Here is a 115063-nt window from a genome sequence, read left to right on the forward strand (position 1 = left end):
GATAGTTTAGTCAAATGCTTAGCGCTATCACTAAGGGTTGTTCTTGCCCCGCCTTGTGGATAACTACCGCCGCGACAGGGTAGAATCGAGGTTTACAGAAGTGGTGGACATGAAAGATTTTTGGCAGACTTGCGTCCAGCGACTGGAGCAGGACCTACCTCCGCAGCAAATTAGCGCCTGGATACGCCCCTTGGTTCCGCTTGCGTTCGATGAGACGCAGGCGGTTCTGCGCGTTTCCGCGCCCAACCGCTTCAAGCTGGACTGGGTGCGCAAGAACTTTTCGCATCAGATCGAAACCCTGGCCACCGAATGGTACGAGCGGCCGGTGCAGGTGGCCTTCGAATTGGCCAGTTCCGCGGGGGCGCCCCGCAGCGTATCGGCGGCGCCGGCACCGCCCCCGGGTTCCATAGGCCTTGCTCCGCAGCCCGTCCCGCGTTCGCCCAGCCCCGCAAGCGCCACGCCGGCTCCGCCGGCCCCACAGGTTTCCGCCGCCGTCGCCGCCGCCGAACTCGCGCACGACCGGTCGCGCTTGAATACCGACCTGACCTTCGACAACTTCGTTACCGGGAAGGCCAACCAACTGGCGCGCGCCGCCGCCCTGCAGGTCGCCGAAAACCCCGGCGTGTCGTATAACCCCTTGTTCCTGTACGGGGGCGTGGGCCTGGGCAAGACCCACCTCATCCATGCCATCGGCAACGCCTTGCTGGCCAACGGCAAGGGCACGCGCATCCGCTACGTGCATGCCGACCAATACGTGTCCGACGTGGTCAAGGCCTACCAGCGCAAGGCCTTCGACGAATTCAAGCGCTATTACCATTCGCTGGATCTCCTGCTGATCGACGACATCCAGTTTTTTGCAGGCAAGAATCGTACCCAGGAAGAGTTCTTCTACGCGTTCGAGGCCATGGTCGCCCAACGCAAGCAAATCATCATTACCTCGGACACCTATCCCAAGGAGCTGTCCAATATAGACAGCCGGCTGATTTCCCGCTTCGATTCGGGCCTGACGGTGGCCATCGAGCCGCCGGAGCTCGAAATGCGCGTCGCCATCCTGTTGCACAAGGCCGACAGCGAGGGCGTGACCATGCCCGAGGAAGTCGCATTCTTCATCGCCAAGCATCTGCGCAGCAATGTGCGCGAACTCGAAGGCGCCTTGCGCAAGGTCTCGGCTTATGCGCGCTTCCATGGGCGCGAGGTTCTCACCGTCGACGTCTGCAAAGATGCGCTCAAAGACCTGCTGTCGGTATCGAACGGCCAGATCACCGTCGAGAACATACAAAAGACCGTGGCGGACTTCTACAAGATCAAGGTGGCCGACATGTATTCCAAGCGCCGGCCCGCCAACATCGCCATGCCGCGCCAGGTGGCCATGTACCTGGCCAAGGAACTGACGCAAAAAAGCCTGCCTGAAATTGGCGACCTGTTCGGCGGGCGGGATCACACGACCGTGCTGCATGCGGTGCGGAAAATTGCCGATGCAAGGTCCAAGCAGACCGAGCTCAACCATGCTTTACACGTACTAGAACAAACCTTAAAAGGATAACCATGCAACTCGTACAAGCGACTCGTGATGCATTGCTCAAGCCACTATCGACGGTAGCGGGTATTGTCGAAAGAAGGAATACGCTGCCCATCCTGGCAAACATTCTTCTGCGTAAAGAAGGCAAGAATGTGGCGTTCATCGCCACCGATCTCGAAGTCCAGATCACGACGCATGCGGAGTTCGGCATTGGCGACGACACCGAGTCCACCACCGTGGCCGCCCGCAAACTGCTGGATATCCTGCGCGCCCTGCCCGACACGGGCGACATCAAGCTGGGGCAGGCCAGCGGCAAGCTGTCGGTGCAGGCCGGCAAAAGCCGTTTTGCATTGCAGACCATGGGCGCCGCCGAGTTCCCCACGCTGGCTCAGCCGGAAAAATGGGACGTGTCCTTTTCCCTGCCGCAAAAAACCCTCAAGCACCTGTTCAATATGGTGCACTTCGCCATGGCGCAGCAGGACATCCGCTATTACCTGAACGGCCTGCTGTTCGTGTTCGAGCCCGGCTTCGTCCGCGCGGTGGCCACCGACGGCCACCGCCTGGCCCACAGCGGCACCACGGTCGAAGGTATAGAAAACAAGCACGACGTCATCGTGCCGCGCAAGACCGTGCTGGAGATGCAGCGGCTGCTGGGCGATACCGAGGATCCCGTGTCCATCGATGTAGCCACCGGCCAGATCCGTTTCCGCTTCGGCGATGTCGAACTGGTGTCCAAGCTGGTCGAAGGCAAATTCCCCGACTTCACCCGTGTGATACCCAGCAACTACACCCGGCATTTTTCAGTCGACCGCGAAATCCTGCAGGGCAGCCTGCAGCGCGCGGCCATTCTTACCACCGACAAGCTCAAGGGCGTGCGCCTGCAGCTGTCCGACAACCAGCTGAAGATATCCTCTTCCAACGCCGAGCAGGAAGAAGCTCAGGAAGAAATCGATATCGACTACAGCCACGAAGCGCTGGATGTCGGCTTCAACGTCAGCTACCTGCTCGATGTCCTGGCCAACGTCAAGACCGATACCATCCAGTGGTCGGTCCAGCCCGACGTCAACGCGTCGGCGCTGATCACATCGCCTGAAGACGACCAGTTCAAATACGTTGTCATGCCCATGCGCATTTGAGTCTTCACGAGCCCCACAGTGTCGCAGGAAGCGCCCGGGCCGTCCGGCCCGCAGCGTTTCAATAGCCGCAAGGCTTATATAAGGTTTCCATAAACTATGTCAGATCAAACCACGAATGCCGCCGCAGCCGGATACGGCGCCGATTCCATCAAGATGCTCAAGGGGCTTGAAGCCGTTCGCAAGCGCCCGGGCATGTACATTGGCGATACTTCCGACGGAACAGGCCTTCACCACATGGTTTTTGAGGTCGTCGACAATGCCATCGACGAAGCATTGGCCGGCTATTGCGACGACATCATCGTCACCATCCACGCCGACAACAGCATATCGGTCAGCGACAATGGCCGCGGCATCCCCACCGCCATCCACAAAGACGACGAATTCCATCGCAGCGCCGCCGAGATCGTCATGACCGAACTGCATGCCGGCGGCAAGTTCGACCATAATTCCTACAAGGTTTCGGGCGGCCTGCATGGGGTGGGTGTGTCCTGCGTGAATGCGTTGTCCGAATGGTTGCGGCTGACCATCTCGCGTAACGGCCATGTCCATGAAATGGAATTCCGCCGCGGCGAGCGCGTGGAACCCCTGGCCGTCACGGGCGATACCGATGCGACCGGCACGCGCGTGCAGTTCCTGGCCGACACCCAGATCTTCGAAAACATCGAATACCACTACGAAATCCTGGCCAAGCGCCTGCGCGAACTGTCCTTCCTGAACAATGGCGTCAAGATCCGCCTGCTGGACGAGCGCAGCGGCAAGGAAGAAAACTTTGCCTTCCTGGGCGGCGTAAAGGGCTTTGTCGAATACATCAACCGCAGCAAGACCGTGCTGCACGGCAATGTGTTTTCGGTCAGCACGCAATCCACCGTGGGCGACACCGACATCGGCGTCGACGTGGCCATGCAATGGAATGACAGCTACACCGAGACGGTGCTGTGCTTCACCAACAATATTCCGCAGCGCGACGGCGGCACCCACCTGACCGGCCTGCGCGCCGCCATGACGCGGGTGCTGAATAAATACATCGCCGACAACGAAATGGCCAAGAAGGCCAAGGTCGACACCACCGGCGACGACATGCGCGAAGGCCTGGCCTGCGTCTTGTCGGTAAAGGTTCCCGAGCCCAAGTTCAGCAGCCAGACCAAGGACAAGCTGGTGTCCAGCGAAGTCCGCCCCGCCGTCGAAGAGGCCGTGGCCCGTACCCTGGAAACCTGGCTGCTCGAGAACCCCAACGACGCCAAGGCCCTGTGCAACAAGATCGTGGAAGCCGCCCGCGCGCGCGACGCCGCCCGCAAGGCCCGCGAGATGACCCGTCGCAAAAGCGTGCTGGAAGGCGCCGGGCTGCCCGGCAAGCTGGCCGACTGCCAAGAGAAAGACCCCGCCCTCAGCGAAATCTACATCGTCGAGGGCGACTCCGCCGGCGGCTCCGCCAAGCAGGGCCGCGACCGCAAGTTCCAGGCCATCCTGCCTTTGCGCGGGAAAGTGCTGAACGTGGAAAAGGCGCGCTTCGACCGCTTGATATCCAGCGAACAGATCACCACCCTGATCACGGCCCTGGGCACCAGCATCGGCCCGGATTTCAACATCGAGAAGCTGCGCTATCACCGCATCATCATCATGACCGACGCCGACGTCGACGGCGCGCACATCCGCACCCTGCTGCTGACGCTGTTCTATCGGCAGATGCCTGAACTGGTCGAGCGCGGCTATGTGTACATCGCCCAGCCGCCCCTGTACAAGGTGAAGGTCGGGCGCGAAGAGCGCTATCTGAAAGACGACGCCGAGGAAGCGCAATTCATGCTGCAGGTGGCATTGAAGGACGCTTCCCTGATGGTCAAGGATGGCGCCGAACCCATCAGCGGCGACGCGCTGGCCGAATTGGCCCGCCAATACATTGCCGCCGATGCCGTGATCAACCGCCTGTCCCGCTACACGGACATGGCGGCGCTCTCGGCCATGGCCGAAGGGGTCGAGATCAACCTGGACGACGCCGAACAGGCCGCCGCATCGGCCAAGCGCCTGCAGGATGCCATCTACGATCCGTCTGAGCCCAATGCCGTCAGCGTGGCCGTCGACGAAAACGAAGAGCAGAATTCCTGGCGCCTGATCCTCAGCCGCATGCATCACGGCAATGTGCGGATCAGCGTCTTCGACCGCACTTTCGTGCGCGGCGCCGACTACGCCACCCTGGCCAAGGCCGCCCAGACCTTCATGGGCCTGATGGGCACCGGCGCCCTGGTGGCGCGCGGCGAGGGCGACAAGCGCAAGGAGAAGCCCGTATCCGACTTCCGCGAAACCATGCAATGGCTGCGGGGCGAGGCGGACCGCAGCATCAGCAAGCAGCGCTATAAAGGCCTGGGCGAAATGAATCCGCAACAACTGTGGGAAACCACCATGGATCCCACGGTGCGCCGCCTGCTGCAGGTCAAGGTCGAGGACGCCATCGCCGCCGACGAGGTCTTTACGACCCTGATGGGCGACAGCGTGGAACCGCGCCGCGCGTTCATCGAGTCCCATGCCTTGCAGGCGGGGAATATCGACGTGTAAACGTGCCAGGCTCAGTCTTCAACGATGCATCGTAATCAGAGACCCATTCTTCCCGATGAATGCCATGGGCGGCGGGACGTTTGCCGCTTTGGCACGGTGGATTGAATGGCGCCTGTAACGGAAAACACCGCCGATGCCGAGCACGGTTCAATCCACTGGAAGAGAAATCTAGTCGTTTCTCTGCTCGGTTCGTTCTCCACCATCGTGGCGATGACACTGCTTCTGCCTTTTCTGCCGCTCTACGTTGAAGAGCTGGGCGTGAAGGATCATGCCGCCATTGTGCAATGGTCGGGCATCGCTTTTGGCGCCACCTTTCTGGCCGCCGCATTGGTGGCTCCGTTATGGGGCAGGCTGGGCGACATTTACGGACGCAAGCTGATGCTGGTACGAGCCAGCCTGGGCATGACCGTCGCCATCTCATTGATGGGCATGGCGAGCAATGTGTGGGAACTCGTCGCCCTGAGGCTTTTCGTGGGCCTGGCGGGCGGCTATGCCTCTGGTTCGATGGTTCTCGTGGCCACGCAGACGCCAAAAGCCAGGTCTGCCTGGGCGCTCGGCCTGCTTTCGTCAGGCATCATGGCAGGCAACCTGGTCGGTCCCCTGATAGGCGGCGTTTTGCCTTCCATCATGGGCATACGCAATACGTTCTTTGCCGCGGGCGCGGTGATTTTCCTGTCCTTCCTTGCAACGGCATTTTTGATCAAGGAAGAAAAGTCGCCGAGTCGTAAAGCAGCCGCGAAGAAAAGCGGTGGCTGGAATGCGGTTCCGGATAGACGCCCGGTGATTGCCATGCTGATTACGGGCATGCTGCTGGTCTTTGCGAACATGTCCATCGAGCCGATCATTACGGTGTACGTGTCCCAACTGACGTCTGATCCGTCAACAGTGACGATGATCGCGGGTGTCGTCATGTCAGCCGCCGCGCTGGGCAGCATCCTGTCCGCGACAGCCTTGGGGAAGCTGGCTGACAGGATCGGCCATTGGCACGTCATTACAGGCGCTCTTGCAGCGGCTGCCGTCCTGCTGATCCCTCAGGCGTTTGTCACCAATGCCTGGCAACTGATCGGTTTGCGATTCTTGATGGGGATTGCTCTGGGCGGGTTGCTGCCATGCATCACGGCGGTGATTCGGCATTCTGTGCCACATCATGCCGCCGGCGGCATTTTGGGCCTTTCGGTTTCGTCGCAATATGCGGGCCAGGTCGCCGGGCCGGTACTGGGCGGCTTTGTTGGGGGGCATATTGGAATGCCGGCTGTCTTTCTTGGCACCTGTGTGCTGATGGCCGGTGCCGCCTTGTTTACCTGGGCTGTTAAACCGTCCAGCAGTGGCAAAGGGCAGCTTGAAAAGGCTGGACCGGCCTGAAGCGCCTCAACCCGTAAAACGGAACGCTACATGAGGGTGTGTGGCGCTGAAAAGGTTTGGCGGCACCGGGATGAAACTTGACTAACCGCTGTGTTCGGATGCCACCGCTCCCGCCAGCCGCAGCGCATCGCACAAGGCCGACACGGCGGGGTTGAGGCAGTCCTTGCGGTAGGCCAGATACAACGTCGACCGCAAGGTATGCTCGGCCTGTAGCGGCAGGTATCGCACGCCGCCCGGCCGCAGCTCGCTGACCGAGGCGGGCACCACCGCCGCGCCTATGCCCGCCTCGACCAGCGCCAGCAGGGTGGGCAGCAAGCTCTCCATGACGTAGTTCGGCGTCAGGCCATTGCGCTCGAACAGCGATGCCAGCAGCGTGTGGAAGTACAAGGAGGTCTGGCGCGCAAAACCGATGAGCGGCTCCGTGGCGAGTTCCGCAATGGGAATGCTGTCGCGCCATGCCCAGGCGTGCTGCATGGGAAGCGCAACCACGAGCGGCTCGCTGTCTACCGGCTCGCGGTGCAGCTCGTCGTCCTCGCTGTCCCCGGAATGGCGCAGAAGGGCGACGTCCAGCCGGTCCTGAACGAGCAGCGTGTGCAGGCGTCCGGTATCGGCCTCGGTCATGGACAGCTGGATCCGCGGATGGCGCTGGCGGTACGCGCCGATGGCGGCGGGTATGAGCCGGTAGGCCGCCGTCGGCGTGAATCCGATGCGCAGCAGGCCCGCGTCGCCCGCCGCGACGCGACGGGTCGCGGCCACGGCCGCCTCTCCGTCTTCCATCATTTGTTCCATGGCTTCGCGCAGCAGCGCTCCGGCCGGAGTCAGCCGCACCGTGCGCGTCGAGCGCTCGATCAAGGGCGCGCCGACGCGTTCTTCGAAGAGGCGCACTTGTTGGCTGAGGGGCGGCTGCGTCATGTGCAGCCGCCTTGCGGCACGGCCGAAATGAAGTTCCTGCGCGACGGCCATGAAGGCGAGCAGTTGTCTTGAATAGAGCGCCATAGCTTGCTATTAGGTCGATTATCGTATTGATGTACCTTGAATTTTATATTGGATGGATTGAATCCGACAGCCTAAGATGGTTCATGCATGGGTCGACAAGCCTTGGCTCTGAATGAATTGCCAATTCGGGTATTGCCGACGACACTTTTATTTATCAGGAAATACTCATGACCATCCAAGCCCGCGGTTTTGCAGCCTTTGCCGCTGCCCTGACCTTGGCAGTCGCCGTAGTGCCCACAGCGCTTGGCCAGACGGCCGCCTATCCCAGCAAGCCCATACGCCTGGTCGTGCCGTTCGGCGCGGGCAGCGTGACCGACCAATTGGCGCGTACCGTCGGCGCCGGCCTGGCCGACGCCCTCGGCCAGCCGGTCGTCGTGGAGAACAAGTCCGGTGCGGGCGGCAATATCGGCGCCGGCTATGTGGCAGCCGCAGCGCCAGACGGCTATACCCTGCTGATGGGTGCGGCCAGCACCAACGCAATCAACCCCAGCCTGTACACCAACCTGAAGTACGATCCGCTGAAGGACTTCGCGCCGGTGGCCAACTTCGCGTCGGTGACCAATGTCCTGGTGGTCAACCCCGAGGTCAAGGCCCGTTCCGTGAAAGAACTGATCGAGGTGCTCAAGAAGAGCGATGCATACAGCTACGCATCGGGCGGCGCCGGGGGCAGCCAGCATCTGTCGGCCGAACTGTTCAAGTCGATGTCGTCGACCGACATGGTGCACATCCCCTACAAAGGCGGCAGCGAGCCGCTGCCCGATCTGATCGCCAACCGCGTGCAGGTGATGTTCTGCAATCTGCCCGTCTGCCTGCCCCACATCAAGTCCGGCAAGCTGGTGGCGCTGGGCGTGACCTCCAGCAAGCGCTCGCCCCTGTTGCCGGAAGTGCCGACGATTTCCGAGTCCGGCCTGCCCGGTTACTCGGTCGAAGGCTGGTTTGCCTTGTTCGCCCCCGCCAAGGTGCCGGCCGAAATTCTTGACCGCCTTCATGACGAGACAGCCAAGCTGCTTGCCAAGCCCGAGGTGCAGGAATTGATTCGTCGCCAGGGTGCGGAGCCGAACGGCGGCACTCGGGAAGAGTTCGCGCGCTTCGTGCAAGCCGAACACGACAAATGGGCCAAAGTCATCCAGGATGCCAACATCCGTATCGAGTAAGCGGTCATGCGTTCAGGTATTTCGCTTCCCTCGATTGCCCAAGCCTTGAGGGACATCGAGACGGGCGCATTGCGCGCACGCGACTTGGCCGAGCATTGCCTGGCGCGCATCAGCGCCCGCAATCCGGAGGTCCAGGCTTTCCTCGCCAGCGATGCCGGCCACGTCCGGGCGCAAGCCGACGCGGTGGACGCCGGCTTGCGGCGGGGCTTGCTGCGCGGCATACCGTATGTCGTGAAAGACGTGATTGAAACCGCCGCCTATCCCACGACGTATGGTTCGCCCATCTACTCGGGTCACACCACCGGCCGCGATGCCGCCTGCGTGGCGCTATCTCAGGAGCAGGGCGCCGTCCTGCTGGGCAAGGTGGCGACCAGCGAGTTTGCCACCCAGACGCCGGGGCTGGTGCGCAACCCGCTCAATCTGGCGCATACGCCTGGCGGCTCCTCCAGCGGCTCGGCCGCCGCCGTCGCCGACGGCATGGCCATGGCTGCCTGGGGCACGCAAACGACGGGCTCGATCACCCGGCCCGCCGTTTACTGCGGCGTAGTGGGTTACAAGCCGAGCTTCGGGTTTGTCTCGGCGGCAGGCGTCGGCGTGTTGAGTCCCTCGCAGGACACGGTGGGCGTTCTGGCCCGCAATGTGGCCGACGCCGCCGCAGTCGTGCTGGGCACCCACGGCCAGCGCTACCATGCGCCATCAGACGACCTGCGCTACACGGTCGGCATTTGCCTGTCGGCGCAGTGGCGGCACGCCAGCGCCCAGGCGCTCGAGGCGCTCCGGAGCTGGACCGCCAGGCTTGCGGCCGCGGGGATCGGTGTCAAAGAACTGACGCTGCCGGCTGAGTATGAATCCCTGATCGAAGACCAGAGCCGGCTGGTCGCCTACGAAGCCCGCCAGGCGCTGACGCACGAACGCATGACGGCCGCAACGCAACTCAGCCCCCGGCTGCACGAGCGCCTGGCAGGGGGCGGCCGGATCGACCTGGTTGAATACCTTGCCATGCAGCGGCGCGCCTTCGAACTGCGTTGTGGGGTCGAGGCCCTGTTCGCCGACGTCGATGCGCTGGTTTATCCCGCTTCGGACGACGAGGCGGAACAAGGCCTGGCCAACTCGGGATCCCCGCGCTTCGGGGCGCTCTGGACCTTGCTTCACCTGCCTACGGTGGCCATGCCGCTGGATGCGGGCAGCGGCGGGCTGCCTCTCGGAGCGCAGATGATAGGGCGGGCCGGCAGCGACGTGGCGCTTCTGCAGATGGCGGAGCGCGCATCGGCGCACAGTCGCTGGCTGAGCGGGACTTGAGGCTCACGCGGGTTCCCCATGTACCCGGGGACCCGCGTTTTCATGCAGGCTATTGCGCAAGCGCAAACCGGCGGGCTAAGCTAGCGCCGTGGCCATGCCGCCGGCGAGGCTTTGCCCGCACAGGTGGAAAGGGGCGCGCTCGTTCAAGAACCCAGCCTGAAGGGGACTCATTTGGCACTCAAAAATACGGGTATCGCCCCGGTGACATTCATCGGTTCCGCCGTCATTGCGCTTGGCCTGATCGCCTATGCGTCCATGGCGCCCGAGTCGGCCGCCGCCCTGTTTTCGGGCGCAAACGCATGGATCATCGCGGAAGCAGGCTGGTTCTATATGCTGGCGGTGGGCTTCTTCGTGCTCTTCCTGCTGGGCCTGGCCATGAGCTCGCTGGGCAAGGTCAAGCTGGGGCCCGACGAGTCCGTTCCCGATTACAAATTCGGCACCTGGGTGGCCATGCTTTTCAGCGCGGGCATGGGCATAGGCATTGTGTTCTATGGCGTGGCCGAACCCATCATGCATTTTTCGCAACCGCCGGACGCCGTGCCCGGGTCCGCGCAGGCGGCCCGCGATGCCATGGGCATCACCTTCTTTCATTGGGGCGTCCATGCCTGGGCCATTTATGCGGTCCTGGGCCTGGCCCTGGCGTACTTCGGATACCGGCGCAATCAGCCGCTGGCCATCCGGTCCGCCTTCCATCCCATCGTGGGCGACCGCATCCACGGCCCCCTGGGCGACATCATCGATATTTTCGCGGTGGTGGGCACGCTGGCGGGCCTGGCGACCTCGCTGGGCCTGGGCGTGTCGCAGCTGAACGCCAGCATGAGCTATCTGATGGGCATACCGCAGGACCTGACCACGCAGCTCATCCTGATCGCGATCGTGACGGCGCTGGCCACCATGACGGTTGCCACCGGGCTGGACAACGGCATACGGCGCCTGAGCGAGCTGATCATCATCGTGTCGTTCGTCCTGATGCTACTCATCATCGTCCTGGGCCCCACCCGCTTCCTGCTGAGCGCGCTGGTCGAAAACATTGGCCTGTACCTGCATGCCTTTGTCGACCGGACCTTCCATGTCTATGCCTACGAGCCCACCGAGTGGGTGGGAACCTGGACCATCTTCTATTGGGGCTGGTGGATGTCGTGGGCGCCTTTCGTGGGCATGTTCATCGCGCGCATATCGCGCGGCCGCAGCATACGCCAGTTCCTGCTGGGCGTGCTGTTCGCGCCGGCGGGCTTCAGCTTCATCTGGTTCACGATATTCGGCGACCTGGCCATCTGGCTGGACATGTTCGTCGCCAAGGGACGGATAGCGGAAACGGTTTCCAGCAACCTGCCCATCGCGCTGTTCACGGTGTTCGATTACATGCCCTGGTCGAAGGTGCTGGCCTGGATTACCGGCTTGCTGGTGGCCGTCTATTTTGTGACGGCGTCCGATGCCGGCGCGCTGGTGGTGTCCATGATCACCTCCAAGGGCGACGAGGAACCCCCGCTGTGGCTGCGCATCTTCTGGGCTCTGGCCTGCGGCGGTGTGGCGGGCTGCCTGCTGTTGGCGGGGGGACTGGAAGCGGTGCAGGCCGCGGCGGTGATCGCCGCCTTTCCGCTCAGCATACTGATGCTGCTCATGTGCTATGGCATCCTGAAAGGGCTGCGCGACGAGGTGGCCCGCCAGGCCAGCCGCAGCCTGCCCACGGCGCCCTTGCTGGCCGCCCAGGGCGGCATGTCCCTGAGGCAGCGCCTGAACCACATCGTGACGCACCCCACCAAGGCGCGGGCCACGGAATTCATCGGCAAGGAAGTGATCGCGGCTTTTGACCTGGTGGCGTCCGAGCTGGAAAAGCGGGAGATCCTTGCCGACGTAACGCGGCTGGATGACGGCGCGCAGCTGATCGTGCACCACGGCGACGGTGCCGAAGACTTCACCTATGCCGTGCGCCTGATCAGCCAGCCCATTCCCGCTTTCGCCTTGTCGGACGCCGCCCGGAGCGAAGGAGAAAAGAAGCGCTTCTTCCGTGCAGAAGTGTTTCTGAACAATGGGGGGCGCGGCTATGATATCTATGGCTACAGCACCGAACAGGTGGCGGCCGACATCATCAATCACTATGACCGCTTCCGCCATTACCTGTATGTGCTGGATCCGGACACCACCATGTAGCTGCCCGGCCGGGCATGCCGGCGGGGCGCATTGACAGTTGATAGGCGGCGGCTTACTCTTTGCGGCTGTGTCACAGGCGATGCGCCACCAGACAGATTCAAGGAGACCGTAATGAAAATGACCCGCTTGTTGAAATCGTTGGCGATCGCCGCCGCGCTGTGCGCGGGCGCGGCGCATGCGCAGGTCAGCGTGATGCTGCCCGCCAACCCGGGCGGCGGCTGGGATGCCACCGGGCGTCAGGCCTTCCAGGCCCTGAACCAGGCGGGCATCTACAAGGGCACCGTGAACTTCACCAACAAGGGTGGGGCGGGCGGCACCATCGGCTTGTCCGACTTCCAGCGTTCGCAGAAGGGCAAGGCGGATGCGCTGGCGGTTTTCGGCGCCATTACGGTCGGCGCCATCACGCTGAACAAATCCCCCGTCGACCTCAGCAAATTCAAGCCTGTGGCGCGCCTGACCGCCGAGTACCTGGTGCTTGCCGTCAAGGCCGATTCCCCCTACAAGACCCTGGATGATTTCGTTGCCGCGCTCAAGAGCAATCCCGGTGCGACTCCGGTGGGCGGCGGTTCCGCCGGCGGCGTCGACCATATCGCCCTGGCGCTGCTGGCGCAAAGCGGCGATGTGCCTGTGCCGTCCCTGAATTACATTCCGCAGGCGGGCGGGGCGGATACGGTCGTCGGCATCATCAACGGAACACTCAAGGCCGGCATCTCGGGCATTTCCGAATTCCAGCAGTTTGCGCAAGACGGCCGGATACGCATCCTGGGCGTCACCACCGCCGAGCGCCTGAAGAGCCTGCCCGACGTACCCACGTTCAAAGAAGCGGGATACGACGTCGAAATCGCGAACTGGCGGGGCATTCTGGGTTCGGTCGACATGCCCGAAGCCAACTATAAGGAATGGGTCGAGCGCTTCACCAAGCTGAGCGAAAGCAAGGAATGGCAGGCGGTGCTTGAAAAGCAGGCCTGGGACGCCTACTTCCTGCCGGGCGAGCAATTCGCCGCCTTCATCCAGAGCGAGAGCAGCCGCATCAACAAGATCCTGAAAGACGCGGGCTTGAGCAAGTAATCGCACCGCAACAGTGAAGGAATGCCGATGACGTTGCTGCGCAAGGGGCCCTGGTGGCTGGGGCTGGCCGTGATCCTCATGGGGGCGGTCTGTTTTTATGCCTCGACCGAACTGGCGGCAACCGCGCAGTATGCCGCCATCGGTCCCGGCATGTTCGTGGCCGGCGTCGGCCTGGGCCTGGTGGGGCTGGGCGTACTGCTGCTGATCCAGACTGCGCGCGGCGAGGTGTTCGAGCCTGAAGAGGCCGAGAACGCGGCGCCGGGCCAGCCCATGGACAAGCGCGCTTTCTTCACGGCATTGCTGGCCGCCATCGTGCCGGCGCTGACGATTGAAACGCTGGGGCTGCCGTTGACGGCCATGCTGTCGTTCATGCTGGTGGCGCGGGCGTTCGGCTCGAAGCGCCTGGTGCCGGATCTGGTCGCGGGGCTGGTGCTGGGCGTCGCAAGCTGGTTCCTGTTCGGCAAGCTGGGGCTGCAGCTGGGCGGCTTCTTTCCCTTGGCGGGTATGTAATGGATACCTTCGCACTGCTGCTTCACGGTTTCGATGTTGCGCTTACGCCCGTCAACCTGATGTGGGCGCTGGTCGGGTCGGTGCTGGGCACGGCCATCGGCATTCTTCCCGGCATCGGGCCGGCGCTGACCATCGCATTGCTATTGCCCGTCACGGTGTCGGTGGGGCCGGTATCGGCCTTCATCATGTTCGCCGGCGTTCTGTACGGCGCCATGTACGGCGGGTCGACAACGTCCATATTGATCAACACGCCCGGCGAAGCGGGGTCGATGATGACCGCGCTCGAGGGCAACAAGATGGCGCGCGCGGGGCGCGGCGCGGCCGCGCTGGCGACGGCGGCCATCGGCTCCTTCGTCGCCGGAACCATTGCGACGCTGCTGCTGACGTTTGCGGCGCCCGTCGTGGCCGAGCTGGCATTCCTGCTCAAGCCGGCCGACTATTTTGCGCTGACCGTTCTGGCCTTCACCTCGGTGGCGGTGGTCATGGGCGCGTCGCGGGTGCGTGGCTTCGTTTCCCTGTTCATCGGCCTGGCCCTGGGCCTGGTCGGCATCGACGCCATGACCGGCCAGCCACGCATGACCTTCGGCATCGCCGCCTTGCTCGACGGTGTCGAGCTGACCGTTGTGCTGGTGTCCCTGTTTGCGGTGGGCGAGATACTATATGTGGCCAGCCGCTATACCTATGGGCAGGACGAGATCATTCCCATCAAGGGCAAGGCCTTCATGACGCGCGACGACTGGCGCCGCTCATGGAAGCCCTGGCTGCGCGGCACCGCCATTGGTTTTCCCATAGGCACCATACCCGGCGGCGGATCCGAGATTCCCACCATGCTGTCCTATACGCTTGAAAAGAAGCTCGCCCGGCACAAGGACGAGTTCGGCAAGGGAGCCATCGAGGGCGTCGCGGGGCCGGAGGCGGCCAACAATGCGTCGGCCGCGGGCATATTGGTGCCGCTGCTTACGCTGGGTCTGCCCACGTCGGCGACGGCCGCCATTTTGCTGGCGGCATTTCAAAATTACGGCTTGCAGCCGGGTCCCTTCCTGTTCACCAGCAACCCCGAACTCGTCTGGGGCCTGATCGCCTCGCTGTACATAGGCAATGCCATGTTGCTGGTGTTGAACCTGCCTTTGGTGGGCATGTGGGTGAGGCTGTTGCAGATCCCGCGCCCGCAGCTGTATGCCGGCATTCTGGTTTTCGCCATGATCGGCATCTGGGGCGTGTCGGGCTCGGTGTTCGAGCTGGGCCTGATGGCCGCATTGGGTATGGTCGGCTATGCGATGCGTGTCTACGGCTTCCCCATACCGCCGCTGCTGATCGGCCTGATCCTGGTGCCCCTGGCCGAAACCCAGCTGCGCACGGCGCTGGCTGCCGGACAGGGACGCCTGTCGGTTCTGTTCGATACGCCGATTTCGGTGACTTTCCTGTCGCTGGCTTTCCTGTTCCTTTTCCTGCCCGTCGTCCTGAAACGCCTGAAGGGAGGCGCATAAGCCGGAAGTTGCTTGACTTTGCGTCGTATACGAATATACTTACGCCCATCAAGGGGAGTAGCTTTCTTTCCGCGGCATCGTCATTACGGCAGTCTTGCAAGGCTTTGCAAGCTCCCGGTGCCCGGGCAACACATCGTGTTGCAAGCGAGACCTTGCCATTAAGGGCAAGGTCCGTACTCCAGCGATAGCTGTGGCCTGCGTCCTTACGGATCAGGCCATTTTTGCTTTTTCCAGCGCTCGCCTTGACTGTACTCAGTGTCATTCAAGCAAGCCGGCCACTGCAAGCGGCTCGATCCGTTTCCCATCAGAACTTCATTTTGATATTTAACGGGTGACTTATGCTTGAATTTCTACAAACACTGAGCTGGGCGGCGGTCTTTCAGATCATCCTGATCGATATTCTGCTTGGCGGCGACAACGCCGTGGTCATCGCGCTGGCGTGCCGGAACCTGCCGCGCAAGCAGCGCATGCAAGGCATCTTGTGGGGCACCGCGGGCGCCATCGGCCTGCGCGTGGGCTTGATCGCCTTTGCCCTGACCTTGCTCAGCGTGCCTTTCCTGAAGATTGTCGGCGCGCTGCTGCTGGTATGGGTGGGCATCAAACTGCTGATTCCGGACGAGGACGCGCATGGCAAGATCAATGGCGGCACATCCGTGATGTCCGCCGTCAAGACGATCATCGTGGCTGATTTCGTGATGAGCCTGGACAACGTCATTGCCATTGCGGGCGCGGCCCAGGGGGCGAATCCGGAACACCAGATAGGCCTGGTCATATTCGGCCTGGTGATCAGCGTGCCCATCATCATCTGGGGCAGCACCCTGGTGCTGAAGCTGATCGATCGCTATCCCAGCGTCGTCACGTTCGGCGCGGCCTTGCTGGGCTGGATTGCCGGCGGAATGCTGATTACCGATATCGTCATTGTCGAGCGGTTCGGCGAGCCTTCGGGCATGATGAAGCTGGCGGCCGAAATAGCCGGAGCCTTGCTTATCGTGGCGGCAGGCCGCTGGTTCGCGCAGCGCAAGCGCGCCGCGGCGGCCAGCGCGTAAGCGGAGAGTTGCCGATGACCGGCAAGGCGGGGGAACGGCCCCCGCCTTGTCAATACAGCCCCAGGTCTTTCCTGGGCGCGGCGGCGGGAATGGTGAAATCCAGTCCCTTCACCGCCTGATCGATGCTTATGCCGTCGTTCAGGCGCACCCACACAGTGCTCAAAAGCGGATCCATGAAGGGTTTCATGCGCTGATTCATGATGACGCCGACATCTTTGGTGATGGCCGAGAAAAGATCTTTCAGCGTGCCCTCGCTGGGTATGAGCTCATCGATGATCAGATAAGCGGGATAGCCGTGCAGGGCCAAAGGTATTTCCAGCAGGGAGACGCCCGGAAAGGCCTGAACCCCCCGGACCTCCATCAACGCGACGGGTATGGGCCGGTGCGAGAACCAGGCGAGCCGCATCGTGCCGAGCACGCGCATGGCCTTGCTGTCCGGGTACAGGTGCTTTTCGATATCGAAATAGTAGACGCGGCGCTGGGGACGGTTGGACTGCGAATCCGGTGAAAATGCCGGGACCTCGGGCAGGGCCAGCGCGGGCCGGTTGCTTGACAGCGGATTTTGAGTTGCGGCGTCTTCAGTCATGGTCGGTAAAGCGGTATGAACCGAAGCGGATTATAAGCCAGGCCCCGCATGAAGAGCGCGCCCAATACGCATGCGCCGCGCCATGCATGAAGGCATGGAACGGCCTTGAGCTTAATGGGGGGCGGGCTAGCTGACCAGTTCGACGCGCCCGGTATCCAGCCTGTAGATTCCCCCGACGATCTTGAGCTTTTCCTCGCGTACGCTTCTGGCCAGTATGGGCGTGGCTTCCCGCAGGAGCCCGACGTTGCGCCGTATGTTCTCTTTGGTGGCCGCCTCGATGAGGGCGCCTTCCTGGCCTGACGTGGCCGAGGCGCGTACCGCTGGCATCAAGGCCGTGGTGATGCTTTGGATGTGTCCGGGAAAGTCGGTGTCGTTCTTCAGGGCGTCCACGGTCGCGCTGATGGCGCCGCAGCGTGTATGGCCCAGCACCATGATCAGCGGCGCCTTGAGCACGGCGGTGCCGTATTCAAGACTGGCCAGGATATCGGTGGTGACATAGTTGCCCGCTATGCGTGTGACGAAGAGGTCGCCCCGCGCTTCGTCGAAGCACAGTTCGGGGCTGACGCGCGAGTCGGCGCAACTGAGCACGCAGGCATAAGGGTTCTGCGCGCTTGCCAGGCGGCCGCGGGTGGAGGCGAAATCACGATCGGTCGCCTGGTTCGATGCATAGCGCTCGTTGCCCCGCATCAGGCGTTCCAGCGCCTGGTCGGGCGACAGGACATTGTCCGGCTTGGGCGTTGCGGCATGGGCCCGGCCCGGCAGGCCGGCGATGCCCGCCACGGATGCCAGCCCCAGCGCTGCAAGCGTCCTGCGGCGCGAAGGAGAGGCGGGGCCCGCACTGCGTTCACACATTAAACACATGGATGTCTCCTGGAGGCTCTGGCGAGCGGCGTTGTTATGAGTATGCGACCGAGGCGCCGCCATTGTGCGGGAGGAAACGGCGGGCAGGCAAGCGATATTTCCGTTCCGTTCGGGCGGATGTCGAATGCGGGGTATTTTTTATAGATAGAAAAAAATAATTTTTGGCCTTCCTGAAAGCGATCTTTGGGAAGATGAACATGCAGCTGCGACCGAACATTGATAATTCTTATTAAAGGGACAAGCATGTTACGTAAACGACTCCACCTGAAGCCGGCGCTGCTGGCCAGCGGACTTTCATTGGGCGCCTTGATGCTGGCCCCGCCTTTGGCGGGCGTATCCCAGGCGGCGGAATCCTATCCCCAGAAGCCCATACGCCTGATCATCCCCTATCCTCCCGGCGGCGCAACCGATGTCATCGGCCGCATCGTCGGAAAAAACCTGAGCGACGAGATCGGCGAGCAGGTCGTCATTGAAAACCGCGGCGGCGCGGGCGGAAACATAGGCGCGGGCGAAGTGGCGCGCGCCAAGCCGGACGGCTATACGCTGCTGATGGGTGCGTTGACCTCGCATTCGGTCATGGCGACCCTGGAAAAGGGCAAGCTGCAGTACGATCTTCGGAAAGACCTGACACCGGTGGGCATTGCGGGCTCGGTGCCGCTGGTCGCCGTGGTCAATCCATCCCTTCCGATCAAGTCGTTGAACGAGCTGGTCGACTACGCCAAGAAGAATCCGGGAAAGCTCAACTTTGCCTCCTCGGGCGCCGGCGCGCCGCAGCGCATGGCCATGGAACTGTTCAAGCAGATCGCGGGCGTCAATATCGTGCATGTGGCCTATCGTGGCAGCGGTCCCGCCATGACGGACCTGGTGGGCGGCCAGGTCGAGACCATGACGGAAACGGTGCCGGCGGCCATCGGCTTCATCAAAGGCGGGCAGCTGCGTCCCCTGGCGGTCCTGACGCCCGAGCGGATTTCGATGCTGCCCGATGTGCCGACCGCCCAGGAACAAGGCTTGACCGGTTTCAACGTCAGCTCATTGTTCGGTGTCATGGCGCCAACGGGCACGCCGCCGGCTGTCGTGGAAAAACTGAATGCGGCGCTGGTCAAGGCGCTGTCCAAGGAAGAAGTAAAGGCCCAGCTGCTGGAGCAAGGGGTTTACGCCAGCCCCATGCCCATAGCCCAGTCGCAGAAGCGCCTGGCCGCGGAAATCGACCAGTGGGCCAAGGTCATCCACGACGGTAAGATAACCGTCAATTAAATGCAGAAGAGAAGAGCAGGCTATGTCCAAAAGCAAATCGTCCCCTCCCCATGATGCCACCGGCTTGCGCAAGGGTTTGACCAGTTACGGCGATAACGGCTTTTCGCTGTTTTTGAGAAAGGCCTTCATCAAGGGCGCGGGCTATTCCGACTCGGCGCTGGACCGGCCTGTCATCGGCATCGCCAATACCGGCAGCGCCTACAACCCCTGCCATGGCAACATGCCCCAGCTGATCGAGGCGGTGAAAAGGGGCGTCATGCTGGCGGGCGGCCTGCCCATGGAGTTCCCGACGATTTCCATACACGAGAGCTTCGCCTATCCGACCAGCATGTATCTGCGCAACCTCATGTCGATGGACACCGAGGAAATGATCAGGGCCCAGCCTATGGACGCGGTGGTCCTGATCGGCGGCTGCGACAAGACCGTGCCGGCCCAGTTGATGGGGGCGGCGTCCGCGGGCATACCGGCCATCCAGCTGATTACCGGTTCCATGCTGACCGGCTCGCATCGTTCCGAACGCGTGGGTGCATGCACCGACTGCCGACGCTACTGGGGCAAGTACAGGGCCGATGAGATTGACGACCAGGAGATCTCCGACGTCAACAACCAGCTGGTGGCCAGCGTGGGCACCTGTTCGGTGATGGGAACCGCCAGCACCATGGCGTGCATTGCCGAGGCGCTGGGCATGACGGTTCCGGGCGGCGCCACGCCGCCGGCGGTGACCGCCGACCGCATGCGCATTGCCGAGTCGACGGGAACGCAGGCGGTAAGCCTGGCCAGGTCGGGATTGACGATAGACAAGATCCTGACCGCCGATGCCTTTGAGAACGCCATGAGAGTCCTGCTTGCCATAGGCGGGTCGACCAACGGCATCGTCCATCTGGCCGCCATTGCCGGGCGGCTGGGCATGGACATCGACCTGAAGACCCTGGACCGCATGGGCAGGGAAACGCCGGTGCTGCTGGACCTGAAGCCCTCCGGCCAGCACTATATGGAGGACTTCCATAAGGCCGGAGGCATGGCCACCTTGCTGCGCCAGCTCAAGCCCCTGCTCAAACTGGATGCCCTGACGGTGACCGGCCGCAGCCTGGGCGAGGAAATGGAACGGGCCGGGCCTGGCTTCGCGCAGGACGTCGTCAAGTCCGTGTCCGACCCCATCTATCCTCAGGGCGGCATTGCGGTGCTGGAAGGCAATCTGGCGCCCGGCGGAGCCATCATCAAGCAATCGTCGGCGGATGCGGGGCTGATGGAGCACGAGGGCCGGGCGGTGGTCTTCGAAAATGCAGCGGACCTGGCCAACCGGATCGACGCCGACGATCTGGACGTCAATGCCGACGATATCCTGGTCCTCAAGAACATCGGCCCGAAGGGCGCGCCCGGCATGCCCGAGGCCGGCTATATCCCGATACCCAGGAAGCTCGCCGTCAAGGGCGTGAAAGACATCGTCCGTATTTCGGACGGCCGCATGAGCGGCACGGCATTCGGGACCATCGTCCTGCACGTCACGCCCGAGTCGGCCATAGGCGGGCCCCTGGCTTACGTGCAGAACGGCGATCGCATACGGTTGAGCGTGAAGAATCGCGAAATATCCCTGCTGGTTCCCGAAGACGAAATGCAGCGCCGGCGATCGGCCATGCCCGTCGTGCCGCCCACGGCGGATCGGGGCTACAAGAAACTTTTCCTGCAATCGGTCACCCAGGCGGACAAGGGGGTGGATTTCGATTTCCTGCGCGCGCCGGACGCCAGCGGCAAGGCACCCGGGTCGTAGCCGCCACGGCATGAGTCGCCGCCGCAAGGGAGCGCCTCAGGCGCTGAACACGGCCCTGGCCTGCTGGTAGATGAATTCCGACATCCTGGCATGATGGCCCTGCGTGTTCCAGATCAGCCCGTTTCTTCGGACGGGCGCCCGTTCCGGCAGGGGGATGCGCGTGATCGACATGGATTGCCACATGGAGGACCAGTCGGGTATCAGCGAGACGCCCAGGCCCTCGTGGACCAATGCGGCGATGGGCAGGATGCCGTCGATTTCCAGCCTTTGCCGGGGGTGCAGCTGATGATCCCGCAGGTAGCGGTCGGCCAGTTGTCCGCCGTATATGTTCCGGTCGTAGCGGATGAAGGGTTGCGTCAACAGCAGATGATGGGCGTCCTGCCCCTTCAGGCTGCTGTGCGCGATGACGACCAGGGGCTCTTCCATCAGCGGCTGCCAGCGGCAATTCTTGGGAAGGCTGAATTGGGGCTCGACCACGACGGCGGCATCGAGTTCTCCGCTGGCCACTTTATGGCAAAGCTCGACAGAGGCGCCCGGCGTTACAAAGATGGAGATGTCCGGGTGCGGGTCGTAAACCCGCTTCAACAGCGGTGGCAGGACATTGGTCAGGGCCGACACGAAGCAGCCTATGCGGAACTCGCCCAGCGGGCTGCCGTTGACGGCCATGGCGCGCAGGCCGCGGATATCGCGAATGACCGCTTTCGCGCCTTCGAGGATGCGCACGCCGTTCTCGGTGGGCTTGACCGAACGGCCGGAGCGCTGGACCAGCGCCACCCCAAGGTCGTTTTCAAGCGCCTTGATGCGTGCCGCAATGGCCGCCGAGGTCAGGTCCAGGCGCCGGGCGGCCTCCGCGAACGACCCGGCCTCGACAACGGCGACGAAGCTTTGCATGTATTTCGTATCCATGGAACTCGGTGCCCCGCTAGACCAGGCAGTTGAAGCAAAAAATATCTTTGCTGTGAATCAAGCCGAATCTACTTTAACGTAAAAGCGAACTGAGCAATACTTTCCAGTTATCGGATACCAACCCACAGGAGCAAGCTCATGGCCGGCAAAAAACCAAGCGGGGTACTGACGCCCGTGCTGACGCCTTTCAATAGCGACTATTCGGTTTCCAGGCCGCGCTTCTTGAAGCACTGCCGCGCCCTGATCGAGCAGGATGTCGGCCTGGCGGTGTTTGGCACCAATTCCGAAGCCAACTCGCTGTCCGTCGCCGAGAAACGGCACTTGCTGGATGTGCTTGCGGACGAAGGCCTGCCCACCGACAGGATGATGCCGGGCACCGGTTGCTGCGCGATCACGGACTCCGTCGAATTGACCCGGCATGCCGTCGACCTGGGCTGCGCCGGTGTGCTGATGCTGCCGCCCTTTTATTACAAGGGCGTGAGCGATGAAGGGCTGTACAGAAACTACGCCAGCATCATCGATGCGATCGGCGACGACCGCCTGAAGATTTATCTTTATCACATCCCTCCGGTGTCGCAGGTGGGCATCAGCCTGAATCTGATCGAGCGCCTGCTGAAGGACTATCCCGGCGCGATCGCGGGGATCAAGGACAGCTCGGGCGACTGGAATAATACGGCGGCGATGCTCAAGGAATTCCAGCCCGCGGGATTCGACGTTTTTGCGGGCAGCGAAGTATTCCTTTTAAGAACGCTGCGTCACGGCGGGGCGGGGTGCATCACCGCCACGGGCAATGTGAATGCGGCCGCCATTGCGCGCCTGGCTGCGACCTGGCGGGATGACGATGCCGGCGCTGACGAGCAGCAATCGGCCCTGGATGGCGTAAGAGGAATCTTCCAGAAGTACCCCATGATCCCCGCCATGAAGTCGGCCATTGCCTGGCAGGCGCAAGACCCGGCCTGGGCGGTGCTGCGGCCGCCGCTGGTGGAGCTGACGGCCGACCAGACCCAGGCGCTGCGCCAGGATCTTTCCGCCGCGAGCTTCCAGATACAAAATGCTCAGGCCCTGGCGCATGCCGACGCTTAAGGTCTTGCGGATTTCCTTGGTGCCGGCCGGCGCCGGCATGCCCCGCCCATGAGCGCTCCATCGCGGTTTCCCCCCTTGCTTAAAGTGGGCGTTTTTCCGGAGCCGGTCGAACTGGCCCTGCTCGAGACCTTCACGCTTGCCGAGTTCGACGACCTGGGGCGGGAGGGCAAGCCCAGGCACGATGAGATCGCCGGTATCGTCACTCGCTCGAATTACCGTATCAGCCGGGAACTGATCGATCAACTGCCGGGCTTGCGCATCATAAGCACCAATGGAGTGGGCTATGACGGGATCCCGCTGGACTATGCCAGGCAGAAGGGAATCGTCGTCACCAATACGCCCGAGGTGCTCAACGAGGCGGTCGCTGAAATGGCTGTCGGCCTGCTGCTCGCCTTGTTGCGGCATATTCCCGGGGCGGACGCTTTTGTGAGGGAAGGTGCATGGCCGGCCATGTCCTTCCCCCTGGGCACGACGCTGGCGGGCAAGAAGGTGGGCATAGTGGGGCTGGGCAGGATAGGCAAGGAAATCGTCAAGCGCCTGCTGCCGTTTCGGGTCGATGTGGCCTATTTCGGCAGGTCCAGGCAGGATGTGGAATGGGCCTATTTCGACGACATAAACCCGTTGGCGGCGTATGTGGATATTCTTGTCCTATGCTGTCCGGGCGGGCCCGAAACCCGTGGGCTAATCGATGCCCGGGTCTTGCAGTCGCTGGGCCCCAAGGGCTTCCTGGTGAACGTGGCACGAGGCAGCGTCGTGAACGAGCCCGACCTTTGCCGCGCCTTGATTGATAAAACCATCGCGGGCGCGGCGCTCGACGTGTTCAATCGGGAGCCGCTGGATGCAAGCCCTTTGCGCGACCTGGATAATGTTGTACTGGCGCCCCATATCGGCAGTGCCACGCATGAGACCCGAATGCGGATGGCCGCCTTGGCCATTCGCAACCTGTGCGACTTTTTCGATACGGGCAGAGCGGTGACGGCTGTTGCGTAAGTCCTAATCGTCGAAAACGAAATCGCCCCGCATGGCATTCAGTACGGGATGCGGCAATTGAAGAAAGGCGTCTTCCTTTCCGGGCCGGATGGTGAAGAATATGACGTGGGTCACGTCCTGGCCCCGGACGCCGCCTGAGTCCGCCAAAATCCTGCCGCGCCCGGGCCGCGCCGGACATCGGCTTCAAAAGAATGTCGAAATAAAGCTTGCATTTAAATAGCGCACTATTTAATATTGCGCTTATGAAATCGAAATCCCTAAAAAGCCAGGCACCTGGATTGCTGCTCGACGATCAGCTGTGCTTTGCGCTGTATTCCACCGGCCTGGCCATGACCAAGGTGTATAGAAAGCTGCTGCGCGAGCTGGAGCTGACTTATCCCCAGTATCTGGTCATGCTGGTGCTGTGGGAACGCGACGAATTGACCGTCTCGGAGATCGGCGAGCGCCTGTTCCTGGATTCGGCCACCCTGACGCCTTTGCTGAAGCGGCTTGAAGCGGCCGGCTTGTTGCAGCGGGCGCGAGCCATCGATGATGAGCGCCAGGTCATCGTTTCGCTTTCCGCCGCGGGGCGCGCGCTTCAGGCCAAGGCCCGCGCGGTGCCGGAATCGGTGATGTGCGCGGCGCAGTGTTCTCCGGAAGAGGCGGCGATCACCAAGAAGTCGCTCGAGAAATTGCGGAAACGCTTGATGAAGAATACGTGAGAGCCCGGCTGGCCGGGCGAGTAGGATGCTTAATTAATAGTGTGCTATTTAATAGTGTGTGTAGATGTAAAAATGCCGGTACCGACGGGCCGGCTTTCAAGAGAACCGTCGATATTTCATTCACTTCACTTGTCAGGAGATTGACCATGTCCATAGAAAAAGTTTTGTACCGCGCCCAGGCCACCGCCAGCGGAGGCCGCGATGGCCGCGCCGTGTCGTCAGACGGCATCCTGGATGTCAAGCTGGTTACGCCCAAGGACCTGGGCGGCGCGGGGGGCGAAGGCACCAATCCCGAGCAGTTGTTCGCGGCCGGCTACTCCGCCTGCTTTCTGGGCGCTCTGAAACTGGTGGCGTCTCGTGAAAAGGTCGCCTTGCCGGCCGAGACGAATATCCAGGGCACGGTGGGTATCGGCCCCATCCCCACGGGCTTCGGCATCGAGGTGGAGCTGAAGATATCGGTGCCGGGCCTGCCGCGCGACCAGGTTCAAGCGCTGGTCGACAAGGCGCACATTGTTTGCCCCTACTCGAACGCCACGCGGGGAAACATCGACGTTACCCTGACCCTGGCGTAGCGCCGGACCGGCTCGGGCGGCGCCCGGGCCGAACGCCGGGGCGAATCGGCATGCGCTTGGCGCGCTCAGCGGGGAAGGGCCAATTCCTTATGGCGGAAGCAATCGGTGGTGTGGTCCATGAGACAGCCGACCGCTTGAAGATAGGATTGGCAGATGGTGGGGCCCACGAAGGTGAAGCCGGCTTTCTTCAATGTGCGGCTCATGTGCTCGGCGACGGGCGTGACCACCGGTATGTCCTGATGGCGCGCGTAGTGGTTGATTTGGGGCTTGCCATCGACGAAAGACCAGATCAACCCGACCGGGTCGGCCTGGGCCAGCCACGCATTGGCGTTCTGCCGGACGGCCCGCAGCTTCAGGCGGTTGCGGATGATGCCGCTGTCCTGCATAAGGACGTCGATGTAGTCGTCGTCCAGGTTTGCCAGCCGTTCGACGTCGAAATTGAACAGCACCTCGCGAAAACGGGGGCGCTTCTTCAGCACCGTGATCCAGGACAGGCCCGCCTGGAAGCCTTCGAGGATCAATTTTTCGAACAGATGCCGGGGGTCGTGCGAGGGCACGCCCCACTCGGTATCGTGATAGGCCATGTAGACGGGGTCGCTGGAGCACCAGTAGCATCGTTTCATGGCGGAATTCTACAGCGCTTCAGCCTCCGCAGCCTCCGCAACATGCGCCGTCTTCGCCATGCACGGGCTTGGCGATATGGTAGCCGGCATCTTCGACGGCTACCTGCAGTCGCTGCGTCGATACCAGCGATTCATCGAAGGACACCGTGGCCTTGCTCTGGCCAAAGGATACTTGCGCGTCTTCGACGCCCTTTACGGCTTTCAGCGCCTGGACCAGTTTGGCCGCGCAGTGTTCGTCACGCATGCCGGCAAGCTTGAGCATACCAATTTGCATCTTCTTTCCTTTGTGGGTTGGGAAAAGGCGGAAACCCCTTCCGCCCTTAAAGATGCATATTAAATATATCTTTATTGTCTGGCAAGCGCCCACCAGCTTTTTATGCAGGATCGCTCCGACTGCCGGTCCACGTATCGCCTGATTTTTTCCGGAACCGGATCGCCGTTGGCGCACAGGAGGTTGAGCATGACCGAAAAATCGACGTCCGCGATGGACCACGAGCCCAACAGGTCGCCGCCCTGCTCGTCGATCAGCGTGTCCGCAACGGACAACAGTTTGTCGGCGGCGCGCCCGCCGGCCTCGGACAAGGGCTGGGGGTTCCTGGCGCCATAGATAACGGTGGTCGGCCGTTCTTCGCGCAGCGCGCCCAGATCGCTGCGCACCCAGGCCTGGATTTGCCTGGCCCGGGCGCGTAGCTGAGGATCGTGAGGGTAGACCGAGGGAAAATCGGGAGGTGTGAAAGCGTCCTCCAGGTACTCGACGATGGCCGATGACTCCGACAGCGAGAACCCGCCATGGAGCAGGGTGGGAACGCGGGAGGTCAGGGACAGGCGGCGATACTCGGGTTCGAGATTCTGGCCGCTGCCCAGGTCAATGGACTTGAGTTCGAAGGGCAGGCCCTTCTCGACCAGGGTGGCGTAGACGGAAAGGACGTATGGACTGGAGTATTCGCGATTGGTGTACAGAATGATGGGTGAGGCCATGCTGTTTCCTGGTTGGAGAATCGGAGCCGCCATGGCGGCTCCGCCAGTTTATATCGCATGGGCGGCGGGCATGGTCATCCATGCGTCGGCGGCATGGCCATGCCTGTGCGCCACGGCCTGACCCAGCACGATCACGGCGGGACTGCCCAGCTCCCGTGCCTGGACGTCGCGAGCAAGATCTTGCAGCGTGGTGATGGCGTGGCGCTGGGTCGCACAGGATACGCGCTGGACGACCGCGACCGGCAGGCGGGGGGTGAAGCCGGCGTCCAGCAGCTGCTGGCGTAATTCCTCGATGCCGCTCATGCCCATATAGCAGACTATGGTCAGGCCGCTGCGCGCCAGCGCTGCCCAGTCGGGCCGCGCGCCATCCGCGGTATGCGCGGTGACCAGGATTACGCCCCGCGATACGGCGCGATGGGTCAGCGGCAGGCCCAGGGCGCTGCCCACCGCCAGGCCGGCGGTGATGCCGCTGACGCTGTCGGCCGCGATGCCGCGCTCGCGCAGCCAGGCCATTTCCTCGCCGCCGCGGCCGAAGATGAACGGGTCCCCCCCTTTCAGGCGGGCTACCGCGTGGCCTTGCCGGGCGTAGCGGGCCATGAGCCGCAGGATGAAGGCCTGCGACGTGGAGGCGCAGCCGCCGCGCTTGCCCACCTTGACGATGCGCGTTGCATCGCAGGCCAGCGCAAGGATGCCGGGGCCGACCAGATCGTCGACCAGCCAGACCCGGCATTCCTTCAGGACGCGCAGGGCCTTCAGCGTCAGCAGCTCGGGGTCGCCGGGGCCGGCGCCCACCAGCCAGACCTTTCCGGAGGAAGGTATCGTCGGATACGTCATGCTTGCAACTCCTTGAGGTTCGCGTCCTGAATCATGCTCTTGATCTGCGGCAGACAGGAGCCGCAGCCGACGCCACACTGGAGCGAGGCTTTCATCTGCTCGAGATTCTCGCCCGCGTCGATGGCCGACTGGATGGCCGCGGCGCTGACGCCGGCGCAACTGCAGACGATGCGGGCGCGGACGACGGGGCCGCTCCGGCCCATGAGCGCATGGCCGACGTTCGCGGGCGCCTGCCCGGTGTCGGCCCAATGAAGCAGCGCTTCGCCGGCCCGGATGTCGCCCGCCAGCAGGTAAGCCTTGATGCGGCCGTCCAGGCGCAGGATGCGTCGCAGCACGCCCCGCGCCGGATCGTCGAAAGCCAGGTCGGCGGAATCCAGCCCCAGATCGCCGGCCAGTTGAGTCAATATCGCGGGGCTCGGCGGTCCGGGACTGGCCAGGCGCAGCCGGACGCCTTCGCCGCCGATGGCGGTGGGCACCAGAACGGCATAGGGAAACCGGTGCAGCCATGAAGCCAGCTGCCGCCGCAAGACGGGATAAGAGCCCTGCACCCAGGCACCGGCATGCCATGCGTACTGCAAGGCTTCGACGCCGGCGGCGCTGTGCTTGAGTTCGGGTTGATGCGATATGGGATCGCGCGCACCGCTGGTCAGGGCATTGACGCCGTCGCCGGCGATGAAGCCGCTGCCCCAGTGCATGGGAAGAAAGGCATGGCCCGGCTTCAGGCCGGGGTCGTCCTGGGCGGGTACGATCAGGTGACCACGCCTGGTTCTGATCTTGACCAGCGCGCCGTCCTGAATCTTGTAGCGCCGCATGTCTTCGGGATGCAGATGGACGAAAGGTTCTTCCACATGGCGTGTCAGCGCGGGCACCAGGCCGGTCCTGCTCAGCGTATGCCAGTGGTCGCGCAGGCGGCCGGTGGTCAGGCGCAATGGATAGTGCGCCGATACGCTTTCGGCGACCGGCGCGTAGCCGGTATCGAAGAAGCGCGCCCGGCCGCTGGGCGTGGGAAAGACGCCGTCCGCATACAGGCGCACGGGACCGCGGGTAGGCACGCGGTAGGGCCATTGCTGCGGGCCGGACGCGTCCAGTACGGCATGATTCAGGGCGCTGTAGTCCAGGTCGCGGTCTTTCGTGAAGCGGGCGTGCTCGTCGAAGATGCGCGCCTCGTCCAGGTAATCGAACAGCATGCGCTTGGGGGGGGCGATGCGATCCGCCAGCTTGCGGGCGACGGCGCAGGCCAGCTTCCAGTCGGCCTGTGCATCGCCGGGCGGCTCCATGGCCGCGCGGACCCGGCTGATGCGGCGCTCGGAGTTCGTGACGGTGCCGCTTTTCTCCGGCCAGGTGGCGGCGGGCAGGACCAGGTCGGCGTAGGCCAGGGTTTCGGTGTCCGCAAAGGCCTCCTGCACGATGACCAGTTCCGCCTTGCGCAACGCGGCCCGGACTTTCGCCTGATCCGGCATGGACTGGGCGGGATTGGTGGCGCCAATCCACAAGACCCTTATCTTGCCCTGCAGCACGGCATCGAACATATCCAGGGCGGTGAGCCCGGGTGCCGCCGGCAGGGAGTCCACCCGCCACAAGCGGGCGGCTTCCGCCCGATGGGTCGCATCGGCCGGATCGCGATGGCCGGGGAGCAGGGTGGCCATGCCGCCGGCCTCGCGTCCGCCCATGGCATTGGGTTGGCCGGTCAGCGAGAACGGGCCCGCGCCGGGGCGGCCGATCTGGCCGGTGGCCAGATGCAGGTGGATCAGCGCCGCATTCTTGGCGGTGCCGCTGCTGGATTGGTTGAGCCCCATGGTGTACAGGGAGAGCGCCGCCTTGGCCGTGCCGAACCAGTGTGCGCAGCGGACGATGTCGGCGGCCGGTATGCCGCATACGTCCTGGGCGGCCCTGGGCGTGAATTCATGAATGCGCTGCTTCAAGGCATCGAATCCTTCGGTGTGCCGTTCGATGTAATCGCGGTCGATCAGCCCGTCCCAGACCATGACGTTGAGCATGGCATGAAACAGCGCCACGTCGCTGCCGGGCGCGATGGCCAGGTGCAGGTCGGCGAGGCTGCAGGTTTCGCTGCGGCGGGGATCGACCACGACGATCTTCATGTCCGGCCGCCCGGCCTTGGCCGCCTCCAGGCGGCGAAACAGCACCGGGTGGGTATACGCCATGTTCGAGCCTGCTATGAGGACGGTGTCCGCATGGTCCAGATCGTCGTAGCAGGCGGGCGGCGCATCGGCGCCCAGCGTCAGCTTGTACCCGGCGACGGCGCTGGACATGCACAGGCGCGAATTGGTATCGATATTATTGGTGCCGACCAGGGCGCGGGCCAGCTTGTTGAAGACGGCGTAGTCCTCCGTAAGCAGTTGCCCCGACAGATAGAAACCCACCGCGTCGGGACCGTGTTCCATGATGGTCTCGGCCAGTTTCCCGGCGGCGATGTCCAGGGCGTCTTCCAGCGCGATATCGGACAGGGGCTGGTCCTTGCCGGCGCGCCATTGCGCATGGAGCACCCTGCTTTGCCCATCCCGGCGCACGGTTTCCGCCAGCGTCCTGCCCTTGCTGCACAGCCGGCCCTGCGACGATGGATGAGCCGGGTCGCCCTCCACGCTCAGGATGCGCTGGCCCTGGCTGCGGATCAGCACGCCGCAGCCGGTGCCGCAATAGCAGCACACCGATGCCGTCGTCTTGGCCGCAGCTGCGGGTGTGCAACCTTCTGGGGCGGTGTGCATGGTTCAGCTCCCGCCGGGCAGGCCAAGGAAAACCCGCCCCGCCTCCACCTTGACGTCCACCTTGCGGACGCAGCCCACGTCCGGCGCCTGCGCCTGTCCGTCCTCGAGGCAGACGGTCCAGCTGTGCAGCGGGCAGGTGACGGCATGGCCATGCACCAGGCCGGCGGACAAGGGGCCTCCCTGGTGGGGACAGCGATCGACCAGGGCAAAGACGTGGTCGTCCGAGGCGCGGAAAACGGCGATGGGCGCATGGCCTTGATGGTGGACGACGCGCGAACCCAGTCGGGGGATGTCATCGATGCCGCAAATGGAAACCCATACGGATTGTTGAAGGCTGGATGTATTCATGTGTCTGTCATGCGGTAAGGTTTTCGAATTCGCGGCGTGCGGAAGCCTGCTCCACCCGCTCGGCCCAGGGATCCTTCTCGAAGGAGATCGCGAACCTGAGCCGGGCATACAACTCCGCGCGGTTGGCGGCATCGTCCACCACGCGCGCCTTGGCATGCTCCAGCCCGACCCGCGACAGATAATGGCAGGTGCGCTCCAGGTAGAAGGCCTCCTCGCGATACAGCTGCAGGAAGGCGCCGGCGTACTCCAGCACGTCGTCATGGGTTTGGACCTTCACGAAGAACTGGGCCACTTCGGTCTTGATGCCGCCGTTGCCGCCCACATACAGCTCCCACCCCGAATCGACGGCAATGATGCCGATGTCCTTGATGCCGGATTCGGCGCAGTTGCGCGGGCAGCCCGAGACGGCCAGCTTGACCTTGTGCGGGCTCCACATGCCCACCAGGTCTTTCTCCAGGGCGATGCCCATGCCGGTGGAGTCTTGCGTGCCGAAGCGGCAGAATTCCTTGCCGACGCAGGTCTTGACGGTGCGCAGGCTTTTTCCGTAGGCATGGCCGGAAGGCATGTCCAGGTCCTTCCACACGGCGGGCAGGTCCTCCTTCCTGATGCCCAGCAAGTCGATGCGCTGGCCGCCGGTGACCTTCACCATGGGCACGTGGTATTTGTCGGCCACGTCGGCGATGCGGCGCAGTTCGGACGGGCTGGTCACGCCGCCCCACATGCGCGGAACGACGGAGTAGGTGCCGTCCTTCTGGATGTTGGCGTGTGCGCGTTCGTTGATCAGGCGCGATTGCGTATCGTCGCGGGCCTCGCCCGGCCAGGTCGACATCAGGTAGTAATTAAGGGCCGGGCGGCAGGTGGCGCAGCCATCGGGGCTGCGCCATTCCAGGAAGCGCATGGTTTCGGGGATGCTGGTCAGATGCTGTTCGCGGATGGCCTTGCGCAGCTCGCCATGGGTATAGTCCGCGCAGGCGCATATGGCCTTCTCGGACTTGGGCTTGATGTCGGCGGCGCCGCCTATGCAATTGATCAGTATCTGCTCGACCAGGCCCGTGCATGAGCCGCAGGAGCTGGCCGCCTTGGTGTGCTTTTTGACCTCGTCGACGGTGAACAGGCCTTTTTCGCGTATGGCCTTGACGATGGTGCCCTTGCAAACGCCATTGCAGCCGCAGATCTCGGTCGTGTCGGGCATGCCCGCGATGCTGTTCTCGCCCGAGTGGCCCGTGTCGCCGATGGAGCTCTCGCCGAACATCAGATTTTCGCGCAGTTCGCCTATGGATTTCGCTTCGCGTATCAAGCGGAAATACCAGGCGCCGTCCACGGTGTCGCCATACAGGCAGGCCCCGATCAGCCTGTCATCGCGGATGACCAGCTTCTTGTACACGCCGCCCACCGGGTCGGCCAGCGTAATGGCTTCGGTGTCGGCGCCACCCATGAACTCGCCGGCCGAGAATACGTCTATGCCGGTCACCTTGAGCTTGGTCGACGTGGTGCTGCCGCCATACCGCCCTATGCCGTGCAGCGCCAGGTGATTGGCGGCGACCTTGGCCTGTTCGAACAAGGGGGCGACCAGGCCGTAGGCCATGCCCCGATGGCTGACGCATTCGCCCACGGCGTAGATGCTGGGGTCGTAGGTTTGCAGCGTATCGTTGACGACGACGCCGCGGTCGGTATGGATGCCGGCGGCATCGGCCAGGTCGGTGTTGGGCCGTATGCCGACGGCCATGACGACCAGGTCCGTCTCCAGTTCGCCGCCATCCCTGAACCGTATGCCGCGCACCGCGCCCTGCCCGTTGCCGAGTATGGCTTCGGTCTGGCGCTCCATCAGGAATTCCAGGCCGCGCTCATGCAGGCTGCCCTGCAGCAGCGCTGCGGCGGCGCCGTCCAGTTGGCGGTCCAGCAGGGACGCGCCCAGGTGCACGACAGAGACCTGCATGCCGCGCATGGCCAGTCCGTTGGCCGCTTCCAGCCCCAGCAATCCGCCGCCGATGACCACGGCGCGCTTGAGCCTGCCGGCCGCTTCGATCATCCGGTTAACGTCGCCGATGTCGCGGAAAGTGACCACGCCGTCCAGATCCGTGCCGGGCACGGGCAGCATGAAGGGCTTGGAACCGGTGGCCAGCAGCAGGCGATCGTACCGGGCGGTCTTGCCATCGTCGGTCATCACTTCCTTACGCGCCCGGTTGATCCGCGTCACGGTGCTGTTCATGTGCAGCGTGATGCCATGCTCTTCATACCAGCTTCGGTCGTTGAGAATGATGTCTTCCAGCGTCTGCTCGCCGGTCAGCACGGGCGAAAGCAGGATGCGGTTGTAGTTGGGATGGGGCTCGGAACCGAATACGGTGATGTCGTACAGCGACGTGTCCAGTTTAAGGAGCTCTTCGATGGTCCGGATGCCGGCCATGCCGTTGCCGACGACGACGAGTTTCATTTTTTTCATGATGCGGTGGTGGATTCGGGTTGTTCGGATGGGGAGACGTAAGAGGGCGTGGCGCCGCCATGGCCGGCTTGCGGCGGCGTGTGGCGTTCATGCAGGAAGCCCAGGATGGCGGCGCGGCAGGCCGTGTAGCGAGGATCGGACAGCAGGGCGATGCGATGGCGCGGGCGGGGCAGCCCGACGGGCAGGATGTCGCCGATGGTGGCGGCCGGGCCGTTGGTCAGCATGACGATGCGGTCCGACAGCAATACGGCTTCGTCCACGTCGTGCGTCACCATGATGGTGGTCGTATGGGTGCTGGACACGATGCGCAGCAGCTCATCCTGCAATTGCGCGCGCGTAAGCGAATCCAGCGCGCCGAAGGGCTCGTCCAGCAGCAGGACCTTGGGTTCGATGGCCAGCGCCCGTGCGATGCCGACGCGTTGCTTCATTCCGCCCGATATTTCCCTGGGCAGCTTGTGCATGGCGTGGCCCAGTCCGACCAGGTTCAAAGCGGAAGCCGTCCTGGCTTTCAACTGGCCCGGTGTTTCGCCGCCCCCGAAAACGCGCTCCACCGCCAGGTATACGTTTTGATGGCAGGTCAGCCAGGGCAGCAGGCTATGGTTCTGGAACACGACGGCCCGATCGGGGCCCGGACCCGTGATCTCCCTTCCGGCGCATAGCAGCACGCCGTCCGTGGGGCGTGCAAGGCCGGCGATGAGGTTGAGCAGCGTGGATTTTCCGCAGCCCGAATGCCCGATCAGCGAGATGAACTCGCCTTGCGCAATATCCAGGTTGATGTCGCGCAAGGCGACGAATGGGCCACTGCGGGTGTCGTAACGTTGCTCCACATACTCTATCCGTACGAATTTTTCCATGGTTTCAGGCCTCGCGGTAGTCAAGGCGCCTGGCCAGCGCCAGAAGGAACAGGTCCAGCAGCAGGCCGACGGTGCCGATGACGAGCACGGCGATCAGGATATTCTGGACATTCAGATTGTTCCATTCGTCCCACAGCCAGAATCCCAGGCCGGTGCCGCCGGTCAGCATTTCGGCGGCGACGATGACCAGCCAGGCGGTGCCGATGGACAGGCGCACGCCGGTCATCATGTAGGGCAACACCGATGGCAGCAGGATCCGCGTGAACACCTTCCACTCGGACAGGTTTAGCACGCGCGCCACGTTCAGGTAGTCCTGGGGAACTCGTTTGACGCCGTCGGCGGTATTGATGACCATGGGCCAGATCGAGCAGATGAAGATGGCCCAGATCGCGGCCGGATCGGCCGCCTGGAACAGCAGCAGGCCCAGGGGCAGCCAGGCCAGCGGCGATACCGGCCGCAGCAGGCTGATGACCGGCGAGAACACGGCATTCAGGGCCTGCACGCGGCCGATCAGGAAACCCAGTGGTATGCCGACCGCGGCCGCCAGGGTGAAGCCCAGCGCTACGCGGCCCAGCGAGGCCAGGATGTTCCAGCCTATTCCAAGGTCGTTGGGGCCATTGTCGTAGAAGGGATTCTTGAACAGTTCCCAGGCCGCCGGCAGCGTGGATTCGGGAGAGGGAATGTCGACGATGCGCAAGGAAATGATTTTCCAGACCAGCAGCAGGAGCGCGAAGCCGATGACGGGGCCTGCGCACAGGCCGGCCAGCCGCCTGGCACCCATGCGCCAGCGATTTTTCAGTGTGATGCCGGAGGGTCGTGTTGCCGGATTCATGCCGTTTCCTCATGCCGCCTTGATGGCGAAGCTGTCCGCATAGGCGGCGGGATCGCTGCCGTCCCACAGCACGCCGTCCAGCAGCCTGCTGGAGCGCGACGGGCTGGACGGGAGCGGTGTCCCGGTCGCCGCGGCCGCCTGCTCGTAGACATCGATGCGATTGATCCGGCCGGCTATGGCGGCGTAGTCCGGATGCGTCTTCAACAGGCCCCAGCGCTTGTGCTGGGTCAGGAACCACATGCCGTCGCTCAGATAGGGGTAGTTGGCCGCGCCGCCGTCATGAAAACGCATGGAATGGCTGTCGTTCCATGACTTGCCCAGGCCGTTCGCATACCGGCCCAGCATGCGGTCGACGATGGTGGCCGCATCGGTATTCACATAGGACTTGGCTGCGATGGTTTGCGCCGTCTTGCGGACGTTCTCGGGCGAACTGTCTATCCAGCGGCCGGCCTCCAGGATCGCGGCCGTGACGGCGCGTGCCGTATTGGGGTGCCGCTGGACGAATTCCTGCCGGGTGCCCAGCACTTTTTCGGGGTGGCCGGGCCAGATATCCTGCGAGGCCGCCGCGCTGAAGCCGACCTTGTCGATGATGGCGCGCGCGTTCCAGGGTTCGCCCACGCAGTAGCCGTCCACGTTGCCGATGCGCATATTGGCCACCATCTGGGGCGGAGGCACCGTGACCGTGCGTGTCGCCGCCGGGTCGATGCCGTGGCTGGCCAGCCAGTAGTACAGCCACATGGCATGCGTGCCGGTGGGGAATGTGTGTGCGAACGTGTATTGGCGCGGCTCGGAGGCCATTTTCTTGTGCAGCGAGTCGCCGTCGACCACGCCGGCTTCATGCAACTGCTTCGACAGCGTAATGCCCTGGCCGTTCTGGTTCAGGCCCATCAGCACGGCCATGTCTTGCCGGTTGCCGGCAATGCCCAGGTGCATGCCGTAGATCATGCCGTAGAGCGCATGCGCAAAGTCCAGGTCGCCGTTGGCGAGCTTCTCGCGCACGCCGGCCCAGGACGCTTCTTTGGTCGGAATGATCGTGACGCCGTGCTTCTTGTCTAGGCCCAGGACCGAGGCCATGACGACCGAGGCGCAATCGGTCAAGGGGATGAAGCCGACCTTTACTTCTTTCTTTTCCGGAGCGTCGGAGCCGGCCGCCCAGGCGGCGCGCCGGACCAAGGGGTCGGCCAGCGAGAGCATGCCCAGGCCGGTTGCCGCCTTGGCGGCGTTTCCCAGCCATGTGCGGCGTTGCGGGCTGGCCGGCGCGGCGGCGTGGACGGGAGCGTTGGAAGCAGGCTTGCGGGCGTCGGTCATGGGTGATCCAGAGAAGTGGCGGGACCTCCTGGATTACGCAAAACGCATGCCAGCTTTTTCTGAATACGCTGGAGAGGATAAGAGGCGGCGGGTTCTGTACGGGTCTGGCGGCCGGACTTCGAGCGCACTGCAATTGTGCATTGCAGCGAGCAGCCACGCACCGGGTATGTGCCGGACGGGTACCTCTATTCACCCACCGGATCAGTGGCCGTCGAGGCCTTCCCGCTGCCTTACCAAAGCCGTCAGCACTTCGTTCACGGGCGCGCGCATTCCGCACTTGAGTGCTTCCCTGGGGATGGCGCCATTGATGAATTCGACCTCGCTCTTTCGCCCGCGCTCCAGATCGAGCAGCACGGAAGGCTTGGCATCCGGAATGCGAGCCGCGAAGGCGCGCACATGCGCCACGGGATCCTGGACGTCGATCGGGACGCCGAGGGCGCGGGCGACCTCCCAGGCCTCAATGGCCGCGGCCTGGCTGACCTTGGACATGTCCGGATCGTCCATGACCTGGCCTACCGTCAGGCCGGTAATGGCGCAAGGCGCGCTGTAGGCGACATTGCAGATAAGCTTTTCCCACTGCATGGCCGCCACGTTGGGCACGGTTTCCGCATTGAACCCGGCATCGCGCCACGCGGCGGCCACCGTTTCGAGGCGGTCGGCGGCAAGGCTGCCGTAAGCGCCCATCCGGACCGCCGCCATGCCGTTGTGGTGGGCATGCCCTGCCTGGGGCAGCGACGCGCCGAACGCGGCGGCGATGCCCACCGCAAGGCGTTCCTCGCCAATGGCCGCCGCCACGTCCTGGGCGCTGCCCAGGCCGTTCTGAATGGTCAGCACCACGGTATTGCCGCTTAGCATGCGGCGGGCATGCCGGGCCGCGGCGCCGGCCTGAGCCGCCTTTACCGCGATGATCATCAGGTCGACGCTTTCGTCGGGCGGATCGGTGTATGCGCGGATTCGCGCTATGCGGTCGCCGCTTGCGCCTTCGACACGCAATCCTTTTTGGTTGATCGCATCCACGTGTTCCAGCCATCGGTCGATGGCCACCACATCGTGCCCGCAGGCGGCAAGCAGACCAGCATATACGGACCCCATGGCGCCGCATCCTATGATGGCTATCTTCATGTTTTTCTTCTCCCGATTTCAACGAGCGAATTGAGCAGGGGAGCAAGCTCCGCTTTCTGTTCCAGTCCGAATCCGGGCGCATCCGTGGGACGGACCATGCCGTCTCCCAGGGTGCATGCGTCGGCATACCCGCCAAACGGCTGGAATACGCCCGGATAGGCTTCGCAGCCTCCCAGGCCCAGCCCCGATGCGATGTGCAGGTTGATCAGGTGCCCGCCATGCGGATGCATGTTGCTTCGGTCGAAACCGGCATTTTTCAGGGCGGCAACCATGCGCAGGTACTCGGTCAAACCGTAAGCCAGCCCCGGGTCCATCTGAAAAACATCGAGCCCGGGCCGCATGCCGCCATAACGCAGCAGGTTGCCAAGGTCCTGGACGGAGAACAGGTTCTCGCCGGTGGCGAGGCGCCCTTCGTAGGCCTGGGCCAGTTGATGGTTTGCATGATAATTCAGAGGGTCGCACGCTTCCTCGAACCAGCGCAAGCGATATGGCTCGATGGCTTTCCCGTATTCCAGGGCGGTCGGGAGATCGAAGCAGCCGTTGGCATCCACCGCCAGATTGCCTCCGTCGCCCGCGATGGACAATGCCGCTTCGATTCTTTCCAGGTCGACGGCAAGCGGCGCGCCGCCGATCTTCATCTTGAACTTGCTGAAGCCGGAATCCCGGTAGCGGCGAAACTCGTCCTGCAAACGCCCGATGTTGTCGCCTTCATAGTAATAGCCGCCAGCGGCATAGACCGGGACGCTGGGCGACGCAGCGTCCCGGCCCACTCGGCGCGCAATGTGGCGATAGGCCGGCTCATCGTCGAGCTTCGCGTTCAGGTCCCAGAACGCGAGTTCCAGCGCTCCCGCCGCGGCGGCCCGGTCGCCATGGCCGCCGGGTTTTTCATTGCGCATCATTATCGCCAGCGCCCTGCCGGGATCGAATGCCGTGCCGGAGTCAGCGAGCAGGCTGGGCGGCGGAGCAGCCAAAAGGCGCGGAATCATCCTGTCTCGCAGGATGCCCGATTGTGCGAAGCGACCGATCGAGTCGAATGCGAAACCGGTCAGCGGCTTGCCGTTGCGGATCACATCGCTGACGACGGCAACGAGTGAAACGGTGTGCCCGGAGAAATTGACCAGAGAATTCGAAATGCTGCCTTTCAAGGATACGGCCGTTTCGAGTATGTTGACGATGCGCATGAGTGTTGCTCTATCTAAGGAAGCTACTGGAGGGTGATGTTGGCCGTCTTGATGATGTTCGACCAGGCGTCGATATCGGTCTTGATGCGGGCGGAGAATTCGCTGCGGCTGTCCACCACCGGAATGGCGCCCAAGCGCTCCATGTGCGCGGCCATCTCGGGCGTGGTCAGCACTTCGGCCAGCGTCTTGTGCAGTTTGTCCAGCACGGCGTCGGGTGTGCCCGCGGGCGCCAGCAGGCCGTACCAGCTGGGCGAATCGAAGTCCGCCACGCCGCTTTCCGCGATGGTCGGGATGGTCGGTGCGCCGGAGAAGCGTTTGCCCGACGTAACGGCAATGGCCTTGAGCTTGCCATCTGCCAGGAAGGGCCCGGCGACGGGCAAGGCGGTCATGAGCATCTGGATCTGTCCGGAAACGACATCTGTAACGGCCTGTCCTCCGCTTTTGTAGGGAATATGCTGCATGTTGATGCCGGTTTCATGCTTGAGCAGTTCGCCCGTGAGATGCCCCATGCTTCCCATCCCGGCCGAACCGAAGTCCAGCGTCTGTCCGCTTTTCTTGCTTAGATCGATCAGTTCTCCGACCGTATTGGCCTGGACCGAAGGATTGGCCACCAGCACCAGCGGCACCACGGCAACCCGGGATATGGGCGCGAAGTCGGTGCGCGGGTTGAATGGCAGATCGGTATAGAGATTGGGGTTGATGACCATGGTGCCGTCCGCCGCCAGCAACAGCGTGTACCCGTCGGCTTGCGCCTTGGCGACGGCGTTGCTGCCGATATTGCCGTTGGCGCCGGGGCGGTTCTCCACCACGATGGTCTGGCCCAGTGCCGACGCCAGGGCTGCGCCTACCGTTCGTCCAAGAATGTCGCTGGTGCCACCCGCGCCGAAGGGCACGATCAATCGTATGGGCTTGTCGGGATATTGGGCGGATGCGGTGGGGGCGGCCATCAGGCCGCAAGCCGCCACGGCGGCCGCCATCGCCAGGCGGCGCATGCCGCCGGGCTTTGATTGCTGAAGAATGCCTTTGAACATATTGTCTCCTTGTTTTTACTGTTTATCATTAATGCACACGTGAGCATCAAATAAACTATAATGGCGATTCGGGATGGTTGTCAATGCATATATATGCCTGTCACAAAGGGTTGTTGAAAAGCGCACGTGTGCGCATTTGGCTGAATCTGAGACGGGATAGGATCGGGCGAGGCTCGACCCGCCAGGCATATTTTTCTTGTTCACGGAGAATCAATGGGAAGCGCGCGCAGCTTGTTCGACAAAATCTGGGATAGCCACGACGTGGCCATGCTTCCCGATGGCAGGCATTTGATTCATATCGACCGGCACCTTGTCCACGATTTGTCCAGCCCCCAGGCGTTCTCGGGCTTGAGGGAACAGGGCAGGGGGTTGATCAGTCCGCATCGCACGGTGGCTGTCGCCGACCACATGGTGCCGACCCTGGCCGGCCGGACCCTGGCTTGCGCGGTGCCGGGAGGCGCGGAGATGATCGGGGCGCTCGAGGACAACGCCCGCGAGTTCGGCATCGATCACTACGGCATGGCGCATGACCGGCAGGGTATCGTCCACGTGGTCGCGCCGGAACTGGGCATGGTCGTGCCGGGAATGACCGTCGTATGCGGTGATAGCCATACGTGTACTCTGGGTGCGCTGGGCGCGTGGGCGTGGGGCATAGGCACATCCGAAGTGGAGCATGTGCTGGCGACTCAAACGTTGGTCATGCGCCGCCCCGACGCCGCCCGGTTGACGTTGTCAGGTGTGATGCAGCCGGGCCTTTCCGCGAAGGATCTTGCGCTGTACGTTCTGCGCGAGATCGGCGTGCACGGCAAGGGCATGGGGTTTCTGGAATTGGCCGGAGAACTGGTGGGCGGCCTTTCGATGGAGGGCCGCTTGACCCTTTGCAATCTGGGGATCGAGGCCGGCGCGAGGGCGGCCGTGATCGCGCCGGACGATGTCACGCTTGAATACCTGGCCGCGGTCCGGCCGGACCTGTCCGGCTCGGTCCAGGCGCAGGCGGCCATGCGCGGCCTGCGGTCCGACGAGGGCGCGCGCTATGAGCAAGAGCTCGCCCTGGATGTGGCGCTGGACAGTCCCCAGATGACGTGGGGCATCAATCCCAGCCAGGTCGTCGGCCTGCACGAGCCGCTCCCGTCGCTGGAGACCGCGCAAGAGGGCCATATGCGCGATCGGCTGCGGGCGGCGTATCGCTACATGGGTCTGGAACCGGGCCGGCCGCTGGCCGGAACACCCGTTCAACGCGTCTTCATCGGTTCGTGCACCAATGGGCGCCTGTCGGACCTGGAGGACGCGGCACGATTGATTGCGGGCCGCAAAGTCGCGCCATCCGTGCAGGCGCTGGTCGTTCCAGGCTCGAAAGCGGTCAAGCGCGCGGCGGAACGACAGGGCCTGGACAAGGTGTTTCGCGATGCCGGCTTCAGATGGGGCGAACCGGGCTGCTCGATGTGCGTAGGCATGAACGGGGATTATGTGCGGCCGGGCGAGCGTAGCGTATCCACCACCAATCGCAATTTCGAAGGCCGGCAGGGCCCGGGCGCGCGAACCCACCTGGCCAGCCCGGCCAGCGCCGCGGCGGCGGCCATAGCCGGCGTCATCACCGATCACAGGGAGCTCGCATGAAACCCTTCAGAGAAGTTTCAGGCACGGTATTGCCGGTGGACCGCGACAATGTCGATACCGACGCCATCATCCCGCAGCGTTGGCTGATCACCGTATCGCGCAACGGCCTGGGCAAGGGCCTGTTCGGCGGCTGGCGATATGATGACGAGGGCCGGCCCAAGCCCGGCTTCGCCATGAACCTCGGCGCTTTCCAGAATGCCCGCATCATTCTCAGCCGATCGAATTACGGCTGCGGCTCATCGCGCGAACACGCCGTCTGGGCCCACCTGGACTATGGCATCCTCGCGGTGATCGCTTCCAGCTTCGGACCCATCTTTTACGATAATGCGCTGAAAAACGGATTGCTGCCCGTCGTGCTGCCGGCGGATCAAGTGGCCGCGCTCATGACGCAGGTGAACGAAGCGCCAGGCGCTGCATGCTCGGTAAGTTTGGCGGATAATACGGTCACGGGTCCCGATGGACGCAGCTATCCTTTTGCGCTGGATGCCGTTCGACGAGATTTGTTGCTGAGGGGGGCCGACGACATTGCCATTACCCTGCAAATGAAAGATCAAATTAAAAGGTTTCAGGAATGTCAGCGCCTAACGAGTCCGTGGCTGGAATAGCCGCCCGGCCCAGTGTCACGATCAAGGATATCGCAAAGGCGCTCGATCTATCGCATACAACGATATCCCGCGCTTTGGCGGATCATCCGAAGATCAGCGAAGCCACCAAGGCCAGCGTGCGGCAGATGGCCCGGCGGATGGGTTATGTCGCAAACGGCCCGGCACGCAATATCCGCGGCATGAACAGCCTGGTGATAGGCCTGATCATCCCCGACATTCAGAACGATTTTTATGCCTCCATCGCGAAGATCGTGGCGGATGCGGCCACCGATCAGGGCTTTCAGCTTGCGCTGAGCATCACCGAAGACAATCCGGAGCGCGAGCTGAAAGACCTGCGCGCCTTCATCGTTTCCCGGGCCGCGGGCATCATCGTCACGCCGACGTCGACGCCCAGGGCCGAGACGCTGGCCCTGCTGCAGGGGGTGCCCGCCGTTCAGCTCGTCCGCCAGGCGCCCGATATCCACAAGGAGGTCGTCGCCATCGACGACGAGGCGGCGGTAAGGGCGGCCACCGTGCATCTGATCAACTATGGGCACCGCCGCATCGCGTACGTCGGCACGACGACGGAGTTCAGCTGCGGAGTGGACCGCCTCGCCGGCTTCGATTCCGCCATGCGTGCGAACGGGCTGGATCCGGGTTTTGCCGTGGTGGGCTTGCCCAGGCCCGAGTTCGCGCAGCATGCGGTGCATCGCTTGATGACGCTGGCCGAACCGCCCACGGGGCTTGTCATAGGCAGTTCCAGCTTGACCATCGGCGCCCTCCAGGCCTTGCGCAGCATACGATTGTCGTGTCCCGAGGACGTGTCCGTGGTCGGCTATGGCGACCCCGACTGGTTCGGGCTCGTCGGCGATGGGCTGACGACGATATCCCTTCCTGTGCAGCCCATGGGCAACTACCTGATCAGCCTGCTGCTTGCGAAAATCAAGGACAAGCAGCCGTTCGAGTCCATTTCGCAGGTGGCCTCGCGCTTTCCGGCGTCGCTGACGATACGGGGATCGACCAAACCGCTGGCTTGAGGCGCCGAACGGACGGTTTCGATGCGTACTGGAATTCGCGCCTTTGCGCATAGCGCGTTGACTTATAATCGCTGTGTATTTATACAGCCGTCATGCCATGGAACCCTCGTCATCCGTATCCGCCGCCGCTACACGCCGCATCGCTCACCTGGATATGGACGCCTTCTACGCTTCGGTGGAACTCTTGCGCTATCCCGAATTGCGCGGCTTGCCGGTCGTCATCGGCGCGGGCAGCGATGCGCAGCCCACGACGCTGGCGGACGGCACACGGGTGTTTTCCCGTTTGCGCGGCTATGCCGGCCGGGGGGTGGTGACCACGTCCACCTACGAGGCGCGCGCCCTGGGGGTCTTTTCGGCCATGGGCATGATGAAGGCCGCCCAGCTGGCGCCCGAGGCGGTGCTGCTGCCGGTGGACTTTGCCACCTATAGGCAATATTCGCGCCTGTTCAAAGCCGCCGTGGCCGGCATTGCGCCGCATATCGAAGATCGCGGCATAGACGAAATCTACATCGACCTGAGCGCGCATCCCGACGATACGCTGGCGTTGGCGCAGCGCATCAAGCAGGCCGTCAGGGATGCCACGGGACTGTCCTGCTCCATCGGCATTTCGCCCAACAAGCTTCTGTCCAAGATCGCATCAGAGCTCGACAAGCCGGATGGCATCACCATCATCGGCCCGGGCGACCTGCAGCGCCGGATCTGGCCCTTGCCGGTGGGCAAGGTGAATGGCATCGGTCCGAAGGCGAACGACAGGCTGGCCGCCATCGGCATAAGCACGATTGCACAGCTCGCCGCAGCGGCGCCCGACATCCTGCAAAGCCATTTCGGCCTGAGCTATGCGCGCTGGCTGACCGAGGTGGCGCATGGCGTGGACGAGCGGCCGGTGGTCACGCATTCGGAGCCCAAGTCGATAAGCCGTGAAACCACCTTCGAGCGCGACCTTCACGTGCGGCGCGACCGCGCGGCCCTATCCGCCATCTTCGTGAAATTATGCGAGCGGCTGGAGGGCGATCTGCTGCGCAAGGGCTATGTTGGGCGTACCATAGGCATCAAGCTGCGCTTCGACAATTTCCGCACGGTCACGCGCGACCTGACCCTGCCCCGCCCCACCGCCGAGGCGGCAGCCATACATCGCGCCGCGGGCCTGTGCTTGAAGCGCATATCCCTGGATCACCGGATACGCCTGCTGGGTGTACGCATCAGCGGCTTGCAGCCCCGATCCCAGGAACCGGCCCCGACGCATGAAGAGCCCGTGCAGCTCAGTCTTTATTGATACGCGGACCTCGGTTTTATAATAAAATTTCCTTATACAGTCGTTCTATATTTCTTCAGGAAATATATAAGTAATCATCCTGTAGTTATAAAACGGCGGGAAGCTTGTTAGCATCCCAGTCTCAGGCGGACAAGGCCCTCGGTCGTGCGGCGTTCAGTATTTGCCCGCCTTCACTGAATCAAGGCAGGATAGACATGAAGTTTTCTCGTTTTATGCGCGGCATGCTTGCCGCAGGCGTGACGGCCGTCTCGGCCCTGGCCGCCAGCGGCGCCCAGGCCGCCGATTTGCTCGATACCGTAAAAGAGCGGGGCGCCCTGATCGTTGGCGTGGAAGGCACCTACCCCCCGTTCAACTATGTGGATACCAAGACGGGGCAGCTGGAAGGTTTCGATATCGACGTGTCCCGACTGATTGCCGACAAGCTCGGCGTGAAGGCGCAATTCGTCAAGACGGAATGGAGCGCCATACTGGCCGGCCTCAGTTCGGGCAAGTTCGACGTGATTGTGAACCAGGTGGGCATCACGCCGGAACGCCAGAAGACCTTCGACTTTTCGGTGCCCTATGTGGCATCCAGCCCCCAACTCATTCTGCGCAAGAACGACGATAGCGGCTACAAGAGCTTTGCCGACCTGAAGGGCAAGAAGCTGGGCGTGTCGCAAGGCAGCAACTACGAGGCCTTGGCCAAGGCGCAGGAAGGCGTGGACGTCAAAAGCTATCCGGGCGCGCCGGAGTATCTGTCGGACCTGGTCAGCCGGCGCGTCGATGCCGCGCTCAACGATCAGCTGATGACGGCATACCTGGTCAAGACGTCCAATATTCCCATCAAGGGCGGCGCCATCGTGGGCGAGCCCAAGTTCAATGGCATCCCGTTCAAGAAGGGCAATCCGAAGTTCGAAGCGGCCGTGAACAAGGCGCTGGAAGACGCTTTCGCCAGCGGCGAGTTCGCCAAGATTTCCACGAAGTGGTTCGGCATCGACGTCAGCAAGGTCAGAAAACCCGAATAGGCCATCATGGACTTCATCGAATTGATGGCTTTGGCCGGCCCCATACTGTTGAAGGGGACCGGCTACACATTGATCTTTGCCTTTTCCGCCATGTTCGGCGGGCTGGTGGTGGGCTTCATGCTGGCCGTGGCGCGCATCGTGCCCAGCCGCTGGAGCCAGGTGCCGGCCACTGTCTATGTCAGCATGATGCGCGGCACGCCGCTGCTGGTGCAGGTCTTCATCATCTACTATGGCCTGCCCAGCATCGGCATTTCATTCGAGCCCCTGACGGCCGGCGTGCTGGCGCTCAGCCTGAATGCCGGCGCGTATATTTCCGAAAGCCTGCGCGGCGCCATCATAGGCATTACACGCGGCCAATGGTCGGCCGGATACAGCCTGGGCCTGACCTACTCGCAGAACCTGTACTACGTCGTTTTGCCGCAAGCATTGCGCCTGGCGGTGCCGTCCATGAGCAATACGCTGATCAGCCTGATCAAGGACACCTCGCTGGTCTCCGTTATCACGGTCACCGAATTGCTGCTGGCCACGAAAGACGTCATCGCCACGACCTTCCAGCCCTTGCCCCTGTATCTGGCGGCCGCCGGCATCTACTGGGTTCTGAGCATCTGTCTCGAGCATCTCCAGGCACGCCTGGAAAAATACTTCGGACGCAGTACCCGCAACGCCTGATGCAGCGCTGAATGCCTCATCGCGCCGCGTCGGCGTGCTCGCCGTCCGGCGTATCCGCAGTTCCCTCAAATATCGAACTCGGGTTCGGCCTCTTCGCCGACCCGCAGGGTGGCGCCCGCGCCCGCGCCGGCGACCACGGCATTGACGCCGAACAGCACGCCCTCGGGAAACAGGCGGTGCTGCGCCAAGGTGATGCCGGGCTCGTCGGCCGACAGGCCGGTGGACTGGTCGATGTTGGGTATGGGGCAGCGCGCGCAGCGCTTCACGAAGGCGAATTCCATGTTGCCGACGCGCATGCCCGACAGATAGTCCTCTTCGTAGGCCTCCAGGCCCTGCAGCACGATGTTCGGACGGAAGCGGTTCATGGGCACCGGCGCTTGCCCTTTTGCGCCCAGGCGCCGGTTCAACTCGTCCAGCGAACCCTGGTTGGCGACCAGGAAGGGAAAGCCGTCGGCGAAACCGAATCGATGCCTCAATGGAAAGCCAGCCGCCGCATCGCCATGCTTCTGGCGCCAGCCCTCCACATGCTGCAAGCTGGCGACCCGCTCGGCTTCCGGATGCACCCGCAACAGGCGGCAGGGCAGGCCCAGGAATCCGGAAAGCCAGTTCGCAACCTCGTCGCCCTCGTCGAAGCCCAGGGTGTCCGATTGCCAGATGCGGACCGGCACTTGCGCCGGCTCGGATGTATGGGTCAGCCACGGCACGATGATGGCGGGCAGGCCGGGGGCGCGCAGGACCAGGTCGTCGGCCTGGAAGCCGGGCTGTATCAGGGTCATACGGGCATGCCCGCGCTGCGTCATGAACAGGCCTTTGCCGTCGACAATGACCCATTGCCGGTCCAGCCGGAGCCCGCTTTGGCTGATGCCTGCCTGGTCATGGTCGATGCCGGCGCAGGATTTGACCGGATAGCTGTGCAGGCTGAGTATGGATACTGTCATGGCAGGGTCGGAATGCGGAGTTTCTGTCGGTAGGGCGGCTTGCCCTGGAGCATAATACCGCTTTCGTCAAAGCATCCGCGAAGGATTTGCATGCCTCTGAAAGACTGGCTGGCGGCATTGGTGGTGGTAACGGCCTGGGGGCTGAACTTCGTCGTCATAAAAATCGGCCTGGGCGAGGTGCCGCCGCTGTTGCTGGGGGCCTTGCGCTTCATTTGCGTGGCCTTTCCCGCCATTTTTTTCATCAGGCGCCCGCCGCTGCCCTGGCGCACCATCGTGCTTTATGGCCTGACCATCAGTCTGGGCCAGTTCGTCTTTCTGTTCACTGCCATGTATGTGGGCATGCCGGCGGGGCTTGCGTCGCTGGTCCTGCAATCCCAGGCCTTCTTTACCGTGCTGATCGCCGCGCTGCTGCTGGGCGAGGCCGTGCGCTGGCCCAATGTACTCGGGATGGCCGTGGCGGTCGCCGGCCTGGTCCTGATCGAGCGGGGCGCCGCGCCCGGCTCGATGCCGGTCCTGGGCTTTTTGCTGACCCTGGCGGCGGCATTGAGCTGGGCCGCCGGCAACATCGTGGCCAAGAGCGCCGGCAAGGTCGATATGCTGGGTCTGGTGGTATGGGGCGCCTTGATCCCGCCCTTGCCTTTCCTTGCCCTGTCCTGGCTGGTGGAAGGCCCGGAGGGCATCCGGGCCAGCCTGGCCGGCATCAGCCACGTGGGAATACTGTCGGTCGCCTATCTGGCGCTGGTGGCGACGATAGTGGGCTATGTGCTTTGGGGGCGGCTGCTGGTCCGGCATCCGGCCAGCAAAGTGGCTCCATTGAGCCTGCTGGTGCCGGTGGTGGGCCTGCTGTCCTCCGCCTGGTTCCTGGACGAGCGCCTGGCGCCGGTGCAATGGCTGGGCGGCCTGGTCGTCATGCTGGGTCTGGCCGTCAACGTGTTTGGCCAGCGCCTTGCCCTGGCACTGAAGGGACGCGCCAGGGGACTGCGTTAAAATTCGCCATGGCAGGGCTTGCTGTCATTATTTCCTTTTCTTGATTACAGGATGGCAAAATGAAATTTGATCGGTCGGGCGTGGATGCGCTGATGGAAATAACCAAGCGTCCCGAGCTGGTTTTTGTGCGCGGGCAGGGCTCCTGGCTGGAAGACCACAACGGCAAGCGATACCTGGATTTCGTGCAGGGCTGGGCGGTGAACTGCCTGGGCCATTGCCCCCCCGCCGTGGTCAAAGCCATCAACGAACAATCGGCGCTGCTGATCAACCCCTCGCCGGCCTTCTATAACCAGCCGTCGATGGAGCTGGCCAAACGCTTGACCGGCGCCTCCTGCTTCGACCGGATCTTCTTTGCCAATAGCGGCGCCGAGGCCAACGAAGGCGCCATCAAGCTGGCCCGCAAGTGGGGGCAGCTGCGCCGCAACGGCGCCTTCAAGATCATCACTTTCGACCATAGCTTCCACGGCCGCACGCTGGCGACCATGTCGGCATCGGGTAAGCCGGGCTGGGACACCATCTTCGCGCCCCAGGTCGACGGCTTTCCCAAGGCCAGGCTGAACGACATCGATTCGGTGCGCGCATTGGTCGACGACAAGACGGTGGCGATCATGCTGGAGCCGGTGCAGGGCGAAGCGGGCGTCATCCCGGCCAGCGCCGAATTCATGCGGGCCTTGCGCAAGCTCGCCGACGATGAAGGCCTTCTGCTGATCGTGGACGAAGTCCAGACGGGCCTGGGCCGTACCGGCAAGCTGTTCGGCTACGAGCTGTCGGGCGTAACGCCCGACATCATGACCTTGGGCAAGGGCATAGGCGCGGGCGTGCCCCTGGCGGCCTTGTGCGCGCGCGAGGAAGTCTCGGTTTTTGCGCATGGCGACCAGGGCGGCACCTACAACGGCAATCCCTTGATGACGGCGGCCGGCGTGGCTGTGTTCGATGCATTGACGGCGCCGGGCTTCATGGAGTCGGTCAACGAGCGCGCTGCGCAATTGTCCAAAGGCCTGCTGGCCTTGTCCGCGAAGTGGGGCATGAAGGGCGAGCGCGGCGAAGGCTTGCTGCGCGCCCTGGTGCTGGACCGCGATGACAGCGCCGCCATCGTGGATACGGCGCGGGACTGGGCGCCCGAAGGCATGCTGCTGAATGCGCCGCGTCCCAACCTGCTGCGTTTCATGCCGGCCTTGAACGTCACCGCCGACGAGGTCGAGCTGATGCTGGCTCGCCTGGACGAGGTGGTGGCCAAGGTGCGCGCCTAGCCGCCGAGGAATTTCCGCCAGCAAAAAAAGCAGCCCAGGCTGCTTTTTTTGCGTCGGCATCAAGCCGCCGCGGCGGCGGCCACGCCAACGGCGCAGCCGCATGACGCGGCCTATTGCGCCTTCACCACCTGCCGCCACTGATGCAGCAAGGGTTCGGTGTAGCCATTGGGCTGCTCCAGCCCCTTGAACACCAGATCGCAAGCCGCCTTGTAAGCCGCCGACGTATCGAAGTGGCCGGCCATGGGGCGGTACAGGGGGTCGCCGGCGTTCTGCCCATCGACCACGGCCGCCATACGCTGCATGGTTTCAGTGATCTGTTCCTTGCTGACGACGCCATGGCGCAGCCAGTTGGCCATATGCTGGCTGGAGATGCGCAAGGTTGCGCGGTCTTCCATCAGGCCCACGTCATGGATGTCGGGGACTTTGGAGCAGCCTATGCCCTGGTCGATCCAGCGTACGACATAGCCCAGGATGCCCTGCGCATTGTTGTCCAGTTCTTCCTGGATTTCCTGGGCCGACCAGTTTGTGTCCGTTGCCACGGGAATGGTCAGGATCTTGTCGAGCAGCGGTTCGGACTTGCCTTCCATGCCGCGCTGTATTTCCTGAACATCGACCTGGTGGTAGTGGAGGGCGTGCAGCGTGGCCGCCGTGGGCGATGGCACCCAGGCCGTGTTGCCGCCCGCCTTCAGGTGGCCGATTTTCTGCACCAGCATGTCGGCCATCAGGTCGGGCATGGCCCACATTCCCTTGCCGATCTGAGCCTGCCCGCGCAGGCCGCATTCCAGGCCGGTCTGCACGTTGTTGCGCTCGTAGGCGTCGATCCAGACGCTGCGCTTCATGTCGCCCTTGCGCACCATGGGGCCGGCCTCCATGGACGTATGCATCTCGTCGCCGGTGCGATCCAGGAAGCCGGTGTTGATGAAAGCGACGCGCTCGCGGGCCTGCGCGATGCATGCCTTCAGATTGGCGCTGGTGCGGCGCTCTTCGTCCATGATGCCCATCTTGATGGTGTTGGGCGCCAGGCCCAGCAAGGCTTCGGTACGGGAGAAAAGCTCGCTGGCGAAAGCGACCTCGTCGGGCCCGTGCATCTTGGGCTTGACGATGTAAACGGAACCTTCGCGCGAGTTGCCGCCCCGCTTCAGGTCATGCATGGCGATCAGGGTCGTGAACACCGCGTCCAATATGCCTTCGGGAACTTCCTTGCCTTGCTCGTCGAGCACGGCGGGGTTGGTCATGAGGTGGCCCACATTGCGGATGAACATCAGCGACCGGCCATGCAGTGATTGGGTATTGCCGTTCAGGTCGGTGTACTGCCGGTCGGGGTTCAGGGCGCGGGTGAAGGTCTTGCCGCCCTTGCTGACTTGTTCGGTCAGGGTGCCGGTCATCAGGCCCAGCCAGTTGCGATAGGCGCAGACTTTGTCTTCGGCATCGACGGCGGCGATGGAGTCCTCGCAATCCATGATGGTGGTGATGGCCGATTCCAGCAGGACATCCTTGACGCCGGCCTGGTCCTGCTGGCCGATGGGGTGGTTCTTGTCGATCTGGATTTCGAAATGCAGGCCGTTGTGCTTGAATACCAGCGCTTCGGGCGCGGCGGCCTCGCCGCGATAGCCCAGGAACAGTGCGGGCTGGGCCAGGCCGGTTTGCTGGCCGGATTTCAGCGAGACCTGCAACTGGCCGTTGGCCACGGCATAGGCGCCGGCGTCGCGGTGCGAGCCCTGGGCAAGCGGGATGCTGTCGTCCAGGAACTGGCGGGCAAAGGCGATGACCTTGGCGCCGCGCACCGGGTTGTAGCCGCCCGCGCGCTCGGCGCCGTCGGTTTCGGGGATGGCGTCGGTGCCGTAGAGGGCATCGTACAGGCTGCCCCAGCGCGCATTGGCGGCGTTCAGCGCATAGCGGGCGTTGGTGATGGGCACCACCAGCTGCGGCCCCGCCTGCTGGGTCACTTCGCTGTCCACCTTGGTGGTTTTGACGGCCACCGAGGCGGGAGCGTCTTGCAGATAGCCGATCTTGCGCAGGAAAGCCTGATAGGCGTCGGCATCCTTGATGGGCCCGGGGTTCTGGCGATACCAGTTGTCCAGTTCGGCCTGGAGACGGTCGCGCTCGGCGAGCAGCGCGCGGTTCCGGGGGGCCAGGTCGTGAACCAGCTTGTCGAAACCGGACCAGAACGCATCGGCGGCGACACCCGTGCCGGGCAGGGCCTCGCGCTCGACAAATTGATAAAGCCCGGTGGCAACCTGAAGCCGCTTGCAGGATGTTCGTTCGGTCATCGCAGTTCCTTTGAAGAAGGTTGATAAAGAATTCGAGCGCGCAAGGCACCGCCGGGGCAAGGCCTGTATAGGCGTTGTAACCTGGAGCGAGTAGACTGTTGTCAGGCCGCGTTATTTCGTTCTTTGGCCGCCAAAGGGCGGCTGCGGCCGGATGCGAGTGGCGCGGTCCTATTATGGACTGGACCGTAAAAGTACTCAACATCATCCAAAGTCAAAGGACTTGCTACTAAAAGTTCCTTATCTGGCATCGGTGCACAGCATCGCGGTGCGGCCGCGCATTTCTTTCTGACTACCCCGGGCACAGGAGAACATCATGAAGAATCAATTGAAACTGATCGGCGCGCCATCGGCTTTGCTGCTGCTGGAGGGCTGGTCGGCGATGGAAGGGCGTGACGCCATACACAAGACCTTCATCTTCAAGAATTTCAATGAGGCGTTCGGGTTCATGACCCAGGCGGCCATGCAGGCCGAGAAGCTGGATCACCACCCCGAATGGACGAACGTCTACAACCGCGTCAGCGTGACCCTGACCACGCACGACGCCAAGGGCGTGACCGAACGCGATGTCGCCCTGGCCGCATTCATGGATCAGCTTGCCTGACCACCCGCCGGGTGGCTTGCGGGCGCGCGCCGCTAGCCGGGCAGCCAGGCCACCAGCACCGACACCGTTGCCAGCGAAAGGACCGTCGACAGCAGGATGGCCCGCGAGGTGACCGCGGGTTCGCGTTCGTACAGCTTGGCCAGCATGAAGGGGCCGGTACCCACCGGCAGGGCGGCCAGCAATACCGCCGTGGTCGCCCACAGGGGCGGCATATCGAACACCCAGTACACCAGCGCGAAGGCGATGGCGGGATGCAGGAGCAGCTTCAGGGCCACGATGCGCCATACGGCGCCATGGTGTTCGGTGGGCTGGCCCTGGGCCAGGAAAAGCCCTATGGTGATCAATGCGCAGGGACTGGCGGCGGCGCCCAGCAAGGTCGTGAACTGCTCCACGGCATAGGGCAGGGGCCAGCCAAGGATGGCGACCAGGGTACCCAGCAGCGGCGCGGCGACCAGAGGGTTGCGCAGCAGGGAAGCGGCCACTTTGCGCACGGTGCGCCAGACATTGGGCGAGCCGAGCAGGTCGATCTCGATCAGGACGATGGAGAAGGCGAACAGCACGCAGGCGGTCAGCAAGGTGGTGATGATGACCGGTGGAAGGCTGGCTTCGCCAAAGAGCATCAGGCATAGCGGGATGCCCATGAAACCGGCGTTCGAATACGAGGCGGCCAGGCCTTCGATGCTGGCGTCCGCCAGCCTTCCGCGGCGCTGCCGGTCCATAGCGTACGACACCAGGAATACCGCCGCGATGGCCAGGCTGGACGCGGCGACGAAGCCGGGCTGGTTGACCTGTTCCCAGGTGATCTTCGCCATGGACTGGAAAAGCAGCGCGGGCAGGGCCAGCCACACCACGAATTTGTTCAGGCTGTCGACGGCGCCCGGCCCCAGCAGCCGCTTCCGGGCGCTGACATACCCGAGCAGTATGAGCGCGAACAGGGGAAAGACGGCATTGACGATGACGCTCAAGTTGGATTCCGGCCGGTGAGTTCAGTTCGGGCGTATTAAAGCAAATATTTCCCGGCTGCGGTGGCATTGCCGGGTCCGGCATATAGTGTCATAGTGGGTTTATATACTGTCATTTTTGCATCAGGTAGCGCGCCATGTTCGATTCTTCGGATTCCCTCGATTCCGCAGTCCTGCCCCCCGCCGTCCATTTCAAGAGCTTCACCGACGCCAGGGCCGCTGTGGAGCGGCTGGTGGAAATCTATGCGCGCAACACGGCCTTCATCCGCGACCAGTTCGCCAGCTACGCCAAGGGCGGCTGGACCGGCAAGCAGCGTGTGCGGGCCTATTACCCCGCCATACGCATCAAGGTGGACACCTACCAGGAGGTCGACAGCCGCCTGTCCTACGGCCACGTGGTGGAGCCGGGCGGCTACATGACGACGGTGACCCAGCCCGCCCTGTATTTCGATTACCTGCTGGAGCAGATCGGCCTGCTGATCAAGAATCATGGCGTGCCGGTGGAGATCGGGGAGTCCGATTTGCCCATCCCCCTGCATTTTTCCTTCGGCGACGGCCAGTATGTCGAGGGCGTGTATTCCGACAGTCTGCTGGGCGATGCATTGCGCGACCATTTCGACGTGCCCGAGCTGGCCGTGACGGACGACGCCATCGTGAATGGCACCTGGCGCGGCAAGCCGGGCGAGCTGATGCCGCTGGCGCCCTTTACCGCGCCCCGGGTGGATTACTCCCTGCATCGTCTGCAGCATTACACGGCGACCGCCCCCCAGCACTTCCAGAACTTCGTGCTGTTCACCAACTACCAGTTCTATGTCGATGAGTTCTGCCAGTGGGCCAAGGAAACATTGGCCCAGGGCGAGGGTGGCTATACGGCGCTGGTCGAGCCGGGCAACATCGTCACCCGCGCGGGGGCGGAGATGGAGCGCATTGGCTCGCCGCTTACGCGCATGCCCCAGATGCCGTCCTACCATCTGGTGCGCGACAGGCACATGGGCATCACGCTGATCAATATCGGCGTCGGCCCGTCCAACGCCAAGACCATTACCGACCATGTTGCGGTGCTGCGTCCCTCGGCGTGGCTGATGCTGGGGCACTGCGCCGGGCTGCGAACCACGCAGCGACTGGGCGACTACGTCCTGGCCCACGGTTATGTGCGCCAGGACCACGTGCTGGACGACGACCTGCCCATCTGGGTGCCGGTGCCGCCGCTGGCCGAGATACAGGTTGCGCTGGAACAGGCGGTGGCCGACGTCTCGGGCCTGTCGGGCTGGGAACTGAAGAAGATCATGCGCACCGGCACGGTGGCGTCCATCGACAATCGCAATTGGGAACTGCGCGACCATCACGAGCCCGTGCAGCGCCTGTCGCAGTCGCGCGCGATCGCGCTGGACATGGAGTCCGCGACCATCGCCGCCAACGGCTTCCGCTTCCGCGTGCCCTACGGCACCCTGCTGTGCGTGTCCGACAAGCCTCTGCACGGCGAACTGAAACTGCCGGGCATGGCCAGCGATTTCTACCGCACCCAGGTGGGCCAGCACTTGCACATAGGCATACAGGCTCTGGAGCTTTTGCGCGACATGCCGCGCGAGCGCCTGCACTCGCGCAAGCTGCGCAGCTTCATAGAAACGGCATTCAAGTAAGTTGCGGCGGCCCGCTTCCGCCTTGGCGGCTACGCCCCGCATGGGAGAAAAGATGAAATCGGTTTATCTGGCGGGCTTCGATGTGTTTCGCCCGGACGCCCGCGAATGGGGCGCGACCATGAAGGACTTGTGCAGCAAGTATGGGTTCATTGGCCTGTACCCCTTGGACAACGAGGCGCCTCGCAGCCTGTCGGGGTCCGAACTGGCCTTATGGATATACCGCGCCAACATTGCCCTGATCCATGAAGCCGACATGGTCGCCGCCAACATGAATGCCTTCCGCGGCGCCGAGCCGGATTCCGGAACCGCCTTCGAGGTCGGCTACGCCGTGGCGCTGGGCAAGCCGGTGTGGACGTATACCGACGACCCGCGGCCGCTGGTGCAGCAGATTCCCGGCATCCGGCAGCCCGTTGGCCCGGTGCATACCGACACCCAGGGCTATACCATCGAGGACTTCGGCCTTAACCTGAACCTGATGGTAGCCTGCAGTACCCAGGTGGTCGTCGGGACGGTGGAGGACTGCCTGAGCGAGATGGCCGCGCACGCCTGACGCCATTTCCAGCTCGTGCGTGTGGCCATGGTTTGTAAGCGCGTGGCTTTAGCTCATGAAACCGGCTGCGCCTTGGCAGCAGAGTTGGCGATGGACATGATGGGGGTAATGGACGATGTGTATCGTTGTGACGATGGGTACTGTTTGCGATGAATCATCCGCCCAGCCCGAATGATCCCGGCCCCCGCCACCCGGCACGCGTCAGAAAATACCCTACACGCCCCGCCACCCGCAACGGCACCGGGCTGTGCGGGCGCGCGGCGGAAAGAATGCATCGCCTCCGTCGATTGCGGGGGGCAATGCGATGGCGACGCTTACTTCTTCCGGGCGGCAATATCCTTTTGTGCCTGGTTGACCAAGTCTTCGCCTATGGTCTTCTTCCATTTGTCGAACACGGGCTTGGTGGCTTTCACGAAGGCGTCGTGCTGTTCGGGGGTCAGGCTGGTGACGGTGACGCCGTGGCTCTCGATGTCTTTCAGCATTGACGGGTCTTCGGGCGTCACGCCTTTGCGGGCAATGACGATTTCCTGCTTGCCGGCCTCGATGGCCGCTTCGCGCACGATCTTGCGGTCGGCTTCGGTCCAGGATTCCCACACTTGCTTGTTCACCACGAACACCAGCGGATCGGCCACGTAGTTCCACAAGGTCAGGTGCTTTTGCGCGACATCGTACAGCTTGGCGCCGGCATAGATGGACAGCGGATTTTCCTGCCCGTCGACCGCGCCGGTGGCCAGCGCCGGCTGCGCGTCGGCCCAGCTCATTTGCGTGGGATTGGCGCCCAGGGCGGTGAAGGTGTCGATGTACAGCGGCGAACCGACCACGCGCAGCTTCATGCCCTTCAGGTCTTCGGGCGCTTTCACATCGCGCTTGGAATTGCTGAGCTGGCGATAGCCGTTTTCGCCCCAGGCCAGCGGCACGACGCCGGCTTTCTCGATGTCCTTGAACAGGGCCTTGCCCACTTCGCCGTGGATGAGCGCGTCGATGGCGGCGTAGTCGGGCATCAGGAAGGGCAGCGAGAACAGATTCAGCTGCTTGACCTGTGGCGACCAGTTGATGGTCGAGCCGATGGCCATGTCGATGATGCCTTGGCGGATGGCGGTGAATTCGCGCGTCTGGTCGCCCTGTACCAGCGAGGTGCCGGGATAGATCTTGATGTTGATGCGCCCATCGGTGCGCTCCTTGACCAGCTTGGACCAGATTTCGGCCCCCTGGCCCCACGGGAAGGTGGTGCCCACGACGATGGACAGCTTGTATTCGGATTTATAGTCGGCCGCATGGGCGGCGGACGTTGCGGCCAGCGCCGCCACCGCGCACGTGATGGCGCCAAGCAATGAACGGATTTTCATGAAGTCTCCTCTCGGGTGTGTCGATGCACGGAAAAGCCGGCGGCGCCATGCCGCCGGCGGATTAAGACGGGGCTTGCTAGAAGCCAAGGTAGCGGGGCAGCCACAGGGCCAGCTCCGGAAACACGATGACCAGTATCAGTACGGCAAGCATCGATGCCAGCAGCCATCCCACCCAGCGCACGGTGCTTTCCATGGGGACCTTGGCGATGCGGCACGACACCATCAGGTTAACCGCCAGCGGGGGCGTGAACTGCCCCACGGCCACCATCAGCGTCAGGATCACGCCGAACCATACCGCGTCCCAGTGATAGGTGTTGGCGATGGGCATGAGCAGCGGCACGAAGATCAGGAAGATGGATATGCCGTCCAGGAACATGCCCAGGATGATGAGCAACACGATCAGCAGCGTCAGCACGCCGTATTCGCCCAAGCCTGAATTGACGATGGCCTGGGTGATGGGATCGATCACGCTAAGGGTGGACAGGGCCCAGGCGAAGATGCCGGCCAGCGTCACCACCAGCATGATGACGGCCGAAAGCTCGGCGGCCTCGCGCAGTATGGTGAACAGATCGCGAACTTTGATGGTGCGATGAATGCACATGCCCACGAAAAGGCCGTAGAAGACCGCCACGACGGCCGCTTCGGTGGGTGTGAAATAGCCCATGCGCATCCCGCCCAGGATGATGACCGGCGCAATCAGCCCCCAGGCCGCTTCGCACAGGCTGGGCCAGAATGGCGGACGGGGCAGGCTGCTTTCCAGGCCGCCCATGTTGTGGCGCCTGGCCAGCCAGACGGCCGGCACGATCAGCGCGATGCCGGACAGGATGCCCGGAACCATGCCGGCCGCGAACAGGGCGGGCACCGACGCCTGCGGCACCAGGATGGAATAGACGATGAAGGCGATGGAGGGCGGGATAAGGATGTCGGTCGAGGCGCCGGCCGCCACGATGCTGGCGGAGAAAGGCTTGGGGTAGCCCGCCCGGGTCATCGCCCCTATCATGACGGCGCCGACCGCCGCGGCGCAAGCCGGCCCGGAGCCCGAGATGCCGCCCAGGAACATGGCCACGGAAATCGCCACCAGAGGCAGCATGCCGGGCCCGCGGCCGACGATGGCAATGGCGAAATTGACCAGCCGGCTGGCCACGCCCGATCGGTCGAAGATGGACCCGACCAGCACGAACATGGGAATGGCCAGCAGCGGATACTTGGCCAGCCCCGCGTAGAAGCTTTGCGGGACCGCCAGCAGGCCGAACCAGTGCGTATCCAGGTTGGACATCACGATGGCCAGGGCGCCCGCGATGCCCAGCGCCACGCCGACCGGCATGCCGATGACCATCAGCACGATGAAGACGATGAACAGCGTGGTGACGATCATGGCGCATCCCGCAGCAGACGGCGCAGCATGCCGGCGATGCGCAGCGCGATGGCGAAGGACAGCACCGGCATCCACATCGAATACCACCAGGTGGGCACGCCGATGGCCGGCGAGGTGTCGCCCCAGTTGTATTCATCGAGCGCCATGCGCGCGGACAGGATGGTGAGCAGCACGAAAAAGGCCAGGACCAGGGAATGACTGACGAGCGCCAGCCGGCGCCGCCTTGCAGGCCTGCCGCCATCGGCGAAGAGCTCGATGCGTATGTGCTGGTTGCGCACGAAGGCCGTTGCGCCGGCCGTCATGGTGAGCACGATGAGCAGGAATACCGAGATTTCCTCAGTCCAGGCAAAGGAGCTGTCCGTCAGGTAGCGGATGAGCACATTGGCAAAGGTGATGAGCGCCAGGGCGGCCATGATCAGCACCGAGATCCAGTCTTCGATTCCAAGCGGTACCTTGACGGGAGGGTCCGCCGTTTCGGGCAGGATGGGTTCGATGGGCTCGTGGTCGGCGTCGTTCGGGGAAGGCATGCAGTGATGTACGGCTGTTTTTATAAGGTAGCCGACATGCTAACGCGCCGCGCCGTTTTTGATAGTCCGGGGTTTCCCGCGTTCAGGGGCAAGGATGGTGGGCAGGAGCCACGCCCGTCGGCGCCGTGAAAGCGCGGCGCGGGGCCGGGGGCCTTGCCAGGGCGCTGGCGGCGCCCTAGCCTTTCTTTGCCGATTTCTTCTTGTCCTTTGGCTTTTTTTCCTTCCCCGCTTGCTTCTTGGGCAGGGCCAGCATGGTGCCCCGGCAGTCGGGGGTGCCGCACAGGCATAGATAGTCCCGGCGCAGCGCCTTGGTGATGCGCCCTTCCATGATCAGGCCGTAATCGTAGAAAAGCTCCTCGCCCGCGGCGATGTCCCGCAGGGCGACGATATGTACCTTCTTGCCGCTGGCGTTCTCCTGCGCTTCGCAATTGGGGCCGCAGGAATGGTTTATCCAGCGCGCATCGTTGCCCTTGTCGCCGCCGTCGATGATCTTGCCGCTGCTGAGCGAGAAGAAAAAGGTATGGAAAGGATCGTCGGGATTGACCGGATGCATGGCATCGGCCTGTTCTGGGGTGATGCGCCTGCCTTTGTACTCGATGATCTGCGTGCCGGCGGGAATGTCGCGGGCGGCGAATACGCCTGTGCCGTGCAAGGTGGACTGCTTGACCAGGTGCCAGGGTTCTGCTGCTTGACTCATAGGAGGGTGTCTGAAGCCGTAGGGAAAAGAGAATAAACTTCTGCAATACCGATATCTTATGCAATAAAGCGCCTTACCGTGAATACTTCTACAGAAACCAGCAGCCGAAACGGCGCGCAAGCGCTGCTTGACACCCTGATCGCCCATGGCGTGGATACCATTTTCGGCTATCCGGGCGGTGCGGTATTGCCTTTGTATGACGCCTTGTATTCGGAGCCGCGCATACGGCACGTGCTGGTCAGGCATGAGCAGGGCGCCATGCATGCCGCCGAAGGCTATGCCCGGTCCACCGGCAAGCCGGGCGTGGTCGTGGTGACGTCGGGGCCGGGCATGGCCAACACCGCGTCGGGCCTGCTCGACGCCATGTGCGACTCGATACCGGTGCTTTGCATCAGCGGCCAGGTGGCCACCAGCGCGATAGGCACCGACGCCTTCCAGGAATGCGATGCCATCGGCATTTCGCGCCCCGTGACCAAATGGAATGCGCAGATCCGCCGTACCGAGGACGTTGCCGGCATGGTGGGCAAGGCGTACCGCCTGACCACATCGGGGCGCCCGGGGCCGGTGCTTCTGGATTTTCCCAAGGACATGCAGATAGGGCTGGTGCCCGAGGCGTCCGCCGGCGAGCCGGCCGAGGCCGAGCCGGGCATTGAAACGGCCGGCCCCGCCACCGAGGCGGCCATCAAGCGCGCCGCCGCGCTGATCGCCAATGCCAAGCGCCCGGTTTTTTACGGCGGCGGCGGCTTGATCAATTCCGGCCTGGATGCCTGCCATGCGTTTACCGCCCTGGTTCAGGACATGGGCGCGCCATGCACCCTGACCCTGATGGGCCTGGGCGCATTTCCCGCCGACGACCCCCTGTTCCTGGGCATGCTGGGCATGCACGGAACGCTGGAGGCCAACCTGGCCATGCACCACGCCGACCTGATCATCTGCGTGGGCGCGCGCTTTGATGATCGCATCACCGGACGGCTTTCGGATTTTTGCCCGCATGCCAGCAAGATCCACCTGGACATCGACCCGGCGTCCATCAACAAGGTGGTCCGCGCCGACGTGGCCCTGGTGGGCGACTGCTACCCCATGCTGCGCGCCTTGCGCAAAGAGATTGGCCAGCTTGCGCCGGACGCCGGCCGGCTGGATGCATGGTGGCAGCGCATCGCGGTGTGGCGCGCCAGGGAATGCCTGAAGGTCGAGCCGTCGCGGGAGCACATCCTGCCTCAGCACCTGATGCAGAGCCTGGACCGGGTGCTGACCGGCACCGACGCCATCATCTCCACCGATGTGGGCCAGCATCAGATGTGGGCGGCGCAATACATCAAGTTCAACCGTCCCAATCGCTGGCTGACCTCCGGCGGCGCGGGAACCATGGGCTATGGCTTGCCGGCCGCCATCGGCGCACAGATAGCGCATCCCGACAAGACCGTCGTGTGCGTCAGCGGCGACGCGTCGGTGCTGATGAACATCCAGGAACTGGCCACCGCAACCCAGCACCAGACGCCGGTCAAGCTGGTGCTGTGCAACAACGGCCACATGGGCATGGTGCGCCAGTGGCAGGAGCTGATACACGACGGGCGCTACAGCCACAGCTACAACGCCTCGCTGCCCGACTTCGTGGCTCTGGCCAAGGCCTTCGGCTGGGGCGCCGCGCGTGTCGAGGACCCGGCCGGGCTGGATGCCGCTTTGGCCGAATGCATGGCTTACCAGGGCCCTTATTTCCTGGATGTGGTGGTGCTGTCGCAGGAGAACTGTTTCCCCATGATGCCGGCCGGCTACGGACACCAGCAGGTCATGCTGTCCGAGGACAACTGGTACGTGGAAGACTAGGGCTCGCCGGCATGCCAGGGAAGGCCTTGCGCGCCGCAGCCATGGAAGCGATATCTAGAAAACCCCAATATTCCCGGGCCTGCGATTCGGGTACAACACTGGGCTTGGCATCACTTTTAATTGTTGGGGACAAAATGCGTAGAACCGGGTTTTTCAAATGCTTGCTTGCCGCAACCGTGGCGGGCGTTTTCGCCGCCGCGCCGGCCATGGCCGAAACGACGTTGAAAATGGCCTATGCCCTGTCGACGAATTCGCATTATGGTGCTGGCGCCGACGCCTTCGCCAAGGCGATCGAAGGCGGCAGCAAAGGGCAGCTCAAGATCCAGCAGTTCCCCAACAGCGCCCTGGGTGGCGAGCGCGAAGTCATCGAAGGCCTGCAGCTGGGCACCATAGACGTGGCCATCGTTTCCACCGGGGCCACGCTGAACTTCGTGCCCAAGACCGGCGTGTTCGACATTCCCTTCCTGTTCCGCGACCTGGCGCATGCGCGCAAGGTGCTCGACGGCGAAATCGGCCAGCAAATGCTTGCGGAATTTCCCAAGCGCGGCCTGATCGCCCTGGCCTGGGGCGAACAGGGCTTCCGCCAGCTCACCAACAATGTGCGTCCGGTGGCCAAGCCGGAAGACGCCAAGGGCCTGAAGATACGCACCACCGAGAATCCCATACACATAGCCGCCTTCCGCGAACTGGGCGTGCTGGCCACTCCCATGGCCTGGCCCGAAGTCGCCACGGCCTTGCAGCAGGGCACGATAGACGGCCAGGAAAACCCTCTGTCGGTCATTGTGTCGGCCAAGCTGCCGCAGTTGCAGAAGTACCTGTCCCTGACGGCCCACGTGTATGGCCCCGCCCTGGTGCTCATGTCGCCCAGCGCCTATGACGGCCTGTCCGACGCCGACAAGGCGATGTTCAAGGCGGCGGGGCACGATGCGGCCGTGGCCATGCGGAACTATGTCGATGCGGTAGAAAAGAGCGGCATCGAGGAAGTCAAGAAGCAGGGCATGCAGGTCAATACCGTGGACCATGCCGCCTTCGTCAAGGCGGTCCAGCCGGTGTATCCCCAGTACTACAAGCAGTTCGGCAAGGAACTGGTCGAGTCCATACAAAATACAAAATAAGCCATGGACACCGGGCACTGACGCGGGGGCTGGCCAAACGCCAGCCCTTGTCGTTCCCGGCGCTTGCGGCATCTCCTGGCTCCCGGTTCGGCACACAAACAGGACAAGGCAGTGACACTCATTCGATTTCTGGATCGTTCCCTCTTTCGGCTGGTTTCGCTCATTACCCAGCTGTTGATACTGTCCGCGGTGGCGGCGGGCTTCTACCAGGTCATCTCGCGCTTCGTTCTGGCATCGCCGGCGGACTGGAGCGAAGCCTGGACCCGCGCCTCGCTGATCTGGACGGTCATGCTGGGCGTGGCCCTGGCCTTCAGGCAGGGAGCCATGCTCAGCGTGGAAATGCTGCACAGCTTTCTGGAACCCCGCAACAAGCGCTGGCTGGAACACCTGATCCTGGTCATATGCGTGGGCTTCCTGGGCTTCCTGGCCTGGGTGGGCGGGCAGATGTCCTGGCGGGTGCGCTTCCAGACCATGCCCAGCCTGGAAGTATCCATTTCGTGGGTGTACCTTGCCATTCCCGTCGGCATGACGCTGGCCATATTGGCCGTCCTGGCCCTCTGGGCCGAAGGGCCGCGCAAGGCGATCGTCGATGACACCGTCATCTGAGGCGCCAGGCGTGGCCGCATATTCTGAACTTGATAACGGACTGAACCGGGTGAAACCATGCCGCAGCTGATGGTTGTTTCAATGTTGCTGTTTTTTACGCTGTCGGTGCCCGTGGCGGTGTCCATAGGACTGGCCAGCATGCTGGGTGTGGCCTACGACGGCATAACCTGGCTGGTGATTGCGCAGCAGATCTACGCCGCCCTGGACAAGTACCCGCTGGTTGCCGTGCCTTTCTTCATTCTTGCCGGCAACCTCATGGAAGCCGGCGGCATCTCCGAGCGCATGGTCGACTTCGCCAAAAGCGTGGTGGGCGGCATGCAGGGCGGCCTGGCTTGCAGCTGCGTGCTGACCTGCATGATCTTCGCCGCCGTGGCGGGTTCCAGCGTGGCCACCACCTTCGCGGTGGGCGCCATCCTGATTCCGGCCATGGTCAAGCATGGCTATCCCAAGCCCTTCGCCGCCTCGCTGCAAGCGTCGGCCGCCGAACTGGGGGTCATCATCCCGCCCTCGATTCCCATGATCCTGTTCGCCGTGTCCACCGACACTTCGGTGGGCGAACTGTTCATCGCGGGGATAGGACCGGGCCTGCTGATCGCGGGCGCATTGATGATCTATGTATGGCTGTATGCCCGCCGGCATGGCTATGGCAAGCAGGACGGCGCGGACCGGCTGGCGCTTTGGCCCGCCTTCAAGCGCGCCTGGCTGGCCCTGCTGATGCCCGGCATCATCCTGGGCGGCATCTACGGCGGCGTGTTCACGCCCACCGAGGCCTCGGCGGTCGCCGTGGTCTATGCGCTGGTGGTGGGGATATTCATCTATCGCCGGCTGACGCTGTCCACCTTGTCCAGGACGCTGCACCGTTCGGTGGTGTCCACGGCGGTCATTATGTTCGTCATCGCCAATGCGGGCGTGTTCGGCTTCCTGCTGAACCGCGCCGGCATTCCGGCGGCTCTGGGCGAATGGCTGAGCCATGTGTTCAACAATGAATACACCTTCCTGATGGGCGTGAACGTGGCGCTGTTCATCATCGGCATGTTCATCGAGACCTCGGCTTCCATCGTGGTGCTGGCGCCCCTGCTGCTGCCGGTGGCGATGCAGTTCGGGTTGGACCCGGCCCATTTCGGCGTAATCATGGTGGTGAACCTGGCGCTGGGCATGGTGACGCCGCCGTTCGGCGTGAACCTGTTCGCCGCCTGCACCGTGGCCAATCTTCCTATCGAGCGGCTGGTGCGATCATTGCTTCCCTTCGTGGGCGTCGTCGTGGCCTGCCTGATGGTGATCACCTATGTGCCCGAGGTTTCCTTGTTCTTCAAGGAACTGGCATATGGCTAAGAGCAGCGCTTATTGATTTCAAGCTGAAAGGGCCGGGCCCTATTTCATATGGAACCCAGCCCTTGCTTGAAGGCCACGACCATCAATGCCGCGGCCTTCCTGGGCCGGCGGATGCCGGCCTTTTTTCCATCGTGTATCAGGCGCCTTTCTTGCGCAGGGCGGCCAGTTCGTCCTGCACGGCCTGCCAGATTTCGGTGCCCACTTCCTTCTTGATCTGCTCATTGACTGGAGCAATCGTTGCGCGCATCTTATCCACATTTTCCGGCGTTGCCACATTGACCTGCATGCCATGCTCCTTCAGCGCGGCAAGGGCCTTGTCGGCCTCCTGGCGTGTGTCCTCGCGCTCGTAGTCGCGGCTGGCTTCGGCCGCCTTCATCAGCACGTCTTTTTCCGCCGCGCTCAGGCCGTCCCACCACTTCTTGCTGGCCGTGACGATCCACGGGCTGTATACGTGGTTGGTGACGCTCAGGTACTTCTGCACTTCATAGAACTTGCTGGACAGGATGGTGTTGAAGGGATTTTCCTGTCCGTCCACCGTCTTGGTTTCCAGCGCCGTGAACAGTTCCGAAAACGGCAGGGGGATGGCATTGGCGCCCAGCTTCCTGAAGGTCTCCAGGAACACGTTGTTCTGCATGACGCGCAGCTTCAGGCCCTGGAAATCCTCGCTGGTCTGCACGGGTTTCTGGCTGTTGGTCAGGTTGCGAAAGCCGTTTTCCCAGTAGACCAGTCCGACCATGCCCTTTTCCTGCAGCTTGTCCTTGATGAGGGTGCCGGTCTTGCCGTCCAGGATCTGGTCGGCCTCCTCGCCGCTGTTGAACAGGAAAGGCGTGTCCCAGATGGCCATTTCGCGGGTAATGCCCACCAGGGTGGCGGTGGAGCCCACCATCATTTCCTGGGCGCCGCCGATCAGCGCCTGCTGCATCTGTATGTCGGAACCCAGCGCGGCCGTGCCGATGGCCCTGACCTTCATCTTGCCGCCGGACAGCTTCTCGACCTGGTCGGCGAAGACCTTGGCGGCGCGTCCCTGGTTCGAGTCCTGGTTCAGGCCATAGCCGAAGCGGATCAGGCGTGACTGGATGTCGGCCGCCTGCGCGGTCAGCGCATGCGAGCCGGCCAGCAGGCTGGCGGCAAGAAATAGGGCTTTCAGTTTCATGGGTTCTCTCCTTTGGATAAGCGGGGCGTAGGTGTTGGCGGCCATCGAGCGGCGGCCGCCTTGCCGTGTTGTTGCGGTTAATGGAGCCAGCGTGCCGGCGCGATGATCAGCTGCGGGAAAATGACGAACAGGATGAGCAGGCCCAGGTAGACCGCCAGGAAGGGCGTGACGCCCCTGATGACGGACTCCATCCTGATGCGGCCCACGCCGGCCACCACATTCAGCACGGTGCCCACCGGCGGCGTGATCAGCCCCAGGCAGCCCACATAGACGAACATGAAGCCGAAATAGATGGGGTCGATATGCGCTTTCATGGCCAGCGGCAGGCATACCGGAGCGAAGATCAGGATGGTGGGCGTGAGGTCCATGGCCGTTCCCACGAACAGCAGGAAAATCACCATCAGCGCCATGAACAGCATGGGCTTGTCCATGATGGGGGCAAACAGGTCGGCCAGCTGGTTGGGCAGGTCGGCCAGCGTGATCATGTAGGCGGCCACGGTGGCGGCTCCGCACAGGAACATGACGATGGCGGTGGTGCTGCTGGTCGAGACCAGTACGCGGTAGCAGTCCGCCCAGCTCATGGCCCGGTATATGAACTTGGCGACGAAGAAGGCATAGACAGCGGCCACCACGGCCGCTTCCGTCGGGGTGAAGATACCCAGCCGGATGCCGCCCAGGATGATGATGGGCATGACGATGGCCCAGGTGCCGTTGGCCAGCGCCTTCCGGCGTTGGTGCCAGTCCGTCTTTTCCATGGAGGGCAATTTGTGCTTGCGCGTGATGGAGCGCCAGGCCAGCAGCAGCGCTCCGCCCATCAGGATGCCGGGGAATACGCCGCTGATGAACAGCTGGCTGATGGAGGTATTGGTGGTGACGCCGTAGATGATGAAGGGAAGCGATGGCGGGATGATGGGGGCGATGATGCCGCCCGAGCTCAACAGGCCGGCGCTGTAGGATTCCGGATAGTTGTTCTGGCGCATCATGGGCAGCAGGATGGTGGATAGGGCCGCCGTGTCGGCGATTGCCGAGCCGCTCATCGAGGCCAGCAGCACCGAGGCGAACACCGCCACGTAGCCCAGCCCGCCCGGTATATGCCCCACAAAGGCGCGGGCCATGTCGATGATGCGCTGGCTGAGCCCGCCGGAATTCATCAATTCGCCGGCCAGGATGAAGAAAGGCACGGCCAGCAGGGGGAAGTTGTCGAAGCCGGCTTGCAGATTCTGCGCCAGCAGCTGGGTATTGAAGAAATCCAGCTGCCACATCAGCGCGACGGCGGAGAGCACCAGCGACAAGGCGATGGACATGCCGATGGCCATGCCGGCGAACAGGACGCCAAGAAACAAAAGGGTGGATTCCATGGCGCTCAGCACCCTTTCCGCGACAGCGGGCGATCGATAAGGATTTCCTTGACCAGCAGCAGTTCCATGACGCAGGCCATGAACAGCGTCGCCGCCGCGGCCAGCGCCAGCGGATAGCCCATGACGGGGCTGAAGCTTTGCATGCCGGCCCATACCTGGTCCCATGACCCCTTGATGACCATGCCGAGAACGATGGCGCCGATGAGATGCGCCAGGTAATACAAGACGGTACGGATGCGCGGGCCGACGCGGTCGATCAGCAGCGTGAAATTCAAGTGCTTGCCTTCGTAGGCGGCCAGGGCGGTTCCCACGCAGACCAGCCACACGAAAAGCAGGCGGGACAGCTCTTCATACAGCACGAAGCCGGTATCGAAGGCGTAGCGCAGCACCACGTTGCTGAATACGGCAATGACCATGATGGTCAGGGTGACCGCCAGAAAGACTTCGGCGGCCTTGTGCAGCAGCGGTTTGGGCCGCTTCGGGGTGGGGATATCTTCAGATGGATTCATGATTCCTCGCATGCAGCCAGCGAGTGGCTGTTTCTAGGATGTCGGCAAGCGCGGCATCGCCGGCGACGCGCAGCAGGCCGGGTTCGCCAAGCGGCGGTTCCAGGGCCTGGAACTGGCTGTCGATGAGCGTGGCGGGAAAGAAATGGGCTGCGCCGCGCCCCGCCACGCGGGCCTGAGCCAGGTCGCGGCCCACGTCCAGCCAGATGAAGCGCAAGCCCGGTACGCGGCGACGCAGCTGATCGCGATAGCTGAGCTTCAGGGCGGAACAACTGAGCAGCACGCCTTGCCGGGCATGCAGGGTCAACTGCCCGCCCAGCGCGTCCAGCCACGATGCCCGGTCGCCGTCGGTCAGGGGAATGCCGGCCTGCATCTTGGCGTGGTTGTCCGCGCTGTGAAAGGCATCGCCCTCGACGAAACACCATCCCAGCGTTTGCGCCAGCGCCTGCGCCACCGTCGATTTGCCGCTGCCCGAGACACCCATGACGACGGCCGCAAGCCGGCGATTTGCGTCCGGCCCGCCAGATGCTTCAAGTGGTTGAGATAGCGCTATCTTTGGCATTGAAAAAAAAGGAGACTTCCGTAAAATGAGTGTTTCAGACAGATTCGGCCCAGGCGCAAGATAGCGCTATCTAACCGCGCTGCACAAGCTAGGGATTACGCTAATGACCCAATCTTCCCCGTATGCCAAAGGCATGGCGCCGCCGGCGAAAAAGGCGCGGGCCCATAGCCGCGCCACAGGCCGCGTCACCTTGTCGGATGTGGCGGCCGTGGCGGGCGTCAGCCCCATTACCGCATCGCGCGTGGTCAGCGGAAAGACCAATGTGGATTCGGACATGGCGGCGCGGGTGCGGGCGGCGGTGGATAAGCTGGGTTATCGGCCGGATCCGTCGGCGCGCGCCCTGGCGTCCGCCAAGAGCACCCATGTGGTGGTGCTGATACCCATGCTGTCCAATACCCTCTTCACCGATCTGCTGGAAGCCATACAGGAATCCATGTGGGAGGCGGGCTACCAGGTCTTCGTGGGCATCACGCGCTACCAGCCCGAGCGCGAGGCCGCCCTGCTGGAAAGCTACCTCTCGCATCGTCCCGCCGGCATCATCCTGACCGGTCTGGACCGCGATGAAAGCCAGCGCAGGCTGGTCAGGGACAGCCGGACACCCTGCGTCCACGTCATGGAGCTCAGCGCGGATCCATCGCTGCATTGCGTGGGCTTTTCGCAGGATCAAGCCGCAAGGCGGGTGGTCGGGCACCTGCTCGAGCGCGGCCGCAAGAAAATCGCCTTCGTCGGCGCCCAGCTGGACCCGCGCACCATGGAGCGTGCCGAGGGCTTTCGCGCCGCTTTGCAAGAGGCGCGCTGCTACGACCCGGCCCTTGAAATTCTTCGGGCCGAGCCCTCGTCCGTGGCGCTGGGGGCCGAAACCTTCAGGCAGCTGTTGACGCGGCATCCCGACATCGACGGCCTATTCTTTTGCAACGACGATCTCGCCCACGGCGGCTTGCTGGAAGCCTTGCGCATGGGCATTCCGGTGCCGGACCGCTTGAGCGTGGTGGGTTTCAACGATCTGCCGGGCAACGAGCAGATGCTTCCCTCGCTGACCAGCCTGCGCACGCCCCGGCGCGAAATCGGCCTGACGGCGGCCCAGATGCTGTTGCGCCTGATGCGCAAAGAGCCCGTTCCCGAAACGGCGGTGGACCTGGGCTTCGAGCTGATGGTGCGCGCAAGCAGCTGAGTGGCGGCATGGGCGCATCCGCCCTCGGGCATGGCCCGTCAATGAAAAAGGCCCGGCAAGCCATGGCTCGCCGGGCCGGATCGGATGCTCCGACTAACGGTTTCAAAACGGCGGATCGTCGTCCCCCGCCGTGGCCGCAGGCGCTTTGGCCGCCTTCTTTGCAGCCGTCTTGCCGGCGGCCTTCTTGGCGGCGGTCTTGCCTGCCGCTTTGGTCGCCGTTTTGGCGGCGGTTTTCTTGGCGGCGGTTTTCGTGGCTTTCTTTGCCGTGGACTTGGCCGCCGTTTTGCCGGCCGTCTTCGCCGCGGTCTTGCTGGCCGTCTTGGCCGCCGTCTTGCGTCCGGGCTTCTCGGGCCGGGGCTCGAACTCGAAGCCGATCTTGCCGTTTTCCTGCTTGACCAGGTAGGCCTTGAACTTGCGGTTGGTGCGGCTGGATACGAAGCCGTCCAGCAGGTCGGTCTTGCCTACGCTCAGCAGCTTGCCAACCTGCTCGGCCGAAATCTCCTGCTGGAGAATCATTTTGCCCGTGCGGAAGTCGCAGGTCTTGTCCGGGCCAACGGATTTCTCGCAGACATAGTTCATGCCGTACTCGAACACCTTGCCGCCGCACTTGGGGCATGTTCCCACGGGAGTGTGCCCCGAGAAGTCCACGGGCTCGGTGTCTTCGTCGTCTTTCTGGCCGAAGTCGAACTCCAGCTTGTATTCATCGGTGATGCGCAGCAGCGCAGCAAAAGGCCGGCCCATCTTGCTGATGAAGCCGGGCAGCGGCCCCAGCTCGCGCCTGGTCAGCAGCTCTTCCACTTCCGGGATCTCGAAAGTGCGTCCGCCGGGATGCTTGCCTATGGAGAAATCGCAGCTGGTGCAGGCGTAGCGACGGTAGTTTTCCTTTACCACCCCGCCGCATTTGGGGCAGGGCGTGCTCAAGGTGGCGTAATCGCCGGGCACGGTATCGCGCTCGTATTCCTTGGCCCGCTTGACGATGACCTGGGTCATCTGCGCGATTTCGCGCATGAAGGCGTCGCGATCCAGCTGGCGCTGCTCGATCTGCTTCAGGCGGTGCTCCCACTCGCCGGTCAGTTCCGGCGATGTCAGTTCGTTGACGCCCAGCCCCGACAACAGGGTCATGAGCTGGCGCGCCTTGGCGCTGGGGATCAGGTCGCGCCCTTCACGCCGCAGATAGCCTTCATTGAGCAGGCCTTCGATGATGGCCGCGCGCGTGGCCGGCGTGCCCAGGCCGCGCTCGGACATGGCTTCGCGCAGCGCCTCGTCGTCGACCAGCTTGCCGGCGCCCTCCATGGCCGAGAGCAGGGTAGCCTCGGTGAAGTGCGCGGGAGGCTTGGTGGCCAGGCCCTTGGCTTCGACCTCGTCGGTCTTGACCGTTTCACCGTCGGATACGGCGACCAGGTTGGTGTCGTCGCCTTGCGCTTCGCGCCCGTAGATGGCCAGCCAGCCCGGCGCCACCAGCACCTTGCCCTCGGTCTTGAAATGGTGCCCCGAAACCTCGGTAATGCGGGTCGTCAGACGGAACTCGGCGGCGGGGAAGAAAACCGACAGGAAGCGCTTGGCCACCAGATCGTAGATCTTGCCTTCCGCTTCGCTGAGCTCGCGCGGGATCTGCAAGGTGGGAATGATGGCGAAGTGATCCGACACCTTCTTGTTGTCGAAGATGCGCCGGTTGGGCTTGACCCACTTCTGCTTGCATATCGTGTCGGCGAAAGGACGCAGGCCGGCGGCCGCGCCGGAGCCGCCTTCGGATAGGGCTTCCATGGTCTGCTGGACGGTATGCAGGTAGTCTTCGGGCAGGTAGCGCGAATCGGTACGCGGGTAGGTCAGCGCCTTGTGGCGTTCGTACAGCGTTTGCGCCAGCGCCAGTGTGGTCTTGGCCGAGAAGCCGAAGCGCGAGTTGGCCTCGCGCTGCAGCGAGGTCAGGTCGAAGAGCGCCGGCGACATCTGGGTGGACGGCTTGGATTCTTCGGTGACCCGCCCGGGCTGGTCGCGACAGGCCGTGACGATGGTTTGCGCGGCCGGCAGGGACCACAGCCGGGAGTCGCGCTGTTCCGGGTCGCGCTCGTCGCGGACGAACTTGGGGTCGAACCAGCGGCCGCTATAGAAACCCGCCGCGGCGACGAAGGTGGCATGCACTTCCCAGTAATCGCGCGAAACGAACTTGCGTATGCGCTCCTCGCGTTCGGCCACGATGGCCAGGGTGGGGGTCTGAACCCGGCCCACCGGTGTCTTGAAGAACCCGCCGTCCTTGCTGTTGAAGGCCGTCATGGCGCGTGTGCCGTTGATGCCCACCAGCCAGTCGGCCTCGGCGCGCGACCGCGCGGCGGCTTCCAGGGGCTTCATGGTGTCGTCTTCGCGCAGGTTGCCGAAGGCCTCGCGTATGGCGGCCTGCGTCATGGATCGCAGCCACAAGCGCTTGACCGGCTTCTTCACGCCCGAGAATTGCACGATGTACCGGAAGATGAGTTCGCCCTCGCGGCCCGCGTCGCAGGCGTTGATGATGGCATCGACATCCTTGCGCTTGAGCAGCTTGACCAGCAGCTTGAGCCTTTCGGTCGAGCGCTTGTCGGTGGGACCCAGCTCGAACTGCGGGGGGATGACCGGCAGATGGGCGAAACTCCATTTTCCGCGCACGGGATCATTGGGGGCGACCAGGCTGAGCAGATGCCCTATGCTGGAGGCAAGCACATACTGTTCGCTTTCGAAGTAGTCGCCCTCCCGGGTAAAGCCTCCCAGGGCGCGGGAAATATCCAGAGCTACCGAGGGTTTCTCGGCAATAATGAGCGTTTTATTCATGAGTTTCCAATTACTGCGTTTCAGCAGCGATAGCGCGGATAATACGAGGTGGGAATCGCACTATGCAAGTCGAGGGTCATAAAAGCAGCCCCATGCCGGGTGGCGATTGGGCCGGTTTCCTGCGTAAATCGGCCCTCGCGCTGGCCTGTCTGCTGCTTGCCAGCGCACTTGTCTGCTGGGTAGCGGCAAACTGGGAGTATGCCAGCATTCTCCAGAAGCTGGCCGGCGGCCAGTTGGCCCTTGTTGCGCTGGTGGCGGCAAGCTGGCTGCTGGGCGATAGGCCCGGACCCGGCGGAAACCGCAATTTCTCGGTTTCTGCCCAGCTTGCGGGACTGGCGGCCCTGATGCTCGGGGCGCTGCTGGCGCTGATCGGCCAAATATATCAGACGGGAGCGGATGCCTGGACGCTGTTTATCGGGTGGCTGGCGTTGCTGCTTCCCTGGCTGCTTGTGCTGCGCACGGTGTTTCTGGGCCTGCTGTGCGCGTCGCTGCTCAATGTGGGCCTGGCCTTGTACATGGATGCCCGGGGCGGGTGGGCGTGGTTCGCTTCTTCATCGGCCTGGCTGGAAACCGGTGTCTTGCTGACGCTGGCCAACGGCGTCTTGGTGTGGATCTGGGAGCGCCATATCCTTCTTCTGGACGACGGCTGGCGCATCGGGCCGCGCGCGCTGGCGTCCGCCGCCGCGGCCTGGCTGGTGGTTGCCGCCCTGGCCAGCCTGGATACGGGCGCGGGTCCAGCGTTGCTTGTCGTGCCGGGTCTTGCCGCCTGCGCCTTCCTGTACAAGGTATACGCCGCCCGGCTCCCGGATCTGGCCATGGTCAGCCTGGCGGCGGCGGTCGCGATGCTGCTGGCGGCGATTCTGCTGCTGTCCTGGGTCGATTCCGAATTCGCCCTCCTGGCGATCATTGCCGTGCTGCTGGGGCTGACCGTGCTGTTCATGCGCCGCCTGCGCGGCTTGTTGTCCCAGCGCGGCGCGGATCGGACGGATGCCGCGCCGGCGGCGGAAGAACCCTGGTTCATCGTCCTGTTCCGCCTGGCCGCCATGGGCGTGACGGCCTTGCTGATGGTCGCCTTTCTCGTCGTGGTGCTGGACCTGGATGTGGAACGGCTGTGGATCCCGGGGGTGCTGTCCTGTGCCGGCGGGCTATTGCTCCGGCAAACCGTTGCGCAGCGGTATATCGACGAACTGGGCCTGGCACTGACGGCTGCGGGTTTGATCATGACCGGTATCGGCCTGTTTGCCCTGGAGGACTTCTCTCCCTTTGCCCGCGCGTGGCTCTTGCTTGCCTTGGGGGTGCTGCTGTATCGCTGGTCCGGCAACGCCGCCTTGCGTTTCCTGACCGCCTTCATTGCGCTGGCGCTGGCTTCATGGCTGACCTGGCCCGAAACCAGCCGTTACGACCTGTGGGATGTTACAGGCAGCGGCCGGGTCTGGACGTACTTTCCCGCCTACCTGCGCTTGTGGTGGCTGGCGGTGGCGGCCATTCTGGCATTGGCCGTGGGAAGCCGGCGGCGCGACCCCGCTTTTTGGCTGCCTTTGGCCTGGGCGTTGATTTGCCTGACCCAGCTGATTGCATGGCTGGCCCCGGCGCCCGCCCTGCAGGCCATGCCGGATGCCTGGCTGCAGGCGCCGGGCCTGCTGATTCTTTGGCTGGCATGCGCGGCCTTGCCCGTTGTTGCGCTGGGCGCCTTGCTGTGGCGCGCGAATCGCCTGCCCGCCGGCCTGCGTCGTGGCGCGCCGGCCGCGCTGGCGGTGGCCAGCCTGGGCTGGATGGGCGCGCCCGGCGTCTCCATGGCGCTGCTTTGGCTGATCCTGGCTTATGCGCTGGCACAGCGGACCTTGGTGGTCTTCGGCGTGCTGGCCTTGCTGGCCTACCTGGGCCGTTTTTACTATCAACTGGACTCCACCCTGCTGCATAAATCCCTGGTGCTGGGCTTGACGGGAACCTGGCTGCTGCTGTCCTGGCATGTCCTGGGCCGTGGCGCCCGCCGCCACATCGGGTCGGAGCCGTGCCCCCAGGTTTCATCCGTCGCCGCCATGCCTGATCCGGCCGAGCCGGCGGGAACAGCGGGCTCGGCCGCGATGGAACGCCGGCCCGTCCCGCCCCATGGCCTTTCAGAAGGTGTTTCGCCGCGCATGCGCGCATTGGGACTGCTTGCGGGCCTGATCGCCGCCTTGGGGCTGGCCAATGCGGAAATCTACCGCAGCGAGCGGATACTGGCCCAGGGCCAGCCGGTGGTGCTGGCCCTGGCGCCGGTGGACCCGCGCTCGCTGATGCAGGGCGACTATATGGCCCTGCGCTTCGACGTTGCCGACCAGTTGCCCCAGGCGCTGGGCCTTGCACCGGCCCCGGTGGCCGAGCGGGTCGAGGCCCGGCGCGGCGGCTATCTGCTGCTGGAGCCGGATCGGCGGGGCGTGCACCGCCTGGCGGCCGTGTTGGCCGATCCGGACGCCAGGGAGGGCGGCAAGACAGTGCCCGAGGGGGCGGGCGATGCCGCTTCGGCTATTCTGGAATTCCGCTTGCGCCATGGGGTCGCGCAGATAGGGGCCAATGCCTGGTTCTTCCCCGAAGGGCAGGCCGGGCGCTATGCGCCGGCCCGATTCGGCGAATTCCGCGTCGACCGGCACGGAAGGGCCCGGCTGCTGCGCCTGCTCGACGAGCAGCTCGCACCCCTGCCTCATTGACAGAATGATCAGCGTGGTCAGTGGGCTTGCAAGCCGTAGCGGGCGGCCCACTGGCGTTGCGCCGTTTGCCAGAAAGAAGGCGGATCGGCGGCGTCGACGGCCTCGAAGCCCAGCGCCTCCCAGGCGCGGTTCAATGTATTCATGGGTTGGGACAGATCCATGGCGGCCGCATGATTCTGCTTGGACAGCTTGCGGCCCGTCTCGTCCCGCAGCAAGGGCACGTGCATGACCTGCGGATAGGAAATGCCCAATTGCCGCGCCAGCACCCTCTGCCTGGCGGTCGAATCAAGCAGATCCGCGCCCCGCACGATATGCGTAATGCCCTGTTCCCCGTCGTCCACGACGACCACCAGTTGGTAGGCCCACAGGCCGTCGGCGCGCTTGACGATGAAGTCGCCTGTTTCGGCGGCCACATCCTGTTCCTGGGGCCCATGCCATCGATCCTGGAAGCGCTCTATGCCCGGCGGCACCCTGAGACGCCAGGCGCGCGCGGACCGGCCGGGAGGCAGGCCGTGCCGACAGGTGCCGGGATAGGCGCCCTCCGGCGGCAGCTCCTGGCGCGTGCAGGCGCATCCATAGACCCGGTCCTGGGCGGCCAGGGCGTCGAACGCGTTCTGGTACAGCCCAAGGCGCTGGGACTGCCACACAGGCGGACCGTCCCATTGCATGCCCAGGGCGGTCAATTGCTGCATGATGAATCTGTCGGCGCCCGGGACCACCCTGGGCGTATCGATATCTTCGATGCGCAGCAGCCACTCGCCGTGATGGACGCGCGCATCCAGGAAACTGGCCATGGCCGCCAGCAGCGAGCCGTTATGCAAGGGGCCGCTGGGGCTGGGGGCAAAACGCCCGCGATAACGGCTTTCGCTACCTTGGGAATGCGGCATCATGCAACCGGGAGCCTGGTTTAATGCGACAGGCGGGTGTGATCGTCGGCCAGGAGTTCTTCGAATACCAGATGGTCGACCTCGGCTTCCTGGCTCCAGAGGACCATGAGGGCGATGATCTTGATCTTGGCCAGCGAAATGGGCGATTCGTTGGTGGCTTCCGCGCGCTCGATGAGGATTTCGCGCAGCACGGTGGGCAGCACGCCGGAGTTTTCCAAGAAGGTGATGAAGCCTATGGCCTGCGTGCCCAGTGTCTGGTACTCGTGGTCGGTGAAGACGCGCCGGCTGTCGCCTTGAGGGTTTTGCGCAAGCTGGCCGCATTGTTCGGTGGTTTCCGCCAGGCCATGCAGCCAGCCCAGGGCATCGTTGATGTCTTCGTGCTCGAAGCCTACGGCGGCCAGTTTGTGCGCAAGCACATCCGCTTCGGGGCACGCTTGCGGTGTATAGTAGGTTTCGAATAAATAAACCAAAATATCGAACATATGGATGCGATTCCGGTTGCCGTGTGTGAAAGTCAGTAAATAAGAAGGTTAACCGAAAGTTATAAACGACTGTACGCTGATTTTTTCCCAGCGGCAACCGCAGCATGTTGCTGCAAACATACGCTTGCGGGCAGGGGCTTGGCCGGACGCACAGACATGGTTCCATCCGGGACATGAGGGGTGAGCATGGAAGAGCTGAGGTTGCGGGAGCGCGAAGCGGGTCTGGTCCCAGAGGCGTTTTGCATTGCCCCGGCGGCGGTCGCGGGCGGTTTGTCGCAGGACATCGACACGCCCAGCCTGGTGCTGGATCTGGATGCGTTCGAAGACAATCTGCGCACGATGCAGGTGCTGGCCGAGCGGCACGGCGTTGCGCTGCGGCCCCATGCGAAGGCGCACCGCTGTCCGGAAATCGCGCTGCGCCAGGTGGCGCTGGGGGCAGCGGGCATCTGCTGCCAGAAAGTCGCCGAGGCGGTGCCTTTCGTGCAGGCGGGATTGCGCGACATCCACATCAGCAACGAGATTGTGGGAGAGCCCAAGCTGCGCTTGCTGGCGCAATTGGCCAGGAAGGCGCATATCACGGTCTGCGTTGACCACCCGGTGGCCCTGAAGGCGCTTTCGGCCGCCATGGCGGCGCATGGCGCCTCGGTGGGCGTCCTGGTCGACGTGGATGTGGGGCAGAAGCGCTGCGGGGTCCAGACGCCCGACGAGGCCGTGGCGCTAGCCGGGCTGGCCCAGTCCCTGCCCGGTGTCGGCTTCACGGGCATCCAGGCTTACCACGGCGGCTTGCAGCACAAGCGATCGCTGGATCAGCGCCGGAAGTCCTGCGACAAGGCGGCGCGCCTTATCCGCCGGTACCTGGATGCGCTGGAGCGCGCCGGAATCGCCTGCCCGGTTGTCACGGGCGGCGGCACGGGCACGGCGGTGTTCGATGTGGCCAGCCAGGTCTATACGGAAATCCAGTCGGGCACGTATGCGTTCATGGACACGGACTATGGAAGCATAGACTGGGGCGAGGCGCTGGCTTTTCGGCACAGTCTGTTTCTATTGGGCACGGTGATGAGCACTCCGACTGCGGATCGCGCGATCATGGACTTCGGGCTGAAGTCGACCAGCGCGGAAAGCGGCGCGCCGCAGCCGGTGGGTTGGCCGGGGCTGCGCTGTGTGGCGGTGCATGACGAGCACAGTATCCTGCAGGCGGATGATGCGAAGAATCTGCCTGTGCTGGGCGACAAGATCCGCCTGATCCCCGGGCATTGCGATCCTACGTTCAATTTGCACGACAGCGTGGTGGCGGTGCGCGGGGATCGGGTCGAGGCGATATGGGCGATCAGCGCTCGGGGGCTTAGCCGGTAAACGTACTCGGCTTTTTATCTATTTTCTTTTTTATGCGCTGGCTTGGCATGTGAGCCGGGTTCTTTATCTGGTTCTTGAGGCAGGCGTGCTGGCGCAGGCCGGGGCGGGCTCACCGTCCGCGGTCCCGTTCCGGGACTACTCGCGTTTCTGGCCGCTGGCGGGGCGGCCGTGAAACTCGCAACGTTGACAGCCCCCCGGGCTGTCAACACCCGTGTTGCTCGAGCAGTCACGGCCTTGCCTCCCCGCCAGCGGCCAGAAACGCGACGCTCCCGAATTCGCCAGCCCCGGCCTGCGCCAGCACGCCTTTGCATCAGAGGCTGATGATGGATGTTGACCCCGGTCGCTTGAAGGGTTTCTGGTCGAGGTGGTCTGTTTGGCGATGTCCCGCCTGAGGGTATCTGCACGATCTGTTTGAAGCGATTCGGAGGACCTTGCTATCGTCATTGCATCGCCGTGTTGATGAGAGATGGTCAAGTGAACAGCTTGCCGCTAACTGCGATTCGGCAGTGGCGAATGGCCCCAGTGACGAATTGCCTCATCGATGTGGTCGCCTCGTAGCGATGCCGTAGCGCTGGCCGGCAGGCGATGATAACTTGCTCACCAGCAGGGGACTGTAAGCTCCATCTGACCGCGGCTAGGCCCACACAGCCCAGGCACCCGCCGTTACTCGCCGATGGAAATCAGCTCCGCCCCGTCCGTCACCTGATCGCCGACCTGGAAGAACACCTCCTCGACCGTACCGTCGGACGGCGCCGTGATCGTGTGCTCCATCTTCATGGCCTCCATCACCAGCAGCGTATCCCCACCCCTCACCGTGTCGCCCGCCTTCACCGATATCGAAATGATCTTGCCGGGCATCGGCGCCGTCAGGCCGCCATCATGGCCGCCCGCGTCGTCCTCCGCATGCGCGACCGCATCGTGGATCTGCAGCTTATATACGCCGCCGTCGCAAAAGACGTGAACCATTTCCCGGCTCACCACCACCGTACCCGATGCGTCCGCGCCGTCCAGCCGGATGCGGACATCGTAGCGTCCGGGCGCGGCGGCGCTTGCATCCCATTCGAACGAGCTCGCCGCCTGGCCGGAATACCTCCAGTCGGGGCCATCGCGTTCGATCTGGACCTCTCGCAGCGCATCCTGATCCAGCAGGCCGAAGACCTGCCGGTAGCGTCCTGTCACCCGCCATCCATCGGCTTGTGCCCAGGGATCGACATGGGCCTTGTTCTGGCGTGATGACGAATGGACCAGGCCGCGGCTGGCCAGCAGGGCGGCGATCGCCAGAGCCATCACGCTGTCGGGAGCTTCGTCCGCGGGCGGGAACAGGCTATCGTGCTGCCGCTCGATCAGGCCCGTGTCCAGGTCCGCCTGGGCGAAGGCCGGGTCCAGCATCAGGCGGCGCAGGAAGGCGATATTGGTTTGCACCCCCACGCTCCGGATTTCGCCCAGCGCCTGCACCATGCGCGCGCGGGCCTGCTCGCGGTCGGCGCCCCGGACGATGAGCTTGGCGATCATGGGGTCGTAGAACGGAGTGATCGTATCGCCGGCCCCTACTCCGCCGTCGACCCGTATGTCGCCGTTCTGGAAGGCCGCATGCGGGGGGAAGACCAGCGTGTCCAAGGTGCCGATCGACGGCAGGAAGCCCTTTTCGGGGTTCTCGGCATAGATGCGAGCCTCGATGGCGTGGCCGGTGATGGCCAGGTCTTCCTGGCGCAGCGGCAGCGGTTCCCCCGCCGCGATGCGCAACTGCCATTCCACCAGGTCGTGCCCGGTAATCATTTCAGTGACCGGATGTTCCACCTGCAGGCGGGTGTTCATCTCCATGAAATAGAAACGGCCGTCGGGCTCGGCAATGAACTCCACCGTGCCGGCGCCCACGTAGTTGACGGCGCGCGCCGCCGCCACGGCGGCCTCGCCCATGGCGCGGCGGCGTTCCTCGGTCATGCCGGGGGCGGGCGCCTCTTCGATGACTTTCTGATGGCGGCGCTGCACCGAGCAATCGCGCTCGAAAAGATAGACGCAGTTGCCATGCGTGTCGGCAAAGACCTGGATCTCGATATGGCGCGGCTTTTGCAGGTAGCGTTCGATCAGCACCTTGTCGTCGCCGAAGCTGCTGGCCGCCTCGCGCTTGCACGATGCCAGCGCCTCGGCGAATGCCGCGCTGTTTTCGACGATGCGCATGCCCTTGCCGCCCCCGCCCGCACTGGCCTTGATGAGCACCGGGTAGCCCATGGCGTCGGCTTGCTGCTGAAGAAAGCCGGGATCCTGATTGTCGCCGTGATAGCCCGGAACCAGCGGCACGCCGGCTTTTTCCATCAGTGTCTTGGCGGCCGACTTGCTGCCCATGGCGGCAATCGCGCTGTTGGGCGGTCCCACGAACACGATGCCGGCGTCGGCGCAGGCCTGGGCGAAGGCCTCGTTCTCGGACAGGAAGCCGTAGCCCGGGTGTATGGCCTGCGCGCCCGTGCGCCGGGCGGCTTCCAGGATGGCATCGCCGCGCAGGTAGCTGGCGCGCGGTTCGGACCCGCCGATATGGACGGCCGTATCGCAGGCCGCGACGTGGCGCGCATTGGCGTCGGCATCCGAATAGACGGCCACGGTGCGCAAGCCCATGCGATGCGCCGTCGCGGCCACGCGGCAGGCGATTTCCCCGCGGTTGGCAATCAGTAAAGTGGTGAACACGTCGACTCCTTGGGATTACATGCGGAACACGCCGAAACGCGTGTCTTCGATAGGCGCATTGAGCGCGGCCGACAGGCCCAGGGCCAGCACGCGCCGGGTATCGGCCGGCATGATGATGCCGTCGTCCCACAGCCTTGCGGTGGCGTAATAGGGGTGTCCTTCTTTCTCGTATTGTTCGCGTATGGGGGCCTTGAAGGCCTCTTCCTCGCCGGCGCTCCAATTGCCCCCCTTGGCCTCGATGCCGTCGCGGCGCACCGTGGCCAGCACGCTGGCCGCCTGCTCGCCGCCCATGACCGAGATGCGTGCATTGGGCCACAGGAACAGCAGGCGCGGGCTGAACGCGCGGCCGCACATGCCGTAATTGCCGGCGCCGAACGAGCCGCCTATGAGGACGGTGAACTTGGGCACCGACGCGGTCGAGACCGCCGTGACCATCTTGGCGCCATGGCGGGCGATGCCCTCGTTCTCGTACTTGCGGCCGACCATGAAGCCGGTGATGTTCTGCAGGAAAACCAGCGGAATCTTGCGCTGGCAGCACAGCTCGATGAAGTGGGTGCCTTTTTGCGCCGCCTCGGAAAACAGGATGCCGTTGTTGGCGACGATGCCCACCGGCATGCCGTGCAGGTGGGCGAACCCCGTCACCAGGGTGGTGCCGAAGCGCGCCTTGAACTCGTCGAACTCCGAACCGTCGACGATGCGGGCGATGACCTCGCGGACGTCGTAGGGCTTGCGCGTGTCGTTCGGGATGATGCCGTTCAGTTCCTGCGGATCGTACAGCGGTTCGGCGTAGGCCTTGCGCTGCAGCTGGACGGGCTTGTGGTGATTGAGCCGGCCGATGGCGTTGCGTGCCAGCTGCAGCGCGTGCAGGTCGTTGTTGGCCAGGTGGTCGGCCACGCCCGACAGCCGCGTATGCACGTCGCCGCCGCCCAGGTCTTCCGCCGTGACTTCTTCGCCGGTGGCCGCCTTGACTAGCGGCGGGCCCCCCAGGAATATCGTGCCCTGGTTCTTGACGATGATGGACTCGTCGCTCATGGCGGGTACATAGGCGCCGCCCGCCGTGCACGAACCCATGACCACGGCGATCTGGGCGATGCCCTGGGCCGACATGGTGGCCTGGTTGTAGAAGATGCGCCCGAAGTGGTCGCGATCGGGAAAGACCTCGTCCTGGTTGGGCAGGTTGGCGCCGCCGGAATCGACCAGGTAGATGCAGGGCAGCCGGTTCTGCTGCGCGATCTCCTGCGCCCGCAAATGCTTCTTGACCGTCAAGGGGTAATAGGTGCCGCCCTTCACCGTGGCGTCGTTGCAGACGATCATGCATTCGGTGCCGGCCACGCGCCCTATGCCCGTGATGATGCCCGCGCCCGGCGCGGCGTTGTCGTATACGTCATGCGCCGCTAGCGGAGAAAGCTCCAGGAAGGGTGTGCCGGGATCCAGCAAGCGCTCGACACGATCGCGCGGCAGCAGCTTGCCGCGCGCCAGGTGTTTGGCGCGCGCGGACTCGCTGCCGCCTTGCGCGGTCGACAACAGCTTGTCGCGCAGGTCGTCCACTTGTTCCTGCATGGCGCGGGCATTGTCGATGAATGCCTGCGAGCGGGGATTGATACGGGATACGATGACGGGCATTGCAATTCCTAGATGAACAAAGAAGGACGCCGGCCGGCGAAGGCGCGGCGCCTGGGGGCCTCTGGATACGTTCGAGCGGCAAGCGGGCGCATGCGGCGCGAAGAGGTGTACGGAAGCCCCTGCCGGCGGCTTCAGGCCATTTCGATGGCCAGGGCAACGGCTTCGCCGCCGCCTATGCACAGGGATGCGATGCCGCGCTTGCCGCCGGTCTTGCGCAGCGCGCCGACCAGGGTGGTCAGCAGACGCGCGCCCGATGCGCCGATGGGGTGGCCCAGGGCGGTGGCGCCGCCATGGATATTGACCTTTTCATGGGGCAGCTTCAGCTCGACCATGGCGGCCATCGTGACCACCGCGAAGGCTTCGTTGATCTCGTACAGATCCACGTCGTCGGCCGACCAGCCGGTCTTGGCAAAGAGCTTCTGGATCGCTCCGACCGGCGCGGTCGTGAACCAGCCGGGCTCTTGCGAATGCTGGGTGTGCCCGACAATGCGGGCCAAGGGCGTTGCGCCCAGCTTTTTCGCCGTCGATTCGCGCATCAGCACCATGGCGGCGGCGCCGTCCGAAATGGACGATGAGTTGGCGGCGGTAACGGTGCCGTCTTTCTTGAACGCGGGCTTGAGGGTTGGAATCTTCTCGGGCATGGCCTTGGTTGGCGCTTCGTCGGTATCGATCACGGTGTCGCCCTTGCGGCCGGCCACGGTAACGGGGGTGATTTCCCATTTGAAGCTGCCGTCTTCCGTGGCGGCGCGTGCGCGACGCAGGGATTCCAGCGAGAAAGCGTCCTGTTGTTCGCGCGTAAAGGTGTATTTGGCCGCGCAATCCTCGGCGAAGACGCCCATGGCCGTGCCGCGCTGGTAGGCGTCTTCCAGGCCGTCCAGGGCCATGTGGTCGTAGACTGTGGAATGGCCGTAGCGATAGCCCTGGCGGCCGCGCAGCAGCAGGTAGGGGGCATTGCTCATGCTTTCCTGGCCGCCCGCCACGACCACGTCGGCGCTGCCGGCCGCGATGATGTCATGGCCGAACATGGCGGCCTTCAGGCCGGAGCCGCAGACTTTGTGGATGGTGGTGCAGCCCACGCCCAGCGGCAGGCCAGCGCCCAGCGCCGCCTGGCGTGCCGGAGCCTGGCCCTGGCCGGCTTGAAGGACATTGCCCATGATGACTTCGTCGACGGCCTTGCCGTCGATGCCGGCGCGCTCGATGGCGGCCTTGATGACGATGGATCCCAGCTCATGCGCGGACAGGCCGGACAGGCTGCCCATCATGCCGCCCATGGGCGTGCGGGCGACGGAAACGAGAACGATAGGGTCAGACATGATGTGCTCCTGATAGCTACATTGAATAAGTGGCGCCCGCTGAATGCCGGGCGGCTGAAACATGAAGGCGGCGATCGTCCTCATAGGGGAAGATGTCTTCGATCCGGCCCTGGGCCGCGCGCTCGCGGCAGGCCTGCCACCAGTGTACGTCCAGCAGGTCGGCATGGTGCCGCATGAAGGCGTCCCGCACGCGCGGGTCGCCCAGCAGGAACGTACTGAACTCCTCGGGGAAGACGTCGTTCGCGCCGACGGGATACCAGGGCTCCCCCGAGAGCTCGGCCTCTGGATAGGGCGCGGGTGGAATGCGGCGAAAGCGCATCTCCGTCATGCGCTGGATTTCATCGTAGTCATAGAATACGACCCGGCCCAGGCGGGTCACGCCGAAATTCTTGAACAGCATGTCGCCGGGAAATATATTGGCGGCGGCCAGCTCGCGTATGGCGTCGCCGTAGCGCTTGACGGCCCGCTCCAGCACGGCGTCCGAGGCGCGCGCCAGAAACAGGTTCAGCGGCGTCATGCGCCGTTCGATGTATACATGGCGCAGGACGATGAGTTCGCCGGTTTCCTCCAGGAGGCTGGGAATCTGTTCGCGCAGTTCAGCCAGCAGCCTGTCCGAGAACCGCGCGCGCGGCAGCGCGACCTGCGAGTACTCCCAGGTGTCGGCCATGCGCCCGGCGCGGTCGTGCTTCTTCACCAGTTGATACTTGCGCCGCACGGTGGCGTGATCCATGCCGTCCTTGGCGATGCGGTCGCGTATCAGCTTGAAGACGTAGGGATAGGATGGCAGGGTGAAGACCGTCATGACCAGCCCTTTGATGCCGGGGGCGATGTCGAAGGCATCGCGCGAATGCGCAAGGTGGTGCAGGAAGTCGCGATAGAAAAGCGTCTTGCCCTGTTTTTGCAGGCCTATGGCCGTATAGAGCTCGGCTTTGGGCTTGCGCGGGAGCAGCGTATTCAGGAAATGCACATAGGCCGCCGGGGTTTCCATGTCGACCAGGAAATAGGCGCGCGTGAAGCTGAACAGCGTGCTCAGGTCGTCGGGGGCATGCAGCAGGGCGTCCAGGCGGATGTGGCTGGAAGGCGTGTGCAAAAGGGCGATGGCAAAGGGATGCGTCGTGCCCTGGTTGATCAGGCGGCCAACGATGTACGCGCCCTTGTTGCGGAAGAACAGGGAGTTCAGGACATGGACCTGGCAGTCGGGCGCGATGCGGCCGCCCATGCCGCGGGGCAGCAGGCGGCACAACTGCCGCAGGGCCATGCGCGCCAACTTGCGGGCGTCGGCCGGCAGGTCGGCGAAGGGCGCGGCCAGGCCGAAATCGGCGACCATGCGGACCAGTGAGTTCTCCAGGCCTTCGGTGTTGGGGTAGTACACGCGGTACGAGGGCAGCCGGCTGTCCAGGTATTCGGTGGCGATGGCGGGCCGCACGAACAGGAAATCGTTGTTGAAGTAATCACGGTGCAGTATGCGGCAGGAAACCGAATTGAAGAAGGTTTCGGCGCATTCGGGCTGGCGATGCCCTGAAAGCAGCAGCACGTATTCCGACTTCACGGCCTGCCAGAAAGAAAGCTGCGCCGGCGTCAGGCCTTGCAGGGCCGACGCCCCCTCCGGGCTGGCGTCGCTGCCTTTCAGCGCATTGGCCAGCAGCGCCGTGCATTCGTTCACGCGCGTATCGTAGTACTCGATGCGTTCCTGGGAAAGCTGCTGGATGCCGCGCCAGTTCCCCGATTCGAACAGCGACTTGGCGCGCTGGGCGCCGTAGCGGAACAGGGCGTAATGGCGATTGAAGCCGTCCAGCATGGCCTGCGCGACAGCCTGCGGCGGCAGGCCGGCTGGCTGCATGGGCTCGATGCGCTGATGGTCTCCCGCGAAGATCATGGCAGGGCTCTTGGCTTATGCGTTCAGGGGCGGCTGGGCGGCAACACAGGCGCGGCGCTCAGGCGGTTTCGTTGAACAATTCACGCCCGATCAGCATGCGCCGGATCTCGCTGGTGCCGGCGCCGATTTCATACAGCTTGGCGTCGCGCCACAGGCGGCCAGTGGGGTACTCGTTGATATAGCCGTTGCCGCCCAGTATCTGTATGCCTTCGCCGGCCATCCAGGTGGCTTTCTCCGCGCAATACAGAATGACGGCGGCGCAGTCCTTGCGCACTTCGCGCACATGGCCCGAACCGAGCCTGTCCAGATTCTTGCCCACCGCGTAGCAGAAGGCGCGGCTGGCCTGCAGGGTGGTGTACAGGTCGGCGACCTTGCCTTGTATCAGCTGGAATTCGCCGATGGCCTGGCCGAATTGCTTGCGGTCGTGGATGTAGGGCACCACCACGTCCATGACGGCCTGCATGATGCCCAGCGGGCCGCCGGCCAGGACCGCGCGTTCGTAATCCAGGCCGCTCATCAGCACCTTGACCCCGCCATTGAGTTCGCCCAGGATGTTCTCTTCGGGTATTTCGCAATCCTGGAACACCAGTTCGCCGGTATGGCTGCCGCGCATGCCCAGCTTGTCCAGCTTCTGCGCCACCGAGAAACCCTTGTAGCCCTTCTCGACGATGAAGGCCGTGATGCCGCGTTGCCTGGCGGCCGGATCGGTCTTGGCGTAGACCACCAGCGTATCGGCATCGGGGCCGTTGGTGATCCACATCTTGGTGCCGTTCAGCACATAGCGGTCGCCTTTCTTCTCGGCTCGCAGCTTCATGCTGACCACATCGGACCCGGCGCCCGGTTCGCTCATGGCCAGCGCGCCGACGTGCTCTCCGCTGACCAGCTTGGGCAGGTACTTGCGCTTTTGCGCTTCCGTGCCGTTGCGATGCAGCTGATTGACGCACAGGTTGGAGTGGGCGCCGTAGGACAGGGCCACCGAGGCGCTGGCGCGTGAGATCTCTTCCATGGCGATCATATGTGCCAGATAGCCCATGTTGGCGCCGCCGTAGGTTTCGTCCACCGTCATGCCCAGCAGGCCCAGGTCGCCGAACTTGCGCCACAAGTCCATGGGAAACTGGTCGCTGCCGTCGATTTCGGCGGCTCGCGGCGCGATCTCGGCCTGGGCAAAATCGTGAACGGCGTCGCGCAGCATGTCCAGGTCGGAGCCCAGATCGAAATTCAGGCCGGGAAGATTCATCGTTGTCTCCAGTGTCGGTCCTGAAAGCGGCCTCTGGAGCAGGCGGCCGACTTTGCAGGGACGGGAAAGTGTATTTATATTACGTTTACGTAAACGTCAACTACAAGGGTTTTCCCGAATCAACGGGAGTCGGGCTCGTCAAGGTCATGAAAGCGCCGATGCATGAAGGCCTCATCTTGAAGTTCGCCGCGCCAGCAAGGCTTCGCACTCTTTCTGCTGAACGTCGATTTCCTTCAGCGTTTCCTCCAGATCGCGGCGCTGCTGCTCCAGCACGCCGCGATGCTTGGCCAATACCGACATGTAGTGGCGCAACTGCGCCGCCGTGTCTCCGGGGCCGTCGTACATGTCGATGAGGCTGAGGATCTCGCTTAATTGCAGGCCCAGTCTTTTGCCTCGAAGGGCAAGCTTGAGGCGGGTGCGGTCGCGCGCCTGGTAAACCCGGTTGCGACCGTCGCGGCTGGGACTGACGATGCCCTGGTCTTCATAAAAGCGTATCGTTCGAGGAGTGATGGAAAACTCCTGCGCAAGCTCGGAAATGGTCCAGGTGGTGTCGGTCATGACGAGTGAATTAGCAGTTTACGTTAACGTAAACTATGATGCCATATTATGTGGCAAAGGCCTATCGCGTTAAACACGGAGACACGATGAACCCGAATGAAAAGAAACTGGACTATCCCTGGGGCGACCAGCAACCGGGGCCCGGCCAGACCCGCGTGGTGGCCGACGGCTTGCGCTGGATACGCATGCCGCTGCCCTTCGCCCTGGATCACATCAACCTGTGGCTGCTGCGCGATGAAATCGACGGCCGCCAGGGATGGACCATCGTGGACTGCGGCGTGGCGCGCGACGAGGTCAAGGCCTTGTGGGAGCAGGTGTTCGAGAACGCGCTGGAGGGACTGCCCGTGCTGCGGGTGATCGTGACCCATATGCATCCCGACCACGTGGGCCTGGCGCACTGGCTGTGCGAGCGCTGGAATGCGCCCTTGTGGATGACCGCCACCGACTTCATGACGGCGCGGCTGTGGTCCAGGCCCGCCGTGAACGGTTTGAACGCGGGCGGCCCCAATGGCCAGTCGGCGGTCGAGCATTTTACCCGCCATGGCCTGGCCGACCCGGAAGCGCAAGATAAAATCCGCCAGCGCAGCAGCTACTACCCCAGCCTGGTGCCCGATGTTCCGGCCCGTTTTCATCGCATCATGGACGGCGACAGGTTCACGATAGGCGGGCGCGAGTGGCGCGTTATCGTGGGTTATGGACATGCCCCGGAGCATGCCTCCTTATATTGCGAGACGCTGCAAGCATTGATATCGGGCGACATGGTGCTGCCGCGCATATCGACCAACATCAGCGTGTTCGACTACGAGCCCGACGCCAATCCCTTGCCGCTGTATTTGAATTCATTGCGCGCCTACGACAACCTGCCCGAAGGCACCCTGGTGCTTCCATCCCATGGCCGGCCTTTTCGCGGGCTGCATGAACGCATCGCGCAGCAGCATGCCCATCATGCCGAACGCCTGCAGGAAGTCCTTGATGCCTGTATCCAGCCGCAAAGCGTCACGGACATCGTCCCGGTGATGTTCAGGCGCAAGCTGGACTTGCATCAGCTTACCTTCGCGATGGGCGAGGCGCTGGCGCATTTGCATGCCCTGTATTTCCAGGGAAAGCTGAGCCGGTCCACCGGCGCAGACGGCGTCATTCGATTTCAGCAGGCAGCCGCCTAGTATCAAGCCCCCTGTTCGGAGTATTCATGATTCCTGATTGGGCGATGCAGGCCCTGCCCACCTTGCCGGTATTCGCGGTGCTGGCGGCGGCTACTTTCGTGGGCGGCCTGATGCGCGGCTTTACCGGCTTCGGAGCCGGTTTGCTGATGGCCCCCGTTTTCAGCTTGTTGATGCCGCCCACCCATGTGCTGGTGGTCATCCTGTTGCTGAATCTGCTGACGACCATCCAGATGCTGCCCGACGCGCTGCGCATCGTCGACTGGAAGCTGGTCATGCGGCTGTTCCTGCCCTCCTTGCTGGGCCTGCCCGTGGGACTGGCCATGCTGCACATGGTGGATCCGGTCATCATGCGCAAGACGGTGGGGGTCGTGGTAACGCTGGTAGCCGTATTGATGCTGGCGGGCTGGTATTACAAGGGCCGACGCGGCGTGCTGCAGGATACGCTGACAGGCGCCGTCAGCGGCTTCATGACGGCCATCGCAGGCATAGGCGGGCCGCCCATCATCCTTTATCTGCTTTCCATTCCCGGAATGTCGTCCAGCGTGTTGCGCTCGGTCAGCCTGGTGTACTTCAGTTTTGCACAGGTGGCCACCCTGACGCCGCTGGCCATCGGCGGATCGCTGCGCGTCGAACATGCGGTCTACCTGGCCGTCCTGATGCCGGTGTCCATCATCGCCAGCATGCTGGGCACGTGGCTGCATCGATGGTCCGTGGGACGCCAGCAGAACTACGTGCGCGTGGCGTCCCTGTACCTGCTGCTGTTTACCGGCCTGGCCGCGTTCTTCCTGTAGAACCCGGGCCTGGCGCCCGCCCTGGGCGCCGCCGCTCCTAGCGGTTGGACAAGGCCAGTTTCAAGGCCAGGCCCAGAAATACCGTGCCCGCGACGCGGTTCAGCACGCGTTGCGCGGTGGGCGATCGTTGCATGCGCTGGCCCACGGTTCCCGAGAACCAGGCGATCAGGCCGAAGACCAGCAAGGTGGCCACCATGAACAGCGCGCCCAGGCTGACGGTTTGCGCCGCCACCGATCCGCGCCCGGGGCTGGTGAACTGAGGCAGGAAGGCCAGGAAAAACAGCGATACCTTGGGATTGGTCAGATTCATGACGATGCCGCGCCGATAGAGCAGCGCCTTGCCCAGCCGCAGCGGCTTCTCTTCGCCGCCTGTCTGAACAGGCGCGCGGAAAGCGCCCCAAGCCAGATAAACCAGGTAGGCGGCTCCGGCCAGCTTGAGTACGGTGAAGGCGGTTTCCGACGCCGCGAATACGGCTGCCAGGCCCACGGCCACCGCCAGCGTATGGCCGATCAGGCCCGTGCAAAGCCCCAGCACGACGAACATCCCGGACGTGCGACCCCACATGGCCGATTGCATCAGCACGAACAGGTTGTCGGGGCCGGGCGCCAGGGCCAGCAGCACGGCAATCCCGAAGAAAGAAAGCGCTACGTCATAAGTCAGCATGATGGGGCTGGGCAAGATACATTATCATCGAGACTTGAAATTCTAACGCTCATTGACGATACACCATGGCCAAATCCGCATCCGCCCACCTGGATACCCTGTTGCAACACGCCGGCACCGCCCAGTTCGATCCGGTCACCGGAGCCGCTCCCGTGGCGCTTCCTTCCATGCGGACCAGCACGGTGCGCTTCCAGAACCTGGACGTGCTCGACCGGACCCAGGCGGGCAAGGCCAGAGGCGAGCGCAGCGTGACCTATGGCCGCGTGGGCATGGAAACCCATGCGGCGCTGGAAGAAATCTTCTGCGAACTGGAAGGCGCCGAGCGCGCATTCCTGGCCTCATCCGGAATGGGCGCCATCACCCTGGCGCTGTTGAGCGTCCTGAACGCCAGCGATCACGTGCTGATTGCCGACTGCGCCTATGGCCCCGTGCGCTACCTGGACAAGACCGTGCTGACGCGCATGAACATCGACGTGTCCTACTGCCGCGCCATCGTGTCCGAACTGGAAGCGCAGCGGCGGCCCAATACGCGCGTGCTGTACATCGAATCGCCCGGATCGCTGCTGTTCGAAATGCTGGACATCCCCGCCCTGGCCGAGTATGCGCGCAAGCACAAGCTTGTCCTCATTACCGACAACACCTGGGGATCGGGTTATGTCTATCGGCCGCTGGACCTGGGCGCCGATATGTCGGTGGTGGCGGGCACCAAATACGTGGGCGGCCATTCGGACCTCATGCTGGGGGCCGTCATGGCCAGGGATCCGTCCATCATCAAGCGCATCAACGATACCCATTACGCCATGGGCTACTCGGTCAGCGCCGACGACGCCTGGCTGGCCATACGCGGCGTGCGAACCTTGCCCCTGCGCATGCGCCAAAGCGCCCAGAACGCGCTGGAAATCTGCGATTTCCTCGCCACCCGCCCCGAAGTGGCGCGCATCTACCACCCCGCCTTGCCCAGCGACCCGGGCCATGCCATCTGGAAGCGCGACTGTACCGGCTCCAACGGCATGCTGTCGGTGGAACTGAAGCTGGCCCCCGCCGCGGCCCGCCGCTTCGTCGACAGCCTGGCCTTGTTCGGCATCGGGTTTTCATGGGGCGGCTTCGAAAGCCTGGTCCAACTGGTGGATCACGCCGCATTGCAGCCCCACGGCTACTGGCAGCCCAATGACCATGCCGTGGTCCGCCTGCACATAGGCCTGGAGTCCCCGGACGACCTGGCGGCGGACATCGCTCAGGCCTTGGACAAGGCCCAGGCCTGAGCGACGAAAGAACGCTCTTACGCTGTCAGCTTATGTTTTTCCTGAGGGGCGATCGATCAAGGGAAACGGGTCGGGCATGGGGTGATGAAAGCCAGCGAGGGCCGCCAGCTCGCCGAACCGTTCGACAAAGACGATATCGGTGATTCCAGATGTTGTCGCTGGGAACCGGGAATTTGTCTTCCAGGTATTTAATGGCGCCATGCCTCGGAAAAAGCATCCCTCAATAATATATTCATCAAAGGCGGCTGGTTCAGGGCGGGAGGGGCGGTTACGCGCACGCCGAAAAAATGGCCTTGGGCGGGGGCCTGAGAGGGCGCGCATGTCTGAACAAAAAAACCAGCCGGGGGCTGGTTTTTTTGTGAGTTCGCGCCCGACCCCGTTCAAGGCCGTTTTCTCGGGAAATCCTGGCGCAGCCAGGATCGGAAGCGTCTAGCCCCTCTCGCCCTGAACCAGCCGCCACTTAAGAACGAGAATGAGGTATTGAAATAAAAATACCCAAGAGCAATAAAATAAAGCCGCGCAGGATTTCAGCGCAACGGCACAAAAGTTACTACTCAACAGCATAGGCGCAGCCTACTTGCTCACCATCTCCAGCAGCTTCTGCGCCTCTTCTATCGTCCCTTCATAGCTGTTCGTCATCGTCGGCGACGTCACATACTTCCCGCCCACCGCAATGCTGGGCGTCCCTTCGATCTTGTAGGCCTTGGCCAGCTCGTTCGCCCGCATCACCTTGGACTTGATGCCGAAGGAATTGAACACATCCATGAAGGCCTCGCGATCCACGCCCTGGCTGGCCACCCAGTCCGCAATCGCATCCGCGTCATAGATGCGCTTGCGCTGCACATGTATCGTCTTGAAGACATCGTCGTGCAGATCCAGGCGATTCATCGCTTCCAGCGAGTAGTAGAGCTTCTGCAGGTCTTCCATGCTGGCATTGAATGCCACCGGCACCGGGCGCAGCACCGCATTCTCGGGCAACGTCTTGGCCCATTTCTGAACCAGGGGCTCGATGGCGTTGCAATGCGGGCAGGTATAGGCGAAGAACTCCAGAACCTCGATCTTGCCCGTCGTGTCCGAGGGCTGGGCGGGTTCAACCACAACGTAGCGATCGGCCGCCTGGGCTTTGGCTGCGGGCAAAAGCAATGCGCCGGAGCCGATGGCAAGAATGGCAAGAGCGCGTAGAAGCAGATGTTTGAGCGACATAATATTTTCCAGGAAAACCAAAGCCATTGAGACTGCAAACGTAGCGACAAGTTCAGCCGGCCGGACCGTTCAAGGGCGGACGACCGATGAATCGATTTTCTCCGCGCCCAGCCGCGCGCGCGAACGGTTCATCTCGTCTATGCCCTTGAAGGGCCCCACCCGCACGCGATTGACCGTTGCGCCATTGACCTGGGCCTTCTGCACCTGAGCGGGGAGCCCAAGCAGCAGAATGCGCGCCTTGACCGCCTCGGCGTCGCTTTCCGAACGGAAAGCGCCCGCCTGCAGATAATAGGTGGTCTGGGTGGCGGCCGTGGCCGGCTTGGCGGGCGGTTCGGTGCCCGGGGGGAGCTTGGCGGCCGATGATGCCGGAGCGCTTGGAGCGGCGGCCGGAGCAGGCTGGCCGGCCGCGGGCTTGTCGGCGCTGCCCAGGCTGGCGATCAGGTTGCCGATATTGTCTTGCGCGGGAGCCGTTCCGGGCGCTGCCGGCGCCGTGCCCGGCAATGGAGCGGGAGCGGTGGCCGTCGGCCCCGTCGCCGGCAGGCCGGCCGGACCGTTCTTGCCGTACAGGCCGATGTTGGGATCGGGCGCCTGCCGGACGTCGGGCAGCAATGTCTTGGCCGGATCGCGGCTGGCCTTGTCCACGAAAGGCATGGGCACTTGCGTAACGAACAAAGCCACCGCCACGGCGGCGATCAGCCCGACAATCAGGCCGATCAGTATTCCGAACAGCGTGCTGCCGCCCGATTTGGAGCTAGACGATTTGCGACTGTTGCGGGCCATAGAAGTGTCTTACATCCTTTCAGGAGCGGAAACCCCGAGCAGTTCGAGGCCGTTTGCGATAACCTGCCCGGTGGCGCGGGCCAGGCGCAAGCGCGCAAGCCGCAAATCGGTGTCGTCGACCAGCACGCGCTCGGCGTTGTACCACGCATGGAAATCGGCGGCGCAGTCCCGCAGCCAGAAGGCCAGGTGATGCGGGGCCAGTTCCTGCGCGGCCAAAGCCAGGGTGCCGGGGTATTCGGCCAGGCGCTGCATCAGGGCGAACTCCGTTGGCGCCAGCAGCTTGTCGACGGCGGCGGCCGGTATGCGCTCGGCCAACTCGGGCGACTGCGCCAGCATGGAGCAGATGCGGGCATGGGCATACTGAATATAGTACACCGGGTTTTCTTCGCTTTTGGATAGCGCCAGGTCGATGTCGAAGACGAACTCCGAGTCGGCGCGGCGCTGGATCAGGAAGAAGCGCACCGCATCCTGGCCCACCCATTCGATCAGGTCGCGCAGGGTCACGTAGCTTCCCGCGCGCTTGGAAATCTTGACTTCGGCGCCGTTGCGCACGACCTTGACCATCTTGTGCAGGATGTAGGCCGGGAAATCCTTGGGTATGCCAAGACCTAGGCCCTGCAGGCCCGCGCGCACGCGGGCAATGGTGCCGTGGTGATCGGTGCCCTGGATGTTGATGGCGCGATGGAAGCCGCGCTCCCATTTGGCCACATGGTAGGCGACATCGGGCACGAAATAGGTATAGCCGCCTTCGGACTTGCGCATGACGCGGTCCTTGTCGTCGCCCGTGCCCAGTTCGGTCGTGCGCAGCCAGAGCGCGCCTTCGCTTTCGTAGGTGTGCCCCGAGGCAACCAGCGCCTGCACGGTTTTTTCGACGCGTCCGCTGGTGTACAGAGAGCTTTCCAGATAGTAGTTGTCAAACTTCAGGCCGAAAGCCTGCAGGTCCAGATCCTGTTCGCGCCGCAGATAGGTGACGGCGAAAAGCCGTATGTCTTCCAGGTTGTCGATATTTCCGGTGGCCGTGACCGGCACGCCGTCGGAAGCCTGCACCGTGGATTTGGCCTGGAAGTCGCGGGCGATGTCGACGATGTAATCGCCCTTGTAGCCATCCGCCGGAAAATCGGGCGAGTCGGGGGCGATGCCCCGGGCGCGCGCCTGCACGCTGATGGCCAGGTTATCGATCTGATTGCCGGCGTCGTTGTAATAGAACTCGCGCGTTACGTCGAAACCCTGGGAACTGAACAGGCGGCAAAGCGAATCGCCCAGGGCGGCCTGCCTGGCATGGCCGACATGCAGCGGCCCGGTGGGATTGGCCGATACGAACTCGACCATGAGCTTTTCCGCGTTTGCCGGCAGCCGGCCATAGCGGGCGCCTTCCTGGGCAATGGCTTGCAGGACGGCCTGGCGCGCCGCGACGGCCAGCCGGAAATTGATGAAGCCCGGCCCGGCGATCTCGGCCGAGGCCACGACTTCCCGCGTAGCGGGGTTGGCCAGCAGGGCGTCGACGATCTGCTGCGCCAGCTCGCGCGGATTGCGTCCGGCCGGCTTGGCCAGCTGCATGGCAACATTGCAGGCGACATCGCCGTGGGCGGCGACCTTGGGGCGTTCGAGCAGAACCGTGGGTGTTGCCTGGGGCAGGATAGCGCCGACGGCGGCCCTTATAAGCGAAATGAGCTGTTGTTGTTGCCCTGGAAGCATAAGACGAATAGATAAGCGAAAAGAATATGTGGCCGGGCCCGGATGAATCTGGCGGGCCGTTGGGTTGGCGCCCCTGCGCAAACGCCATGAAGATGCAAATGATAACGTGATTTCCGCGAGTATGGGCTGCCCCGGCGCCGGCCGCGCCGGGGCGCGGCCTGGTCAGGCGGCAAGGGCGGGCCATCCCAGTTCGTCGTGCAGCCATTGCGCATAGCCCGACATGTCGACCGTGCCGACCTCGGAGCCGGCGCGGCTGCGCCAGTTTTCATGGCGTGCGATCAGCGCTTCGCTGCGGGCCCGCGCTTCGCGCCCCAGCAGCGGGTGATCGTCCTGATAGGCATGCCGCGTGGAGCCGTCCGCGTTGTCTGCGCGGCGGTCGCCCTCTTGGGCGGATCGCAGCGCGGCGGAGCGCTCGTCGTGCAGGATGGGTTGGGTGATTTCCCGGTCGTCCGCCGGCAGCGGATGGAAGCCGACCGCGGCGGCGCGGGCTTGCCAGAGCATCCAGTTAAGGGCCACGTCGGCCAGGTCGCCGCGCGTCGTGGGCCGGCCGTCGGCTCCGCGCAGCGCGCCCCCGCCGATGTCCGCATGCGCCCCGATGAATGGGGCTTCGACGATATTGTGGCCGTCGGCGTCAGAGGCCAGGGTAAGCGGGAAGATCCAGCGGCGTTCGTGCAGGGCGACCGCGTGCGCGACCCATTGCCAGGCAGAGGCGATGGTCAGGTCGTAATTGGGCCGCCTGAGCCCGGTGGGCCCGAATTGCGCCACGGTGTCGAACAGGCCCATGAAGCGCATATCGATGCAGGCGGAGACATGGCCGCGCACCGTATCGGTGTACGAGAACAGGCCTGCGGCGGTGTGCTGGTTGATCAGGTTGCCGAAATGCCTGGCCAGCGCCGCTCCGCGCGAGAATCCGATGATGTCGATGGGGATGGGGTCGTTCAGGCCGCCGTCCCGGCTCAGGGTGTTGAGCAGCGACTGCCACTGGTTCTCGATGATCTGCGCCGACCGTCCCGCCGTGATGGCATCCCAGTCCAGGTACATGGAATTGCCGGGCCCCGGATGGTAGAAGACCGGGCCGTCGCGATAGGCCTGGCTTATTTTCCAGATATTGCTTTGTGTGCCGGGGCTTTGACGCGTACCGTCGAAGGCGAACAGCAGCAGGCCCAGCGGATCGGCATGGCGCCTGGGCTGTTGCGCGGCATAGCCCAGAGCCTGGTTGCCGGGCACCGGGCCCAGGGGATCGGGCTCGGCGTAGTGGCCCCACTGCGGCAGATAAGTGCGCAGCAGATTGTCATGCCAGCCGGTTGCCGCATCGAACACCTGGCCGGGCAGGCGGATGTCCAGGTTCAGGTCGCCGGCGACACGTGTTGCAAGACCCATGGGGCTGTAGCTGGCCTGCCAGCGTATTTGCCTGTGCCGGTCGGTGAGCAGCCTGGGCGCCCCGACAAGGTCGGAATGCACCCAGTACAGCGCCGATGCGGCGTAGTCGATTACGCCGACCAGCGCGTGGTGGGCATAGATGTAGCGTCGGCTGAGGACAAACGCCTGATCGTCGCGGTCGGCCCCGGCTGCGGCGCCGGCGTCATCGTCGATTTGCCGTTCGGCGACCAGGCGGTTGTCCAGGTAGAAGTAATCGGTGTCGGCCTGCGGTGCGCGCCTGGCGATGCGGTGGCCGAATGCGTTGTGGACATAGCTTGCCAGCAGCCCGCCCCGGGCGCGTACCCGGACCAGCCGGCGATTGGGGCCGTAATCGAGCTCATGGCCCTCGACGGACAGCGGCAGGCCGGAGGCATCGCGTTGCACGGATGGCATGCGGGTGGAGCCGTTCATCCGCTTCGCCGCCATGGAGCCATCGTCGTTCCAGGCAAACCAGGCCGATTCCTGCGAGCCGCTTGGGCGGCCAGCCCTGCCTGCGGGGAGCGTTCCGGACCATTCCGCGCCGACCAGCCTGGAACGGTCGTCATAGGCATAGCGCCAGGTTTCGCGGTGATCGCCGATGACATGCTGTTCCTGGCTTAGGCGGCCCTGCGGGTCGTAATGGTGGCGCAGCAGCCAGACGGGCTCGTCGTGGTCGGATAATGCCAGCAGGTCGGCCCGGCCCTGGTCGTCCAGGGCCGTGGACAATTGCAGTCCATTTCCATAGCGGTATCCCGGCATGCCCGGCACGCTGTCGATGACGACGTGGGTCTCCCCCTGGGCATCGTGCCACAGCATGGCGGCCAGGCGCCCCTGATCGTTCCAGCGGTATTCCAGGGATCCGCCTTCGGGCAGCCGATGCCGCAACAGGCGGTGCGAGGCGTCGTATTCGAACGATTCGGTGTAGTGCAGGGGTTTGGGGCTTGCCGTTGCGCGGCTGACCGTGCGCCGCGCCAAGCGCTTGTGCGCATCGTGTTCGCGCGTCTCGGTTTCGTGTGGATGATCGATGCGCGACAGCAGGGAGCCACGCCAGGAAAGCGTGCTGACCTGTTCGGACCGGGCGTTTTTTTCGATCAGCCGCAGCGGGCGGCCAAGCGCGTCGTATTCATAGCGGACGGTATCGCCGTTGGCGAAAAGCCGTTGCCCCGGCAGGCCTTGCGGGTTGTAGCGGATGCTTTCGGTGCCGGTCAGCGACGAGCTCCAGGACGCGCGGCTGCCGTTGGCGTGATAGCGCAGCGCCAGCCCCGGCCAGCCTGGCGTGCCCGGGCGTACTTCGCGTACCGTGCCCTGCGCGTCGCGCTGCAGGGCGGCGCCATCCAGTTGCAGCAGGCGGCCGCCTTGATCGTAGCGGGCCCGACTGCCCGGAGGTGCGCAGCCGGGGCAGGAGGCGCCGCTGACCCGGGTCAGCACGTGGCGGCCGCCGGCCAAAGCGGTTTCGAACCGGGTTTCGCGGCCTTGGGCATTGCGCGCCACGGTCAGCCCGCTTTGGGCGGCGGTGGGCCTGCGTGCATAATGCAGCGCCACTTTGCCGGCCGGGCTGTCGGGCTGGCCCGAAATGGAAAGAATGGCGCGGCCCTGTGCGTCGTAGGCCCAGGTATTGAGTCTGGCCGCATTCCGCTCGCCGGATGAGACGATTTCGATGCCGGTCAGGGCGTAGGGGTTTCCCGCCTGGCGTTCGGCTTCGTAAAGATAGCGCCGCTGCATGCCGTCGGGCCGTATGACGCCGGTCAGTCGCATGAGGGCGTCGTACCGATAGCGGAAGCGGCCAAGGACGGTATCGATGTGATCGAGCCGCGCCCGCCCGTCGACGATGTCGTAGCCGAAGCGCAGCGCCGTGCCGGCGTCGTTGTCGATGCGTTCGATGGTGTGGGCCAGGGGGCCGGACGGCGCCGCGCGATGGATGTACAGGTTTGCGCCCTCATCGGAACGGATGCGGATCAGGTAGCCGTACTGGTTGAAGCGCAAGGTCTTGCGGCCGGGCCAGGACCACACCCAGTCGTTGCCGTGGGCGGCAAGGACGCCGTGCGCATTGGCCAGAGGTTTTCCGCCCGCCTGGCGGAACTGGATGCGGCGGCCGTCGGCCTGCACGATCTGCCAGCGTCCGCCGACATGGAACAAGCGCGTGTCGTAGGACAAGGCCCATCCCCGGCCCAGCACCGATGGACGCCGGTCGAACGCGTTGTAGTGACGCAGGATTTCGAGCTGCGGCGCCATGGGGTGGGCGGGCAGGTCGGTTTCTTCCTGGTACTTGTTGCCCGTGACCAGATGTATGGGGTTGCCCGCGGCCAGGCTAAGCCCGGGCTCGGTGTTGGCGGCGCCGGCAACGCCGCCCTGGCCGCAGGGCGGACCCAACTGCGGGGGGCCGCAAGCGCCCTGCGTTCGGGCGGCGTCAGACAGGCATGCAAGGCATGCCAGCAATAGGGCGCGGAGCATGCGGGACATGGCGGTTCCATACAAAGAAAACCCCGATATCTTGCTGCTTGGCAGCGCTCTTTAGATAGGGTAGTGTATCAATGTGTCTATTGAGGGAAACCGAAAATGCTAGTCGTCTTTCACTCTAAAGCAGCCGCCGAAGTGTTGATGTTCTCCAAACACGCCTTGCCCATACTCAAGGCCGCCGGCAAGCCGTACACCGATACGCTTCCAGAACGGGGCGTCATCACCCGCGACCAGCTGGATGCCGCCATAAAAGGCATAGAGCAGGCCATTTCCACCGATACGGAGTCCGAATTCCCCGACGATCATCAGGACGACAACGATTCCAAGACGCATCCCATTGCCCAGCCGGTCAGCTTTCGCCGCCGCGCCTTTCCCCTGCTGGCCATGCTGCGTCTGTCGCGCGAGCACAATGCCGATGTCATGTGGGAACCCGCGCCCACGTGGTAAAAAATTCGCCTGGCCCTATGCCTTCATGGGAGAATCTATGCGCAGTGTAGTCACGATCATTTTCAACAACCGGCAGTCGCTCGAACTGACGACCGACGTCGATCCCGCGGGCCAGGCGCCGGTGGCGGCGCGCGACTGGTTCGACGCGACCTGGACACGGCTGGGCTGCGAACCGCTGCGCCCCAGCGGCAAGGTGCTGCTGCTGGACAAGATTCTGGGCGTGGCCGACGCGCTGGGCTATGCCAAGCTGTCCCAGGACGAACAGCAGGCCCATGAATACGCCCGGCAGGCGGCGCTTGCACTGGAAAAGCCGCGTATTACGGTGGATCTGCCGGGACTGGTCGTGGGTTTCTGAGCCGCCGCGTCCAGCCCCACCGATGCGACCGGGCTCCAAAGGCGGGCCGGCCCTGGTGCTTGTCCGGCTGATCGAACCAGGCAGCGCGCTAGCGGATACCCGCGCGCATGAACGATTGCACGAACTGTCGCTGGAATAGCAGGAAGGCGATCAGCAGGGGCGCGGCGCTGAGCAGCGTGGCGGCGGTGATGATGGACCAGTCTATTCCCTGGTCCGTCGAAGCGAACACTTGCAGGCCCACCGTCAGGGGGCGTGATTCCACCGAATTGGTGATGATCAGGGGCCACAGGAAGTTGTTCCAGTGGTAGCTGACCGATACCAGCCCATAGGCCACGTATATGGGGCGGGCCAGCGGCACGTACACCTTCAGCAATATCTGCCAGCGGCTGGCGCCTTCGACGCGGGCCGCTTCCTCCAGCTCCAGGGGCACGGTCTTGAAGGTCTGGCGCAGCAGGAAGATGCCGAATGCGGATGCAAAATAAGGCAGGCCCACCGCGAAAATGGTATCGCGGACCCCCAGCCACGACATCAGCCGGTAGTTCTCGACGATCAGCACATCGGGCATGATCATCAACTGCAGAAGCACCAGCAGGAAGACCAGGTCGCGTCCTTTGAACTCGAAGCGCGCGAACGCATAGGCCGCCAGGGTCGACAAGACCAGTTGCGCCGCCAGCACCATGGTGACCAGGATGAAGGTATTCAGGAAGTAGCGGGCAAAGGGCGCGGCATGCCAGGCCGCGATGAAATTGTTCAAGGTCAGCGGGGCGGTCAGGTCGAAGTTGGTCGAATAGGCGGAAGGGTGGAAGGCCGCCCACAGCGTATACGCCAGCGGCAGGAACCACAGTATGCCCAGCAGCCAGGCGCCCACGGTATCGAGCTTTTGCGTCATTGGTAGTGTGTCCTGCGGTCGAGCCAGCGGAACTTGATGAAGGCTGTAATTGAAAGAATCAGCAGCAGCACGACCGACAGGGTCGCGGCGTACGAGGTGTCCCAGTAGCTGAATCCCACTTCATAAATGTAGAACAGCAATAAGGTGCTGGCATTGTCGGGGCCGCCCTTGGTCATGACCAGTACATGATCGACCAGGCGGAAGGCATTGATCAATGCATTGATCAGCACGAACAGCGTGGTGGGCATGAGCAGCGGCAGCAGCACCCTATGGAAGTACTGCCAGCGCGAGGCGCCCTCCAGCAGGGCCGCTTCGCGCAGCGAAGGCGAGATCTGCTGCAAGGCGGCCAGGTAGAAGATCATGAAGAAGCCGGACTCCTTCCAGATCGTGACCAGCATCAGGGCCGGCAGCGCGGTGTTGCGGTTGCCCAGCCAGTTCATGCCCGGCAGGTTGAACCAGTCGGCGATCTGGTCGATAAGGCCGTACTGCGGCGTATAGAAGAACAGCCAGATATTGGCCACGGCCACCATGGGCAGCACGGTGGGCGTGAAGTAGGCCAGCCGCAGGAAGCCGCGTCCGGCCAGCTTGCGGTTGACCCATAAGGCCATGATCAGCGCGATCGCCACCGACACCGGGATCGTGATCAGAGCATAGGCCAGGTTGTTCCACAAGGCTTGCCAGAAAACGGGATCGTCGCCCATGGCGGCAAAGTTCTCCAGGCCCACGAACACGGCCGGACGATTGGCCTTCGGAGTCGAGAAGAAACTATGCCAGAGCGTGGCCAGGGCCGGATAGTGGGTGAATGCGGCCAGCAGGGTAATGGCCGGCAGCAGGAGCAGCCAGCCATACACCGCGTTGAGCGACGAGTTCTTCATGCGCTTTATTTATAGGACCGCAGCAGCCGGTCGGCGTCGCGCTGGGCGTCCTTCATGGCCTGCTCCGCCGTTTTCGAATTGGTCAGCACCGCCTGGATGTTGTCGTTCAGCAGCTTGGTGATGCGCTGGTTGTCGTGGGTGGAAAACTCCGCCACGCTGACTTCAAGCTGATCGCGCGCCACCAGGGCGGTCGGCACTTCCTTGACGTAGTTTTTCATCTTGTCGGTTTCCCAGGCGGCCGGGGTAACCGCGACATAGCCGGTATCGATGCTCCACGCGGCGGCGTTTTCGGGGCTGGTCATCCATTTGACGAAGGAATAGGCCGCCTTCTGCTGTTCGGGCGTGGCGGATTTGAACAGATAGAAGTTGCCGCCGCCGGTGGGGCTGCCGCCGTGCTTGGCGCGGGGCATTGGGGCCACGCCGAAGTCGAACTTGGCGTTCTTGCGCACATTGGTCAGGTTGCCGGTGGTGGTCCACATCATGGCCGTCTTGCCGACCAGGAAATCCTTGGGCGTGGTGCCCCAGTCTATCGTGCCGGTGGGCATGACCTTGTGCTTGTAGGCCAGGTCGTGCCAGAACTGCAGCGCTTCGACCACGGCGGGCTTGTCCAGGAACACCTGGTTGCCCGCCTCGTTCATCAGGATGGCGTCGTTGGGCGTGGTCAGCGCCTGGAACAGCCAGTAGGCGAAGCTGCCGCCCGACGGAATCTCCAGGCCCCATTGCGTTACCTGGCCGGAGCCATCCGTCTTGGTCAGCTTCTTGGCCTGGGAGACCAGTTCATCCCAGGTGGCTGGCGGCGCGTTCGGATCCAGGCCGGCGTCCTTGAACAAGTCCTTGTTGTAGTACATGACGATGGTCGAGCGCTGGAAGGGAATGCCCCACGTCTTTCCGCCTGTCTGGCTGTTGGCCATGAAGGCCTTGTAAAAGCCGCCCAGCCATTTCTTGTCGTCATCCGACTGAACCAGCGGATCGAAAGGGACGATGGCGCCCTCGTCGATCAGCGTGAACATGTCGGTCGACAACAGCACCGCCAGTTGCGGGGCGTGGCCGCCCTTGTGCGCCGTCAGCGCCTTGGCGACGGAATCCTGGTAGGTGCCGGCATAGATGGACTTGATCTTAATGTCGGGATGGCTTTTTTCGAACTCGTCGACCATGCCGTCCACGATCTTGGTGATGGGACCGCCGACGGCAACGGGGTAGTAGAACTCGATTTCCACAGGCTGGGCCTGGGACCAGGCGGGAGCCGCGCAGAAGGCGCCCGCCAGGCTGAATGCAAGGGCTTTCAAGAAAGTGCGTCGCATGATGTTTTCCTATCAAGAATGAGCGGGCGGGCGGTGGAGCGCCTTGCCCGAGGTGTCGAAGAAATGTTGCTGCGTGGGGCTCCAGCGGAGCATGAGTTTTTCGCCGGCGTGGGCACGCAAATGCCCGGCGGCGCGGACGGCGATGCCCGGATTGCTTCCCAGCGTGCACACCACGATGGAATCGGCGCCGAAGTATTCGACGGTCTCGACGGTGGCCATGACGCCGCCCGTGGTGTCTATGGCAATATGTTCCGGACGTATGCCCAGCTTGGCCGCTCCCTCCGGCATGGCTTGTAGCACCTGGCCCAAGCCGCCCAGGTCGCGGCGGGTTTGCGCATCCAGGGTCAGCAAATTCATGGGCGGCGTGCCGATGAAGCGGGCCGAGAATTCGGAACTGGGAATGCCGTACAGCTTGTCCGGCGTATCGTTCTGCTCCACGTGGCCGCCGTTCAGCAGCACCACGCGATCCGCCATGCTCATGGCCTCGGTCTGGTCGTGGGTGACGTACACCATGGTGATGCCCAGGTTTTGTTGCAGCGCGCGGATTTCACGGCGCATTTCATGCCGCAACTGGGCGTCCAGGTTGGACAAGGGCTCATCCATCAGGCAGACCGGCGCTTCCGAAATCACAGCGCGGCCCAGCGCCACCCGCTGCTGCTGCCCGCCCGACAGTTGCGAAGGCTTGCGGTCCAGCAGCTTTTCCAGACCGAGCAGCGCGGCGACCTTCGCAAGGCGCGGCTTATGCTGCGCGACGGGCTCCTTGCGCACCTTCAGGCCGAACAGTATGTTTTCCTTTACCGACAGATGCGGAAACAGCGCGTAGGACTGGAAGACCATGGAGATCTTCCGCCTGGAAGGCGGCAGGTCGGTCACATCGTCCCCGCCTATGCGTATGCGGCCCGAGCTCGGCGTATCCAGGCCCGCGATCATGCGCAGGGTGGTCGATTTCCCGCAGCCCGAGGGGCCCAGCAGGACGGCGAACGTTCCGGCTTCCACTTCGAAGCTGATCCGGTCGACGGCCGGCGGTGCGTTGCCAAACTGTTTTGTGACGTTATCCAGGATGATCGTAGACATGGGCTAGAAGGAATAGGGGCCGGGAAACTCGCCGATCAGGGCATGGTGCGTGACCAACCCTTGCGGGCCTTGCCAATGCAGCTGGTAGCCCGGCGGCTCGAAGTTGAAATTCAGGTCTTGGGCGGCATCGTCCAGCGTCAATTCGATCTGGTGGGCGGTGCCGGGGCAGGTGGATGCGATGGCTCCGCCCACGCGGCACATGATGGTCCGGTGCAGATGGCCGCACAGAATGCGTTCGATGTTGCGATACGGTGCAATGATTTCCGCGAATGCTTCCCGGCCTTGCAGCAGGCCCAGGTCGTCCATCAGCCTGATGCCGGTTTCAAAAGGCGGGTGATGCATCAATATGACGGTGGGGCGTTCGGGCGCCTGGGCCAGCGCGTCGGCCAGCCAGGCCAGGCGCATGGCGCAGAGCTCGCCGGCGCTGCTGCGCGGAACCGTGGTGTCCAGCGCAACGATGCGCAGCGGCCAGGTATCGACGGTGTACTGCATGAAGGGAAAGCCGGTGTCCAGATAGCGATGCCCGGGAAAGGCGGCGCGCAGCGCGGCCGGGCTATCGTGATTGCCCGGAATAAGCAGGAAGGGAATGTCCAGTTGTTCCAGAAGAGGCCTGAGCAGCTGGTATTCGTCCGCGCGGCCGTGCTCGGTCAGATCGCCGGTGGCCACCACCAGGTCGGGGCGCGGATCCAGCCGGTTCAATGCACTGACGCAGGCGGCCAGGTGCCGCTCGGCCTGTATCAGCGCGCTATGCTTGCCCGCCTGCTGGATATGCAGGTCACTGATTTGCGCGATGAGCATGGCTCTTCCTTTTGGGGGGCGCTGGCACCGCGGCGACGCTGGCGCCGGTAATCAGCCTGTGTGGAAGCTGTGCGCTGCCCGTGCTGCGCTGCTCGATCTGTTGCAGCAGAAGATGGCAGGCCGCCTTGCCGATTTCATAGCCCGGCGCTTCGATCGTGGCCAGGCTGGGCGACATGAAGGCGCCATAGCGGATGCCGTCGAAGCCGGCCACGGAGATATCGCCCGGCACCGATCCGCCGAGCTCCTTGATGCTGGAGATGACGGCGGTGGCCAGCAGGTCGTTGGAGCAGAAGAGGGCGCTGGGCCGCGCCGCCGATTGCAGGATGTCGCGCACGGCGGCGGTGTCCGAGCCGGTGTGGCTGGGCATGATGACATGCTGGACGCGCTTCAATCCCAATTCCCTTGCGCTATGCCTGGCGCCGGCCAGCCGCGACCTGGCGCGATCCGACAGATTGAGCGGGCCGCTGACGAAGGCAATGTGCCGATGGCCCAGTTGCGCCAGATGCTTGATCATGTCGGACGCGGCGGCGTAGTTGTCGACGGCGGCGCAAGGATGGACGGTCGATTCGTTGTAGGCCAGCACATAGCTCATGCCGTGCCGCTTCAGCATCTTCAGTACCGAGCTGGCGCGCGCATTGGCGACCGTCAGGATGATGCCGTCGAGCTGGTGGTCGATAAGGCGATGGACGGCATCGGTTTCCAGGTCCGGATCGTAATGCGTGGCCGTCATCATGACGCTGTAGCCCGACTGCCGGGCGCGCATTTCGGCGCCCTCGAAACAGTCGGCGAACACGGGATTGGACAGGGTGGGCAGGGCGAGCCCCAGGGTGCGGGTATTACCGGAGCGCAAGCTGCTGCCCAGGCGGTTGGGGCGAAAGCCGTGGCGGCCGGCAATGTCCAGCACACGCTCACGGGTGTCGGCCTGGACGAGCCCGGGCCGGTTGAACACGCGCGAGACCGTTGCAGGCGATACGCCGGCTTCGTCAGCGATCCTTAATATGGAGATCGGATTCACGCGCCGCTTGCTGTCCAAAACGCCCCTCCCAACCGGTAAAGGTTTGATGAAAACGTTTTCATATTAGACATCAAGTATTGCGGGCGTATTACAGTGATTACCCGTAGATGGTGGATCTATGGCTGTTCTTTTTTGAGCCGCGGGTTTTCTCGGGGCGGCCTTGTTGGCTGGGGAGTCGCCCGATGCTTTTCTTTGTTGCTCTCTTGTTATGGCTCATCTTCTTGGGTCTGGGCACGAAATTCCAGGTCTCCCTTCTCTTCTATTGACGCCTGCGGGATGGCTGGGATCGGGCTCTGCTCCTCGTGGCCGGTTCGGCGCCTGCGCGCCGAACACCGCATCGCCTTGCTCGTGCGCACGTACGTGCTCCCTTCGCGTACGGCTTGCTCGGCCCCGAAAGTCGCCGCCGCCCGACCCCAGCCACCCCACAGGCTGCGTCGTTGAGATGCGCGGCTCTGTCGGGGCGGGTTGGGTGCTTGGCGTTTTTTTGCGGTGACGTTGGCTGTTTGAAGAGCTCTTGCGCTGTCCCTGACCGCGCCCTGTGGGCGGCGCGGCCAGAGACGTTCGGACTGGGCATGCATCGGCCGAGAGGGCGGCGATGCCCGACCACATGAGCAAAGGATTCGGCCAGGCCTTCGTCGTCGAGTTGTGCTGAAGATGCCCATGCATTATGAGGGTGTGGTGACTTGCTTGCAGGTGCCTTTACGTCCCACCTTTGGATACGTTCGCATCATGCCTTGCCTTGAGGTGTGGCTGGCAGGCCGGGGCTGGGCGACCGTTGAGCAAGCCGCAGGCCTGGCTTGGAAGCGGGGGCGTAAGAGTGCGCGCTGTTTGAACATAAAATCAGCCGGGGGCTGATTTTATGTGAGTTCGCGCACGTCCCCCGATGGAAAGCCGGGACAAGGGAAGCCCGAAGGGCCGCAGCGATGGGAGCACAGCCCCGGCCTGCCAGCCATGCCGACTCAAGAAACCAAAGATGATGATGAAGGCTAGCCGCACCATCTCAAGAAACCAAAGATAGGCAACAAAAAAAGCGCCCCGGCTTTTAACCAGGGCGCTTAATCAATACCATCCAGCCACAAAACCGAACGGCAAAGAAGCCAGGCAGGATCAGGCCGCCATCGCTTCCGCCTTCTGTGCAACAGCATGGCGGTTCACAGCGCTAAGGATAGCCAGGAACGACGCCGTCACGATATCCCCGTGTATCCCCACCCCGAAGCCCGTCGCCGACTCGCCCACACGCAACTCCACATAGCAGGCTGCGCGCGTGTCCGTGCCCGTGCCGATCGCATGTTCATGGTAGTCCATGATCTTCACATCGCTGTCCAGCGCATTCACGAATGCCGAAATCGCGCCATCCCCGCGGCCCACCAGATTGCGCACCCGGCCGTTTTCCTCGACCTCGGCCTCGATCACGAACTGATTGCCCGCGCCCGCTTTCGGGTCGCCGGTGATCCGGTGGCGTATCAGCTTCCAGGTCTGCTCGACCTCCAGGTACTCGTCAGAGAAAATATCGTACACCTTGCTGGCCGTGACCTCCGCGCCGGTTTCGTCCGTCACGCGCTGGATGGCGCGGCTGAACTCGATCTGCAGGCGGCGCGGCAATACCAGGCCATGCTCCTGCTCCAGCAGGTAGGAAACGCCGCCCTTGCCCGACTGGCTGTTGACGCGGATCACCGCATCGTAGCTGCGGCCCAGATCCGCCGGGTCGATGGGCAGATAAGGCACTTCCCAGGGCGCATCGGCTTCCTGGCGGGCAAAGCCCTTCTTGATCGCATCCTGGTGCGAACCCGAGAAGGCCGTGAAGACCAGGTCGCCTGCGTACGGATGGCGTGGATGCACCGGCAACTGATTGCAGTACTCGACACAGCGGCGGACCTCGTCGATGTCCGAGAAATCCAGCCCCGGATGTATGCCTTGCGTATACAGGTTCAAGGCCAGCGTCACCAGGTCCACGTTTCCGGTGCGTTCGCCATTGCCGAACAGGCAGCCTTCGATGCGGTCGGCGCCGGCCATGACCGCAAGCTCGGCGGCCGCCACCGCTGTGCCGCGGTCATTGTGCGGGTGCACGCTGAGCACGATGCTGTGGCGCTGCTTCAGGTTGTTGTGCATCCATTCGATCTGATCGGCGTACATATTGGGCGTCGTCGCCTCGATCGTGGCGGGCAGGTTGTAGATGATCTTCGAGTCCGGCGTGGGCTGCCAGGCTTCGGTCACCGCATTGCACACGTCCAGGGCGAATTCCGGCTCGGTGGTGCTGAAGACCTCGGGGGAATACTCGTAGCGCCAGCTGGTTTCCGGATGCTGGCTGGTGAACTGCTTGACCAGGCGTGTGCCGCTCAAGGCGATTTCCTTGACCTCGTCCTTGCTCATGTTGAACACGATCTTGCGGAAGGCCGGGGCGCAGGCGTTGTACAGGTGGACGATGGCCTTCTTGGCGCCGGCGGCCGATTCCACCGTGCGGCGGATCAGGTCTTCGCGCGACTGCGTCAGGACAATGATGGTGACGTCGTCGGGTATGCGCTTTTCATCGACCAGCTTCCGTACGAAATCGAAGTCGGTTTGCGAAGCCGATGGAAAACCGACTTCGATTTCCTTGAATCCGATCTTGACCAGCTGTTCGAAGAAGCGAAGCTTGCGTTCGACGCTCATGGGCTCGATCAGGGACTGGTTGCCGTCGCGCAGGTCGGTGCTCATCCAGATGGGAGGGTGGGTAATGCGCTTGCTGGGCCATGTGCGTTCGGAAAAGTCGCGTGCGAAGGGTACGAACGGACGGTATTTATGGGACGGATTGGAAATCATGGGTACACCTTTGTATAACGGAATAGGCGGGTCGCAATCACCGGAGCCGCAATGGGGGCTCTTGAACTTCAATGACGGTATTGGATGGGGATGTGGCGAAAAACAGGCTGCCGAACTGCCACGCGACGCTAGGCCCGGCAACCGATCGGTAGCAGTAGCGATAGGGCTAGCGAGGACAGCAAGGAAACGCGCAAGGGCTTGCGCGAAACACGCAATGCGCCACCCGCAGCATGGCTGCTGGCGTGGGCATCAAAGAGGGAAGCGTGTTGGGCTTGCATGGCGATAGTCAACCATATTTACGGCGCATTGGCAAGTTTTATTGCACTTCCTCTTCGATGTGCGTAGCGTCCAGCATGGCGGCCTGACGCCGCGCCAGCGCGATTTTTGCGGCTCGGCCGCTGCGCAACTCGGCGGCGGCGCGTTGCAAATCGCCCACGGTGACGGGTTCGCGGCGATCCTGCCAGGACCATCGCAACACTTCCCGCGCCGGTTCGGACAACTGCGCAGCCAGCATCTGTATGGTGTCTTCCCCGACTATCTTGGCGCGGCCGCGGCGCAGGACGCCCTGCACGAAGCCATACAGAAAATAGGCAATAATAAGCGTGCACAGCGCTACGACGGCCCACCAGAAGAAGGGGTTGTATTGCTTCAGCAGCGCCACGGCCTGGACGCCCAGCGCGTGCAGGCCTTCATAGTCGATGCCGCGGCCGAACGCCACCACACGGTTCAACAGGTCGTACCAGACCAGGGCCACCACCGCGACGACCGCCACGCACACGATTTTTTGCATGGCGGTCAGCTTCAGCAAGGTGTTCCGTAGCAGGGTACGATCCCGGGATGTGGGCGCAGACTGTGCTTGCAGGGAATTTGGTTTCATACTCGTATTTTAAAATGCAATCGCGTCAATCCTTGGAACTTCGCCAGCACCAGCAATTGGCGCTGACCCCTCAGCTGCAGCAATCGATACGATTCCTGCAGCTGTCGTCGCACGAACTGGAATTGGAGGTGGCGCAGGCCTTGCTGGAAAATCCCTTGCTCGAGCGCGAGGAAGAGTATGACACCGATACGCCGGATACGGTAGCCGACGAAGCGCAGGCTCAGGAAGATCGCTGGGCGACGCCGGGCATGTCCGGCCGCAATGGCGGCGGCGCGGATGACGAGCCCACACGGCCCGAGACGGCCCTGGCGGAGACCCTGCAGGACCATCTTCTGGAGCAGTTGCGCCTGACGCGCGCCGAGGCGCGCGACTGTGCCCTGATCACGCTCCTGATCCAGGAGCTGGACGAGAACGGCTATTTGCCGACATCGCTGGATGACGTGCTTGCCTGCCTGCCGGAGGAACTCGCGGTCGAACCCGAAGAATTGCATGCCGCCTTGCGCCTGCTGCAGTCGTTCGATCCGCCCGGTGTGGGCGCGCGATCCCTTGGCGAATGCCTGTGCCTGCAGTTGGACTACCTCGAGGCGGCATCGAGAACGTTGGAGCCCGAGGTGCTGGCTTGCGCCCGCGCCATCGCCCGCCACCATCTGGGCCTGCTGGCCACGGGCAATCTGATCAGGCTGCGCGATGCGCTGTCCTGTGACCAGGCCGTATTGCGCGCCGCGCACGCGGTCTTGCTGCAATTGGAGCCCAAGCCGGCGCGCGATTGGGCCGCTTCGACGGCCGACTACATCACCCCGGACGTGCTGGTCAACAAAGTGGGCAAGCGTTGGGTGGCCAGGGTCAATCCGGCCACCATGCCGCGGTTGCGCATCAATGCGGTGTATGAGGACCTGCTGGGCAAGGGACCGGCGGCGCCGGCCATGCAGAGCCAGCTTCAGCAGGCGCACGGCCTGATCAAAAGCGTGAGCCAGCGTTTCGTGACGGTCTTGCGCGTGGCCCAGGCGATCGTGGACAGGCAGCAGGGCTACTTCGAAAACGGAGCCGCGGGCATGCGCCCATTGGTGCTGCGGGATATCGCCCAGGAGCTGGAGCTGCACGAGTCCACGGTATCGCGGGCGACCAAGCAGAAGTATGCCCAGACTCCTTGGGGCGTCATCGAGCTGAAAGGGTTCTTCGGAGCAGCCTTGCAAACTGACGGCGGAGAGTCGACATCGGCCGCCGCCGTGCGTTCGCTGATCCTGAAGCTGGTCGCCGCGGAGTCGGGCGCCAAGCCGCTGTCGGACAATCAGATTGCGCTTCGCCTGGCCGATCAGGGTGTGGTGATAGCGCGGCGCACCGTGGCCAAGTATCGCGAGGCGGCCGGCATAGAGCCGGCCATCCTGCGCAAGGCGCGTGCGGCCCTGGAGAGCCGCTGACGACCGTCTTGGCCAAGGCCGGCGTTGCCGGGAAGGTACAACTCCCCCGGCCGTCGCGCCGAATCATCCAAACGATTTGATTTTTTCGTGGCGTTGGATGATAATTATTCTCATGTTCATTTGTATCTGTAATGCCATCACTGAACGGCAGGTTCAGGCGGCAGTCGCTGAAGGGGCCAGCACCTTGTCCGATTTGCAAGGGCAGTTGGGTGTGGCGGCATGTTGCGGTTGCTGCGCCGAAACGGCCAGCGAATATCTGCCGGGCGGCCGCTATGCGGGCCAGGCATCCATACGCCAGGAAGCAGGCACGCTGGTTACCGAGGCCGCGAACGATTCCGAGCTTCCGGCCGCTGCCGTCATGGTCGAAGTCGCCATTCGCCGCGCCTGAATCATTTCGTAACAAAATAGCGACTCAGCCTCCGGCTGGGCTGTGCAGCGCGAAGTCGCCCGCTATTTTTTGCACTTTCCCCCCTTGAAATACCGTTTTTTTCAGGAGCCGGCGCACGGCTCGCCTGCGCATGAGGCTTTTTGCGCTGTAACGGTATTAATAAGTCAATTCATTCCTGTTCTCACGCAGCGGCCGCTGGGCTTCCCGCAGCAGGGGCTTTTCGCCCGCCGGCCCGCTGAAAAAGGCGTATTGCCATGTTAGGCTTATGGTCGAGCAAGACTTGCCTGACGTCCCGAGCCCAGCGGCCCGGCGTCGATGGCTTATCGACCCATCCCTTAGTTTCAGGAGCACGGCCATGAAAGGCGACACCACCGTTATCCGGCATTTGAACGCGCAACTCAAGAACGAGCTGACGGCCATCAATCAATACTTTCTGCACGCCCGCATGCTGAACCATTGGGGTTTCGACAAGCTGGGCAAGCATGAGTACGACGAATCCATCGGCGAGATGAAGCACGCCGATCGCCTGATCGAACGTATCTTCATGCTCGATGGTTTACCCAATCTGCAGGACCTGCACAAACTGATGATAGGCGAGGATGTTCCCGAGATCCTGTCCTGTGACCACAAGCTGGAATCCGCCGCGCAAGAGACCGTGAAGGAAGCCATGGCCTATTGCGAATCGGTGCGGGATTTCGTGTCACGCGATCTGTTCCAGGACATCCTGAATGACACCGAAGAGCACATCGACTGGCTGGAAACGCAAATGGAGCTCGTGCAGAAGGTGGGGCTGCAAAACTACCTGCAGTCGCAGATGGGCGAACTGGAATAGGAAGACCGGCTGCATCCAGGCCCGGACGGTGCTTGCCGGCATGCAAGCGCAACCGTCCGCGGGTCAAGCATCCGTACGGGAAAATCCCCGCTGTGTGTCTGCGCAGCGGGGATTTTCTTTGAGATCGGCGATGTCCCGATCGATGTTCCGGCGTTTAAAACGATTTGGCGGGGCAGTCGCGCACCCGTCCCCAGGCGTTGTTGGGTTCGCAGTACTTGTTGCGTGCCGCCCAGGCGCAGCTGGGCCGGTCGAAAAAGCCCTGGGCGCTGCAGGCCTGGAGATCCTGGCGCAGGCTGGCCTGCCAGGCCTGATTGTTCCCTCTGGCCGCCACGGGCGGCGGAGGCGGCGGTGGGGCGACTTCTATGGGCTGCAAGGGGGCTTTCTGGCCGGGGGAGGCCGATGCGCCCAGTCCAAGGCTGCCGACATCGGCAATGCCTTGCAGGCCGGGCGCGGCATTGTTGGCCTGGGCGATAAGCTGGGCCTCGCCCATGGTGATGGTGGTGGTCGCCACGTCGATGGCGGGGTTGGATGTGGTTTCATCCAGCGATGTTTCGGGTATTTGCCATGCAATGGCCGTGGGGGCTTCAGGCACGCCTTGCTGCCCGTTGAGCAGCGGCTGAGGGGGCTGGGCCACATAGGGCAAGCCATTGGCATCCAGCACGGGCACGTCGGAAAGTTCGGGGCGCTCGGGCGGGGTGGGCGCCACCGGGCCGTGGGCGACCAGCCAGTCGCCCAGCCGCAACCCGCCCCAGGCGGACGCGCCCGCGGCCAGTACCAAGATCGCAAAAATGAATCGCCAGGACATGTTTACCTTCAGTCTGGAAAAGGATGCCCAGTATAAAGGCTGGGATCCGCAGGAAAAAACGGCGGATTACGGCATCCTTTATGTATTCTGCCCAAAAACCTGGCCTCCGTGTTCGCGCATGGCGTGAAATTCAATACCGGGATACAGCTCTTGCGCCACGCGCAACTGCGCCGGCGAACTAGCCAGGAACGCGGCGGCATCGACGACATCATAGGCGATGTTCGCGGCATTGGCATTCATGAATTTTCGCAAGACTTTGGGATCTTCGGCTGTAAACCAACGTGCCATGTTGTAACGCGAAGGCATCATGCGGGCTTCGACGCCGTACTCGGTCTTGAGCCTGTGGGCGACCACTTCGAACTGCAGCTGCCCCACGGCGCCCAGCAAAAGGGCGCCGCCGGCCGCGTCGGGACGGAACACCTGTATGGCGCCTTCCTCGCCCAGCTGGGTCAGGCCGATGCGCAGCTGCTTGGTGCGCAGCGGGTCCTTGACTTCGACCGCCTGGAACAGTTCGGGCGCAAAAAAGGGCAGGCCGGTGAACTGCAGGTTCTCGCCCTCGGTCAGCACGTCGCCCAGCTGCAGGACGCCGTGGTTGGGAATGCCGATGACGTCCCCCGCATAGGCCTCGTCCAGCAACTCGCGACGCTGCGACAAGAAGGACACCACGTTGTTAGGCCGCATCTCCTTGCCGGTGCGCGCCACTTTCAGGCGCATGCCCCGTTCGAAGCGGCCCGAACTGACACGCACGAAGGCCACGCGGTCGCGATGGGCGGGGTCCATATTGGCCTGGACCTTGAATACCACGCCGCTGAACTTGGGCTCGTCCGGCTGTACCTCGCGTTGCAGGGCATTGCGCGAGCCCGGCTTGGGCGCCAGGTCCACCAGGGCGTCCAGCACCTCCTGCACGCCGAAATTATTGATGGCCGATCCGAAGAAGACCGGTGTCTGCTTGCCGGCCAGGAAGGCGGCGTGATCGAACTCGGGGGCGGCGGCGTTGATGAGCTCGATTTCCTCATTGGCTTTGGCGAACGCGTCGCCAAAGCGCTGGGCGATGGCCGGGTTGTCCAGGCCGTCGATCAGCTCATCCTGGTCGCCGCGCCTTTCCTGGCCGGCCCGGAACACGCGCATGCGGTTGCGGCGTATGTCGAACACGCCGCCGAACGAGCGTCCCATGCCCACCGGCCACGAAAACGGCACGGCGTCCATGCCCAGGTGCGATTCGATCTCGGACAGCAGGTTCAGCGGTTCCTGCACCTCGCGGTCCAGCTTGTTGATGAAGGTGATGATGGGCGTGTTGCGCGCGCGGCAGACCTGCAGCAATCGTATGGTCTGGGGCTCGACGCCGTTCGCGGCATCGATGACCATGAGCGCCGCGTCCACGGCGGTCAGGACGCGATAGGTGTCTTCGGAGAAGTCCTGGTGGCCCGGGGTGTCCAGAAGGTTGATCACGCAGTCGCGGTATTCCATCTGCATGACCGATGAGGCGACTGAAATGCCCCGCTGCTTCTCGATTTCCATCCAGTCGGACGAGGCGTGGCGGCTGGCCTTGCGGGCCTTGACGCTGCCGGCGATCTGGATCGCGCCCGCAAAGAGCAGAAGCTTTTCCGTCAGGGTGGTCTTGCCCGCGTCGGGGTGGGAAATAATGGCAAAGGTGCGTCGCCGCGCGACTTCTTGGGTAATGCTCATGACGTGATTTTAGCGTGTGTCGCTTCCGAGGCCGCAGCGTCCGGCCTCTCTAGCGGGTTTTACTTATGCTGGCTGAACGAGGCCAGCACCGTGCCTGCCAGGATGAACATGGTGCCGAAAGCGCGATTGAGCCAGCGGATATGGCGCGGGCTGCGCAACAGTTTCAGTATTCGAGAGGCCAGGGTGGTGTAGCAGCCCATGGCCACCAGGTCGGTAAAGCACAGGGTGGCGGCGATGGCGGCGTATTGCAGGGGCAGCGGTTGCGACAGATTCAGGAACTGCGGCACCACGGCCAGCAGGAAAACCGTGCCTTTGGGGTTGGTGATGTTGATCAGGCAGCCCCGCATGACAAGCTCGCGGGCCTTGAAGGGCGCCGGCTTGCCGGACTCGACGGCGACCGGCGCCGCATCGGTTCGGAACTGCTTCCACCCCAAATAGATCAGATAGAGCACGCCCAGCCATTTGACGATGCCGAAAGCCACTTCCGAGGCGGCGAGGAGGGCGCCCAGGCCCACCGCCACCACGATGAACTGGATGAGTATCCCCAGGATCAGCCCTATCGTTGTCCAGTATCCGCGCCTGAAACCGTATTTCAGCCCGGAAGCCATGGCCGAGATGGCGCCGGGCCCGGGCGAAAATGAAATGGCCCAGGAAGCGGCAAAAAAGGCGAGCCAGGTGGACAGGGACATGGTCGTGGACGAGGATTGGGGGTGGCGGAATGATACGCCTTATTTGCCCAACAATGCGGCCCGCTGGCCGCTGTTGCGCCGTCCTGGATTGCCATGTTGCCGGGGCTGGCCTGCGCCGCCGCCGGCGGGCTTGCGTCCGCCGTTGCCCGAACGGTGCGATTCGCCGGGTTGGCCGCCGGCCCTGGGGGCCTGCCTGGCGCCGGCGCCCGCGCCGGTTCTGCGGGGCGCATTGCCCGCACGGCGTGGAGGACGGTCATCATCGTGATCGCGGGCATGGGCCGGCTCGGCCTTGACCATGTCGGGCGACCAACCGTTGACGGTGGTGCGCTCGATGGGGCGCTTGATCAGTTTCTCGATGGCGTTCAGCAGCTTTATTTCCGACCTGTCGACCAGCGACATGGCCGAGCCGGTGCTGCCGGCGCGGCCGGTGCGGCCGATGCGGTGCACATAGTCTTCAGGCACGTTGGGCAGCTCGAAATTCACGACGTGGGGCAGATGGTCGATATCGATGCCGCGGGCCGCGATGTCGGTGGCGACCAGCACGGCGACCTTGCCGTCCTTGAAGCCGGCCAGGGCGCGGGTCCGCGCCGCCTGGCTCTTGTTGCCGTGTATGGCGGCCGCGGACAAGCCGTCCTTGACCAGTTTTTCGGCCAGGCGGTTCGCCCCGTGCTTGGTGCGGGTGAACACCAGCACCTGATGCCATCCGCTTTCGCGGATGATGTAGCTGAGCAGGTCGCGCTTATGCGCCTGTTCGGTCAGCACCATGCTTTGGGCGACCAGTTCCGAGGCCGTATTGCGGCGGGCCACCGAGATTTCGATGGGGTCGGTCAGCACGCCCTTGGAGAGCTCGCGGATTTCGTCCGAGAAGGTGGCCGAGAACAGCAGGTTCTGGCGCTTCTTGGGCAACAGCGCCAGAATGCGGCGGATATCGCGGATGAAGCCCATGTCCAGCATGCGGTCGGCTTCGTCCAACACCAGGATTTCCACGCCGGAAAGATCCACGGTTTTCTGTTGCGCATGGTCCAGCAGGCGGCCGGGCGTGGCCACCAGGATGTCCAGCGGCTTGCGCAGCGCATTGATTTGCGGATTGATATTGACCCCGCCGAACATCACCATGGAGCGCACCGAGGTGTGCTGGCCATAGGTGCGCACCGATTCCTCGACCTGCGCGGTCAGTTCGCGGGTGGGGGTGAGAATCAGCACGCGCGGCTGGCCGGGCTTGCGGCCTTGGGCGGGGTTTTGCAATAAACGGTGCAGGATGGGCAGCGTGAAACCGGCCGTTTTACCGGTGCCGGTTTGTGCGGCGGCCAGCAGGTCGCCGCCCTTGATCACTTGCGGAATGGCCTGCGCCTGGATGGGGGTGGGGTGCTCGTACCCGGTGTCGGCGACGGCACGCAAAAGGGGTTCTGCCAGCCCAAGGGCGGCAAAGGGTGTTTGGGTAGTCAAGAAATAACTCCAGCGACAGCCTATCGCTCGAGTTGAGAGATACCAATCTAGGCAGACGATAAAAGAAGTTGATGGCAAAAAAGCCAAAGGCAAGGCCAGAATGGCTTGCAGACAGCGTGCTGATTGGTACGGCACGCAACTTCTTATTGTAGCGTAGTTGGCCGCTATGTGGGAAAAACGATTTTCAGGCATAGTGGCAGTGCGGCGACAAGCTGCTGTAATACGCCGATCACTTTTC

General features: G+C 63.5%; 97 protein-coding genes. 43 read left to right on the plus strand and 54 right to left on the minus strand.

Features of this window, described 5'->3' with window-relative positions; translation table 11 throughout:
- Positions 1-109 precede the first annotated feature (109 nt).
- From dnaA to OEG81_RS00020, 4 genes are all read left to right on the plus strand, one after another.
- Positions 110-1543 (plus strand): chromosomal replication initiator protein DnaA, encoded by a 1434-nt coding sequence (dnaA, locus tag OEG81_RS00005; protein WP_264130634.1) that lies wholly within the window; start codon positions 110-112, stop codon positions 1541-1543.
- Between the two features lie 2 nt (positions 1544-1545).
- The gene (gene dnaN, locus OEG81_RS00010) at positions 1546-2655 is read left to right on the plus strand and encodes a DNA polymerase III subunit beta (protein ID WP_264130635.1); all 1110 of its coding nucleotides are present in this window, start codon (positions 1546-1548) and stop codon (positions 2653-2655) included.
- A 96-nt stretch (positions 2656-2751) separates the two neighbouring features.
- Entirely contained in the window at positions 2752-5202 is a 2451-nt protein-coding gene (gene gyrB / locus OEG81_RS00015; RefSeq protein ID WP_264130636.1) for a DNA topoisomerase (ATP-hydrolyzing) subunit B, read from the plus strand.
- A 105-nt stretch (positions 5203-5307) separates the two neighbouring features.
- On the plus strand, positions 5308-6564 hold the full coding sequence (locus OEG81_RS00020) for an MFS transporter (RefSeq protein WP_264130637.1): 1257 nt from the start codon (positions 5308-5310) through the stop codon (positions 6562-6564).
- An 81-nt stretch (positions 6565-6645) separates the two neighbouring features.
- On the opposite strand, the gene OEG81_RS00025 is transcribed toward OEG81_RS00020, so the two are convergent.
- On the minus strand, positions 6646-7560 hold the full coding sequence (locus OEG81_RS00025; RefSeq protein WP_264130638.1) for a LysR family transcriptional regulator: 915 nt from the start codon (positions 7558-7560) through the stop codon (positions 6646-6648).
- A 167-nt stretch (positions 7561-7727) separates the two neighbouring features.
- Between OEG81_RS00025 and OEG81_RS00030 the strand changes: the two genes are divergently transcribed.
- From OEG81_RS00030 to OEG81_RS00060, 7 genes are all read left to right on the plus strand, one after another.
- The gene (locus OEG81_RS00030) at positions 7728-8714 is read left to right on the plus strand and encodes a Bug family tripartite tricarboxylate transporter substrate binding protein (protein ID WP_264130639.1); all 987 of its coding nucleotides are present in this window, start codon (positions 7728-7730) and stop codon (positions 8712-8714) included.
- Positions 8715-8720: 6 nt separating this feature from the next.
- Positions 8721-10013, plus strand: coding sequence for an amidase (locus OEG81_RS00035; protein WP_264130640.1), 1293 nt, complete (start codon positions 8721-8723; stop codon positions 10011-10013).
- 171 nt (positions 10014-10184) lie between these two features.
- Positions 10185-12164: a BCCT family transporter gene (locus OEG81_RS00040; RefSeq protein WP_264130641.1), complete on the plus strand. Its 1980-nt coding sequence runs from the start codon at positions 10185-10187 to the stop codon at positions 12162-12164.
- 111 nt (positions 12165-12275) lie between these two features.
- Positions 12276-13232 (plus strand): Bug family tripartite tricarboxylate transporter substrate binding protein, encoded by a 957-nt coding sequence (locus OEG81_RS00045; RefSeq protein ID WP_264130642.1) that lies wholly within the window; start codon positions 12276-12278, stop codon positions 13230-13232.
- A gap of 27 nt (positions 13233-13259) precedes the next feature.
- Positions 13260-13742, plus strand: coding sequence for a tripartite tricarboxylate transporter TctB family protein (locus OEG81_RS00050; RefSeq protein WP_264130643.1), 483 nt, complete (start codon positions 13260-13262; stop codon positions 13740-13742).
- Positions 13742-15229 (plus strand): tripartite tricarboxylate transporter permease, encoded by a 1488-nt coding sequence (locus tag OEG81_RS00055; RefSeq protein ID WP_264130644.1) that lies wholly within the window; start codon positions 13742-13744, stop codon positions 15227-15229. Before OEG81_RS00050 ends, OEG81_RS00055 begins: the two co-directional genes overlap by 1 nt.
- A 338-nt stretch (positions 15230-15567) precedes the next feature.
- Positions 15568-16275 carry a TerC family protein gene (locus OEG81_RS00060; protein WP_264130645.1) on the plus strand — a complete coding sequence of 236 codons (708 nt, stop codon included), beginning with the start codon at positions 15568-15570 and terminating at the stop codon, positions 16273-16275.
- A 49-nt stretch (positions 16276-16324) separates the two neighbouring features.
- Here the strand turns inward: OEG81_RS00060 and OEG81_RS00065 are convergent, their stop codons facing one another.
- Both OEG81_RS00065 and OEG81_RS00070 read right to left on the minus strand, forming a co-directional pair.
- Positions 16325-16861: a hypothetical protein gene (locus OEG81_RS00065; RefSeq protein WP_264130646.1), complete on the minus strand. Its 537-nt coding sequence runs from the start codon at positions 16859-16861 to the stop codon at positions 16325-16327.
- Positions 16862-16987: 126 nt separating this feature from the next.
- Entirely contained in the window at positions 16988-17722 is a 735-nt protein-coding gene (locus tag OEG81_RS00070; protein WP_264130647.1) for a carbonic anhydrase, read from the minus strand.
- A gap of 243 nt (positions 17723-17965) precedes the next feature.
- Between OEG81_RS00070 and OEG81_RS00075 the strand changes: the two genes are divergently transcribed.
- On the plus strand, positions 17966-18976 hold the full coding sequence (locus OEG81_RS00075; RefSeq protein WP_264130648.1) for a Bug family tripartite tricarboxylate transporter substrate binding protein: 1011 nt from the start codon (positions 17966-17968) through the stop codon (positions 18974-18976).
- Positions 18977-18998: 22 nt separating this feature from the next.
- The gene (locus tag OEG81_RS00080) at positions 18999-20744 is read left to right on the plus strand and encodes an IlvD/Edd family dehydratase (RefSeq protein WP_264130649.1); all 1746 of its coding nucleotides are present in this window, start codon (positions 18999-19001) and stop codon (positions 20742-20744) included.
- 36 nt (positions 20745-20780) lie between these two features.
- Here OEG81_RS00080 and OEG81_RS00085 read toward each other — a convergent pair whose 3' ends face one another.
- Entirely contained in the window at positions 20781-21650 is an 870-nt protein-coding gene (locus OEG81_RS00085; RefSeq protein ID WP_264130650.1) for a LysR family transcriptional regulator, read from the minus strand.
- Between the two features lie 138 nt (positions 21651-21788).
- On the opposite strand from OEG81_RS00085, the gene OEG81_RS00090 reads away from it, so the two are divergent.
- The 4 genes from OEG81_RS00090 to OEG81_RS00105 all read left to right on the plus strand — a co-directional run bounded on the left by OEG81_RS00090 (position 21789) and on the right by OEG81_RS00105 (position 24996).
- Entirely contained in the window at positions 21789-22733 is a 945-nt protein-coding gene (locus OEG81_RS00090) for a dihydrodipicolinate synthase family protein (RefSeq protein WP_264130651.1), read from the plus strand.
- Between the two features lie 48 nt (positions 22734-22781).
- Positions 22782-23723: a 2-hydroxyacid dehydrogenase gene (locus OEG81_RS00095; protein ID WP_264130652.1), complete on the plus strand. Its 942-nt coding sequence runs from the start codon at positions 22782-22784 to the stop codon at positions 23721-23723.
- A gap of 242 nt (positions 23724-23965) precedes the next feature.
- A complete protein-coding gene (locus OEG81_RS00100; protein WP_264130653.1) occupies positions 23966-24424 on the plus strand; it encodes a MarR family winged helix-turn-helix transcriptional regulator in 459 nt (152 codons plus the stop codon).
- A 146-nt stretch (positions 24425-24570) separates the two neighbouring features.
- Positions 24571-24996 (plus strand): organic hydroperoxide resistance protein, encoded by a 426-nt coding sequence (locus OEG81_RS00105; protein WP_264130654.1) that lies wholly within the window; start codon positions 24571-24573, stop codon positions 24994-24996.
- A 65-nt stretch (positions 24997-25061) separates the two neighbouring features.
- Here the strand turns inward: OEG81_RS00105 and OEG81_RS00110 are convergent, their stop codons facing one another.
- From OEG81_RS00110 to OEG81_RS00170, 13 genes are all read right to left on the minus strand, one after another.
- On the minus strand, positions 25062-25619 hold the full coding sequence (locus OEG81_RS00110) for a DNA-3-methyladenine glycosylase I (protein ID WP_264130655.1): 558 nt from the start codon (positions 25617-25619) through the stop codon (positions 25062-25064).
- 19 nt (positions 25620-25638) lie between these two features.
- Positions 25639-25893 carry a heavy-metal-associated domain-containing protein gene (locus OEG81_RS00115; RefSeq protein WP_264130656.1) on the minus strand — a complete coding sequence of 85 codons (255 nt, stop codon included), beginning with the start codon at positions 25891-25893 and terminating at the stop codon, positions 25639-25641.
- A gap of 71 nt (positions 25894-25964) precedes the next feature.
- On the minus strand, positions 25965-26597 hold the full coding sequence (gene yfcF / locus OEG81_RS00120) for a glutathione transferase (protein ID WP_264130657.1): 633 nt from the start codon (positions 26595-26597) through the stop codon (positions 25965-25967).
- 48 nt (positions 26598-26645) lie between these two features.
- Positions 26646-27431, minus strand: a complete 786-nt coding sequence (cobA, locus tag OEG81_RS00125) for a uroporphyrinogen-III C-methyltransferase (protein ID WP_264130658.1) — start codon at positions 27429-27431, stop codon at positions 26646-26648.
- On the minus strand, positions 27428-30154 hold the full coding sequence (locus OEG81_RS00130) for a nitrate reductase (RefSeq protein ID WP_264130659.1): 2727 nt from the start codon (positions 30152-30154) through the stop codon (positions 27428-27430). The genes cobA and OEG81_RS00130 overlap by 4 nt, the downstream gene beginning before the upstream one ends.
- A 3-nt stretch (positions 30155-30157) precedes the next feature.
- Positions 30158-30502, minus strand: coding sequence for a nitrite reductase small subunit NirD (gene nirD, locus OEG81_RS00135; RefSeq protein ID WP_264130660.1), 345 nt, complete (start codon positions 30500-30502; stop codon positions 30158-30160).
- Positions 30503-30509: 7 nt separating this feature from the next.
- The gene (gene nirB, locus OEG81_RS00140) at positions 30510-32942 is read right to left on the minus strand and encodes a nitrite reductase large subunit NirB (protein ID WP_264130661.1); all 2433 of its coding nucleotides are present in this window, start codon (positions 32940-32942) and stop codon (positions 30510-30512) included.
- Positions 32939-33796: an ABC transporter ATP-binding protein gene (locus OEG81_RS00145; RefSeq protein WP_264130662.1), complete on the minus strand. Its 858-nt coding sequence runs from the start codon at positions 33794-33796 to the stop codon at positions 32939-32941. The genes nirB and OEG81_RS00145 overlap by 4 nt, the downstream gene beginning before the upstream one ends.
- Before the next feature lie 4 nt (positions 33797-33800).
- Complete coding sequence (gene ntrB, locus OEG81_RS00150; protein WP_264132657.1) at positions 33801-34577, minus strand: nitrate ABC transporter permease; 777 nt, start codon at positions 34575-34577, stop codon at positions 33801-33803.
- A 60-nt stretch (positions 34578-34637) separates the two neighbouring features.
- Positions 34638-35936, minus strand: a complete 1299-nt coding sequence (locus tag OEG81_RS00155) for a CmpA/NrtA family ABC transporter substrate-binding protein (protein ID WP_264130663.1) — start codon at positions 35934-35936, stop codon at positions 34638-34640.
- 201 nt (positions 35937-36137) lie between these two features.
- A complete protein-coding gene (locus OEG81_RS00160; RefSeq protein WP_264130664.1) occupies positions 36138-37058 on the minus strand; it encodes a ketopantoate reductase family protein in 921 nt (306 codons plus the stop codon).
- Positions 37055-38239, minus strand: a complete 1185-nt coding sequence (locus OEG81_RS00165) for a mandelate racemase/muconate lactonizing enzyme family protein (protein WP_264130665.1) — start codon at positions 38237-38239, stop codon at positions 37055-37057. Before OEG81_RS00165 ends, OEG81_RS00160 begins: the two co-directional genes overlap by 4 nt.
- A gap of 23 nt (positions 38240-38262) precedes the next feature.
- A complete protein-coding gene (locus tag OEG81_RS00170) occupies positions 38263-39270 on the minus strand; it encodes a Bug family tripartite tricarboxylate transporter substrate binding protein (protein ID WP_264130666.1) in 1008 nt (335 codons plus the stop codon).
- A 213-nt stretch (positions 39271-39483) separates the two neighbouring features.
- Between OEG81_RS00170 and OEG81_RS00175 the strand changes: the two genes are divergently transcribed.
- The 6 genes from OEG81_RS00175 (at position 39484) to OEG81_RS00200 (ending at position 45454) form a co-directional block, all read left to right on the plus strand.
- Entirely contained in the window at positions 39484-40887 is a 1404-nt protein-coding gene (locus OEG81_RS00175) for a 3-isopropylmalate dehydratase large subunit (RefSeq protein ID WP_264130667.1), read from the plus strand.
- Between the two features lie 35 nt (positions 40888-40922).
- On the plus strand, positions 40923-41492 hold the full coding sequence (gene leuD, locus OEG81_RS00180) for a 3-isopropylmalate dehydratase small subunit (RefSeq protein ID WP_264130668.1): 570 nt from the start codon (positions 40923-40925) through the stop codon (positions 41490-41492).
- Complete coding sequence (locus tag OEG81_RS00185) at positions 41459-42508, plus strand: LacI family DNA-binding transcriptional regulator (protein ID WP_264130669.1); 1050 nt, start codon at positions 41459-41461, stop codon at positions 42506-42508. Before leuD ends, OEG81_RS00185 begins: the two co-directional genes overlap by 34 nt.
- Positions 42509-42605: 97 nt before the next feature.
- Entirely contained in the window at positions 42606-43781 is a 1176-nt protein-coding gene (gene dinB, locus OEG81_RS00190; protein ID WP_264130670.1) for a DNA polymerase IV, read from the plus strand.
- Between the two features lie 194 nt (positions 43782-43975).
- Positions 43976-44785: a cystine ABC transporter substrate-binding protein gene (locus tag OEG81_RS00195; RefSeq protein WP_264130671.1), complete on the plus strand. Its 810-nt coding sequence runs from the start codon at positions 43976-43978 to the stop codon at positions 44783-44785.
- A 6-nt stretch (positions 44786-44791) separates the two neighbouring features.
- A complete protein-coding gene (locus tag OEG81_RS00200) occupies positions 44792-45454 on the plus strand; it encodes an amino acid ABC transporter permease (RefSeq protein WP_264130672.1) in 663 nt (220 codons plus the stop codon).
- Between the two features lie 65 nt (positions 45455-45519).
- On the opposite strand, the gene OEG81_RS00205 is transcribed toward OEG81_RS00200, so the two are convergent.
- Positions 45520-46392 carry an MOSC domain-containing protein gene (locus OEG81_RS00205; protein ID WP_264130673.1) on the minus strand — a complete coding sequence of 291 codons (873 nt, stop codon included), beginning with the start codon at positions 46390-46392 and terminating at the stop codon, positions 45520-45522.
- A gap of 90 nt (positions 46393-46482) precedes the next feature.
- On the opposite strand from OEG81_RS00205, the gene OEG81_RS00210 reads away from it, so the two are divergent.
- Together OEG81_RS00210 and OEG81_RS00215 are read left to right on the plus strand one after the other, a co-directional pair.
- A complete protein-coding gene (locus OEG81_RS00210) occupies positions 46483-47379 on the plus strand; it encodes an EamA family transporter (protein ID WP_264130674.1) in 897 nt (298 codons plus the stop codon).
- Between the two features lie 59 nt (positions 47380-47438).
- Positions 47439-48629, plus strand: a complete 1191-nt coding sequence (locus OEG81_RS00215) for an acetylornithine transaminase (RefSeq protein WP_264130675.1) — start codon at positions 47439-47441, stop codon at positions 48627-48629.
- A 110-nt stretch (positions 48630-48739) separates the two neighbouring features.
- Here OEG81_RS00215 and OEG81_RS00220 read toward each other — a convergent pair whose 3' ends face one another.
- Positions 48740-50899: a malate synthase G gene (locus tag OEG81_RS00220; protein ID WP_264130676.1), complete on the minus strand. Its 2160-nt coding sequence runs from the start codon at positions 50897-50899 to the stop codon at positions 48740-48742.
- 313 nt (positions 50900-51212) lie between these two features.
- On the opposite strand from OEG81_RS00220, the gene OEG81_RS00225 reads away from it, so the two are divergent.
- A complete protein-coding gene (locus OEG81_RS00225) occupies positions 51213-51500 on the plus strand; it encodes a 4a-hydroxytetrahydrobiopterin dehydratase (protein WP_264130677.1) in 288 nt (95 codons plus the stop codon).
- 32 nt (positions 51501-51532) lie between these two features.
- Here the strand turns inward: OEG81_RS00225 and OEG81_RS00230 are convergent, their stop codons facing one another.
- Entirely contained in the window at positions 51533-52465 is a 933-nt protein-coding gene (locus tag OEG81_RS00230; RefSeq protein ID WP_264130678.1) for an AEC family transporter, read from the minus strand.
- A 134-nt stretch (positions 52466-52599) separates the two neighbouring features.
- On the opposite strand from OEG81_RS00230, the gene OEG81_RS00235 reads away from it, so the two are divergent.
- Entirely contained in the window at positions 52600-54102 is a 1503-nt protein-coding gene (locus OEG81_RS00235; protein ID WP_264130679.1) for an AMP nucleosidase, read from the plus strand.
- 52 nt (positions 54103-54154) lie between these two features.
- Positions 54155-54652: a nucleoside 2-deoxyribosyltransferase gene (locus OEG81_RS00240; RefSeq protein ID WP_264130680.1), complete on the plus strand. Its 498-nt coding sequence runs from the start codon at positions 54155-54157 to the stop codon at positions 54650-54652.
- 314 nt (positions 54653-54966) lie between these two features.
- Here the strand turns inward: OEG81_RS00240 and OEG81_RS00245 are convergent, their stop codons facing one another.
- The 4 genes from OEG81_RS00245 to OEG81_RS00260 all read right to left on the minus strand — a co-directional run bounded on the left by OEG81_RS00245 (position 54967) and on the right by OEG81_RS00260 (position 58597).
- Positions 54967-55998, minus strand: a complete 1032-nt coding sequence (locus OEG81_RS00245; RefSeq protein WP_264130681.1) for a DctP family TRAP transporter solute-binding subunit — start codon at positions 55996-55998, stop codon at positions 54967-54969.
- A 76-nt stretch (positions 55999-56074) separates the two neighbouring features.
- Complete coding sequence (locus tag OEG81_RS00250) at positions 56075-57373, minus strand: TRAP transporter large permease (protein WP_264130682.1); 1299 nt, start codon at positions 57371-57373, stop codon at positions 56075-56077.
- A complete protein-coding gene (locus OEG81_RS00255) occupies positions 57370-57900 on the minus strand; it encodes a TRAP transporter small permease (protein WP_264130683.1) in 531 nt (176 codons plus the stop codon). Before OEG81_RS00255 ends, OEG81_RS00250 begins: the two co-directional genes overlap by 4 nt.
- 175 nt (positions 57901-58075) lie before the next feature.
- On the minus strand, positions 58076-58597 hold the full coding sequence (locus tag OEG81_RS00260) for an SET domain-containing protein (protein ID WP_264130684.1): 522 nt from the start codon (positions 58595-58597) through the stop codon (positions 58076-58078).
- 78 nt (positions 58598-58675) lie between these two features.
- On the opposite strand from OEG81_RS00260, the gene ilvB reads away from it, so the two are divergent.
- The 4 genes from ilvB (at position 58676) to OEG81_RS00280 (ending at position 63474) form a co-directional block, all read left to right on the plus strand.
- Positions 58676-60421: a biosynthetic-type acetolactate synthase large subunit gene (ilvB, locus tag OEG81_RS00265; protein ID WP_264130685.1), complete on the plus strand. Its 1746-nt coding sequence runs from the start codon at positions 58676-58678 to the stop codon at positions 60419-60421.
- 134 nt (positions 60422-60555) lie between these two features.
- Entirely contained in the window at positions 60556-61536 is a 981-nt protein-coding gene (locus OEG81_RS00270) for a TRAP transporter substrate-binding protein (RefSeq protein WP_264130686.1), read from the plus strand.
- A gap of 111 nt (positions 61537-61647) precedes the next feature.
- On the plus strand, positions 61648-62142 hold the full coding sequence (locus tag OEG81_RS00275; RefSeq protein ID WP_264130687.1) for a TRAP transporter small permease: 495 nt from the start codon (positions 61648-61650) through the stop codon (positions 62140-62142).
- A gap of 57 nt (positions 62143-62199) precedes the next feature.
- On the plus strand, positions 62200-63474 hold the full coding sequence (locus tag OEG81_RS00280) for a TRAP transporter large permease (protein WP_264130688.1): 1275 nt from the start codon (positions 62200-62202) through the stop codon (positions 63472-63474).
- A gap of 136 nt (positions 63475-63610) precedes the next feature.
- Here OEG81_RS00280 and OEG81_RS00285 read toward each other — a convergent pair whose 3' ends face one another.
- The 4 genes from OEG81_RS00285 to OEG81_RS00300 all read right to left on the minus strand — a co-directional run bounded on the left by OEG81_RS00285 (position 63611) and on the right by OEG81_RS00300 (position 66975).
- A complete protein-coding gene (locus tag OEG81_RS00285) occupies positions 63611-64627 on the minus strand; it encodes a TRAP transporter substrate-binding protein (protein WP_264130689.1) in 1017 nt (338 codons plus the stop codon).
- 77 nt (positions 64628-64704) lie between these two features.
- On the minus strand, positions 64705-65985 hold the full coding sequence (locus tag OEG81_RS00290) for a TRAP transporter large permease (RefSeq protein ID WP_264130690.1): 1281 nt from the start codon (positions 65983-65985) through the stop codon (positions 64705-64707).
- 5 nt (positions 65986-65990) lie between these two features.
- Complete coding sequence (locus OEG81_RS00295; RefSeq protein WP_264130691.1) at positions 65991-66494, minus strand: TRAP transporter small permease; 504 nt, start codon at positions 66492-66494, stop codon at positions 65991-65993.
- Positions 66481-66975 (minus strand): gluconokinase, encoded by a 495-nt coding sequence (locus OEG81_RS00300; RefSeq protein WP_264130692.1) that lies wholly within the window; start codon positions 66973-66975, stop codon positions 66481-66483. Before OEG81_RS00300 ends, OEG81_RS00295 begins: the two co-directional genes overlap by 14 nt.
- A 181-nt stretch (positions 66976-67156) precedes the next feature.
- Between OEG81_RS00300 and OEG81_RS00305 the strand changes: the two genes are divergently transcribed.
- Complete coding sequence (locus OEG81_RS00305) at positions 67157-68224, plus strand: LacI family DNA-binding transcriptional regulator (protein WP_412034091.1); 1068 nt, start codon at positions 67157-67159, stop codon at positions 68222-68224.
- Between the two features lie 102 nt (positions 68225-68326).
- Here the strand turns inward: OEG81_RS00305 and OEG81_RS00310 are convergent, their stop codons facing one another.
- Entirely contained in the window at positions 68327-71023 is a 2697-nt protein-coding gene (locus OEG81_RS00310) for a DNA topoisomerase III (RefSeq protein ID WP_264130693.1), read from the minus strand.
- A gap of 62 nt (positions 71024-71085) precedes the next feature.
- Between OEG81_RS00310 and OEG81_RS00315 the strand changes: the two genes are divergently transcribed.
- Complete coding sequence (locus OEG81_RS00315; RefSeq protein ID WP_264130694.1) at positions 71086-73710, plus strand: GDYXXLXY domain-containing protein; 2625 nt, start codon at positions 71086-71088, stop codon at positions 73708-73710.
- Between the two features lie 17 nt (positions 73711-73727).
- Here OEG81_RS00315 and gluQRS read toward each other — a convergent pair whose 3' ends face one another.
- Both gluQRS and OEG81_RS00325 read right to left on the minus strand, forming a co-directional pair.
- Positions 73728-74597, minus strand: a complete 870-nt coding sequence (gluQRS, locus tag OEG81_RS00320; RefSeq protein ID WP_412034153.1) for a tRNA glutamyl-Q(34) synthetase GluQRS — start codon at positions 74595-74597, stop codon at positions 73728-73730.
- Between the two features lie 20 nt (positions 74598-74617).
- Positions 74618-75079 (minus strand): DUF494 family protein, encoded by a 462-nt coding sequence (locus tag OEG81_RS00325; protein WP_264130696.1) that lies wholly within the window; start codon positions 75077-75079, stop codon positions 74618-74620.
- 186 nt (positions 75080-75265) lie between these two features.
- Here OEG81_RS00325 and OEG81_RS00330 point away from each other — a divergent pair, with 186 nt between their 5' ends.
- The gene (locus tag OEG81_RS00330) at positions 75266-76432 is read left to right on the plus strand and encodes a DSD1 family PLP-dependent enzyme (RefSeq protein ID WP_264130697.1); all 1167 of its coding nucleotides are present in this window, start codon (positions 75266-75268) and stop codon (positions 76430-76432) included.
- 663 nt (positions 76433-77095) lie between these two features.
- Here the strand turns inward: OEG81_RS00330 and OEG81_RS00335 are convergent.
- The 6 genes from OEG81_RS00335 to OEG81_RS00360 form a co-directional block, all read right to left on the minus strand.
- Positions 77096-79111 (minus strand): acetyl/propionyl/methylcrotonyl-CoA carboxylase subunit alpha, encoded by a 2016-nt coding sequence (locus tag OEG81_RS00335; protein ID WP_264130698.1) that lies wholly within the window; start codon positions 79109-79111, stop codon positions 77096-77098.
- A 15-nt stretch (positions 79112-79126) separates the two neighbouring features.
- The gene (locus OEG81_RS00340; RefSeq protein WP_264130699.1) at positions 79127-80734 is read right to left on the minus strand and encodes a carboxyl transferase domain-containing protein; all 1608 of its coding nucleotides are present in this window, start codon (positions 80732-80734) and stop codon (positions 79127-79129) included.
- Between the two features lie 131 nt (positions 80735-80865).
- The gene (locus OEG81_RS00345; RefSeq protein WP_264130700.1) at positions 80866-82047 is read right to left on the minus strand and encodes an acetyl-CoA C-acyltransferase; all 1182 of its coding nucleotides are present in this window, start codon (positions 82045-82047) and stop codon (positions 80866-80868) included.
- A 16-nt stretch (positions 82048-82063) separates the two neighbouring features.
- Positions 82064-83923: a bifunctional isocitrate dehydrogenase kinase/phosphatase gene (aceK, locus tag OEG81_RS00350; protein WP_264130701.1), complete on the minus strand. Its 1860-nt coding sequence runs from the start codon at positions 83921-83923 to the stop codon at positions 82064-82066.
- A 58-nt stretch (positions 83924-83981) separates the two neighbouring features.
- On the minus strand, positions 83982-85160 hold the full coding sequence (locus tag OEG81_RS00355; protein ID WP_264130702.1) for an isovaleryl-CoA dehydrogenase: 1179 nt from the start codon (positions 85158-85160) through the stop codon (positions 83982-83984).
- 171 nt (positions 85161-85331) lie between these two features.
- On the minus strand, positions 85332-85718 hold the full coding sequence (locus tag OEG81_RS00360) for a MerR family transcriptional regulator (protein WP_264130703.1): 387 nt from the start codon (positions 85716-85718) through the stop codon (positions 85332-85334).
- Between the two features lie 86 nt (positions 85719-85804).
- On the opposite strand from OEG81_RS00360, the gene OEG81_RS00365 reads away from it, so the two are divergent.
- Together OEG81_RS00365 and OEG81_RS00370 are read left to right on the plus strand one after the other, a co-directional pair.
- Positions 85805-86881, plus strand: a complete 1077-nt coding sequence (locus OEG81_RS00365) for an MBL fold metallo-hydrolase (RefSeq protein ID WP_264130704.1) — start codon at positions 85805-85807, stop codon at positions 86879-86881.
- Between the two features lie 26 nt (positions 86882-86907).
- Positions 86908-87672 carry a sulfite exporter TauE/SafE family protein gene (locus OEG81_RS00370; RefSeq protein ID WP_264130705.1) on the plus strand — a complete coding sequence of 255 codons (765 nt, stop codon included), beginning with the start codon at positions 86908-86910 and terminating at the stop codon, positions 87670-87672.
- A gap of 37 nt (positions 87673-87709) precedes the next feature.
- Here the strand turns inward: OEG81_RS00370 and OEG81_RS00375 are convergent, their stop codons facing one another.
- Positions 87710-88336: a LysE family translocator gene (locus tag OEG81_RS00375; protein WP_264132659.1), complete on the minus strand. Its 627-nt coding sequence runs from the start codon at positions 88334-88336 to the stop codon at positions 87710-87712.
- A gap of 65 nt (positions 88337-88401) precedes the next feature.
- Here OEG81_RS00375 and metC point away from each other — a divergent pair, with 65 nt between their 5' ends.
- Positions 88402-89598 carry a cystathionine beta-lyase gene (gene metC, locus OEG81_RS00380; RefSeq protein WP_264130706.1) on the plus strand — a complete coding sequence of 399 codons (1197 nt, stop codon included), beginning with the start codon at positions 88402-88404 and terminating at the stop codon, positions 89596-89598.
- Between the two features lie 573 nt (positions 89599-90171).
- On the opposite strand, the gene OEG81_RS00385 is transcribed toward metC, so the two are convergent.
- From OEG81_RS00385 to OEG81_RS00400, 4 genes are all read right to left on the minus strand, one after another.
- Positions 90172-90801, minus strand: a complete 630-nt coding sequence (locus OEG81_RS00385; protein ID WP_264130707.1) for a thiol:disulfide interchange protein DsbA/DsbL — start codon at positions 90799-90801, stop codon at positions 90172-90174.
- Between the two features lie 69 nt (positions 90802-90870).
- Positions 90871-91581: an SPOR domain-containing protein gene (locus OEG81_RS00390; RefSeq protein ID WP_264130708.1), complete on the minus strand. Its 711-nt coding sequence runs from the start codon at positions 91579-91581 to the stop codon at positions 90871-90873.
- A 9-nt stretch (positions 91582-91590) separates the two neighbouring features.
- Positions 91591-93276 carry an arginine--tRNA ligase gene (gene argS, locus OEG81_RS00395; RefSeq protein WP_264130709.1) on the minus strand — a complete coding sequence of 562 codons (1686 nt, stop codon included), beginning with the start codon at positions 93274-93276 and terminating at the stop codon, positions 91591-91593.
- A gap of 162 nt (positions 93277-93438) precedes the next feature.
- Entirely contained in the window at positions 93439-97134 is a 3696-nt protein-coding gene (locus OEG81_RS00400) for a phospholipase effector Tle1 domain-containing protein (RefSeq protein WP_264130710.1), read from the minus strand.
- Positions 97135-97230: 96 nt separating this feature from the next.
- Here OEG81_RS00400 and OEG81_RS00405 point away from each other — a divergent pair, with 96 nt between their 5' ends.
- Both OEG81_RS00405 and OEG81_RS00410 read left to right on the plus strand, forming a co-directional pair.
- Positions 97231-97578, plus strand: coding sequence for a DUF1840 domain-containing protein (locus OEG81_RS00405; protein ID WP_264130711.1), 348 nt, complete (start codon positions 97231-97233; stop codon positions 97576-97578).
- 37 nt (positions 97579-97615) lie between these two features.
- Positions 97616-97933 carry a hypothetical protein gene (locus OEG81_RS00410; protein ID WP_264130712.1) on the plus strand — a complete coding sequence of 106 codons (318 nt, stop codon included), beginning with the start codon at positions 97616-97618 and terminating at the stop codon, positions 97931-97933.
- Positions 97934-98021: 88 nt separating this feature from the next.
- Here the strand turns inward: OEG81_RS00410 and OEG81_RS00415 are convergent, their stop codons facing one another.
- The 8 genes from OEG81_RS00415 to OEG81_RS00450 form a co-directional block, all read right to left on the minus strand.
- Positions 98022-98822: a carbohydrate ABC transporter permease gene (locus tag OEG81_RS00415; protein WP_264130713.1), complete on the minus strand. Its 801-nt coding sequence runs from the start codon at positions 98820-98822 to the stop codon at positions 98022-98024.
- Positions 98819-99697 carry a carbohydrate ABC transporter permease gene (locus tag OEG81_RS00420; RefSeq protein WP_264130714.1) on the minus strand — a complete coding sequence of 293 codons (879 nt, stop codon included), beginning with the start codon at positions 99695-99697 and terminating at the stop codon, positions 98819-98821. The genes OEG81_RS00415 and OEG81_RS00420 overlap by 4 nt, the downstream gene beginning before the upstream one ends.
- 5 nt (positions 99698-99702) lie before the next feature.
- On the minus strand, positions 99703-100998 hold the full coding sequence (locus tag OEG81_RS00425; RefSeq protein WP_264130715.1) for an ABC transporter substrate-binding protein: 1296 nt from the start codon (positions 100996-100998) through the stop codon (positions 99703-99705).
- A gap of 12 nt (positions 100999-101010) precedes the next feature.
- A complete protein-coding gene (locus OEG81_RS00430; protein ID WP_264130716.1) occupies positions 101011-102072 on the minus strand; it encodes an ABC transporter ATP-binding protein in 1062 nt (353 codons plus the stop codon).
- A 3-nt stretch (positions 102073-102075) separates the two neighbouring features.
- Positions 102076-102870: a phosphodiesterase gene (locus OEG81_RS00435; protein ID WP_264130717.1), complete on the minus strand. Its 795-nt coding sequence runs from the start codon at positions 102868-102870 to the stop codon at positions 102076-102078.
- Positions 102848-103885 (minus strand): LacI family DNA-binding transcriptional regulator, encoded by a 1038-nt coding sequence (locus OEG81_RS00440; RefSeq protein ID WP_264130718.1) that lies wholly within the window; start codon positions 103883-103885, stop codon positions 102848-102850. The genes OEG81_RS00435 and OEG81_RS00440 overlap by 23 nt, the downstream gene beginning before the upstream one ends.
- A 1107-nt stretch (positions 103886-104992) precedes the next feature.
- A complete protein-coding gene (leuA, locus tag OEG81_RS00445) occupies positions 104993-106684 on the minus strand; it encodes a 2-isopropylmalate synthase (protein ID WP_264130719.1) in 1692 nt (563 codons plus the stop codon).
- A 316-nt stretch (positions 106685-107000) separates the two neighbouring features.
- Positions 107001-107561, minus strand: coding sequence for a hypothetical protein (locus OEG81_RS00450; protein ID WP_264130720.1), 561 nt, complete (start codon positions 107559-107561; stop codon positions 107001-107003).
- Positions 107562-107575: 14 nt separating this feature from the next.
- On the opposite strand from OEG81_RS00450, the gene rpoN reads away from it, so the two are divergent.
- The 3 genes from rpoN to bfr all read left to right on the plus strand — a co-directional run bounded on the left by rpoN (position 107576) and on the right by bfr (position 110199).
- Positions 107576-108979 (plus strand): RNA polymerase factor sigma-54, encoded by a 1404-nt coding sequence (rpoN, locus tag OEG81_RS00455; protein WP_264130721.1) that lies wholly within the window; start codon positions 107576-107578, stop codon positions 108977-108979.
- A gap of 112 nt (positions 108980-109091) precedes the next feature.
- Positions 109092-109367, plus strand: a complete 276-nt coding sequence (locus OEG81_RS00460; RefSeq protein ID WP_264130722.1) for a (2Fe-2S)-binding protein — start codon at positions 109092-109094, stop codon at positions 109365-109367.
- Positions 109368-109722: 355 nt separating this feature from the next.
- On the plus strand, positions 109723-110199 hold the full coding sequence (gene bfr / locus OEG81_RS00465; RefSeq protein ID WP_264130723.1) for a bacterioferritin: 477 nt from the start codon (positions 109723-109725) through the stop codon (positions 110197-110199).
- 154 nt (positions 110200-110353) lie between these two features.
- On the opposite strand, the gene OEG81_RS00470 is transcribed toward bfr, so the two are convergent.
- The 4 genes from OEG81_RS00470 to OEG81_RS00485 all read right to left on the minus strand — a co-directional run bounded on the left by OEG81_RS00470 (position 110354) and on the right by OEG81_RS00485 (position 114825).
- Complete coding sequence (locus tag OEG81_RS00470) at positions 110354-111004, minus strand: hypothetical protein (protein ID WP_264130724.1); 651 nt, start codon at positions 111002-111004, stop codon at positions 110354-110356.
- A 78-nt stretch (positions 111005-111082) separates the two neighbouring features.
- Complete coding sequence (locus OEG81_RS00475; protein WP_264130725.1) at positions 111083-112690, minus strand: peptide chain release factor 3; 1608 nt, start codon at positions 112688-112690, stop codon at positions 111083-111085.
- A gap of 59 nt (positions 112691-112749) precedes the next feature.
- Positions 112750-113379 (minus strand): LysE family transporter, encoded by a 630-nt coding sequence (locus tag OEG81_RS00480; protein WP_264130726.1) that lies wholly within the window; start codon positions 113377-113379, stop codon positions 112750-112752.
- Positions 113380-113418: 39 nt separating this feature from the next.
- Positions 113419-114825 carry a DEAD/DEAH box helicase gene (locus tag OEG81_RS00485; protein ID WP_264130727.1) on the minus strand — a complete coding sequence of 469 codons (1407 nt, stop codon included), beginning with the start codon at positions 114823-114825 and terminating at the stop codon, positions 113419-113421.
- Positions 114826-115063: the final 238 nt, after the last annotated feature.

It is taken from the genome of Pollutimonas sp. M17 (genome assembly GCF_025836975.1).
Lineage (GTDB): Bacteria > Pseudomonadota > Gammaproteobacteria > Burkholderiales > Burkholderiaceae_B.

Excerpts from the sequence above, each read along its gene's own strand:
- dnaA (WP_264130634.1), top strand. The coding sequence starts at position 110 with ATGAAAGATTTTTGGCAGACTTGCGTCCAGCGACTGGAGCAGGACCTA.
- dnaN (WP_264130635.1), top strand. The coding sequence starts at position 1,546 with ATGCAACTCGTACAAGCGACTCGTGATGCATTGCTCAAGCCACTATCG.
- gyrB (WP_264130636.1), top strand. The coding sequence starts at position 2,752 with ATGTCAGATCAAACCACGAATGCCGCCGCAGCCGGATACGGCGCCGAT.
- OEG81_RS00020 (WP_264130637.1), top strand. The coding sequence starts at position 5,308 with ATGGCGCCTGTAACGGAAAACACCGCCGATGCCGAGCACGGTTCAATC.
- OEG81_RS00025 (WP_264130638.1), bottom strand. The coding sequence starts at position 7,560 with ATGGCGCTCTATTCAAGACAACTGCTCGCCTTCATGGCCGTCGCGCAG.
- OEG81_RS00030 (WP_264130639.1), top strand. The coding sequence starts at position 7,728 with ATGACCATCCAAGCCCGCGGTTTTGCAGCCTTTGCCGCTGCCCTGACC.
- OEG81_RS00035 (WP_264130640.1), top strand. The coding sequence starts at position 8,721 with ATGCGTTCAGGTATTTCGCTTCCCTCGATTGCCCAAGCCTTGAGGGAC.
- OEG81_RS00045 (WP_264130642.1), top strand. The coding sequence starts at position 12,276 with ATGAAAATGACCCGCTTGTTGAAATCGTTGGCGATCGCCGCCGCGCTG.
- OEG81_RS00050 (WP_264130643.1), top strand. The coding sequence starts at position 13,260 with ATGACGTTGCTGCGCAAGGGGCCCTGGTGGCTGGGGCTGGCCGTGATC.
- OEG81_RS00055 (WP_264130644.1), top strand. The coding sequence starts at position 13,742 with ATGGATACCTTCGCACTGCTGCTTCACGGTTTCGATGTTGCGCTTACG.
- OEG81_RS00060 (WP_264130645.1), top strand. The coding sequence starts at position 15,568 with ATGCTTGAATTTCTACAAACACTGAGCTGGGCGGCGGTCTTTCAGATC.
- OEG81_RS00065 (WP_264130646.1), bottom strand. The coding sequence starts at position 16,861 with ATGACTGAAGACGCCGCAACTCAAAATCCGCTGTCAAGCAACCGGCCC.
- OEG81_RS00070 (WP_264130647.1), bottom strand. The coding sequence starts at position 17,722 with ATGTGTTTAATGTGTGAACGCAGTGCGGGCCCCGCCTCTCCTTCGCGC.
- OEG81_RS00075 (WP_264130648.1), top strand. The coding sequence starts at position 17,966 with ATGTTACGTAAACGACTCCACCTGAAGCCGGCGCTGCTGGCCAGCGGA.
- OEG81_RS00080 (WP_264130649.1), top strand. The coding sequence starts at position 18,999 with ATGTCCAAAAGCAAATCGTCCCCTCCCCATGATGCCACCGGCTTGCGC.
- OEG81_RS00085 (WP_264130650.1), bottom strand. The coding sequence starts at position 21,650 with ATGGATACGAAATACATGCAAAGCTTCGTCGCCGTTGTCGAGGCCGGG.
- OEG81_RS00090 (WP_264130651.1), top strand. The coding sequence starts at position 21,789 with ATGGCCGGCAAAAAACCAAGCGGGGTACTGACGCCCGTGCTGACGCCT.
- OEG81_RS00095 (WP_264130652.1), top strand. The coding sequence starts at position 22,782 with ATGAGCGCTCCATCGCGGTTTCCCCCCTTGCTTAAAGTGGGCGTTTTT.
- OEG81_RS00100 (WP_264130653.1), top strand. The coding sequence starts at position 23,966 with ATGAAATCGAAATCCCTAAAAAGCCAGGCACCTGGATTGCTGCTCGAC.
- OEG81_RS00105 (WP_264130654.1), top strand. The coding sequence starts at position 24,571 with ATGTCCATAGAAAAAGTTTTGTACCGCGCCCAGGCCACCGCCAGCGGA.
- OEG81_RS00110 (WP_264130655.1), bottom strand. The coding sequence starts at position 25,619 with ATGAAACGATGCTACTGGTGCTCCAGCGACCCCGTCTACATGGCCTAT.
- OEG81_RS00115 (WP_264130656.1), bottom strand. The coding sequence starts at position 25,893 with ATGCAAATTGGTATGCTCAAGCTTGCCGGCATGCGTGACGAACACTGC.
- yfcF (WP_264130657.1), bottom strand. The coding sequence starts at position 26,597 with ATGGCCTCACCCATCATTCTGTACACCAATCGCGAATACTCCAGTCCA.
- cobA (WP_264130658.1), bottom strand. The coding sequence starts at position 27,431 with ATGACGTATCCGACGATACCTTCCTCCGGAAAGGTCTGGCTGGTGGGC.
- OEG81_RS00130 (WP_264130659.1), bottom strand. The coding sequence starts at position 30,154 with ATGCACACCGCCCCAGAAGGTTGCACACCCGCAGCTGCGGCCAAGACG.
- nirD (WP_264130660.1), bottom strand. The coding sequence starts at position 30,502 with ATGAATACATCCAGCCTTCAACAATCCGTATGGGTTTCCATTTGCGGC.
- nirB (WP_264130661.1), bottom strand. The coding sequence starts at position 32,942 with ATGAAAAAAATGAAACTCGTCGTCGTCGGCAACGGCATGGCCGGCATC.
- OEG81_RS00145 (WP_264130662.1), bottom strand. The coding sequence starts at position 33,796 with ATGGAAAAATTCGTACGGATAGAGTATGTGGAGCAACGTTACGACACC.
- ntrB (WP_264132657.1), bottom strand. The coding sequence starts at position 34,577 with ATGGGTGCCAGGCGGCTGGCCGGCCTGTGCGCAGGCCCCGTCATCGGC.
- OEG81_RS00155 (WP_264130663.1), bottom strand. The coding sequence starts at position 35,936 with ATGACCGACGCCCGCAAGCCTGCTTCCAACGCTCCCGTCCACGCCGCC.
- OEG81_RS00160 (WP_264130664.1), bottom strand. The coding sequence starts at position 37,058 with ATGAAGATAGCCATCATAGGATGCGGCGCCATGGGGTCCGTATATGCT.
- OEG81_RS00165 (WP_264130665.1), bottom strand. The coding sequence starts at position 38,239 with ATGCGCATCGTCAACATACTCGAAACGGCCGTATCCTTGAAAGGCAGC.
- OEG81_RS00170 (WP_264130666.1), bottom strand. The coding sequence starts at position 39,270 with ATGTTCAAAGGCATTCTTCAGCAATCAAAGCCCGGCGGCATGCGCCGC.
- OEG81_RS00175 (WP_264130667.1), top strand. The coding sequence starts at position 39,484 with ATGGGAAGCGCGCGCAGCTTGTTCGACAAAATCTGGGATAGCCACGAC.
- OEG81_RS00185 (WP_264130669.1), top strand. The coding sequence starts at position 41,459 with ATGTCAGCGCCTAACGAGTCCGTGGCTGGAATAGCCGCCCGGCCCAGT.
- dinB (WP_264130670.1), top strand. The coding sequence starts at position 42,606 with ATGGAACCCTCGTCATCCGTATCCGCCGCCGCTACACGCCGCATCGCT.
- OEG81_RS00195 (WP_264130671.1), top strand. The coding sequence starts at position 43,976 with ATGAAGTTTTCTCGTTTTATGCGCGGCATGCTTGCCGCAGGCGTGACG.
- OEG81_RS00200 (WP_264130672.1), top strand. The coding sequence starts at position 44,792 with ATGGACTTCATCGAATTGATGGCTTTGGCCGGCCCCATACTGTTGAAG.
- OEG81_RS00205 (WP_264130673.1), bottom strand. The coding sequence starts at position 46,392 with ATGACAGTATCCATACTCAGCCTGCACAGCTATCCGGTCAAATCCTGC.
- OEG81_RS00210 (WP_264130674.1), top strand. The coding sequence starts at position 46,483 with ATGCCTCTGAAAGACTGGCTGGCGGCATTGGTGGTGGTAACGGCCTGG.
- OEG81_RS00215 (WP_264130675.1), top strand. The coding sequence starts at position 47,439 with ATGAAATTTGATCGGTCGGGCGTGGATGCGCTGATGGAAATAACCAAG.
- OEG81_RS00220 (WP_264130676.1), bottom strand. The coding sequence starts at position 50,899 with ATGACCGAACGAACATCCTGCAAGCGGCTTCAGGTTGCCACCGGGCTT.
- OEG81_RS00225 (WP_264130677.1), top strand. The coding sequence starts at position 51,213 with ATGAAGAATCAATTGAAACTGATCGGCGCGCCATCGGCTTTGCTGCTG.
- OEG81_RS00235 (WP_264130679.1), top strand. The coding sequence starts at position 52,600 with ATGTTCGATTCTTCGGATTCCCTCGATTCCGCAGTCCTGCCCCCCGCC.
- OEG81_RS00240 (WP_264130680.1), top strand. The coding sequence starts at position 54,155 with ATGAAATCGGTTTATCTGGCGGGCTTCGATGTGTTTCGCCCGGACGCC.
- OEG81_RS00245 (WP_264130681.1), bottom strand. The coding sequence starts at position 55,998 with ATGAAAATCCGTTCATTGCTTGGCGCCATCACGTGCGCGGTGGCGGCG.
- OEG81_RS00250 (WP_264130682.1), bottom strand. The coding sequence starts at position 57,373 with ATGATCGTCACCACGCTGTTCATCGTCTTCATCGTGCTGATGGTCATC.
- OEG81_RS00255 (WP_264130683.1), bottom strand. The coding sequence starts at position 57,900 with ATGCCTTCCCCGAACGACGCCGACCACGAGCCCATCGAACCCATCCTG.
- OEG81_RS00260 (WP_264130684.1), bottom strand. The coding sequence starts at position 58,597 with ATGAGTCAAGCAGCAGAACCCTGGCACCTGGTCAAGCAGTCCACCTTG.
- OEG81_RS00270 (WP_264130686.1), top strand. The coding sequence starts at position 60,556 with ATGCGTAGAACCGGGTTTTTCAAATGCTTGCTTGCCGCAACCGTGGCG.
- OEG81_RS00280 (WP_264130688.1), top strand. The coding sequence starts at position 62,200 with ATGCCGCAGCTGATGGTTGTTTCAATGTTGCTGTTTTTTACGCTGTCG.
- OEG81_RS00285 (WP_264130689.1), bottom strand. The coding sequence starts at position 64,627 with ATGAAACTGAAAGCCCTATTTCTTGCCGCCAGCCTGCTGGCCGGCTCG.
- OEG81_RS00290 (WP_264130690.1), bottom strand. The coding sequence starts at position 65,985 with ATGGAATCCACCCTTTTGTTTCTTGGCGTCCTGTTCGCCGGCATGGCC.
- OEG81_RS00295 (WP_264130691.1), bottom strand. The coding sequence starts at position 66,494 with ATGAATCCATCTGAAGATATCCCCACCCCGAAGCGGCCCAAACCGCTG.
- OEG81_RS00300 (WP_264130692.1), bottom strand. The coding sequence starts at position 66,975 with ATGGGTGTCTCGGGCAGCGGCAAATCGACGGTGGCGCAGGCGCTGGCG.
- OEG81_RS00305 (WP_412034091.1), top strand. The coding sequence starts at position 67,157 with ATGACCCAATCTTCCCCGTATGCCAAAGGCATGGCGCCGCCGGCGAAA.
- OEG81_RS00310 (WP_264130693.1), bottom strand. The coding sequence starts at position 71,023 with ATGAATAAAACGCTCATTATTGCCGAGAAACCCTCGGTAGCTCTGGAT.
- OEG81_RS00315 (WP_264130694.1), top strand. The coding sequence starts at position 71,086 with ATGCAAGTCGAGGGTCATAAAAGCAGCCCCATGCCGGGTGGCGATTGG.
- gluQRS (WP_412034153.1), bottom strand. The coding sequence starts at position 74,597 with ATGCCGCATTCCCAAGGTAGCGAAAGCCGTTATCGCGGGCGTTTTGCC.
- OEG81_RS00325 (WP_264130696.1), bottom strand. The coding sequence starts at position 75,079 with ATGTTCGATATTTTGGTTTATTTATTCGAAACCTACTATACACCGCAA.
- OEG81_RS00330 (WP_264130697.1), top strand. The coding sequence starts at position 75,266 with ATGGAAGAGCTGAGGTTGCGGGAGCGCGAAGCGGGTCTGGTCCCAGAG.
- OEG81_RS00340 (WP_264130699.1), bottom strand. The coding sequence starts at position 80,734 with ATGCCCGTCATCGTATCCCGTATCAATCCCCGCTCGCAGGCATTCATC.
- OEG81_RS00345 (WP_264130700.1), bottom strand. The coding sequence starts at position 82,047 with ATGTCTGACCCTATCGTTCTCGTTTCCGTCGCCCGCACGCCCATGGGC.
- aceK (WP_264130701.1), bottom strand. The coding sequence starts at position 83,923 with ATGATCTTCGCGGGAGACCATCAGCGCATCGAGCCCATGCAGCCAGCC.
- OEG81_RS00355 (WP_264130702.1), bottom strand. The coding sequence starts at position 85,160 with ATGAATCTTCCCGGCCTGAATTTCGATCTGGGCTCCGACCTGGACATG.
- OEG81_RS00360 (WP_264130703.1), bottom strand. The coding sequence starts at position 85,718 with ATGACCGACACCACCTGGACCATTTCCGAGCTTGCGCAGGAGTTTTCC.
- OEG81_RS00365 (WP_264130704.1), top strand. The coding sequence starts at position 85,805 with ATGAACCCGAATGAAAAGAAACTGGACTATCCCTGGGGCGACCAGCAA.
- OEG81_RS00370 (WP_264130705.1), top strand. The coding sequence starts at position 86,908 with ATGATTCCTGATTGGGCGATGCAGGCCCTGCCCACCTTGCCGGTATTC.
- OEG81_RS00375 (WP_264132659.1), bottom strand. The coding sequence starts at position 88,336 with ATGCTGACTTATGACGTAGCGCTTTCTTTCTTCGGGATTGCCGTGCTG.
- metC (WP_264130706.1), top strand. The coding sequence starts at position 88,402 with ATGGCCAAATCCGCATCCGCCCACCTGGATACCCTGTTGCAACACGCC.
- OEG81_RS00385 (WP_264130707.1), bottom strand. The coding sequence starts at position 90,801 with ATGTCGCTCAAACATCTGCTTCTACGCGCTCTTGCCATTCTTGCCATC.
- OEG81_RS00390 (WP_264130708.1), bottom strand. The coding sequence starts at position 91,581 with ATGGCCCGCAACAGTCGCAAATCGTCTAGCTCCAAATCGGGCGGCAGC.
- argS (WP_264130709.1), bottom strand. The coding sequence starts at position 93,276 with ATGCTTCCAGGGCAACAACAACAGCTCATTTCGCTTATAAGGGCCGCC.
- OEG81_RS00400 (WP_264130710.1), bottom strand. The coding sequence starts at position 97,134 with ATGTCCCGCATGCTCCGCGCCCTATTGCTGGCATGCCTTGCATGCCTG.
- OEG81_RS00405 (WP_264130711.1), top strand. The coding sequence starts at position 97,231 with ATGCTAGTCGTCTTTCACTCTAAAGCAGCCGCCGAAGTGTTGATGTTC.
- OEG81_RS00410 (WP_264130712.1), top strand. The coding sequence starts at position 97,616 with ATGCGCAGTGTAGTCACGATCATTTTCAACAACCGGCAGTCGCTCGAA.
- OEG81_RS00415 (WP_264130713.1), bottom strand. The coding sequence starts at position 98,822 with ATGACGCAAAAGCTCGATACCGTGGGCGCCTGGCTGCTGGGCATACTG.
- OEG81_RS00420 (WP_264130714.1), bottom strand. The coding sequence starts at position 99,697 with ATGAAGAACTCGTCGCTCAACGCGGTGTATGGCTGGCTGCTCCTGCTG.
- OEG81_RS00425 (WP_264130715.1), bottom strand. The coding sequence starts at position 100,998 with ATGCGACGCACTTTCTTGAAAGCCCTTGCATTCAGCCTGGCGGGCGCC.
- OEG81_RS00430 (WP_264130716.1), bottom strand. The coding sequence starts at position 102,072 with ATGTCTACGATCATCCTGGATAACGTCACAAAACAGTTTGGCAACGCA.
- OEG81_RS00435 (WP_264130717.1), bottom strand. The coding sequence starts at position 102,870 with ATGCTCATCGCGCAAATCAGTGACCTGCATATCCAGCAGGCGGGCAAG.
- leuA (WP_264130719.1), bottom strand. The coding sequence starts at position 106,684 with ATGATTTCCAATCCGTCCCATAAATACCGTCCGTTCGTACCCTTCGCA.
- OEG81_RS00450 (WP_264130720.1), bottom strand. The coding sequence starts at position 107,561 with ATGAAACCAAATTCCCTGCAAGCACAGTCTGCGCCCACATCCCGGGAT.
- rpoN (WP_264130721.1), top strand. The coding sequence starts at position 107,576 with ATGCAATCGCGTCAATCCTTGGAACTTCGCCAGCACCAGCAATTGGCG.
- OEG81_RS00460 (WP_264130722.1), top strand. The coding sequence starts at position 109,092 with ATGTTCATTTGTATCTGTAATGCCATCACTGAACGGCAGGTTCAGGCG.
- bfr (WP_264130723.1), top strand. The coding sequence starts at position 109,723 with ATGAAAGGCGACACCACCGTTATCCGGCATTTGAACGCGCAACTCAAG.
- OEG81_RS00470 (WP_264130724.1), bottom strand. The coding sequence starts at position 111,004 with ATGTCCTGGCGATTCATTTTTGCGATCTTGGTACTGGCCGCGGGCGCG.
- OEG81_RS00475 (WP_264130725.1), bottom strand. The coding sequence starts at position 112,690 with ATGAGCATTACCCAAGAAGTCGCGCGGCGACGCACCTTTGCCATTATT.
- OEG81_RS00480 (WP_264130726.1), bottom strand. The coding sequence starts at position 113,379 with ATGTCCCTGTCCACCTGGCTCGCCTTTTTTGCCGCTTCCTGGGCCATT.